This is a genomic window from Hydrogenophaga sp. (assembly GCF_030373225.1).
Lineage (GTDB): Bacteria > Pseudomonadota > Gammaproteobacteria > Burkholderiales > Burkholderiaceae_C > Hydrogenophaga.
The window spans coordinates 1-114,689 of sequence record NZ_JAUCZG010000003.1; the positions used below are offsets into that span (position 1 = coordinate 1).

103 protein-coding genes (1 of these 103 running past the window's edge) are annotated in these 114,689 nt (G+C 66.2%); 53 read left to right on the top strand and 50 right to left on the bottom strand.

All coding sequences use genetic code 11. From position 1 onward, the window contains the following. Positions 1 to 163: 163 nt before the first annotated feature. From QUV35_RS02245 to ettA, 3 genes are all read right to left on the bottom strand, one after another. The gene (locus QUV35_RS02245) at positions 164 to 2,263 is read right to left on the bottom strand and encodes a DUF1631 family protein (protein WP_300870529.1); all 2,100 of its coding nucleotides are present in this window, start codon (positions 2,261 to 2,263) and stop codon (positions 164 to 166) included. A 104-nt stretch (positions 2,264 to 2,367) separates the two neighbouring features. Then, a complete protein-coding gene (locus QUV35_RS02250; RefSeq protein ID WP_300870789.1) occupies positions 2,368 to 2,913 on the bottom strand; it encodes a DUF1415 domain-containing protein in 546 nt (181 codons plus the stop codon). A gap of 126 nt (positions 2,914 to 3,039) precedes the next feature. Continuing rightward, complete coding sequence (ettA, locus tag QUV35_RS02255) at positions 3,040 to 4,701, bottom strand: energy-dependent translational throttle protein EttA (protein WP_300870530.1); 1,662 nt, start codon at positions 4,699 to 4,701, stop codon at positions 3,040 to 3,042. A gap of 252 nt (positions 4,702 to 4,953) precedes the next feature. Between ettA and QUV35_RS02260 the strand changes: the two genes are divergently transcribed. Together QUV35_RS02260 and QUV35_RS02265 are read left to right on the top strand one after the other, a co-directional pair. Beyond that, complete coding sequence (locus tag QUV35_RS02260) at positions 4,954 to 6,783, top strand: DEAD/DEAH box helicase (protein ID WP_300870790.1); 1,830 nt, start codon at positions 4,954 to 4,956, stop codon at positions 6,781 to 6,783. A gap of 108 nt (positions 6,784 to 6,891) precedes the next feature. Next, positions 6,892 to 7,881, top strand: coding sequence for an endonuclease/exonuclease/phosphatase family protein (locus tag QUV35_RS02265; protein WP_300870792.1), 990 nt, complete (start codon positions 6,892 to 6,894; stop codon positions 7,879 to 7,881). A 3-nt stretch (positions 7,882 to 7,884) separates the two neighbouring features. Here the strand turns inward: QUV35_RS02265 and QUV35_RS02270 are convergent, their stop codons facing one another. Continuing rightward, positions 7,885 to 8,268 (bottom strand): hypothetical protein, encoded by a 384-nt coding sequence (locus QUV35_RS02270; RefSeq protein ID WP_300870531.1) that lies wholly within the window; start codon positions 8,266 to 8,268, stop codon positions 7,885 to 7,887. 117 nt (positions 8,269 to 8,385) lie between these two features. Further along, positions 8,386 to 8,955: a DUF4148 domain-containing protein gene (locus tag QUV35_RS02275; RefSeq protein WP_300870532.1), complete on the bottom strand. Its 570-nt coding sequence runs from the start codon at positions 8,953 to 8,955 to the stop codon at positions 8,386 to 8,388. A 212-nt stretch (positions 8,956 to 9,167) separates the two neighbouring features. Here QUV35_RS02275 and QUV35_RS02280 point away from each other — a divergent pair, with 212 nt between their 5' ends. The 5 genes from QUV35_RS02280 (at position 9,168) to QUV35_RS02300 (ending at position 16,649) form a co-directional block, all read left to right on the top strand. Beyond that, complete coding sequence (locus QUV35_RS02280; protein ID WP_300870533.1) at positions 9,168 to 10,100, top strand: LysR family transcriptional regulator; 933 nt, start codon at positions 9,168 to 9,170, stop codon at positions 10,098 to 10,100. Positions 10,101 to 10,134: 34 nt separating this feature from the next. Then, on the top strand, positions 10,135 to 10,923 hold the full coding sequence (locus tag QUV35_RS02285) for an SDR family NAD(P)-dependent oxidoreductase (protein ID WP_300870534.1): 789 nt from the start codon (positions 10,135 to 10,137) through the stop codon (positions 10,921 to 10,923). A 154-nt stretch (positions 10,924 to 11,077) separates the two neighbouring features. Further along, the gene (locus QUV35_RS02290; RefSeq protein WP_300870535.1) at positions 11,078 to 12,136 is read left to right on the top strand and encodes an efflux RND transporter periplasmic adaptor subunit; all 1,059 of its coding nucleotides are present in this window, start codon (positions 11,078 to 11,080) and stop codon (positions 12,134 to 12,136) included. Further along, complete coding sequence (locus QUV35_RS02295; protein WP_300870537.1) at positions 12,133 to 15,252, top strand: efflux RND transporter permease subunit; 3,120 nt, start codon at positions 12,133 to 12,135, stop codon at positions 15,250 to 15,252. The genes QUV35_RS02290 and QUV35_RS02295 overlap by 4 nt, the downstream gene beginning before the upstream one ends. Continuing rightward, complete coding sequence (locus QUV35_RS02300; RefSeq protein ID WP_300870538.1) at positions 15,249 to 16,649, top strand: efflux transporter outer membrane subunit; 1,401 nt, start codon at positions 15,249 to 15,251, stop codon at positions 16,647 to 16,649. The genes QUV35_RS02295 and QUV35_RS02300 overlap by 4 nt, the downstream gene beginning before the upstream one ends. Positions 16,650 to 16,831: 182 nt before the next feature. Here QUV35_RS02300 and QUV35_RS02305 read toward each other — a convergent pair whose 3' ends face one another. Beyond that, entirely contained in the window at positions 16,832 to 17,431 is a 600-nt protein-coding gene (locus QUV35_RS02305; protein ID WP_300870540.1) for a hypothetical protein, read from the bottom strand. Here QUV35_RS02305 and QUV35_RS02310 point away from each other — a divergent pair. Together QUV35_RS02310 and QUV35_RS02315 are read left to right on the top strand one after the other, a co-directional pair. Next, positions 17,430 to 18,137 carry a DUF6065 family protein gene (locus QUV35_RS02310; protein ID WP_300870541.1) on the top strand — a complete coding sequence of 236 codons (708 nt, stop codon included), beginning with the start codon at positions 17,430 to 17,432 and terminating at the stop codon, positions 18,135 to 18,137. The two genes, QUV35_RS02305 and QUV35_RS02310, sit on opposite strands and share 2 nt — an antisense overlap. A gap of 1 nt (position 18,138) precedes the next feature. After that, a complete protein-coding gene (locus QUV35_RS02315; protein WP_300870543.1) occupies positions 18,139 to 18,870 on the top strand; it encodes a hypothetical protein in 732 nt (243 codons plus the stop codon). Between the two features lie 6 nt (positions 18,871 to 18,876). Here the strand turns inward: QUV35_RS02315 and QUV35_RS02320 are convergent, their stop codons facing one another. Further along, positions 18,877 to 20,232, bottom strand: coding sequence for a S8 family serine peptidase (locus QUV35_RS02320; protein WP_300870544.1), 1,356 nt, complete (start codon positions 20,230 to 20,232; stop codon positions 18,877 to 18,879). A gap of 155 nt (positions 20,233 to 20,387) precedes the next feature. Between QUV35_RS02320 and QUV35_RS02325 the strand changes: the two genes are divergently transcribed. Next, positions 20,388 to 20,888 (top strand): RNA polymerase sigma factor, encoded by a 501-nt coding sequence (locus tag QUV35_RS02325; protein ID WP_300870545.1) that lies wholly within the window; start codon positions 20,388 to 20,390, stop codon positions 20,886 to 20,888. A gap of 1 nt (position 20,889) precedes the next feature. Continuing rightward, a complete protein-coding gene (locus QUV35_RS02330; RefSeq protein ID WP_300870546.1) occupies positions 20,890 to 21,681 on the top strand; it encodes a hypothetical protein in 792 nt (263 codons plus the stop codon). A gap of 56 nt (positions 21,682 to 21,737) precedes the next feature. Here the strand turns inward: QUV35_RS02330 and QUV35_RS02335 are convergent, their stop codons facing one another. After that, a complete protein-coding gene (locus QUV35_RS02335; protein WP_300870547.1) occupies positions 21,738 to 22,259 on the bottom strand; it encodes an OmpA family protein in 522 nt (173 codons plus the stop codon). A gap of 105 nt (positions 22,260 to 22,364) precedes the next feature. On the opposite strand from QUV35_RS02335, the gene QUV35_RS02340 reads away from it, so the two are divergent. From QUV35_RS02340 to QUV35_RS02375, 8 genes are all read left to right on the top strand, one after another. Then, positions 22,365 to 22,994, top strand: coding sequence for a gamma-glutamylcyclotransferase (locus QUV35_RS02340; RefSeq protein WP_300870549.1), 630 nt, complete (start codon positions 22,365 to 22,367; stop codon positions 22,992 to 22,994). A gap of 55 nt (positions 22,995 to 23,049) precedes the next feature. Continuing rightward, the gene (pdxH, locus tag QUV35_RS02345; protein WP_300870551.1) at positions 23,050 to 23,685 is read left to right on the top strand and encodes a pyridoxamine 5'-phosphate oxidase; all 636 of its coding nucleotides are present in this window, start codon (positions 23,050 to 23,052) and stop codon (positions 23,683 to 23,685) included. Positions 23,686 to 23,829: 144 nt separating this feature from the next. Continuing rightward, positions 23,830 to 24,885: a LacI family DNA-binding transcriptional regulator gene (locus QUV35_RS02350; RefSeq protein ID WP_300870553.1), complete on the top strand. Its 1,056-nt coding sequence runs from the start codon at positions 23,830 to 23,832 to the stop codon at positions 24,883 to 24,885. A 286-nt stretch (positions 24,886 to 25,171) separates the two neighbouring features. Then, the gene (locus tag QUV35_RS02355) at positions 25,172 to 26,590 is read left to right on the top strand and encodes a GH1 family beta-glucosidase (protein WP_300870555.1); all 1,419 of its coding nucleotides are present in this window, start codon (positions 25,172 to 25,174) and stop codon (positions 26,588 to 26,590) included. 120 nt (positions 26,591 to 26,710) lie between these two features. Beyond that, positions 26,711 to 27,625 (top strand): glycoside hydrolase family 16 protein, encoded by a 915-nt coding sequence (locus QUV35_RS02360; RefSeq protein WP_300870556.1) that lies wholly within the window; start codon positions 26,711 to 26,713, stop codon positions 27,623 to 27,625. Positions 27,626 to 27,667: 42 nt separating this feature from the next. Then, a complete protein-coding gene (locus tag QUV35_RS02365; RefSeq protein ID WP_300870557.1) occupies positions 27,668 to 28,657 on the top strand; it encodes a glycosyl hydrolase family 17 protein in 990 nt (329 codons plus the stop codon). Positions 28,658 to 28,661: 4 nt separating this feature from the next. Next, complete coding sequence (locus tag QUV35_RS02370) at positions 28,662 to 29,609, top strand: glycosyl hydrolase family 17 protein (RefSeq protein ID WP_300870558.1); 948 nt, start codon at positions 28,662 to 28,664, stop codon at positions 29,607 to 29,609. A gap of 76 nt (positions 29,610 to 29,685) precedes the next feature. Further along, positions 29,686 to 32,040: an MFS transporter gene (locus QUV35_RS02375; protein WP_300870559.1), complete on the top strand. Its 2,355-nt coding sequence runs from the start codon at positions 29,686 to 29,688 to the stop codon at positions 32,038 to 32,040. Position 32,041: 1 nt separating this feature from the next. Here the strand turns inward: QUV35_RS02375 and QUV35_RS02380 are convergent, their stop codons facing one another. Genes QUV35_RS02380 through QUV35_RS02390 form a run of 3 tightly spaced genes read right to left on the bottom strand, consistent with a single transcriptional unit; the run spans position 32,042 to position 36,585 of the window. Then, on the bottom strand, positions 32,042 to 33,370 hold the full coding sequence (locus tag QUV35_RS02380; protein ID WP_300870560.1) for a glycoside hydrolase family 30 protein: 1,329 nt from the start codon (positions 33,368 to 33,370) through the stop codon (positions 32,042 to 32,044). Between the two features lie 43 nt (positions 33,371 to 33,413). Then, positions 33,414 to 35,213 carry a glycosyl hydrolase family 17 protein gene (locus QUV35_RS02385; protein ID WP_300870561.1) on the bottom strand — a complete coding sequence of 600 codons (1,800 nt, stop codon included), beginning with the start codon at positions 35,211 to 35,213 and terminating at the stop codon, positions 33,414 to 33,416. A gap of 10 nt (positions 35,214 to 35,223) precedes the next feature. Beyond that, positions 35,224 to 36,585 carry a hypothetical protein gene (locus QUV35_RS02390; protein WP_300870563.1) on the bottom strand — a complete coding sequence of 454 codons (1,362 nt, stop codon included), beginning with the start codon at positions 36,583 to 36,585 and terminating at the stop codon, positions 35,224 to 35,226. Between the two features lie 230 nt (positions 36,586 to 36,815). On the opposite strand from QUV35_RS02390, the gene QUV35_RS02395 reads away from it, so the two are divergent. The 4 genes from QUV35_RS02395 (at position 36,816) to glk (ending at position 44,931) form a co-directional block, all read left to right on the top strand. Then, positions 36,816 to 39,086: a glycosyl hydrolase gene (locus tag QUV35_RS02395; protein WP_300870564.1), complete on the top strand. Its 2,271-nt coding sequence runs from the start codon at positions 36,816 to 36,818 to the stop codon at positions 39,084 to 39,086. After that, positions 39,083 to 39,988, top strand: coding sequence for a glycoside hydrolase family 16 protein (locus QUV35_RS02400; RefSeq protein ID WP_300870565.1), 906 nt, complete (start codon positions 39,083 to 39,085; stop codon positions 39,986 to 39,988). Before QUV35_RS02395 ends, QUV35_RS02400 begins: the two co-directional genes overlap by 4 nt. Positions 39,989 to 40,217: 229 nt before the next feature. Continuing rightward, positions 40,218 to 43,574 carry a hypothetical protein gene (locus QUV35_RS02405; protein WP_300870566.1) on the top strand — a complete coding sequence of 1,119 codons (3,357 nt, stop codon included), beginning with the start codon at positions 40,218 to 40,220 and terminating at the stop codon, positions 43,572 to 43,574. Positions 43,575 to 43,947: 373 nt separating this feature from the next. Then, on the top strand, positions 43,948 to 44,931 hold the full coding sequence (gene glk / locus QUV35_RS02410) for a glucokinase (protein ID WP_300870567.1): 984 nt from the start codon (positions 43,948 to 43,950) through the stop codon (positions 44,929 to 44,931). A gap of 32 nt (positions 44,932 to 44,963) precedes the next feature. On the opposite strand, the gene folK is transcribed toward glk, so the two are convergent. From folK to QUV35_RS02435, 5 genes are read right to left on the bottom strand one after another with little or no spacing between them, the layout of a single operon-like run. After that, positions 44,964 to 45,443, bottom strand: coding sequence for a 2-amino-4-hydroxy-6-hydroxymethyldihydropteridine diphosphokinase (gene folK / locus QUV35_RS02415; RefSeq protein WP_300870568.1), 480 nt, complete (start codon positions 45,441 to 45,443; stop codon positions 44,964 to 44,966). An 11-nt stretch (positions 45,444 to 45,454) separates the two neighbouring features. Further along, a complete protein-coding gene (gene pcnB, locus QUV35_RS02420; protein ID WP_300870570.1) occupies positions 45,455 to 47,116 on the bottom strand; it encodes a polynucleotide adenylyltransferase PcnB in 1,662 nt (553 codons plus the stop codon). Beyond that, positions 47,113 to 47,781, bottom strand: coding sequence for an HAD family phosphatase (locus tag QUV35_RS02425; protein ID WP_300870571.1), 669 nt, complete (start codon positions 47,779 to 47,781; stop codon positions 47,113 to 47,115). Before QUV35_RS02425 ends, pcnB begins: the two co-directional genes overlap by 4 nt. Continuing rightward, positions 47,778 to 48,464: a DnaA regulatory inactivator Hda gene (hda, locus tag QUV35_RS02430; RefSeq protein ID WP_300870793.1), complete on the bottom strand. Its 687-nt coding sequence runs from the start codon at positions 48,462 to 48,464 to the stop codon at positions 47,778 to 47,780. Before hda ends, QUV35_RS02425 begins: the two co-directional genes overlap by 4 nt. 17 nt (positions 48,465 to 48,481) lie before the next feature. Then, entirely contained in the window at positions 48,482 to 49,579 is a 1,098-nt protein-coding gene (locus tag QUV35_RS02435; RefSeq protein WP_300870572.1) for an AI-2E family transporter, read from the bottom strand. 149 nt (positions 49,580 to 49,728) lie between these two features. Between QUV35_RS02435 and purM the strand changes: the two genes are divergently transcribed. After that, positions 49,729 to 50,766, top strand: a complete 1,038-nt coding sequence (gene purM / locus QUV35_RS02440) for a phosphoribosylformylglycinamidine cyclo-ligase (RefSeq protein WP_300870573.1) — start codon at positions 49,729 to 49,731, stop codon at positions 50,764 to 50,766. 4 nt (positions 50,767 to 50,770) lie between these two features. On the opposite strand, the gene QUV35_RS02445 is transcribed toward purM, so the two are convergent. The 5 genes from QUV35_RS02445 to murJ form a co-directional block, all read right to left on the bottom strand. Next, positions 50,771 to 51,403 (bottom strand): NAD-dependent epimerase/dehydratase family protein, encoded by a 633-nt coding sequence (locus tag QUV35_RS02445; protein WP_300870575.1) that lies wholly within the window; start codon positions 51,401 to 51,403, stop codon positions 50,771 to 50,773. After that, positions 51,400 to 52,386 carry a PA2778 family cysteine peptidase gene (locus QUV35_RS02450; protein WP_300870576.1) on the bottom strand — a complete coding sequence of 329 codons (987 nt, stop codon included), beginning with the start codon at positions 52,384 to 52,386 and terminating at the stop codon, positions 51,400 to 51,402. The genes QUV35_RS02445 and QUV35_RS02450 overlap by 4 nt, the downstream gene beginning before the upstream one ends. Then, a complete protein-coding gene (locus tag QUV35_RS02455; protein WP_300870578.1) occupies positions 52,383 to 52,775 on the bottom strand; it encodes a PA2779 family protein in 393 nt (130 codons plus the stop codon). Before QUV35_RS02455 ends, QUV35_RS02450 begins: the two co-directional genes overlap by 4 nt. Before the next feature lie 184 nt (positions 52,776 to 52,959). Further along, complete coding sequence (locus QUV35_RS02460) at positions 52,960 to 53,817, bottom strand: tetratricopeptide repeat protein (RefSeq protein WP_300870579.1); 858 nt, start codon at positions 53,815 to 53,817, stop codon at positions 52,960 to 52,962. A gap of 32 nt (positions 53,818 to 53,849) precedes the next feature. Continuing rightward, positions 53,850 to 55,409, bottom strand: a complete 1,560-nt coding sequence (gene murJ, locus QUV35_RS02465) for a murein biosynthesis integral membrane protein MurJ (RefSeq protein ID WP_300870580.1) — start codon at positions 55,407 to 55,409, stop codon at positions 53,850 to 53,852. Between the two features lie 117 nt (positions 55,410 to 55,526). Here murJ and rpsT point away from each other — a divergent pair, with 117 nt between their 5' ends. After that, complete coding sequence (gene rpsT / locus QUV35_RS02470; protein WP_069047062.1) at positions 55,527 to 55,826, top strand: 30S ribosomal protein S20; 300 nt, start codon at positions 55,527 to 55,529, stop codon at positions 55,824 to 55,826. A gap of 155 nt (positions 55,827 to 55,981) precedes the next feature. On the opposite strand, the gene QUV35_RS02475 is transcribed toward rpsT, so the two are convergent. Continuing rightward, positions 55,982 to 56,290 carry a DUF3579 domain-containing protein gene (locus QUV35_RS02475; protein ID WP_300870581.1) on the bottom strand — a complete coding sequence of 103 codons (309 nt, stop codon included), beginning with the start codon at positions 56,288 to 56,290 and terminating at the stop codon, positions 55,982 to 55,984. A gap of 277 nt (positions 56,291 to 56,567) precedes the next feature. On the opposite strand from QUV35_RS02475, the gene QUV35_RS02480 reads away from it, so the two are divergent. From QUV35_RS02480 to kynA, 7 genes are all read left to right on the top strand, one after another. Further along, positions 56,568 to 57,779, top strand: a complete 1,212-nt coding sequence (locus tag QUV35_RS02480) for an aspartate aminotransferase family protein (RefSeq protein ID WP_300870582.1) — start codon at positions 56,568 to 56,570, stop codon at positions 57,777 to 57,779. Beyond that, positions 57,776 to 58,723: an ornithine carbamoyltransferase gene (argF, locus tag QUV35_RS02485; protein ID WP_300870583.1), complete on the top strand. Its 948-nt coding sequence runs from the start codon at positions 57,776 to 57,778 to the stop codon at positions 58,721 to 58,723. Before QUV35_RS02480 ends, argF begins: the two co-directional genes overlap by 4 nt. After that, positions 58,723 to 59,658: a class I SAM-dependent methyltransferase gene (locus QUV35_RS02490; RefSeq protein WP_300870586.1), complete on the top strand. Its 936-nt coding sequence runs from the start codon at positions 58,723 to 58,725 to the stop codon at positions 59,656 to 59,658. Before argF ends, QUV35_RS02490 begins: the two co-directional genes overlap by 1 nt. Further along, positions 59,655 to 59,969 (top strand): YkgJ family cysteine cluster protein, encoded by a 315-nt coding sequence (locus QUV35_RS02495; RefSeq protein ID WP_300870587.1) that lies wholly within the window; start codon positions 59,655 to 59,657, stop codon positions 59,967 to 59,969. The genes QUV35_RS02490 and QUV35_RS02495 overlap by 4 nt, the downstream gene beginning before the upstream one ends. 92 nt (positions 59,970 to 60,061) lie before the next feature. Beyond that, positions 60,062 to 60,688 carry an arylformamidase gene (kynB, locus tag QUV35_RS02500; RefSeq protein WP_300870588.1) on the top strand — a complete coding sequence of 209 codons (627 nt, stop codon included), beginning with the start codon at positions 60,062 to 60,064 and terminating at the stop codon, positions 60,686 to 60,688. Positions 60,689 to 60,814: 126 nt separating this feature from the next. Next, the gene (gene kynU, locus QUV35_RS02505) at positions 60,815 to 62,092 is read left to right on the top strand and encodes a kynureninase (protein WP_300870590.1); all 1,278 of its coding nucleotides are present in this window, start codon (positions 60,815 to 60,817) and stop codon (positions 62,090 to 62,092) included. Between the two features lie 83 nt (positions 62,093 to 62,175). Further along, complete coding sequence (gene kynA / locus QUV35_RS02510) at positions 62,176 to 63,015, top strand: tryptophan 2,3-dioxygenase (RefSeq protein ID WP_300870591.1); 840 nt, start codon at positions 62,176 to 62,178, stop codon at positions 63,013 to 63,015. 87 nt (positions 63,016 to 63,102) lie between these two features. On the opposite strand, the gene QUV35_RS02515 is transcribed toward kynA, so the two are convergent. From QUV35_RS02515 to QUV35_RS02560, 10 genes are all read right to left on the bottom strand, one after another. Beyond that, positions 63,103 to 64,503 carry an alpha/beta hydrolase gene (locus QUV35_RS02515; protein WP_300870795.1) on the bottom strand — a complete coding sequence of 467 codons (1,401 nt, stop codon included), beginning with the start codon at positions 64,501 to 64,503 and terminating at the stop codon, positions 63,103 to 63,105. A 244-nt stretch (positions 64,504 to 64,747) separates the two neighbouring features. Further along, positions 64,748 to 65,734, bottom strand: coding sequence for a tripartite tricarboxylate transporter substrate binding protein (locus QUV35_RS02520; protein ID WP_300870592.1), 987 nt, complete (start codon positions 65,732 to 65,734; stop codon positions 64,748 to 64,750). Beyond that, a complete protein-coding gene (locus QUV35_RS02525) occupies positions 65,731 to 66,987 on the bottom strand; it encodes an FAD-dependent monooxygenase (protein WP_300870594.1) in 1,257 nt (418 codons plus the stop codon). The genes QUV35_RS02520 and QUV35_RS02525 overlap by 4 nt, the downstream gene beginning before the upstream one ends. 34 nt (positions 66,988 to 67,021) lie before the next feature. Then, entirely contained in the window at positions 67,022 to 68,086 is a 1,065-nt protein-coding gene (locus QUV35_RS02530; protein WP_300870596.1) for a VWA domain-containing protein, read from the bottom strand. Next, positions 68,083 to 69,168 carry a DUF58 domain-containing protein gene (locus QUV35_RS02535; RefSeq protein WP_300870597.1) on the bottom strand — a complete coding sequence of 362 codons (1,086 nt, stop codon included), beginning with the start codon at positions 69,166 to 69,168 and terminating at the stop codon, positions 68,083 to 68,085. Before QUV35_RS02535 ends, QUV35_RS02530 begins: the two co-directional genes overlap by 4 nt. 19 nt (positions 69,169 to 69,187) lie before the next feature. Further along, on the bottom strand, positions 69,188 to 70,189 hold the full coding sequence (locus QUV35_RS02540; protein WP_300870599.1) for a MoxR family ATPase: 1,002 nt from the start codon (positions 70,187 to 70,189) through the stop codon (positions 69,188 to 69,190). A 27-nt stretch (positions 70,190 to 70,216) separates the two neighbouring features. After that, the gene (locus QUV35_RS02545) at positions 70,217 to 71,146 is read right to left on the bottom strand and encodes a trypsin-like peptidase domain-containing protein (RefSeq protein WP_300870600.1); all 930 of its coding nucleotides are present in this window, start codon (positions 71,144 to 71,146) and stop codon (positions 70,217 to 70,219) included. A 52-nt stretch (positions 71,147 to 71,198) separates the two neighbouring features. Beyond that, entirely contained in the window at positions 71,199 to 74,099 is a 2,901-nt protein-coding gene (locus tag QUV35_RS02550) for an aconitate hydratase (RefSeq protein ID WP_300870601.1), read from the bottom strand. Positions 74,100 to 74,262: 163 nt separating this feature from the next. After that, positions 74,263 to 74,421 carry a DUF3309 family protein gene (locus QUV35_RS02555; RefSeq protein WP_300870602.1) on the bottom strand — a complete coding sequence of 53 codons (159 nt, stop codon included), beginning with the start codon at positions 74,419 to 74,421 and terminating at the stop codon, positions 74,263 to 74,265. 30 nt (positions 74,422 to 74,451) lie between these two features. Further along, positions 74,452 to 74,778, bottom strand: coding sequence for a hypothetical protein (locus QUV35_RS02560; protein ID WP_300870603.1), 327 nt, complete (start codon positions 74,776 to 74,778; stop codon positions 74,452 to 74,454). 354 nt (positions 74,779 to 75,132) lie between these two features. Here QUV35_RS02560 and QUV35_RS02565 point away from each other — a divergent pair, with 354 nt between their 5' ends. Beyond that, on the top strand, positions 75,133 to 76,290 hold the full coding sequence (locus tag QUV35_RS02565) for an OmpA family protein (RefSeq protein ID WP_300870605.1): 1,158 nt from the start codon (positions 75,133 to 75,135) through the stop codon (positions 76,288 to 76,290). Between the two features lie 64 nt (positions 76,291 to 76,354). Here QUV35_RS02565 and QUV35_RS02570 read toward each other — a convergent pair whose 3' ends face one another. Then, entirely contained in the window at positions 76,355 to 76,780 is a 426-nt protein-coding gene (locus tag QUV35_RS02570) for a hypothetical protein (RefSeq protein ID WP_300870606.1), read from the bottom strand. Between the two features lie 103 nt (positions 76,781 to 76,883). Between QUV35_RS02570 and QUV35_RS02575 the strand changes: the two genes are divergently transcribed. Further along, positions 76,884 to 77,717, top strand: a complete 834-nt coding sequence (locus QUV35_RS02575) for a helix-turn-helix transcriptional regulator (protein WP_300870608.1) — start codon at positions 76,884 to 76,886, stop codon at positions 77,715 to 77,717. A gap of 63 nt (positions 77,718 to 77,780) precedes the next feature. On the opposite strand, the gene acnB is transcribed toward QUV35_RS02575, so the two are convergent. The 3 genes from acnB to QUV35_RS02590 form a co-directional block, all read right to left on the bottom strand. Next, entirely contained in the window at positions 77,781 to 80,378 is a 2,598-nt protein-coding gene (gene acnB / locus QUV35_RS02580; protein WP_300870609.1) for a bifunctional aconitate hydratase 2/2-methylisocitrate dehydratase, read from the bottom strand. 66 nt (positions 80,379 to 80,444) lie between these two features. Beyond that, complete coding sequence (locus QUV35_RS02585; protein ID WP_300870611.1) at positions 80,445 to 81,443, bottom strand: aldolase/citrate lyase family protein; 999 nt, start codon at positions 81,441 to 81,443, stop codon at positions 80,445 to 80,447. Positions 81,444 to 81,461: 18 nt separating this feature from the next. Continuing rightward, complete coding sequence (locus tag QUV35_RS02590) at positions 81,462 to 82,448, bottom strand: malate dehydrogenase (RefSeq protein WP_300870613.1); 987 nt, start codon at positions 82,446 to 82,448, stop codon at positions 81,462 to 81,464. A 213-nt stretch (positions 82,449 to 82,661) separates the two neighbouring features. Between QUV35_RS02590 and QUV35_RS02595 the strand changes: the two genes are divergently transcribed. From QUV35_RS02595 to QUV35_RS02685, 19 genes are all read left to right on the top strand, one after another. Continuing rightward, entirely contained in the window at positions 82,662 to 83,471 is an 810-nt protein-coding gene (locus QUV35_RS02595) for a GntR family transcriptional regulator (RefSeq protein ID WP_300870615.1), read from the top strand. A gap of 161 nt (positions 83,472 to 83,632) precedes the next feature. After that, entirely contained in the window at positions 83,633 to 84,064 is a 432-nt protein-coding gene (sdhC, locus tag QUV35_RS02600; RefSeq protein ID WP_300870618.1) for a succinate dehydrogenase, cytochrome b556 subunit, read from the top strand. A gap of 29 nt (positions 84,065 to 84,093) precedes the next feature. After that, a complete protein-coding gene (gene sdhD / locus QUV35_RS02605) occupies positions 84,094 to 84,459 on the top strand; it encodes a succinate dehydrogenase, hydrophobic membrane anchor protein (RefSeq protein WP_300870619.1) in 366 nt (121 codons plus the stop codon). A gap of 4 nt (positions 84,460 to 84,463) precedes the next feature. Then, positions 84,464 to 86,269, top strand: coding sequence for a succinate dehydrogenase flavoprotein subunit (gene sdhA, locus QUV35_RS02610; RefSeq protein WP_300870620.1), 1,806 nt, complete (start codon positions 84,464 to 84,466; stop codon positions 86,267 to 86,269). A gap of 23 nt (positions 86,270 to 86,292) precedes the next feature. Next, complete coding sequence (locus QUV35_RS02615; RefSeq protein ID WP_056271468.1) at positions 86,293 to 86,997, top strand: succinate dehydrogenase iron-sulfur subunit; 705 nt, start codon at positions 86,293 to 86,295, stop codon at positions 86,995 to 86,997. Positions 86,998 to 87,016: 19 nt separating this feature from the next. After that, a complete protein-coding gene (locus tag QUV35_RS02620; RefSeq protein WP_300870623.1) occupies positions 87,017 to 87,334 on the top strand; it encodes a succinate dehydrogenase assembly factor 2 in 318 nt (105 codons plus the stop codon). A 25-nt stretch (positions 87,335 to 87,359) separates the two neighbouring features. After that, complete coding sequence (locus tag QUV35_RS02625) at positions 87,360 to 88,670, top strand: citrate synthase (protein WP_300870625.1); 1,311 nt, start codon at positions 87,360 to 87,362, stop codon at positions 88,668 to 88,670. Between the two features lie 125 nt (positions 88,671 to 88,795). Further along, on the top strand, positions 88,796 to 90,217 hold the full coding sequence (gene leuC / locus QUV35_RS02630) for a 3-isopropylmalate dehydratase large subunit (RefSeq protein WP_300870627.1): 1,422 nt from the start codon (positions 88,796 to 88,798) through the stop codon (positions 90,215 to 90,217). Positions 90,218 to 90,229: 12 nt separating this feature from the next. Continuing rightward, positions 90,230 to 90,361, top strand: coding sequence for an entericidin A/B family lipoprotein (locus tag QUV35_RS02635; protein WP_300870628.1), 132 nt, complete (start codon positions 90,230 to 90,232; stop codon positions 90,359 to 90,361). After that, a complete protein-coding gene (leuD, locus tag QUV35_RS02640) occupies positions 90,358 to 91,008 on the top strand; it encodes a 3-isopropylmalate dehydratase small subunit (RefSeq protein ID WP_300870630.1) in 651 nt (216 codons plus the stop codon). The genes QUV35_RS02635 and leuD overlap by 4 nt, the downstream gene beginning before the upstream one ends. Before the next feature lie 53 nt (positions 91,009 to 91,061). Further along, a complete protein-coding gene (gene leuB / locus QUV35_RS02645) occupies positions 91,062 to 92,150 on the top strand; it encodes a 3-isopropylmalate dehydrogenase (RefSeq protein ID WP_300870631.1) in 1,089 nt (362 codons plus the stop codon). Positions 92,151 to 92,247: 97 nt separating this feature from the next. After that, positions 92,248 to 93,408: an aspartate-semialdehyde dehydrogenase gene (gene asd, locus QUV35_RS02650; RefSeq protein ID WP_300870797.1), complete on the top strand. Its 1,161-nt coding sequence runs from the start codon at positions 92,248 to 92,250 to the stop codon at positions 93,406 to 93,408. Positions 93,409 to 93,639: 231 nt separating this feature from the next. After that, positions 93,640 to 96,312 (top strand): FimV/HubP family polar landmark protein, encoded by a 2,673-nt coding sequence (locus tag QUV35_RS02655; RefSeq protein ID WP_300870632.1) that lies wholly within the window; start codon positions 93,640 to 93,642, stop codon positions 96,310 to 96,312. Positions 96,313 to 96,368: 56 nt separating this feature from the next. After that, complete coding sequence (truA, locus tag QUV35_RS02660) at positions 96,369 to 97,172, top strand: tRNA pseudouridine(38-40) synthase TruA (protein ID WP_300870798.1); 804 nt, start codon at positions 96,369 to 96,371, stop codon at positions 97,170 to 97,172. Next, positions 97,169 to 97,846, top strand: coding sequence for a phosphoribosylanthranilate isomerase (locus tag QUV35_RS02665; RefSeq protein WP_300870633.1), 678 nt, complete (start codon positions 97,169 to 97,171; stop codon positions 97,844 to 97,846). The genes truA and QUV35_RS02665 overlap by 4 nt, the downstream gene beginning before the upstream one ends. A 44-nt stretch (positions 97,847 to 97,890) precedes the next feature. Beyond that, complete coding sequence (gene trpB, locus QUV35_RS02670) at positions 97,891 to 99,174, top strand: tryptophan synthase subunit beta (protein ID WP_300870634.1); 1,284 nt, start codon at positions 97,891 to 97,893, stop codon at positions 99,172 to 99,174. Beyond that, positions 99,171 to 99,980, top strand: a complete 810-nt coding sequence (trpA, locus tag QUV35_RS02675) for a tryptophan synthase subunit alpha (protein ID WP_300870636.1) — start codon at positions 99,171 to 99,173, stop codon at positions 99,978 to 99,980. Before trpB ends, trpA begins: the two co-directional genes overlap by 4 nt. Positions 99,981 to 100,023: 43 nt before the next feature. Next, positions 100,024 to 100,902 carry an acetyl-CoA carboxylase, carboxyltransferase subunit beta gene (gene accD / locus QUV35_RS02680; RefSeq protein WP_300870637.1) on the top strand — a complete coding sequence of 293 codons (879 nt, stop codon included), beginning with the start codon at positions 100,024 to 100,026 and terminating at the stop codon, positions 100,900 to 100,902. Continuing rightward, a complete protein-coding gene (locus QUV35_RS02685; RefSeq protein ID WP_300870638.1) occupies positions 100,899 to 101,579 on the top strand; it encodes an LON peptidase substrate-binding domain-containing protein in 681 nt (226 codons plus the stop codon). The genes accD and QUV35_RS02685 overlap by 4 nt, the downstream gene beginning before the upstream one ends. An 18-nt stretch (positions 101,580 to 101,597) precedes the next feature. Here QUV35_RS02685 and nagZ read toward each other — a convergent pair whose 3' ends face one another. The 14 genes from nagZ to QUV35_RS02755 all read right to left on the bottom strand — a co-directional run. After that, a complete protein-coding gene (gene nagZ, locus QUV35_RS02690) occupies positions 101,598 to 102,689 on the bottom strand; it encodes a beta-N-acetylhexosaminidase (protein ID WP_300870639.1) in 1,092 nt (363 codons plus the stop codon). Continuing rightward, positions 102,686 to 103,180 (bottom strand): holo-ACP synthase, encoded by a 495-nt coding sequence (gene acpS, locus QUV35_RS02695; RefSeq protein WP_300870640.1) that lies wholly within the window; start codon positions 103,178 to 103,180, stop codon positions 102,686 to 102,688. Before acpS ends, nagZ begins: the two co-directional genes overlap by 4 nt. Continuing rightward, positions 103,177 to 103,947: a pyridoxine 5'-phosphate synthase gene (locus QUV35_RS02700; RefSeq protein WP_300870641.1), complete on the bottom strand. Its 771-nt coding sequence runs from the start codon at positions 103,945 to 103,947 to the stop codon at positions 103,177 to 103,179. Before QUV35_RS02700 ends, acpS begins: the two co-directional genes overlap by 4 nt. Next, positions 103,944 to 104,810 (bottom strand): DNA repair protein RecO, encoded by an 867-nt coding sequence (gene recO, locus QUV35_RS02705; protein WP_300870642.1) that lies wholly within the window; start codon positions 104,808 to 104,810, stop codon positions 103,944 to 103,946. The genes QUV35_RS02700 and recO overlap by 4 nt, the downstream gene beginning before the upstream one ends. Next, positions 104,779 to 105,795 (bottom strand): GTPase Era, encoded by a 1,017-nt coding sequence (gene era, locus QUV35_RS02710; protein ID WP_300870643.1) that lies wholly within the window; start codon positions 105,793 to 105,795, stop codon positions 104,779 to 104,781. The genes recO and era overlap by 32 nt, the downstream gene beginning before the upstream one ends. Positions 105,796 to 105,799: 4 nt before the next feature. Then, complete coding sequence (gene rnc / locus QUV35_RS02715) at positions 105,800 to 106,540, bottom strand: ribonuclease III (protein ID WP_300870644.1); 741 nt, start codon at positions 106,538 to 106,540, stop codon at positions 105,800 to 105,802. A 43-nt stretch (positions 106,541 to 106,583) separates the two neighbouring features. After that, on the bottom strand, positions 106,584 to 106,931 hold the full coding sequence (locus QUV35_RS02720) for a DUF4845 domain-containing protein (RefSeq protein WP_300870645.1): 348 nt from the start codon (positions 106,929 to 106,931) through the stop codon (positions 106,584 to 106,586). A gap of 27 nt (positions 106,932 to 106,958) precedes the next feature. Continuing rightward, complete coding sequence (lepB, locus tag QUV35_RS02725; protein WP_300870647.1) at positions 106,959 to 107,936, bottom strand: signal peptidase I; 978 nt, start codon at positions 107,934 to 107,936, stop codon at positions 106,959 to 106,961. Beyond that, complete coding sequence (gene lepA / locus QUV35_RS02730) at positions 107,936 to 109,744, bottom strand: translation elongation factor 4 (RefSeq protein ID WP_300870650.1); 1,809 nt, start codon at positions 109,742 to 109,744, stop codon at positions 107,936 to 107,938. Before lepA ends, lepB begins: the two co-directional genes overlap by 1 nt. A 524-nt stretch (positions 109,745 to 110,268) precedes the next feature. Further along, positions 110,269 to 111,783 carry a Do family serine endopeptidase gene (locus QUV35_RS02735; RefSeq protein WP_300870652.1) on the bottom strand — a complete coding sequence of 505 codons (1,515 nt, stop codon included), beginning with the start codon at positions 111,781 to 111,783 and terminating at the stop codon, positions 110,269 to 110,271. A gap of 115 nt (positions 111,784 to 111,898) precedes the next feature. Then, on the bottom strand, positions 111,899 to 112,999 hold the full coding sequence (locus tag QUV35_RS02740; protein ID WP_300870654.1) for a MucB/RseB C-terminal domain-containing protein: 1,101 nt from the start codon (positions 112,997 to 112,999) through the stop codon (positions 111,899 to 111,901). Between the two features lie 6 nt (positions 113,000 to 113,005). Continuing rightward, complete coding sequence (locus tag QUV35_RS02745; RefSeq protein ID WP_300870657.1) at positions 113,006 to 113,716, bottom strand: sigma-E factor negative regulatory protein; 711 nt, start codon at positions 113,714 to 113,716, stop codon at positions 113,006 to 113,008. Between the two features lie 61 nt (positions 113,717 to 113,777). Beyond that, positions 113,778 to 114,419, bottom strand: a complete 642-nt coding sequence (gene rpoE, locus QUV35_RS02750; RefSeq protein WP_300870658.1) for an RNA polymerase sigma factor RpoE — start codon at positions 114,417 to 114,419, stop codon at positions 113,778 to 113,780. 91 nt (positions 114,420 to 114,510) lie between these two features. Continuing rightward, positions 114,511 to 114,689 carry the 3' end of a hypothetical protein gene (locus tag QUV35_RS02755; RefSeq protein ID WP_300870660.1) on the bottom strand. It continues 295 nt past the right edge of the window, so 179 of the gene's 474 nt are visible here — the last part of the coding sequence; the start codon falls outside the window, past its right edge; it ends in the stop codon at positions 114,511 to 114,513.

Consider the following 114,689-nt stretch of genomic DNA (forward strand, 5'->3'; position numbering starts at 1 on the left):
CGGGCCGCCCCAAGGCAGGCCCAGCCCCCTCGGGGGGCAGCGGACCTCGCGCAGCTGGGGAGCGTGGGGGCAAGGCCAGGGCCAGCCGCCGGGCCGCCCCAAGGCAGGCCCAGCCCCCTCGGGGGGCAGCGGACCTCGCGCAGCGGGGGAGCGTGGGGGCCCCTCAGCCCTCAGCGTTCAGGCTGTTCAGCCAGGCCTGTCGGGTCACTTCGTCGAGCGCCTGGTTGACCACCCCGTGGTCGGCCACCACGCGCAGCCGGTCCTGCTCGATCAGGCGGTCCAGACCGCGGCGGGTCATGGACAACGAGCGACCGTTGGCGCCCGAGAACAGGTAGAGCGTGCCGTGCGGACTGGCCCAGGTGATCTGGCAACGAACGGCCTGGCCGTCCTGCCACATGTCGACCCAGGTGCCCACGCTCAGTTGCGACACCGGTTGCTGCGCCGCCATCTCCGCCTTGAGCTCCACCCAGTCCCGTTGCATCGGCTGGGTATCCACGAACGACGGCTGGGTGTCGGTCAGCGATTCGGGCGCCATGTCTTCCATGAAGCCGGTGTCGCGCGCTTCGGCGGGCTGCATCCAGGGCTCCAGGTCGTCTTCGAACTGCACACTGGGCGTGGCATCTGGCGGCGGTTCTGCGCGCTGGGTCTTGTAGGCCGCTTCGTGCAGCCCCATCAAGGTCTGGAAAAAAGCCTCCGCCTGCTCGCGCGGGTAGTCGATCGAATCCAGGCCTTCGCGCAAAGTGCGCAGGACGCCAGGGATGATCTTGACCAGGCGCGGGCGGTTCAGGCTGGCCAGCGCGAGCTGGCTCGACCACAGCAGGTCGGGCAGGATGTCGGTGTAGCGCATCGCCGGCACCTCGGCCGGGCTCAGGCCGGTGGCGGTGGAGACTTCCAGCCGGGCCTGCGCCACCACCTGGGCCCAGGGTCCGGTGAGGAAGCGCCGCACCACGCCGGGCGAGCGATCGAAGTCGTTGCGTGAGCGGAATTCGGCAGCGACGCGCTCGGCCAGCAGGTTGCGCTGCTCCACCCGCACCAGCGTCTTGACCGCGAGGCCGCGGGCCTGCACCTGCTCGGGCGCCATGGCCTCGGTCTGGGAACGGTTGAAGCCCTGCAACAGGGTTGAAAACCGGTCGGTCAGGTCGCCCCCCGGCTTTTGCAGGCCGTCGATGATGCCGCGCACCTGACGCGAGAAAGCGGCGTAACCCCGATCCTGCTCATGGGTGTAGGCCAGGCTGTGTTCGGTGATCGCATCGAGCAGACGCCGCGCCGGGTTCTGCCGGTCGGCGAAGAATCGCGGTTCGGTGCGCGCTGCCTGCAGCAGGGCGGGCTTCATGTCCTGGAGCATCTCGCGCACCGGGCGCAGCAGGCGCTCGTCGGCAGAAATCTGCTTGAGCATGAGCGAAACCACTTCGCTGGCCAGGGTGCGCACCATGGCATTGCCGGCGCCGGCGGTGCCGGGCGCGCGCACGGCCTCTTCGTCGGACGGCTCCAGGTTGCCCACCAGCAACTGGTGCAGGTGGTCCAGGGTCAGCAGGGCATCGGACCCGGGCGCGGCCTCTTCGGGGGCCACAATCCCCCGGCGGCCCAGCGTGGAATCGCCCGAAGACGCGCGCACATCGGGCGCCTGGATCACGGCATAACCCGCCGCCTCCACACCCATCTTGTCAAGCATGGCGCTCAGGCGCGTGTACAGGCCCTGCAATTCGTTGCCCAGCGAGATGGCGCCGGTCTGCAGCCAGCGCGAACGCACACCCGGACCGATGTGCAGGCCCTTGAGCGTCTTCATCAAGGCGCCGACCACGACGTCGGCGCGCAAGGGATTGGCTTCGGCCTGGACCAGCTGCATGCCTTGTGCCGTGCACAGGCGGGCGGTGAGTTCAACAATTTCGTGGTCCGCCGTCATGCTCACGATCTGCTGCACCCGCGCCAGTTCCACCGTCTCCTGCACCTGGTCGTCACCCATGAGTTCGAGTTCGTCAAAACTCACCGATCTGGGGGACCCCAGCCGGGTGTCGCTGGCGGGCAGGGCATTGCCGACCGCATCGGCCAGCACCGACAGAAACCGCGTGGCGATCAGGTCGCGGTGGTCTTCGAGGGCGGTTCGCGCTTCGACCAGACTTTGCTTGTCGTGCAGATGCCGTGCCGACAGCTCCTTGTCCTTGAGCGCAGCGTGCAGTTTGTCGAGCCAGCGTGGAACCCACTCGCGCGTCTGGGCGAGTGCCTCCTTGAGGCAGGCATCGAAGGCCTGTGGCTGGGCTTGCATGCGTGCGGTTGCTTTCTGTCCATGGGACGAGATCGAGTTGGGACCATTGTGACCACCGCCCCACCCTTGCACAACCGCAAAAAGAAACCGAATGTCCCCTCAGTTCAGGGTTTAGCCAGCAAGGCCTGCCAGCCCTCGGTGCCCAGATCGCGCAGGGTCTGCAGGTTGCGCTCGACGATGGCGTCGGCATCGCCCCCCTCGGACGCCACGGCCCGCTCGACGCTGTCCTCGCGCAGCAGGTGCAGCGTGGGAAAGGGCGAGCGGTTGGTGCAGTTGGTCACGTCGTCGGGCTCGGTGCCCTCGAACTGGAACAGGGGATGAAACGGCGCCACCTGGATGACCCCCTCGAGCTCGTGCTCGGCCACGACGTCGTCCACCACGTTGAGGAAGTCGTTGAACACCTCGAAGTCGGGGAACAGCGTGGCGTGCACCAGCAGCGTGGTGTCGACCTCCTCGGCCGGTGTGTTCTGCAGCAGGTCGAGCTCGCGATCGAGGTCGTCCAGGAACGCATCGAGGTGGCGCGCCTGGCTGACCACGATGCGCACCTGGTTCTTCACATACACCGCGCGCGCGAACGGGCACAGGTTCAGGCCGATCACGGCCTTCTCCAGCCAGTGGCGCGTGGCGGCGAGAACAGGTTCTTCGGTCATGGACATGGGTGACACGTCAGAGGGGAAGTCATTCCGGAATGCCGCGGATCCGGGTCTCCCGGTCCGCAGGCATTGCCCCCTGGAAGGGGGTGACGGCCCGGGCATCGGGCCGGCGCGGGGGTGAGCTCACTTCAGCGCCTTGAACCGCATGCGTTTGGGCTTCGCACCCTCTTCGCCCAGCCGCTTCTTCTTGTCGGCCTCGTATTCCTGGTAGTTGCCGTTGAAGAACACCCACTGGCTGTCGCCCTCGGCGGCCAGGATGTGCGTGGCGATGCGGTCGAGGAACCAGCGATCGTGGCTGATGACAAGGGCACAGCCCGCGAATTCCAGCAGCGCGTCTTCCAGTGCCCGCAGGGTTTCCACGTCCAGGTCGTTCGAAGGTTCGTCCAGCAGCAGCACGTTGCCGCCCTCGGCCAGCGTCTTGGCCAGGTGCAGGCGACCGCGCTCGCCGCCGGAGAGGCTGCCCACGCGTTTTTGCTGGTCACCACCCGAGAAGTTGAAACGGCCGCAGTAGGCGCGGCTGGGCATCTGGAACTTGCCCACGGTGATCATGTCCAGTCCACCCGAGACGTCTTCCCACACCGTCTTTTCGTTCTGCAGGTCGTCACGGCTCTGGTCCACCACGGCCATGCGCACGGTCTGGCCGATCTTCACTTCGCCGCTGTCGGGCTGCTCCTTGCCGGAGATCAGCTTGAACAAGGTGGACTTGCCGGCTCCGTTGGGGCCGATGATGCCGACGATCGCGCCGGCCGGAATCTGGAAGCTCAGGTTGTCGATCAGCAGGCGGTCGCCGAAGCTCTTGCTCACGTTCTTGAACTCGAACACTTCGTTGCCCAGGCGCTCGGCCACCGGAATGAAGATCTCGTTGGTCTCGTTGCGCTTCTGGTAGTCCACATCGCTGAGTTCTTCAAAGCGCGCCAGACGCGCCTTGCTCTTGGCCTGACGGCCCTTGGGGTTCTGGCGCACCCACTCCAGCTCTTTCTTCATGGCCTTGGTGCGCGCGTCTTCGGTGCGCTGCTCCTGCTCCAGGCGGGCTTCCTTCTGCTCCAGCCAGGTCGAGTAGTTGCCCTTGTACGGAATGCCGTGACCACGGTCGAGTTCAAGAATCCACTCGGCCGCGTTGTCCAGGAAGTAACGATCGTGGGTGATGGCCACCACGGTGCCGGGAAAACGCTTGAGGAACTGCTCCAGCCAGTCCACCGACTCGGCGTCCAGGTGGTTGGTGGGCTCGTCGAGCAACAGCATGTCGGGCTTGGACAGCAGCATGCAGCACAAGGCCACACGGCGCTTCTCGCCACCGGAGAGCACGCCGACCTTGGCGTCCCACGGCGGCAGGCGCAGCGCGTCGGCCGCGATCTCCAGCTGGTGTTCGCCGTCGGTGCCCGAGGTGGAAATGACGGCTTCGAGCTGCGCCTGCTCGGCGGCCAGGGCGTCGAAGTCGGCGTCTTCGTCGGCGTAGGCGGCATACACCTCTTCAAGGCGTTTTTGTGCCGCGCGCACGCCGCTCATGCTGTTTTCGACCGCTTCGCGCACGGACTGCTCGGGGTCGAGATGGGGCTCCTGCGGCAAATACCCGATGCGGATGCCCGGCATCGGGATGGCTTCGCCCTCGATCTCCTTGTCGATGCCGGCCATGATCTTGAGCAGCGTGGACTTGCCCGAACCGTTGGTGCCCAGCACGCCGATCTTGGCGCCGGGGAAGAAGGAGAGCGAAATGTCCTTGAGGATCTGACGTTTGGGCGGCACGATTTTGCCGACCTTGTTCATGGAAAAGACGTATTGAGCCATTGCTGTGTGCCTGGGAAATCTGCGCCGAGGGACGGCGCGAAACCATCGATTATCCCAGCATGCGACAATACGGCTCGTCGGGCACTTCAGTTGGCTCGGCACCAGCCTTTCGCTGGGGTGTTCGCCAGCCACTGGTCGACACCAAACCCCTGAATCCATCTGCCCCAGACTGGCCGGGTTCTGCTCCCCACACCGGAGCGGCTCACGGAGTGGCCGATGCCCCCAGCGCCCTGGACGGGCGCCTCCAAAAAAATGACCTTTGACGATCTGAATCTGGCTCCGGCCATCGTGCAAGCCGTGCGTGAGCATGGCTACGAAACACCCACCCCCATCCAGGCCGAGGCGATTCCCGCCGTGCTGGCCGGGCGAGACCTGCTCGGTGGCGCCCAGACGGGCACCGGCAAGACGGCTGCCTTCACCCTGCCCCTGCTGCAACGCCTGTCGAGCAGCGAGCGCGCCAAGAACCGCTTCGGCGGCGTGGCGATCCGGGCCCTGGTGCTCACCCCCACGCGCGAACTTGCCGCGCAGGTCGAGGAATCGGTTCGCACCTACGGCAAACACCTCACGCTGACCTCCACCGTCGTGTTCGGCGGCGTGGGCATGAACCCGCAGATCAACGCCATGAAGCGTGGCGTGGACGTGCTGGTGGCCACCCCTGGCCGCCTGCTCGACCTGCAGCAGCAGGGATTCCTCGATCTCTCCGGGGTGCAGATGCTGGTGCTCGACGAAGCCGACCGCATGCTCGACATGGGCTTCATCCACGACGTGAAGAAGATCCTGGCGCTGGTGCCCAAGGAAAAACAGAGCCTGCTGTTCTCGGCCACCTTCAGCGACGAGATCCGTGACCTCGCGAGCAACCTGCTCAAGGACCCGCTGCACATCCAGGTGACCCCGCGCAACACCACGGTGCAGCGCATCACCCAGGTGATCCACCCGGTGGGCCGTGGCAAGAAAAAGGCCCTGCTGGTACACATCATCAACCAGCACAACTGGAGCCAGGTGCTGGTGTTCACCCGCACCAAGTTCGGTGCCAACAACGTGGCCGAGTTCCTCACGAAAAACGGCATCCAGGCGATGGCCCTGCACGGCAACAAGAGCCAGGGTGCACGCACCCAGGCGCTGGCCGGTTTCAAGAGCGGAGACATCCGCGCCCTGGTGGCCACCGACATTGCAGCCCGCGGCATCGACATCGACGAACTGCCGCACGTGGTGAACTACGAGATTCCCAACGTCTGCGAAGACTATGTGCACCGCATCGGCCGCACCGGCCGCGCGGGCAACGACGGCGCAGCGGTCAACCTCGTGAGCCTGGACGAGGAAGGTTTCATGATGGAGATCGAGCGCTTCACCAAGCAGCGCATTCCGGTGCAGATGTTCCCCGAGTTCATGCCCGAGCCCGGTGAGAAGGCCGAGCCCATCGCCATGGGTCGCCAGACCATCTGGGGCGGTGCCGGCAAGCCACCGAGCCGCGACGTGATGGCCGCGGCCGCCAAGGCTGCGCGCACGGAGATGATGCAGCGCGTGCGCGAAAAGAAGGCCGGTGAGCCGCAGCAGGCGCGCGGCAACGGCGGTGGCGGCGGTGGCCAACGCCAGCGCCCGGTCGGCGACGGTGCCCAGATCGACGGACCGCGCGGCGAAGGCCGCCGGGGCGGCGGTGGCCAGCGCGCCAACGGTGGCGGTGGAGGCAACGGCCAGCCGCGCAGCAACAACGGCCCGCGCAACGCCGGTGGCCAGGGTCCTCGCCCACCGCGCCAGCAGGCCGACCGTGGTGAGCGCATGGACCGCGCACCGCGCGAAGACCGTGGCCCGCGTGAAGACCGCGAACCCGGCGCCGAGCGCCAGCCCGGTCCGAACGCCCACCTGGGCAGCCTGCGCATCAAGGAGCCACGCCCACGCGCGGCCAATCCGGGCGGTCAGCCCGACCCGCTTCGCACCAGCATCGACGCCATGCGCACCGGCAACCGCGCAGGCAAAGGTGGTGGCGGTGGCGGCGGCCGGGGTGGCCCGCGCAGCGGTGGTGGTGGTGGTGGTGGCGGCGGCAACGCCGATCCGCTGCGCACCAACTTCGGACGCATCCGCTGAGTCACAAGCAACTACAGTGCGGTCATGCCCGACGACCGCACGCCCCCCTCCTCCGACGCCCCGTCTGCCTTCACCGGCAACGGGGCGTCGCCACGTTGGGCCACGCTCATGGTGGCCACCTGCAACGTGCTCAACCTGGCCCAGCCCGGGCGCGCTTTCTACGACGGGCAGGATCCCTACAGCCAGACCGAGTTCGATCGCAAGGTGGACTGGCTCGGTGACCGCTTCAAGGCGCTCAACGCCGACGTGATCGCGGTGCAGGAGGTCTGGGACGAACTCGCGCTGCGAGCGGCGGTGGCTCGCAGCGGTCTGCAATACAGCTCGGTGGTGGTGCCCGGCGCCGAAAACGGCCCGGGTCAGCACGGGGCCCGGGGCACGCCGCGGGTGGGCATCGTCACCCGCCTGAAGCTCGAAGCGGTGGAGTCCATCGTCGACTTTCCGGCCGCCGCCGTGGTGCAGGTGCCCGGCACCGGCGCCCACACCCGTTTCGAGCGGCCACCGCTGGTGGCCACCCTGCGCCTGAAACACGGTCAACCCCTGTGCGTGATCTCCGCGCACCTCAAGAGCAAGCGGCCCAGGTACCTTGAAGACGCCAGCGGCAAGACGATCGAAGACACCAGCGATCCTGCCGTGCAGGCGCTGGGCTCACTGCGCTCGCTGATCATGCGGGCGGGCGAAGCACTGGCGCTGCGGCTGAAAGTGGTGGAGCTGCTGCACCGCACGAAACTGCCGCTGGTGCTCATGGGCGATCTCAACGACAGCCCGCACAGCGTGACCACCCAGCTGATTGCGGCCACGTCGCAAGTGGCGTACGACAGGGGTGCGCGCGACGCCGCGCTGTTCAGCGCCTGGGACGTGCAGGGCGAGGCGGCGCTGCGCCGCGACGTGGCCTATTCGCACATCCACCAAGGCTACCCCGAGGTGCTTGACCAGGTGCTGGTGAGCGAGGAGTTTGTCTCCACCAGCCGGGGCGCCATCGGCGACGTGCGGCGGGTGGAGGTGTTCAACGACCACCTGTTCGAGGGCCGCGACCGCACCCGCAGCGACCACGGCTTCGTGCGCGCGCTGCTGCGGCTGCGCATGCCCGATCCGGCGTGACGCTCAGACCTTGACGAAGGCGGTCACCAGCGGCTCGTCGCCCACCTGGCGGCTCCAGTGGCCGTGCACCGTCGCATCGAAGGTGGCGCCGGCGGGCAAGGTGTCGGCCGAGTAGAAATGGTCGCCTGCGGCGAAGGTGCGCGAGCTGCCGTCCTGCAGGCCGATCTCCATCCGGCCCCCCAGCACGAACAGCCACTGGGGCGCTGCGGTGCAATGGAATGTGCTGCGAAAACCCACCGGGCTGTGACGCAACTGCAAGCCGCTGGCCGGCAACACGGGCGACAGACGGGCCGAGGCGGTCCCCTCGGTGAGGTCCATCGTCTCCTCGCGGAACCGGGCGCGGCCATCGGCGTCGGTGAACAGCACGACCTGGGTGAAGGCAATCATGGGGGCTCCTGAAGGGTGCCCGGTTGTACCAGACGGCACAACGCCCGGGGTCCTCATGGGACACCGGGCGTTGGCGACGTCCGCCACAGGGGCGGACGGTCAGGCCGCAGCGAAGGCTCAGTTGACCTGCACCGGGCGCGAATTCACCAGACCGGCACGCACTTCTTCACGCGACTTGCCCTGGGCCAGGACGGGCTGTGGGTAACGGTTGGGGTACAGCTGGTTGTAGCGCATGCCGCTTTCGCCATCGGCCAACATGTCGCCGGTGCGGATGGCTTCGGCCAGCTCGGCCTTCACCTCTTCGCGGGTCTTGCCCTGGGCAACCGTTTCGGCCACGTCGGCGGCGGTGCGGGTCGCTGCGTACTGCTCAGGGTACAGCTGGTTGTAGCGGGCGCCGGACTCACCGTTGGCGATCAGGTCACCGCTGGCACGGGCATCGGCCAGCTCGGCCTGGACTTCAGCGCGCGTCTTGCCGACGGTCGCCGCTTGTGGGTACAGGTCGGGGCGCAGCTGGTTCTGGCGCATGCCGGTTTCGCCATCGGCGATCAGGTTGCCGTTGCGCTGGGCTTCGACGAGTTCGGCGCGAACCTGCTCGCGGGTCTTGGCGATGGAGGAGTCGGCGGCCAGGGCGTGACCGGCAACGAGGGTGGAGAGGGCAATGGCGATGACAGACAAACGTGATTTCATGACAGTTTCCTTGTGGAGGGTTGAACATGCCGGTCGGTCCTTTGTGTGGTCTGGCCGGCTTCGATGCCTCTGCTGAGGGTTTGCATGCATCGATGGGTTGAACTGTAAAGTTTCTGATCCTGAAGAAAAACAGCACTGAATGGCCTTCTGTGTTTCGTATTCAGCAATAATGAGTTCTTTTGCATGCGGGTTAACCCGCAAAGGAACCCCCCATGGACCGTCTGGCTTCGATGCGTGTCTTTCAAAAAGTGATCGACGAAGGCGGCTTTGCGGCGGCTGGCCGCGCGATGGAGATGTCGCCCGCCGTGGTGACGCGGCTGGTCGCAGACCTTGAGGACCATCTGGGCACGCGCTTGCTGCACCGCACCACCCGGCGCGTGTCGCTCACCGACGCGGGCGAGAGCTACCTCGAGCGGGTACGCCCCATCCTGCAGGACCTGGACGAGGCCGACGCGCTGGTGAGCTCGCAGACCAGCGAACTGGCCGGCGTGCTGCGCCTGCTGGCACCGCCGGTGCTCGCCACGCACGTGCTCGCGCCCCTGGTGAGCGGCTTCCGGCAGGCCTACCCGAAAATCAGGCTCGACATCGAGGTGGACTCGCACCGGGAGCCCCCGATCGAGGACTACGACATCACGCTCATGGGCACCAAGACCTCGTTCGACGCCAACGTGATCGCACGCAAGGTGCTCTCCAGCGTCACCGTGTTGCTGGCCTCGCCCGAGTACCTGCGGCGCAAGGGCACACCGGCGCGTCCCGAAGACCTGGCGCAACACGACTGCCTGCGTTTCAAGCCCGACGCCGGGCGCACCCGGGGCTGGCGACTGCTGCACGAGAACGACGACGCCCGCTTCGTCGACATCGAGGTGCAGCCCGTGCTGTGGGCCAACCACACCGACACGCTGATGCATGCCGCACTCGACGGCGCGGGCATCACCGCCACCACCATCGAGCTGGCTGCGCCGCTGATCCAGAACGGCGACCTGGTGCGTGTGCTCAACCCCTGGATCACCGACCGCCTCACCATGTACGCAGCCCTGCCCAGCCGCAAGTTCCTGCCGCGGCGCACCGAGGTGTTTCTCGACTACCTGATCGACCAGACCCGAACGCGCGTCGACGCCGCCTTGGCGACCTGCAGCGGCTGCTGAGCCGCACCGCCCAAGCCCGACTTACCATGCACGCATGAACATCGCCACCACCCCCTCCAGCGTTCACTTCGGCCACCAGGGCCGTGTCGTCATCGTCACCGGAGGTGCCCAGGGCATCGGCGAAGCCTGCGTGCGTCGCTTCGCGCGCGAGGGCGCCAGGCTGGTGATCGCCGACGTGGCCAATGCGCCCGGCAGCGCGCTGGCGCGAGAGCTCGGTGCCAGCTACATGCACTGCGATGTCGGCGACCGGCTCGACGTGGAGGCCGTGGTGGCCAAGACCGTGGACGCTTTCGGGCGCATCGACGTGCTCGTCAACAACGCCGGCATCTTCAAGAGCGCCGACTTCCTGGCCATCACCGAAGACGACTTCGACGAGGTGCTGCGCGTGAACCTCAAGGGCTCGTTCCTCATGGGGCAGGCCGTGGCCCGCGTCATGGCGACACAACGCGACGGCAGCATCGTCAACATGAGCTCGGTCAACGGCGTGCTCGCCATTCCCGGCATCGCCAGCTACAACGTGAGCAAGGGCGGCATCAACCAGCTGACCCGCGTGATGGCCCTGGCCCTGGCCGATCACGGCATTCGAGTGAACGCGGTGGCGCCGGGCACCATCGCCACCGAGCTGGCCGCGCGGGCGGTGCTCACCAGCGAGGAAGCGCGCCAGAAGATCCTGAGCCGCACGCCGATGAAGCGGCTGGGCGAGCCCGACGAGATCGCCGATGTGGTGGCCTGGCTCGCCAGCGATGCGGCCAGCTACGTCACCGGCGAGATCGTCACCGTCGATGGCGGACGCATGACGCTCAACTACACCGTGCCCCTCTGATCGGCCCGGGTTTCGAGAACGGCCGGGAACTCTGTCCGCCCGGCCCTCCTCCATCGAAGCTGGCAGCGAAGCGCAGCGCAGCGCTCACGCATCTCCCGCTGATCCCCGCTGGTTCCCGTCCGCACGATGCGGCTGTTTTCACGAAGCCGACACCTTGCTGAAACGACTCCCTGCCGCCTCCCTGGCCCTGCTGCTGCTCGCTGCCTTCGGCTCCACGCACGCCCAGTCCCCCGCTGCTCGCGGGGCGGCGTCATCGCCGCCGGTGATCGTGGCCGCCAGCACACAAGAACGCGACGACATCGAGCTGACGTTGCCGGGCAATGGCTCGGCACGGCAATCGGTGGTGCTCTTTCCCGCCGGCGCGGGAGAGGTCGCCGAAGTCACATTCAGGTCCGGGCAAGCGGTGCGCGCCGCCCAGGTGCTGCTGCGCCTGGACGACCGGACCGAACGGCTGGCGGCCGACCTGGCGGCGGCCCGGGTGGAGGCGGCCCGTGCCCTGGCCGACCGCTACGAGGGCACACGAGGCACCGGGGCCGTGCCCGAAAGCGTGCTCGACGAGGCGCGCGCCGCCCTGCGTGCGACGCAGATCGAACTGGCCCAGGCGCGCGAGGCGGTGGCCGACCGCGTGGTGCGCGCACCGTTCGCGGGCGTGGTGGGTCTGGCCACGGTGGAACGCGGTGACCGTGTGACTCCCGAAACCGCCCTGACCACGCTGGACGATCGCCGCGTGCTGTTCATCGACTTCAACATTCCCGAGGCCTACCTGGCCCGCGTGAGGCCCGGCCAGGTCATCAAGGCGATGAACCCGGCCTACCCGGGACGCGTGTTCGACGGCGCGGTGGCCCAGATCGACAGCCGCATCGACCCGGTGTCTCGCAACGTACGCGTGCGCGCTGCCATGCCCAACCCCGATGACCTGCTGCGCTCGGGCATGTCCTTCCAGGTTCAGCTCGGCCTGGCGGGCCCGCCCCGCGTGAGCGTGCCCGAACTCGCCCTGCAGTGGGACCGGGACGGCTCGTTCGTGTGGGTGGTGCGCGAGGGCCGTTCGGTGCGGCTGGCCGCGCGCCCGGTGCGCCGTGGCGACGGGCGCGTGTTGCTCGACGGCGACCTCGAACCCGGTGAAACCGTGGTGGTGGAAGGGGTGCAGCGGCTGCGCCCCGGCATCGCCGTGCGCGTGATCGGAAACGGCGGCGCAACCCGCACCTCGCCATGATCGAGGACCGCGCCCGCGACCTGCCGGCGCTCGCCCTGCGCCGACCCTGGCTGGTGATCGTGATCAACCTGCTGATCGTCATCGCCGGCATCGGAGCCTGGCTTGGCGTGGAGGTGCGCGAACTGCCCAACATCGACCGCCCGATCGTGGCGGTGCGGGCCGACTGGCCCGGTGCCGCGCCCGAGACGCTCGACGCCGAAGTCACCCGCGTGCTCGAGGGCGCGGCTTCCCGGGTGCCCGGGGTGTATCTGGTGCGCTCGGCCAGCGAAGAGGGCAACCTGCGCGTGATCATCGAATTCAACCCCGGCGTCGACCTGGTGACGGCGGCCAACGACGTGCGCGATGCGATCGCGCGCGTCGAGCGAACCCTGCCCGAGGGCGTGGAAGGCGTCACCGTTGTCAAGGCCGATGCCGATGCCGAACCGGTGATGCAGCTGGCGGTCTCCAGCCGCACGCTCGCGGTGGACGAACTCTCGCGGGCGGTGGAAGAACGCATCGAGCCGGAGCTGGTCTCGGTCGAGGGCGTGGCCGACATCACGCTGTTCGGCAGCCGCCAGCGGGTGATGCGCGTGCGCATCGACCCGCTCCAGCTCGCGGCCTACAACGTGTCGGTGAACGACATCGCCACCGTGCTGCAAAGCGCGCGTGTCGACGTGCCGGCGGGCAGCCTGGAGTCGGCCAACCAGGAGGTGCTGGTGCGCGCCAACGCCTCGGTGGCCACACCCGAACAGATGCGCGCGCTGCGCGTGCGCCCCGACCTCGCCCTGGGCACGGTGGCCGATGTCCACTTCAGCCCGGCAGACGCCAGCTCGTACGTGCGCCTGAACGGCACGTCGGTGGTCAGCCTGGGCATCGTGCGGCAGGCGCAGTCCAACAGCGTGGCCATCTCCAGCGGGGTGCGCGCGGTGGTCGAGCGCATCAACCGCGACGGCGGCGACCTGCAGGTCACGGTGGTGTCGGACGACGCCACCTTCATCAGTGGCGCCATCAGCGAGGTGCTGTGGAGCCTGCTGATGGCGGTGGCCATCGTGGTGGCGGTGGTGGCCGCGTTCCTGGGCCAGTGGCGCGCCACCATGGTGCCGGTGGTGGCGATCCCGATCGCCCTGATCGGCACGCTCGCGGCGATCTGGATGCTGGGCTTCTCGATCAACCTGCTCACGCTGCTGGCGCTGCTGCTGGCCACCGGTCTGGTGGTGGACGACGCCATCGTGGTGCTGGAGAACATCCAGCGGCGGCGCGCCCAGGGCCTGGGCCCGCGCGCCGCGGCGGTGCTGGGCACGCGCGAGGTGTTCTTCGCGGTGGTGGCCACCACCGCCACGTTGGTGGCGGTGTTCGTGCCGATCTCGTTCCTGCCGTCGGCCGCCGGACGCCTGTTCGCCGAGTTCGGTTTTGTCATGGCCATCGCGGTGGCCATTTCCTCGTTCGTCGCCCTGTCGCTCGGTCCGATGATCGCTTCGCGTCTGCCCGGGGAGCGCGAACCTGGCCCGGTGTGGCGCCGGCTGTCGGGCTGGGGCACACGCGCCGTCGGCACCTACGACCGCTGGCTCGCCAGCGCACTGCGCCGCGCGTGGTGGGTGGCCGGCGTCTGCGTCCTGCTCGCCGGCGCTGCCGTGTGGAGCTACACGCAGCTCACGCAGGAACTGACACCGGTGGAAGACCGTGGTGTGCTGACGATCAGCCTGGACGGACCGGACGGCGTGGGCCTGGCCTACATCGACCGCCAGCTCGAGACGGCACTGGCCGCCGTGACGCCGCTGCAGGACGAAGGCCTGGTCGAGAACATCTTCACCATCACCGGCCGCTACGACGCCAACCGCGCCCAGATCACCGCGCCGCTGGCCGACTGGGGCGACCGCGACCTCAGCCAGGCGCAGCTGGCAGCGCGGGTGCAGGGCCTGCTCGACGACCTGCCTGGCGCGCGCGTGCGCATTCGCGGCGGCAACAGCCTGGGCGTGGGGGGCGGCGATGGCAGCGTGCAGATGGCGGTGACCGGCGACGACTACGACCGCATCGCCGACGCGGCCTACGGTTTCGCTGCGGCCATCGAGCGCGACCTGCCCGGCCTGCGCGATGTGCGGGTGAGCTACACCGCCTCGCAACCGCAGATCACCCTGCGCGTGGACCGCGAACGGGCGAGCGAACTGGGCGTGTCGATCGCCGGCCTCGACGTGGTGCTGCGCTCGCTGGTGGACGGCACCGAGGTCACCGACCTCACGGTGGGTGATCGCAACGTGCCGGTCATCCTGGAGTCGAGCGCGCGCGGCGCCACCGATCCGCAGGCCTTGCTGGGCTACAGCGTTCGTGCTTCCACGCCCGACGGCGAGCGGCTGGTCCCGCTGTCGCAGTTCGTGCGGTTCGAGGAAACGGCCATCCCGTCCGAACTCGAACGGCTGGGCCAGCGCCGCGCGGTGCAGCTCAGCGCCGTCACGGCCGACGGCGTGGCCTTGCAGAAGGCGGTGGACGACCTGCGCACGCTGGCCCGGGCCGAACTGCCCGAGGGCATGGGCCTGCTGTTTCGCGGCGACGCCGCGACGCTGGAGCAGACCGGGCGCGATGTGGCCATCACGTTTGCGATCGCGCTGCTGGTGGTGTTCCTGGTGCTGGTGGCGCAGTTCGAAGGCATCACCAGCGCGGCGGTGGTCATCATCACGGTGCCGTTCGGCCTGGCCGCAGCGGTGTTTGCCATGGCCTTGAGCGGCACCTCGATCAACATCTACAGCCAGATCGGTCTGCTGCTGCTGGTGGGCGTGATGGCGAAGAACAGCATCCTGATGGTGGAGTTCGCCGACCAGCTGCGCGACGCCGGTCGCAGCGTCCTCGAAGCGGCGCAGGAGGCAGCCGCGACCCGGCTGCGTCCCATCATGATGACCATGGCCTCCACCGTGCTGGGCGCGCTGCCGCTGGTGCTGGGCAGCGGGCCGGGCGCGGAGTCGCGCGCCTCGATCGGCTGGGTCATCTTTGGCGGTTTGTCGCTGGCCGCGATCTTCACGCTGTTCCTCACACCCGTGGTGTACCTGGGCCTGGCGCGTTTCGCCCCGCCGCGCGCCAGCCACGGCGAGCAGCTGGCCGCCGAGATGAAGCAGGCCGCTGCGCAACAGACGGGAGAGTTCTCGTGAACGCGCGGCTGCGCCGGCTGATGCCGGGCGCCCTGGCCGCTGCCCTGGCCGGCTGCGGCACCCTGCCCCAGCCCGACGCACCGCCCGCGGCGCCCACGCTGGGCATCACGGCGGACGACCGCTTCGCCGGCGCAGCAGCCGGCGCCACCGCGCCCACCGAAGCCGACCGGCGCTGGTGGAACCGGTTCAACGACCCGGCGCTGGCGGGCTGGGTCGAGCGCGCGCTGGCCAACAGCCCCGACGCGGCGATCGCGCGCGAGCGTGTCGTGCAGGCGCAGGCACTGCTGCGCGGCGCCAGCGCGCGGCGCTCTCCGCTCATCGGGGCCGAAGCCGGTGTGCAGGCCCGCAGTCGACGCAGTGCCGGAGAACGCGCACTCGACCCCAGCGCGGCCCTCACCCTGGATTGGGACCTCGACCTCTGGGGAGGCCTGCAGCAGGCCGAACAATCGGCTGCGGCTGCCTTGCTGCAGGCCGAAGACCGGGCACAGGCGGCGCGTCTGTCCATCGCGGGACTCACGGCGCGTGCCTATGTGGCCTGGCAGGAGGCCGCGCTCGACGAGCAGCTGCTCGCCGATGGACAAAGCCTGCAGCGCGAGGTGTTGCGCCTGGTGGACGTGCGTGTGAGCGCGGGACTGGCGCCCCGACTCGACCGGGACCGCGCGCAGACCGAGACCGCCACGCTGGAGGCCGATGCAGCCGATGCCCGCGTGCGGGTGCGCCAGGCCGCCGCGGCCCTGCAGGTGCTCTCCGGTGAGCGCCCGCAGCCCATGGCCGCAGCGGATGCGCGTTTGCCGGTCCTGCAAGGTGGCCCCACCGTCGCGCGCCCGATCGACCTGCTGCGCCTGCGTCCCGATCTGCGTGCGGCCGAGCGCGGCCTGGCCGTGGCCGCGGCCGACCTGGGCGTGGCGCGCGCCGACCTGTATCCCCGCTTGCGCCTGCCCGGTGCCATCACGCTCACCTCGGCCGGACTGGGCGGTGGTGTGCTCGACATCGTGACCGCCACGCTGGCCGCGGTGCTGGAGGTGGCCCTGTTCGACGGTGGTGAGCGCAGCGCCGGCGTCGAGGCCGCGCGTTCCCGCGTGGCCGAAGCCGGCGAGGTGTACCGCCGGACCCTGTTGCAGGCACTGCAACAGACCGAGGCCGCCCTGGTTGCGGCCGAGGGAACGGCCCTTCGCACCACCGCGCTGCAGCGCGGCAACGCCGCAGCCCTGACGGCGCTGGAACAGTCCCGCACGCTCTACACCAACGGACTGGCCGGTTTTCTCGACGTGATCGAAGCCCGGCGCAGCGCGCTCCAGACACGCCGCAGTCTGCTGCGGGCGCAGGCCGACGCGGCCCGCCAGGCCATCGCCGGCTTCGAGGCCATGGGCCTGATCGCACCCGCAGAACCGGGGTGAGGACCACGGGAAGCCCTTACATGCGCTTACCTTGGTGACCGGAATACCCGATACCCCCGGGCCGTTGTCGCATCACACCGGGGCCACACTGGACCCGGCCTTCCAACCCCCAACCGAGAGAGGACATTCATGAAACACAAGATTGGCGTCATCGTGACCGCGGTGGCCGGCGTGGTGGGCGCTCACAACGCCCAGGCCCAGGGCCTTCCGCTGGTGAAGGAACTGGCCCAGGCGGCGCAAGGCGTGCTGGCCGGCGTGAGCCCCTTGAACATCCGCGCAGGCAACAGCAGCTCGAACAGCAGCTCGAACGGCAGTTCAAACAGCAGCTCGAACAGCAGTTCGAACAGCAGTTCCAAGGGCGGCTCCAACGCCTCGTCCAACTCATCCTCGAACTCGAGTTCCAACTCGTCGAGCAATTCTTCGTCGAATTCCAGCTCGAACTCGTCGAGCAACAGCAGCTCCAACTCCTCGAGCAACTCCTCGAGCAACAGCAGTTCGAACAGCAGCCGCAACAGCCCTCGCGGCGACACCGCCGTGCACGGCTTCTTCAGGGGCTGGGAAAACGGCATGAACCGCGCGGCACGCGCCGTGGGCATCGCACCCGACCAGCCCACGCGCGGCTCGTCCAACAGCAGCTCCAACAGCTCGTCGAACCGGTCGTCCAACTCCAGTTCCAACTCCAGTTCCAACAGCAGCCGCTGAGCCGCTATCCTGAACACCGCACGCCGGCAGAGCCCCTGCCGGCGTGCTGTTGCCTGACCCCTTGAAGAAAGCCACGGCATGCCGGACACAGCGACCCCACCGAAGATCGAATTCCTGTGCGCTCCCGAAGACCTGGGCGTGATCGCCGAACCGGTGCCCGCGCGCGAGGCCCTGCCCGACTGGTTCAAGCGGCTGGCGCCGGTGGACCGGCAACACCTGTCCACCACCGACAACGCGCTCACCGTCAAGCGCTGCATGCCGTTTCTCGATGCCCTCATGACGGGCTGGATCCTGCCGCTGGCGGCCACGGTGCGCATCGAGGTGCTCGACAACGGCCAGACGGTGAACACCGGCTGGGACTTCGACCGCACCATGGTGAGCAACCACCACCCCTACCAGATCGCGGGGCACCCGATGCAGCCGCGACCGCCCAACAAGTTCCACAACCACTGGACGATCCGCACCCCCCCGGGCTGGAGCTGCCTGTTCATCCCGCCGATGAACCAGCCCAACGGGGTGGTGGAAATCGCCGCCGGGGTGGTGGACACCGACGAATACACCTCGTTGATCCACTTCCCGTTTTTTGCCATCGCCACCGACGGCCTGTACACGCTGGAGAAAGGCACGCCGCTGGTGCAGGTGATTCCGTTCCGGCGCGAAGACCTGCAGCTCGCTGGCGAGGTGCGCGCCGAAACGCCGCAAGAGGCCGCCGAGCGCCTGCGCATCCTGCGCGCCACCAGCGCGGGCGACGGCTGGTACCGCAGGCAAGCCCGCGAGAAACGCTGACATGCGTGCGCGCCCTGTCCTTGCACTGGTGGTCACGGCCGCCACGGCCGCCTGCTCGCACCTGCCTTCGGGCGGCCTGCAGGACACCATCGACGCGATCACGCTGGCCACGCCAGTGACCGCCACCGCACCCGTCCTTGCACCTGCACCGCGCCCCGCCGTGCGCGTGGGCGACACCTATGTGTTCGGCGCTGCCTCGGTGCGCCGGGTGACCTCGGTGAGCCGCACGGCGCTGACCTGGAGCACCACCAGCGGCCAGGCGCTGCGCACCAGCCGGGACTTTTTCACCCCGGTGCTCGAACAGACCCTGCCCGGGCGCCGCATCGGCAGCCGTATCGACGGACAGCCCGGCGCCCTGTGGCCGCTGTCGGTGGGCAAGAGCGTGACCTTCACCGAGACGCGCACCACATCGCCCGCCGTTTTCAACCGCGAAGCCCAGGTGCAACTGCGGTGGAACTGCGAGGTGCTCGACACCCGGGTGAGCCAGGTGCCCGCCGGCGATTTCGACACCTTTCACGTGGTCTGCAAGGCGTACCGGGACGGCTTCCCGCTGCCGCTGCAGACCGTGACCTGGGACTACGCCCCCTCGCTCGGTCACTACGTGCGGCGCACCTGGTACGAGGGAGGTCTCCAGCGCGGGAGCCAGTTGGGAGCGGCCCTGCCCGGGCCGCTGGCCACGCCGGCCCGCCTGCAGGCCACGCTGGAGCGGCTGCAGCAGATGCAGCAGCCCTGAGGGGCGTCAACCGCAGCGCACCGCCACCTTGGGCAATCCCCAGCCGAACACGGGATCCCGGCCGGACACCCCGAGATCGGTGACCGGAACACGGCGGCCATCGAGCCAGTCCTGACGCGAGAGCAGACCCTCGAACACCGATTGCGAGAGCTGCGCCACGAGAAAGGGAACGGCGAGCGACGTGCCGCTGCGCAGCCGTGCCGCCTGGGCACCATCGGCTGTGGGCAGTTCCACGCCGGGCAGCGCAAAGTCGACCGTCGCGCCCTGGCTGGCGCGCCAGTAGATGCGCCCGTCGGCCGACAGCGCCGTGGCGCCCAGCACCCCGTCCAGGGCGGCCGGGTGCGCGGGCGCTGCGTTGCGTCCGCCATTGCCCACGGCCGCCGCCACCAGCACGCCGCGCGCCTGCGTGCGTTCGATCGCCGCGGCCAGCACCCGGTTGTCCGGCCCCGTCAGGCTCATGCCGATCACCTGCACCCGCTGGCCGACCAGCCAGTCGAGGCTTTTGACCAGCCCCAAGGCGTCGGCGGCCAGGGTGCCCGACGGCAGGCGGAAGAAGGGTTCCGCGGCGCGCAGCCCTGCCCTGGGCACAAGTCCGGGCAGGGCCGAGCCCGGCTGCCCGACCAGCAGCGTGGCCACCGCCGTTCCGTGGGCACTGTCGCCGCTGGCGCGGGGGTCCGTCACGAAACGGCGCACGCGCAGATCGGCGCCCTGCAGGGCTGCCAGCCCGGTGTCCACGCCCGAATCCACGATGCCGATGAGCTGATCCCGGCCGCACAGGGCGCTGCGCACAGGCCAGTCCATGCGCCGCATGGCCTCGCAGCTGGCGCCCTCGCAAACGGCCCCATCGGCCTGTGCGAGCTGGTAGAGGTGGTGCAGGTCGAACACGCCGGGATCACGTTCGTTGGCCACCGCCAGCGCGGTCCGGGCGTCGATGCCGGGCGGCAGGCGCAAGCGCACCACTCGCAGGTCCAGCCCGGCCTGGACCTGGGCCTCGACCACGCGTGCGCCCCACTGCGCGGCGCGCTGCAGCGCCGCCGGGCTCGGGTTGAGCGCGATCAGTTCATCGGCCTTGAAAGCGTCGGCCTGCACCTGCAATGCGGGTGCGCGCGGACCGGGGTCGGTGTCCTGGCCGCCGGTGCCGGCGTCGCTGCTCGACGAGGCGGCGCTGCCCCCGTCGGCGGCGCCGTCATCTCCGTCGTCACCGTCGTCTCCGTCGTCGTCGGCGCGGGCCTGGCCCACCAGTGGTGAACCCTCCAGCCACGACCACCCGGGCGGTGGCAGGGCGTGCAGCAGCACCAGCAGCAGCAGCATCCAGACCCGTCGGGTGGACCGGTTCCGGCGGGACTCTGACAACAGGGGCATGGTGGGGCGGGCGTGCGGGCGTCGGGTCGACAGGGTAAAACACCGCGGCCGATCCGGCAGCCGTGGGGTCTGTCTGCCGACAACGCAGGCCGCCGGCGCTTATTCCGCCACGGCCTGGAATAAAGCCGCTGGACCGGCGTTGTCACCCGACCACCATGCCCGACACCGACCCCCGTGCCCAGATCATCAGCCTGCTGCCCCGCTTGCGCCGTTTCGCCAGCGGGCTCACGCACGACGGCCACATGGCCGACGATCTGGTGCAGGCGGCCTGCCTGAAAGCGCTGGAGCGCTGGCACCAGTACCAGGCCGACACCAGCCTGGCGAGCTGGATGTTCCGCATCGTGCAAACCACCTGGCTCGACGACCTGCGCATGCGCCAGCGCCAGAAGACCGACACCGACACCGATGCGCTGCCCGATCTCGAGGGGGAGGACGGACGCGAGCTGGTCGAGCGGCGCAGCGACCTGCGCGCCGTGCGCGCGGCGCTGGCAAACCTGCCCGACGACCAGCGCGCCGTGCTGATGCTGGTCACGGTCGACGGGCTGACGTACCAGGAAGCTGCACTGGCGCTGGACATTCCCATGGGCACGGTGATGAGCCGGCTGGCGCGCGCCCGCATCAAGCTCGCCGACGCGCTGGGCAGGCAAGGAGCCTGAGATGAACACCGATGACAACACCCTGATCGCCTACCTCGACGGGCAATTGCCCGATGCCGACTATGGCCCGCTCGAAGAACGGTTGGCCTGTGACGGGGCCTTGCGCACCCGCCTGCAGGCACTGGTCGACAGCAGCGAATTCGCTCGCCGTGCCTTCGACCCGGTGCTGCTGGAGCCGGTGCCACCACCGCTGATCGCCGCGATCTGGCGCGCACCCGATCCGCGCGCACGCAGCCCCCTTGGCGGCGCGGGCGCGGCGCCGGTCAACCGCTTGCTGGCCTGGCTCGGCCTGGCCACCGGGCCGCGCCTCTGGCCCGCGCTGGCTTCGGTGGCGGTGCTCGGGCTGGGCATGGTGATCGGCTGGCAGCTGCAAACGCCCGATGAGCAAACGCAGCGCGCACTGCGCCAGGGAGCGCCAGTGACCGACCAGGCCCTGGCCCTGGCGCTGGAGGTTTCATCGAGCGGGCGCGTGCTGCGCACGGCGGCGGGCGCGGTCGAGATCCTCGCCACGTTCGAGCAGGTGGGGGGTGGACACTGCCGCGAATTCAACCGCAGCAGTCCCGACGGCTCCCTCGCCGAGCTGGGGGTGGCCTGTCGCGACACACGGGGTGAGTGGCAGCTCGAATTTCTGGCCGCCGAAGACCGGGCACCCGGCGCCGGGCAGGACCGCTACCGGACCGCCAGCGACCGGCAGCAGGAGCAGGCCGACGCCTTCCTGCGCGAGCGGGTGCAGGGCTCGCCGCTGGACGGCAACGAAGAGCAGGCGCTGATCGAACGCGGCTGGCCGCGCTGAGGCCAGGCGAAAAAAAGCCCGGCGAACCGGGCCTGGTCGGGCGGCGCGCTGGCGCATCAGCCGACGATCATCACCTCGACGCGGCGGGCCTCGGCGTCGTTGCCGGTGCCGGTGGTCTGCTCGGGCTTGCGCAGCTCCATGCTCGCTGGCGCCACACCCGCACCCACCAGGGCGTCGCGCACGGCCACGGCGCGCTGGCGGGCCAGCTCGGCGTTGAACGCGGGGTCGCCCGTGGCGTCGTGAAAGCCCGAGAGCACCAGCTGTTTGCCCGCCTTGGCCGCGGCAATCGCATCGCCCAGCGCCACCAGCGCGCCGGCGGCGAGGTCGGCCTTGCCGGAGGCGAAGTAGAACTTCACCACGCCGTTTTCCACCACCACGCTGGCGTCGTCGCTCGACGGCGTTGCCGCAACGGCAGTGGCCGGCGCAGCAGCGGCGGGCGCCATCGACGCGACGGGCGAGGCCCCGGCGCGGGATTTGTGGACGCCCAGGCCCACGGCAAAGCCGGTCACCAGCACAATCACGGCGACCAGCACCACCGCGACCACGCGGTATTCGATTTCGTTATCTTGGGAAGACATGGGAAGGACTCCGTGAAAATGGTTGCAGCTTCGTCGACCGGCCGCCCTGCGCGCGGCACCGACCCATCACTGTTGAACAGCCCATCGGGCGCTGCAGGATTGTAAATGGCGCCCCCCTTCCAGACACCCCGTACCCTGCGTCCCACCACCTGGGACCCAGCCCGGCGCGACGGCGCGCAGATGATGGCCGACGCCCTGGCGCAATGGCGCTCGCAGGGGCCGCGGCCCGACTTGTGGGTGTTCGCCTACGCCTCGCTGGTGTGGCGCCCCGAGTTCACCGCCGCCGAGCAACGCCTGGCGCGTGTGCATGGCCACCACCGCTGCCTGGAAATGTGGAGCCGCATCAACCGCGGCACCTTTGAATGCCCCGGCCTCGTGTTTGCGCTCATGCCCGGTGGCAGTTGCACCGGCCTGGCGCTGCGCGTGCCGCACGACGAGGTGGAGGCGCTGATGCCCGTGCTGTGGGCACGCGAGATGCCCAACCCGGTCTACGACCCCAAATGGCTGACCTGCCAGACCGGGCAGGGCCCGGTGAGTGCACTGGCCTTCACGCTCTCGCGCCGCAGCCCGAGCCACACCGGCACCCTGAGCGAAGAGCGCTACCGCGAGATCTTCAGCCGCTCCTGCGGGCGCTATGGCACGACGCTGGACTATGCGCGCCAGACCTTCGACGGCCTGCTTCACCACGGCATCCACGACCGCGCGCTGGGCCAGTTGCTGCGCCTGGTCGACTGAGGCGCATTGACCTGCCGCAAGGCCGGGCAGCAGACCCGCTCCTATACTGAAACGCATGAACATCGCCGACCTGCGCAAGAGCTACGAAAAGGCCGAACTCAGTGAATCGGCCTCACACGCCGATCCCCTGCAGCAATTCACCCGGTGGCTGGAAGAAGCCATCAGCAGCGAGGTGCCCGAGCCCAACGCCATGACGGTGGCCACCGTGGGTTCCGACCTGCGACCGAGCACCCGTGTGGTGCTGATCAAGGGCTTCGACGAGCGCGGCATCGTCTGGTACACCAACTACGCCAGCCGCAAGGGGCAGGAACTCGCCGGCAACCCGTTCGCCGCGCTGCAGTTCCACTGGGTCGAGCTCGAGCGCGTGGTGCGCATTGAAGGCGTGGTGGAAAAGGTCAGCGAAGCCGAAAGCGACGAGTACTTCCTCAGCCGCCCCCTGGACAGCCGCATCGGCGCCTGGGCCAGCCCGCAGAGCCAGGTGATCGACAGCCGCACGGTGCTGGTGACCAATGCCGCCAGGTACGGCGCCCAGTTCCTGCTGCAGCCTCCGCGCCCGCCGCACTGGGGCGGCTACCGCCTCAAGCCCGATCGCTGGGAGTTCTGGCAGGGCCGCAAGAGCCGCCTGCACGACCGGCTTCGCTATGCCCTGGAGTCCGGGGGCGGCTGGCGGCGCGAGCGGCTGGCACCCTGACGGGTGCGACAGCCGACAGGCCAAGACGCCGGAATGGCGCCAGTGACGGGGCCGCGCTGAAAGCGCTCCCGCGCTTTGCCTGACCCCTCGCCTTTTCGTACACTGCGGGCTGCAAGAGTGGCGGTGTGACAACAAAAGGTCTGCATGAAAAACAAATCAACGGGGGGTGCCGTCTCGCGCGCAGCGGCCCGAAAAGACGCCGGTGTGGTCACCATCGAGCGGGTGGCCGAGGAGGCCGGCGTGTCCCCGAGCACCGTCTCGCGCATTCTCAACGGCACGGCCGTGGTCAGTCCGGCCAAGAAGGCTGCGGTCGACGAGGCCGTGGCCAAACTGGGTTTCGTGCCCAACCCCATGGCGCGCGGGCTGGCAGGGGGTCGCACACTGAGCATCGGTGTCGTGACCCAGGCGATCGACAGTCCGTTCTACGGTGCCTCCCTGAAAGGCATCGAGGATGCCCTGGACCCGGCGGGCTACAGCCCGTTGTTCGTGAGCGGTCACTGGAACGCCACGACCGAGAGCCGCTGCATCGACATCCTGCTGTCGCGCCGGGTCGACGGCATCATTGTGCTGACCGGGCGCCTGACGGACGCCGCCCTCAAGTCTGTCGCCAAACGGGTGCCGGTGGTGGTCACCGGCCGCTCGGTCAAAGCCGCCGGCTTGTTCTCGCTCAATTTCGACAACACCGAAGGCGGCCGTCTTGCGACCCGCCACCTGATCGACTGCGGGCATCGCAGGATCGCCTTCATTGCCGGCGATCCCCGCCATCCGGACGCGACCCAGCGACTCTCGGGTTACCGCCTGGCGCTGGAGCAGGCCGGCATTGCCTTCAAGCCCGAGCTGGTGGTCCAGGGCGAGTACAGCGAGGCCAGCGGTGTGGAAGCGGTGTCGACCCTCATCGCCGCCCGGCAGAAGTTCACCGCCATCTTTGCCGCGAACGACCAGATGGCCATTGGAGCGGCGCATGGCCTGCACCGCCATGCCTTGCGCGTGCCCGATGACGTGTCGCTGGTCGGCTTCGACGATCTGCCCACGTCCCTGTATGCGCTGCCGCCGCTGACCACCGTGCACCAGCCGGCCTACGACATGGGATCGCTCGCGGCCCAGGCACTGCTGCAACTGCTCGATGGCGCCAGGCCGCAGCAGTCGGTGCCGCAACCCCGCCTGATCGTGCGGGATTCGTGCCGCAGCCTCAAACCCTGAGCCCGACAGCCGTCCTGGCTGCGCGCGCGCCAGCGCGCTGATCCGAACCACCCGTCCTTCCCCCCGGGATTTCCCTCGGTGGCTGCCCGCAGGAAACATCTATACTTTTCTGAAAGCGCTTTCACACAAGTCGTGAACGGCCAACCAACGGAGAGGTGGATGCCATTGTTTCGAACGAGGCTGTGTGTGATCGCTTCACGCCAGCCGACCTCAGGCCCCACCGCAGGTGCGTTGGGGTGACCTTCCGCCGATCCGCACCCACTTCATCCCCACCTCCCCTGTTTTCATGCCCGCTCAAGCCATCTACCGCCGCCTGCCCCGTTTTCCCGATGAATTCGTCTGGGGCGTGGCCACCAGCGCCTTCCAGATCGAGGGGGCACCCACACTCGACGGCAAGGGGCCGTCGATCTGGGACACCTTCTGCCGCCAACCCGGGGCCATCGCCGATGGCAGCAATGGAGACGTGGCCTGCGAGCATGTCAGGCGCTGGCAGGAGGATCTGGACCTGATCAAAGACCTGGGCGTCGACGCCTACCGCTTTTCGGTGTCGTGGCCGCGCGTTCGACCGGGCGGCAGCGGCGCGTGGAATGCCAAGGGCCTGGATTTCTACGAACAGCTGGTGGACGGCTTGCTGGCCCGTGACATCAAGCCGTACCTGACGCTCAACCATTGGGACCTGCCCGACGAGCTGCAGCAACAGGGCGGATGGGCCAGCCGGGACACGGTGCACCGCTTTGTCGAGTACGCACAGGGCATCACCCAACGCCTCGGAGACCGCCTGGCCTCCATCACCACCCACAACGAGCCCTGGGTCATTGCGGTGCTCGGATACGAGACCGGCATCTTCGCCCCGGGCATCAAGGATCGGGCCACGGCCATGCAGGCGACCCACCACCTGATGCTCAGCCATGGCCTGGCCGTGCAGGCCCTGCGGGCCGAGGGACATGCGACACCGCTGGGCATCGTGCTCAACCTCTCGCCGATGCATGCGGCCACCGACGCGCCGCAGGACCTCGAGAAGACCCGGCTTGAAGACGGTCGCCTGCTGCGCTGGTACATGGACCCGCTGTTCAAAGGCGCCTATCCGGATGACGTGGTGGCGTACCTGGGTGACGATGCACCGACGGTGCAGAGCGGCGACATGGCCGCCATCTCGACGCCCATGGATTTTCTGGGCGTCAACTACTACTCGCGCTCGGTGATCAGCGCGCAGGGCCCCTGGGATGTCAACAGCAGCGGGCGCGAGATCACCGACATGGGCTGGGAGGTGTACCCGGAGGGCCTGACCGAGTTGCTGGTCCGCATGCACCGGGACTATCCGGTACCGCCGTTGTACGTGACCGAGAACGGCGGGGCGTTCAAGGACCATCTGCAGGACGGCCGTGTGCACGACCACCAGCGGCGCGACTTCATCGCGCGGCACATCTCTGCGGTGGCGGACGCGATGGAACAGGGTGTGCACATGGCGGGCTACATGGTCTGGAGCCTGCTCGACAACTTCGAATGGGCTTCCGGTTTCGAAAAGCGCTTCGGCATCGTGCACGTGGACTACACCACCCAGTGCCGCACCCTCAAGGACAGCGCGCTGTGGTACCGCGACTTTCTGCGCGCGCAAAAAGCGGCGCGCCAGAACCGCGGACCGGCTCCGACCATGGTCTTGTCGAATCAACACAATGCGGTGGCCGCCGCGCCAGTGCAAGACTGACATGGGAAACGCACGGGCACAACAGGCAGGCGATGGGTTCCCGCTCCATCGCACGGTCGCCGGTGCGGGGATCCCGGTCGACACCGCCGTTGTGGCGCTGTCCTGAGAGGCTTCGCCACCATGTCCAAGATACCGTCTCGCAAGGGCTGGAAGCTGGTCTGGAGCGACGAGTTCACCGGTGACCAGATCGACCGCAGCAAGTGGGACTTCGATCTCGGCAACGGGTTTTTCGACTACCGCAGCCACACTTGGGTCCCGGGCTGGGGCAACGAGGAACTGCAGTACTACACCGACTCACCGACCAACGTGACGGTGCGCGACGGCCTGCTGACGATCCGGGCCGTGCGGGAATCGATCCACGGCTGTGGCTACACCTCGGCCCGCCTGATGACGCGCCGCCGCGACGGCACGCCGCTTTTCAACAAACAGTACGGCCGCTTCGAGATCCGCGCCCGGGTGCCCTGGGGCAAGGGCCTGTGGCCTGCGCTGTGGATGTTGCCGCAAGACGATGCCTACGGCGGCTGGGCCGCCTCGGGCGAGATCGATCTGATGGAAATCGTGGGAGACAAGCCTCACGAGGTGCTCAACAGCATCCACTTCGGATCATCGGGCAGCCAGGGCCGCTCGCTCATCACCCACACCCACCCGCTGCCGGATGGCAGCACGGTGGCCGACTGGCACACCTACGCTGTCGAATGGGAGCCGGGCGAGATCCGCTTCTACGTCGATGACACCCTGACCCGAACCCACAACCATTGGTGGAGCTGCAGCCTGGTCAAGGATGGGCAGGGCGTGATCGCGCGCCGCAAGGCCGATCTCAATGCGTGGCCGGCGCCCTTCAACCAGCCGTTCTACCTCGTCATGAACGTCGCGGTGGGGGGCAACTTCCCCGGTGTGCCCGGCGCGCAAACGCGCTTTCCGGCCGAACTCGTGGTGGACCACGTCCGGGTGTACGACAAGGTCGGTGGCTACGGCGAGCCTCAGCCGATCGGCCAGGGCCGCTTTCCGTGGCAGACCGAAAAGAAAAAGGCGTGACGCGCTGCCTTTCCTGCGCCACTGCGTTCCAGAAACAAAGACATGTCCAAACCCGCATCCCGCAGCGCTGTGGCCAGCGCCACCGTCACCCACCAGGGCAGTTCCAGCGACACCTCGCTGCCGCACTCGGGCGTCGACCCGGCCACGGTGGCCGGCGCGGGCCGCTGGACCGAAAGCAGCCCCACGGTCTGGACCACCGAGGCGCGCGACGCGCTGGGCGAGGCGTTCCGTGCGTCACTGCAGCGCGGGGTGCACGGCCTGTGTTTCAGTCCCTATCTCGAAGGCCAGCAGCCGGGCTCGCAGATTGCGGAGGCGCAGATCCGCGATCGCCTGCGCGTCCTGCAACCCCACGCGCGCTGGGTTCGCAGCTTTTCGTGCACCGACGGGCATGAACAGACGCCGCGCGTGGCACACGAACTTGGCCTGAAGACGCTGGTCGGCGCCTGGCTGGGCACCGACGCGGCGATCAACGAGCGCGAACTGCAGGGTGTGATCGAGGTTGCGCGTGCGGGTCACGCCGACATCGTGGCCGTTGGCAACGAGGTGCTGCTGCGCGAGGACATGAGCGAAGACGCCCTGCTCGCCTGCATCGAGCGGGTCAGGGAGGCGCTGCCCGGCGTGCCGGTGGGCTACGTCGATGCCTATTACCTGTTCGAGAAACACCCGCGCATCACTGCCGCCTGCGACGTGGTGATGACCAACTGCTACCCCTTCTGGGAAGGTTGCCCGCGGGAGCAGGCGCTGGCCTACATGCAGACCATGGTGCAGCGCACGCGGGCCGCAGCGCCGGGCAAACGCGTGCTGATCAGCGAGACCGGCTGGCCCGACCAGGGCAGCGCATTCCATGGCTCCGTGCCTTCGCGCGAAGGAGCCATGCAGTATTTCGTCGACTGTTGCCGCTGGGCCGAGGAAGACGGCATCGAGATCTTCTACTTTGCCGCCTTCGATGAAGCCTGGAAGGTCGGCGCCGAAGGCGACGTCGGCGCCTTCTGGGGCCTGTGGGACAAGAACGGAACGCCCAAGTTCGGATGACACGATGACCAAGCTGACACTGCCTTCGGGCAACGCCATCTGCTACAGCGGCTACCGCGACGGCCAGAACCCGGGCGAGCAGACCTACCCGACGCCAGCCGAGATCCGCGAAGACCTCGCCATCCTGCGCAAGCAATGGAAGCTGCTGCGCCTGTACGACTGCAGCCCGCACGCCGATCGTGTGCTGCAGGTGATCGCCGAGGACCGGTTGCCTTTCCAGGTGATGCTGGGCGCCTACCTGGGCGCAGAGATGAACAACTTCGGCTGCCCCTGGGGCGCCACCTTCACCGAAGAACAGCTCGAAGCCAGCCGGGCCGAAAACGGTGCCGAGCTCGCGCGCCTGGTGGCACTGGCCAACCGCTACCCGGACATCGTGTTCTCGGTGGCGGTGGGCAACGAGGCCACGGTCGACTGGACCGACCACTACGTGCCGGTGCCGCGCATGATCGAATACGTGCGCCGGGTCAAGGCGGCGGTGCGCCAGCCCGTCACCTTCTGCGAGAACTACGTGCCCTGGCAGCACAAGCTGCGCGACCTGGTGGCCGAGCTCGACTTCATCTCGCTGCACACCTATCCGGTGTGGGAATACAAGCACATCCACGAGGCGCTGGACTACACCAAGGACAACGTGCACAGCGTGACCCGCCTGTACCCCGACAAGCCGCTGGTCATCACCGAAGCCGGCTGGTGCACCAACAGCAACGGCCGGGGCATGCACGCCGAACACGCGGTGCAGGAGTTGCAGGCCATCTACTACAAGGACCTGATGGACTGGACACGCGCAGAAGGCCTGCTGTGCTTCGTGTTCGAGGCGTTCGACGAATCCTGGAAGGGCTCGCCCGACCCGCTGGAGCCTGAAAAGCACTGGGGACTGTTCACCGTCGACCGCAAGCCCAAGCTGGTGATGCAGTCGCTGTATCCCGAGCTGATGGATCCGGTCGCCGCAGACTGACACCGTAGCCCACCCTCTCACCCATGCACCTTCGGCCGGGCCTGTCAGCGGCGCAGCCCCACACAGAAAGCAACCCATGACCCCATCCGGCGCCACTGCACACAAGATCCCCTTCGGGCACAAGGTGGCCTTCGGGCTGGGCATGCTGGCCAACCAGATGTTTCCAGCCGCACTGGGCATCTTCATGGTGGTGCTGGTGCAGGACCTGGGCTTCCCGGCCTGGATGTGGGGCATCCTGTTTTTCCTGCCGCGGGTCTTCGATTCGGTCACCGACCCGATCATGGGCTTCATCTCCGACAACACCCGATCCACCTGGGGCCGGCGCAAGCAATACGTGTTCGTCGGTGCCATCGTCATGGGCATCTCGTTCATCGCCATGTGGCAGCTGCAGCGCAGCGACGGCGTCACCCACAACTTCATCTACTTCCTGTGCTGGTCGCTGGCCTTCTACTCGGGGCTGACCTTGTTCAGCATTCCGTATGTGGCCATGGGCTACGAGATGAGCGACGACTTTCACGAGCGCACCAGCATCATGGCGGTGGCCCAGTGGATCGGCCAGTGGGCCTGGGTCATCGCACCCTGGTTCTGGGTGGTGATGTACGACCCGGCCTGGTTCGAGAACGCCGACACGGCCACGCGCACGCTCTCGGTCTGGGTGGGGGTGATCTGCATGCTGCTGGCCATGGTGCCGGCGCTGTTCCTGCCCAGCCGCTCGACCAGGGACGACACCCACCTGGTGCCGCTGACCTGGGCCAACATCGGCGGCGGCATGAAGGAGATCCTGCGGGGCTTCGTCGAGGCCTTCAGCTCGGTGCCCTTTCGCAAGCTGTGCTTCGCCACCTTCCTGATCTTCAACGCCTTCAACACGGTGGCGGCATTCTCGTTTTTCATCGTCGTCTACCACCTGTTCGGCGGCAACACCGCGGCGGCCGGCATCTGGCCCACGCTGTTCGGCAGCGTCGGTGCGCTGGTGACCACCTTCGCGGTCATTCCCACGGTGGCCTGGATGTCGCGCAAGATGGGCAAGAAGAACGCCTTCATGGTGTCGCAGGGCATCTCCCTCATCGGCTACGTGCTGCTGTGGTTTCTGATGGTGCCGGGCAAGCCCTGGATGTTCATGTTTGCGCTGCCCTTCTTCGCGTTCGGCATCGGCGGCCTGTTCACGCTGATGATGTCGATGACGGCCGACGTCTGCGACCTCGACGAGCTGGCCACCGGCAAGCGCCGCGAAGGCATCTTCGGCGCCATCTACTGGTGGATGGTGAAGTTCGGCTTTGCCATCGCCGGTCTGCTCAGCGGCGCCATCATGTCGGTGGTGGCCTTCAGCCCGGGTGCCGCGATGCAGCCCGAGGGCGCGGTCGACGGCCTGCGGCTGTTCTATTCGGGCGTGCCCATCGTCGGCACGCTGCTGGCGATGTGGATCATGCGCGACTACGACCTCGACGAAGCCCGCGCCACCGAGGTCCATGCCGAGCTCGATCGGCGCAAGCGGCGCGCAGCAGCGTCTTCGTCCCAGGGCTCGGGCGCCCGCCCCTGGCTGGAGGAGCACGGCCTTCACCTGCCGGCCATGCTGGGCTCGCCTCTGGCTGGCAGGACGCCCGCCGAGATCGGCGCGATGTATGCCGAGCAGATGAGCACGGGCGTGTACGGCCTGTGCTTCAGCGCCTACACCGAGGGTCAGGGCGCGGGTGACCAGCTGACCGAGGCGCAGGTGCGCCGGCGCGTCGGGCTCATTGCGCCGCACACGCGCTGGCTGCGGTCGTTCGCCTGCAGCGAAGGGCACGAGATGATTCCCCGGCTGGCCCGCGAAAACGGGCTCAGGACGATGGTGGGCGCCTGGATCAGCGCCGACCGCGACCGCAACGAACGCGAGATCGCCGGGCTGCTGACGCTGGCCGAGGCGGGTCTGGTCAACATCGCGGTGGTGGGCAACGAGGTGCTGCTGCGCGGCGAACTGTCCGAGGCCGAGCTGCTGGAGTACATCCGGCGCGTCAGGGCTGCCCTGCCGCAGGACGTGCCAGTGGGTTGCGTCGATGCCTACTACCAGTTCCTCGAACGCCCGGCACTCACCGCGGCATGCGACGTTCTCCTGCCGAACTGTTACCCGTTCTGGGAAGGCACCGACATCACCATGGCCGCGCCCTACCTGCGCCGCATGGTCGGACTGGTGCAGGCCGCGGGTGGCGACAAGCCGGTGATCGTCACCGAGACCGGCTGGCCAGGCCATGGACAGCCCGTGGCCGGGGCCGTTCCATCGGCGGACAACGCCATGCGCTACTTCGTCGACGTCCAGCTGTGGGCTCGGCAGGAGGGAATCAAGCTGTTCTACTTCTCGTCGTTCGACGAGCCCTGGAAGCTGCGTCAGGAAGGTGAACTGGGCACGCAGTGGGGTCTGTGGGACAAGGACGAGCGCCCCAAATACGCGGCCTGACTCAGGGCAGCAGCAGGCTCGTGATGGAGCGCGCTGGCAAGGCGAGCGGTGGCCCGCTGCGCTCCAGGTTCAGGGTGAATGGCAGCGCATGTTCGGTGCGGTTCATGGCCACCACCACCACGCCCCCATCCGGGTTGACGAAGGCCGTGGCCTCCAGGGCTTCGCGGCTGGCCGCACACAGGATGCGCCGCGCGCCCGGCTTCACGAAGCGGGCAAAGTGCCCGATGTAGAAGTAGGAGCTCTGGCACTCGAAGCGGTCCTGAGCGGTGTCGGCCAGGATCGGCGCGCTGCAATAGTTGCCCACGTGGTTGGGACCGCCCTGCTGGTCGAGCAGCAGGTTCCAGTCGATCCAGCCCACCGTCCAGCGGTTGATGTCGTTGATCATCGATCTGGCGTAGCGCTCACCCAGGGCCCATGAGCCGGTGTGCGGGCCTCCTTCCTGGCAGCCCTCGGTGAACAGCAGCTGCTTGTCCGGCCAGGCGTCATGGACCAGCTGGACATGGTCGAAATGGTCTTCGCCATACCAGTGGAAGCCGGTTCCCCAGACGTACTTCGCGGCCTGTGGATCGGCATAGACGGTCGCAGCGCGCTCCACCATCAGGTCGCGGTTGTGGTCCCAGATCACGATCTTCACGTGACCCAGTCCGGCGGCCTCCAGCTGCGGGCCGAGGTGGTCGCGCACGAAGTCGCGCTCTTCTTCGGCGCTGTAGACGCAGGAGTCCCAGCGCTGGGTGGCGGCGGGTTCGTTTTGCACCGATACCCCCCAGACGGGAATGCCGCGTTCGGCGTAGGCCTGGATGAAGCGCACGTAGCAGCGCGCCCAGGCGTCACGGTACTCAGGCAGCAGCCCACCGCCGTGGTTCATCTGGCGGTTGGTCTTCATCCACGCGGGCGGACTCCAGGGCGAGACCAGCAGCCGGATCGGCGAACCCGCGATGCGCTGCGCGGCGAGCAGGAATGGCAGCAGGGCCTGTTCGTCACGGTCGATCCGGAAGTCGTTGAGCGCTGTGTCGCCCGGTGTGTCGGCGTGGGCATAGTTGCCCAGCGAAAAGTCGCAGCTGTTCATGTGCACCCGGCACAAGGTGTAGCTGTGGCCCACTTCGGGGTCGAAGCAGGCCCGGAGCACCGCGTCCTGCTGCGGTGGACTCAGGGCCAGCCAGGTGTGCGCGGCCGCCTCGGTGAAAGCACCGCCAAACCCCAGCATGGTCTGGAACGCCACGCCCGCGTCGACCCAGAGCGACGCCGCAGGCCCCATGTCGTCGGTGGCGGGCGGCAGCTCGGCCAAGGCCAGCCGGTGCCCGGACCCCTGGGCGGTAAGAAAGCTGCGCATCGCTGCTGGGGTCGGGACCCGGGAACGGGCGGTGCGGGCTGGCTCAGCGGGTCCAGCCGATGCCGTCGATGTTGAGCGGAACGCGGATGTTGGAACCCGAGGCCTTGCCGGTGAAGCTGTAGCGGTCGGCAATGTAGAAGGGGTTGACCACCAGACGGAAGTCGAGCCTGGGGTTGACCGCCCGGAAGGCCTGCAGCGGTATCGACACCCGGCACCAGGCTCCGGTGTTGCAGTAACCGTAGTCGCCGTTGCCGATCTGCACGAAGGCTTCATGGCCGTTGCCATCGACATCCAGCGTGGACAGGCCGATCTCGATGCGCCCCGGGTAGGTGGTGTTCATCCACACGCTCACGGCCGAGAATGCCGAGAGGTTCTGGGTGGTGCCCCCGGTCTGGGGGTTGTACAGCAGACCCCATCCGTAGCCTGCCGGCGTGGGTGTGATGCGCATGCTCACCGTGCCGTCGCCCGGCGCCGCGCTGATGGTGGTGTCGGCCAGGTTTCGTGGCGCCGTGAAGCCGTCGAACGCATCGAGGTTGTAGCCGGCGACCAGCGATGCGCCGGGCGCGTCGGAGTACAGGGTGAAGGCGTTGGCGGCAAAGTCCGGGTTGATGGTCGGCGGGACGAAATACACCGCGTCGGCATCCGTGAGGCTGGCGTTCTCCCAGATGGCCTGCGGATACAGGTTCTGGATCACGTAGCGGGCCTGACGGTCCCTGTTGAACAGACCCCAGCCGTCGTCGCTCAGCTTCCAGGGCTCATCGAAGGCTTCGAAATAGAAGATGTTCACCGGGCCATTTCCGCTCACCCGGCTCTCCTGGCGCCAGGTTTCCAGGCGCTGGAAATACATCTTCTGGTTCACCGGGTGGGCCCGGAAGGCCTGGTCGCCCGTGATCCGGGCTTTCCAGCCGGTTTCGGTGATCACGATCGGCATCCGGCTGAGCCCGGCGCTGTCGAGCGCCGTGCGAGTGGCCTGGAATTGCTTCTTCAGCTCGACGATGCTGGCGTCCATCATGGCCGTGGCCCGTGCGGGTCCGGCTGCCACGCCCAGCTGTTTCCAGTCCCAGTAAAGCAGACTGCTGGGAAATTCGGTGTCGATGGCAGGGTAGGCATGGATGGCAGCGAAGTCGATCTGATCAACCACCGCCCTGGGCAGCGGATTGCTGAACACCTGGAAGTTGTCGTCGGTGGTGACCGGCTGCGACACCCGGTCGCGCACGTACTTGATGTAGACCGCCATGTCGGCGGGGTCGATCCGGTCGGCCGAAAAGTCCACGATGTTTTCGTTGCCGACGCTGACCGTCAGGATGACGTCGCGGTACTTCGGGTCGTTCGCCAGGGCAATGGCCCGGTCGAGTTCGAGCAGGTTGGCGGCCTTGATGTCCTCGACCCGGTTGGGGTTGGGCTCGAACTTGAAGCCACCCATGAAGGCGCCCAGCTGCATCTTCATGTCCAGACCGTTGTCCACGATCACGTCCAGCGTCTGCCTGGCCACCTTGTCGCCGCTGTCGAACACGCGGATGAGGCGGAAGTTGCCCTGTATGAGCAACTCCATGTCCTGCCTGATGTTGCCGGGCGGGATGACTTCGTTGGCCAGGTCACTGGCACTGGTGGCGGTGCGGTACGGTCCATAGGCGACCGCCTGGCGCGCCAGGTATTCGGCCGGCAGCGGGCGCGGGTTGGAAACGGACACCGCGCTGGCCGGAGGGTCCACCGTGATCTCGCCGCCGCCGCCGCAGGCGGTCAGCAGCGCTGTCAAAAGCACGGCAAGGCCCGCACGGACGGGCTGCAGGAAGGACATGGGGCCGCCGAGGCGGACGCTCGAGGTCGTGGACAGGGCTCTCATGGAATTCGCCTCAGAAGTTGTACTTGATGCCGACACCGAACCAGTTGCCGGCCTTGGTCACGCGCGAGTCGATGGCGTTGATGGTGGCGTTGGATGGCATGCCCAGGGGTGCCAGGCCCTTGAGGCGGTAGTGGATCATCCCGGCAAACGCCGAGGCTTCCCAGCCATTGCCGTAGTTGTAGGTCGCGCCGATGGTGTTCACCAACGCCGAGTTGCTCTGGCCGCGTTCGCTCGGATTGCCGGTGCTGGCCTTGCCGATGTAGACCAGCCCGGTCGAGAAGGTCCACTTGTCCATGCGGTAGCGGGCACCCAGTGCGATGTCGGTCGAGCGGGCCGGGTAGCCAGGGTTCGGGACCCCATTGAGCGTGCCGCCCCAGTCCACGTTGAACGGGAAATTCCACTGCAAGGGTGGTCCGTCCAGGGCCACCACCGCATAGGCGCCACTCCACTGGTTGCGTCGGATCGCACCCGAGAGTTCGATCTTCGGGCTGTACTGGTAGATGGCCTGCAGCAAGGCGACGCTCTGCCCGGAAGCACCGAGACGACCGTCGGCAGCGGGATCGTAGAAAGGGGCGTAGAAGACCGCAGCTCCGAAAGCCGACGGCGTTCCGTTGCGCGTGCGCTGGTACATGGCGTCGATCGACAGATCGCCCTTGCCATAGTGGGCCCACAGCTCATAGAACGAAGGCTTGTTGACCTTGAAGTCATCGGAGCCGCGATCGTAGGTGGCCTCCAGCACCATGTCGCCGTCTGCCACATCGAACACGCGTGAGGTGTAGCGCACGGCGCGCGTCAGGTTGCGATAGCCCGCGCCGCTGCCGGCCCAGGCAGATGACAGACCCAGGTTGGATCCGAAGGGAAAATCAGCGAACTGCCAGGTGCGCGAGACCGTTTCACCCACGGTGAGCGTGCCGTACTCTTCGTGGCTGAGCGCGACGTTTCTTTCGCGCACAAAGCCCGGCGTGTCTATCTTGAAGTCGCGCCAGTTCTGGCTGAGCGTGCCCTTGATCCGGAAGCCGCCGCCCAGGTCGTACTTGGCACCCAGCCACAGCTGGAACTGCGTGAAGCCGGTCACTTCGGTCGACAACGTTCGTCCCGGGACAACCGCGTCGGCCCAGATGCGCTGGCGATCGGTTTCCGGGCTGAGCTGGCATCCCTCGGGTGGGCACTGGTTGTTGCCCACGGTCGCGGTGGCTTCGCCAAAACCGTTGATGCTGAAGATGCCACCGGGGCCGAAGTCGAGCGCCTGAGCCGGCATCGACGCTGCCAGTGCCACCAGGGCAGTGCTGTTGCGAAACCAGCGGGCCGTTCCGCGGGTGATCGCTGTCCGGATTCCAGGTCGCCGCTGCGGCGAGTGTGGGTATTGGCTCATGGCAGTGGTTGTCTCGTTGTATGTGAAAGCGCTTTCATCATGATATTTACGCCTCGTCACACAGACACCGGTATTTACCCTAGCGCTGCCCCTGCCGCGTGTGCCTGCACACGTGGCTGAAGGACAAATGGCAGCGAAAACGGCCGATCTAAGTGAAAACCATAGCCCGGCCTGAAAGCGCTTTCAATATCATCGTGAGGTCCGGAAACGTAGATATGGCGGAGCAACTCATGAAGCTGGTGCAACAACTGTGTGTGATCGTGATGGCCGGGGTGGTCTGTGCCGCTGGTGCCCAGACCGTGAAGGTGGGTGAGGCGAGCTACTGGCTGGCGCCCAAGTCTGGCGAGAAGACACCACCGGCTGCGCCGCACCGGACACCGGAACTGCTCAAGACGGCAGCGCAGACCAACCAGTGGTACTCGACCCTGATCTTCAATGCCAAACCCGAAGTGGTCTTTGCCCAGCCGCTGACGGTCAAGGTGGCCACGACCGGCTTCGAGCTCGCACTGCCCTCCAAGGAGGTCGTGCCCACGTGGCGGCGGGATGTGGAAATCCACTACCCGCACCGCGACCCGTTGGTGTTTTCGCCGACCGCGTTCAAGCTGGATGCGCACCAACTGGCCAAGGCCAGCGACTGGTCGATCGATGTGTCCATGGGGGCTGGCAACGATGCGCTGGTCGCGACGGTGTCCCACGGCAGCCCCTATGTGTATTTCAAGTTGAACCGGGGCGACATCCGCGTGCAGCTGCCGGCCGCGTCGACGCGCATCGAGAACGCTGCCGATCCGCGAGCACTGGTCTTGAACGTCAAGGGCAAGCGCTACGCGGTGTTTGGCCCGCAGGGCGTGCAGTGGGAGGCGCAGGGCGCAGATGCCTTTGTCGGTCGACTTCCCGCAGGGAAAGGCTACTTTTCCGCAGCGGCGCTGCCCGACGAGAAGCCCCAGACGCTCGCGCTGTTCACGCAGCATGCCTATGCCTTCATCCAGGACACCCGGGTGGCCTGGCGCTACGACCAGGCACAGAGCCGTGTCGAGACGACCTTCACGGCCACGACACAGGCCATGGAAGGCGCCAACACCACACCCTTGCTGGGTCTGTACCCGCACCACTGGTTCCGCAATGCGCTGGTGGCAGAGCGCCTGGGCCCCGGGTTCGACACCCTGCGCGGCAACATCCGGACCCTGGCCGCGGCCGAGTTCAAGATCGTCAAACCGTACCTGGGCTGGGTGCCCTTCTGGCCCGCCGCGGCTGAGCAGCCCGGCGCGCCCAGGCTGGACGATGTGATGTCCAAAGATGTGCGCGATGCGCGGCGCATGCTGCGCCAGGGCGGCAATGGCCCGTACTGGCAAGGCAAGGGACTGATGCGTGTCATCAAGCTCATGGACGTGGTTGAGCAACAGGGCGATCTGAAGGAGCGCGACCGGCTGCTGGCGCTGGTCAAGGACCGCATGGAAGAGTGGTTTTCCGGCAAGGACAACAAGACCTATTTCCAGTACGACGAGAAGCTGGGCACCCTGGTCGCGCACCCCGAGGAGTACTTCTCGATCGAGCAGATGAACGACCACCATTTCCACTACGGCTACTGGATCCGCGCGGCCGCCGAGATCGCCCTGCGCGATCCAGCCTGGGCGGCCAAGGAGCGCTGGGGCGGTATGGTGGACAAACTCATTGCCGACATCGCGCACACCGGCCGCGGGGACAAGGCCTTCCCCTTCCTCAGGAACTTCGACCCCTACGAGGCGCACTCCTGGGCCTCGGGCGTGGGCCTGGGCGAGTTCGGCAACAACCAGGAGTCCAGCTCCGAAGCCGTGAACGCCTGGGCAGGGCTGATCCTGTGGGGTGAAGTGACAGGCAACCAGGCGGTGCGCGATCTGGGTGTCTACCTGTACACCAGCGAGGTCGAAGCGATCGACCACTACTGGTTCGACGTGCACAAGCTCGTCTTCCCGCCCGAGTACAAGAACGTCGAAACCAGCATGGTGTTTGGCGGCAAGTACGCCCACAACACCTGGTGGACGGACGAGCCTCGCCAGATCAAGGGGATCAACCTGCTGCCGATCAACACGGGTGCGATCTACCTGGGTCGCTACCCCGACTACGTCCAGAAGAATCTCGACGCCTTGATCCCGGAGACAGCCCTGTACAAGGAGTTCGGCAAGCTCCCGCCGAATCCACCACCGCCCGACATCTGGCAGGACATCTTCTCCAAGTACCAGGCCCTGGCCAATCCGAAGAAGGCGCTGGCTGAATGGAAGCGTTGGGGATCGGTGGAACTGGGCGAAACCCGCACCAGCACGCTGCACTGGATGCTGAGTCTCGATGCCAAGGGCTTGCCCGACTTCAGCGTCACGGCAGACACGCCGTTCTACACCGTGTTCAAGCGCGCCGATGGCAGCACCACCCACCTCGCCTACAACGCAGGCAACGCACCGATCGACGTCAGGTTCAGCGACGGCAAAACCATGAGGGTGATGCCGCGCACGCTGGGCATGCTTCGATGAAGGTGCAGATCCTCTGCTTGTCGCTGGCGCTGATCGCCTGCGGCGGTGGCGGCGACGAACCCGCGGCGTCAGGCTCCAATGGTCTGCTGACACCACCTCCCGCGCCCCCCGGAGGCGCTGTGACCAGCCCTCCCGCGACCACGATCCCGGCAGGCATGCGGCTGGTGTGGAGCGACGAATTCGAAACGCCGGGTTTGCCGGATGCGAGCAAGTGGCTGCACGACACCGGGCGCAATCGCGAAGGCTGGTTCAACAACGAGTTGCAGTACTACGCCGACAGGCGAGTGGAAAACGCACGGGTTGAAAACGGCAGACTGGTGATCACGGCACGACAGGAACGCCTGAGCAGCGCGCCCGATTTTGGCGGGCAGAACTACACGTCGGCGCGTCTGATCACCCGGGGTCTGGCGAGCTGGACCTACGGGCACTTCGAGGTGAGGGCCAGGCTGCCTTGCGGGCTGGGCACATGGCCCGCCATCTGGATGCTGGGCACCGGCGGTCAATGGCCGGATGACGGTGAAATCGACATCATGGAGCAGAGAGGCACATCGGCGCTGGCCAAGCGCGAAGTGCTGGGCACCTTGCACACAAAGGCCTACAACTGGAGCGGCGGCACGCTGGGCGTGGCCAAAGGCGCGACCACACCGCTGCCGAATGCCTGCACCAGCTTCAACAACTACCAGATGAGCTGGGACACCGATCGCATCGTCATCGGCGTCAACGGCACGAACTACTTCGAGTTCCGTAATCCGAGGGATGGCGACCGAACCCAGTGGCCGTTCGACGCGCCGCAATTCATGATCCTGAACCTTGCGATCGGTGGTGACCTGGGTGGAGCGGTGGACAACACCGCGCTGCCTGCGGTGATGGAAGTGGAGTACGTTCGGGTGTTTCAACGCTGACGATTTGCGAGGCACATCCGTATCTCGTGCGCCGGGGGTGCGGTGGCCCGTCGACACGCCGTTTGACCCCCGGTGCAGGCACTGCAAAAATTCTTGCGCCGCCTAGGGTAATCACCGAGCTTCCACGTCTTGCGCCAAGTATGCAACTTATCTACCATTTATGAAAGCGCTTTCAAAATTGCGCCCCGTGCTCGCTAGCCTACGCAAACATCCTCTGGAGACAATGACAATGCCAAATATCAATCCTCGCTTTGCCTTATCCGCAATCGCCGTGGCTGCTTCCTTGCTGGTTGCCGCTTGCGGTGGCGGCGGCGCCTCGCCGCCAAACACCGTCGCTGGATCCAGCGGATTCGCGGTGGACGATTACCTGATCGGCTCTGCCGTGTTGTGCGACAGCAATGGCAACGGCCAGTCTGATGCCGGTGAGTCCAGCACAACCACCGACTCCACCGGATTTTTCAACTTCGCCAGCGCCTGCTCGGCGACCATTGTGGTCACGGGTGGCACCAACCTCGATACTGGTCTTCCCTTCACGGGCAAGCTCCAGGCGCCTCCAGGCGCCACCTTTGTCACGCCGCTGACCACGCTGATTTCCGCTGGCATGACGAAGGACCAGATCAATACTGCACTCGGTTTGCCCAGTGGTACCGATGTACGTACGTTGGACCCTGCCCGTAAGGTCGGCGGGGTGCTGGTCAATCCCGACCTGTTCCGCAAGACGCTCGCTGTTCAGCAACTGATTCAGAAAACGGCCGAGACACTGGCGAACGTGGCCGGTGCTGGTGCCTCGGGTGTACTCCCCACGATTTACAGTGAAGTCGCTGCCTCAGTAGCCAATTCGCTGCGCTCCAATCCGGTGCTTCTGTCAGGTGGCACCATGGACCAGGCTGCTGTGACAACCCTGGTGCAGGCCGCCACCTTACGGGTGCAAACGTCCTCTGCGTTAAGTACCGAAATCAAGGCAGGCTTGGCTGTCAATGCCGAGAGCCTCGCGCAGGTGATGGCAGGTGCCGTGGTTACGCAGGCCAACGCAATCCTTCAAGCCACGGATGCTGCATCGATCACCGCGATCACCAGGACAGTGCAGGGCGACACCACCATTGCGTCCTTTGCACTACAAAACAAGACGACTCTGGCAGCTGCACCCAGCTCAACCACCACCAACCTGGCCGCCACGCTGGTTCAACAGGTCCCAGGCGGGATCACGCCTCCCCCGCCACCGCCCCCAGTTAACGGAACGGTACTGATCTCATGGGATGAGGCGACCTCCCCGGCGACAAATATCGGTGCGTTTGGTGACGCTGGCCCTAGCGTGGCCACGGCACCGGCCGGTGGCAGCGGCAATGCACTCAAGCTGGACCGGACTGGCTCCATAGATGGAGCAACAGGTGCTCCCTTTACCTATGGCGGAACATACTTCGATGTCCCTGCGGTCCCTTTCGCTGCCGATCGCAAGACCATCACGGCGCGCGTCTACGCCACGCGCGCCAACGCTGTGGTCTATCTGAAAGTGGAGGTCCCCGGCGGGACGGCGACCGAACTGCCCGCTACGGTCACGGCAGCCAACACCTGGCAGACGCTCACTTGGGTGCTCGACGGTGTCAATCCGGCCAACAACTACACGGTTATGGTGTTTTCAGCCGATACCAACGTGTCCAACCTTGGCGCACAGACGTACTGGATCGACGATGTGGCGCTGGCCAGCGCGCCGGTGTCTACTGGTTGCGCTACGAGCACCGAGCAGTGCATCAGCTTCAGTGAGTCGACCGTTGGCGCCAATCCGTTCGAGCTGCTCAATTCCGCACAGGTAGCAAACGATCCAGACGATGCAGCCAATCCGGTTCTGAAAATGGTCAAAGGCCCGGCTTCTCAGCCGTGGGCAGGCGCAACGGTGTACACGATGGGAGATCCAACCGTCAACCCTGACGCGCTCTCGATCGACGCTGTGGGCTTGGCAACCAGTAAGGTGGTTACCCTTAAGAGCTACTCGGGCGCCGCGGTTGGGACCAAGATATCGCTGAAGCTAGAAAACGTCATTGATCCCACCAAGTTCGCGTTCGCGGAGGCGGTCACCACCGTGCAGAACGGTTGGGAGACGCTGACATTCAACTTCGCCAACCTGACGCTGGGAGCCTATGGCGCCGCGGTCACGTACAACAAGGCGTCTATCTTCCCGGCTTGGAGCGAGGTTGGTGGTACTCAGCCAGCTTTGTCGAGTGACACCACCTTCTACTTCGACGAGCTGAAGTACGCGGTAGCGGTTTCCGCGCCACCGCCACCGCCACCGCCACCGCCCTCTGGAAACGACACGGTTGTCGCTGACTTTGACACCGTCGTCCCGGTCGTCCGCGGCCCTGAGCATGGCGGTACGGGCTTCATCGCCACCACCGACATACCGGCAGGGGGTGGGACTGGCGCGGTATTGGGCGTGTTGCGTTCGGGTGGACAGACATACGCGCTGAATGTTCTGGAGGCCACTTTCCAATTCGCCGCTGACCGCAAGACCCTGTCAGCAAAGGTCTACTCGCCCACCGCTGGTATCCGAATGGTGATGAAGGTCGAGGGGTCGGCTGGTGGCATTGAGCTTGATGCCAACGAAACCGTCGTTGTCGGCTGGCAGACCCTGACCTGGACCTACAGCGCAGCCAGTACCTCCGCCGGCGCTTACAACCTGCTCGTGATACTCCCCAACTTCGGCGTGGTCGATGCTGCACCAGGAAAGACGTATTACTTTGACGACATCAAAGTGCTCGCCGCTGCTGGTGGCGGTGGCGGCGGTGCCACGACTCCAGGCGTAGACCTGGGCTCAGGCGGCCCGCAAACGCTCACCACCGCGGCTGGCAATGTCACAACCGGCGATGGCGGCAACACCATGTTTGTTGCGGGCGAAGGGCTGTTTGCGGTGAACTATGTGGGCAGCGCCGAGCCAACCCCGCCAAACAACTTGGCGGCATGGCCGAACGCAAAAACGGCGAACTTCGGCACCATCACCGGGATTTCCGGTGGCGACATTGGCTACTTCCAGGACGATGTGAACCTGAGCAACTCCAGCCAGAAGGTCGATGAGGGTGGCTGGGTTGCCGGCACCGCTATCGCTCCACTTGGGGTGCCCAACTTCTTCCGTTACTTTGTCTTGAAAGGACCCGTCTCCAATGCCGCTTACATGGGTACGTACGTCAACGCGCCCAACAATGGCACTGTCAATGTCAGCAGCTTCAGCAAGCTCAAGGTCAAGGTGTGGGGCCCAGCGCCTATGTTTGAGCGGACCAATTTTGACCCGGTCCTCGAAGTGACGTTGACAGGTCCCAAGGTTGCCGGCTGCACAACGGGCTCGGGCGGCTCAGAAGTCACGCAAAACCTCACCGCGAACCTGAAGAACGGGGCAGGCGGCTTCTATACGATGCCCTTGTCCGGCTTCACAGTGAAAGGCCTTTGCGGTAGCGACTTGGGAGCAGCGGACGTGCTTGCCAAACTGGCGCGCGTGGTGGTGACCGTTCCGGGGACGAGCTTCAACTACACCAATATTGACGGCGGGAACTACACGACCGGTGTGAACCTTGGTCCGGTCGGATTCACCAACAACTAAGCCAAGCAATCGGCAACCTATGATCCCGCCAGGGTGCGGGGTTGTTCGTAGTTAGATGGTTGCACCGCCCTATGCAACCGGTTTGAACTTGGGGTCTATCGCCTTCACGAAGGGATCCTTCTTCGTTCAAGGATTGCATGGGCATGACCAGTGCCTATGTTGTGCGAGTGAGTGGGTTTTAAGGGTTGACCTGGCGCTGACAGCAAAAACTGCACGTGCTGAGTGCATCCAAGAAAGGCCGGTCGGTAGCGACCGGCCTTTTCTTTAGGTACCCCAACTTCTTTGTAATCTAATTACATGATGGGTACTATTCAAACCTTCTCCGGGAAACTCCACGGCGCTATCTCGCTGCCCACCCAACAGCTACTTTTTCATGCCCGCCCTCAACCTCATCCCGTTGCCCCGCCTCATCGCCGACATCGGCGGCACCAATGCCCGTTTCGCCTGGCAGGCGGGGCCCGGCGCCCCACTGATGGACACACAGGTCCTGCAGGTCTCGGACTTTTTCCGCCTACAGGACGCCATTCGCAGCTACCTGGAGGGTATCGGCCAAGGTGGGCCGGGGGCGGTTGCGATTGCCATTGCCAACCCCATCACCGGTGACCAGGTGAACATGACCAACGCAGACTGGTCGTTTTCCCAGGCGGCGGTCAAGGCCGAGTTCGGTTTGCACACGTTTCGCCTGCTCAATGACTTCACCGCCCTGGCGCTGGCCCTGCCCGACCTGCCAGCCAGCGAATTGCGCCAGGTGGGAGGCACGGCGCCCGTGCCGCGCTCGCCCATTGCGCTGCTGGGTGCGGGCACGGGTCTGGGCGTGTCGGGTCTGATCCCTGTCGGCGAGACGGCCTGGGTGCCTCTGGCGGGTGAAGGAGGACATGTGACGCTGCCGGCGATCACGGCGCGGGAGCGCCTGGTGATGGACGGCCTGGCCCGACGCTACGGCCATGCCTCGGCCGAGCGCCTGGTCTGCGGACAAGGCCTGCTCGACACCTTCGGGCTGCTCTGTCAGGCCGACGGCATCGCCACCGGTTCGATCCAGAACGCCGCAGCGGTGACCGAGGCCGCCTTGAAATCCCGTCACCCCCAGGCGGTGGAGGCACTCACCATGTTCTGCGCGGTGCTGGGAACGGTGGCGGGCAATCTTGCGCTCTCGCTGGGTGCGCATGGCGGCGTGTATGTCGGTGGCGGCATCGTGCCGCGGCTTGGCGCCTGGTTCGACTCGTCGCCCTTTCGCCAGCGCTTCGAAGACAAGGGGCGCTTCAGGCCCTACCTGGCCGGCATCCCGGTCTGGGTGATCACTTCGGAGCAGTCGCCGGCCCTGCTGGGCGCCGCGCGTTCGCTCGACGCACCCACCTGAGCGCCAGCGCCCTGCACAGGGCCCGAAGTGACTCAGCGTGGCGTCTGGCCCGGCGCGATGTGCTGCCCTTGCACGGCAGCCAGCGCTTCTTGCGACACCAGCCCCGGCGCCATCTCGTGCAACGGAACCAGCACGAACGCCCGCTCCCGCATGCGCGGGTGCGGCACCGTCAGTCGCGGTGATTCGATGCGCGCGCTGCCATACAGCAACAAATCCAGGTCCAGCGTGCGCGGCGCGTTGAGGTAGGGGCGCTGCCGGCCGGCGCGGTTTTCAATGGCTTGCAGGACATCCAGCAAGGCCGGCGCGCTCAGGGTGGTCGAGACCTCGGCCACGGCGTTGACATAGTCGGGCCCGCTGGATTGCACCGGTGCGGTGCGGTAGAGGCTGGAGCAGCGAACCCTGCCGATGCCGGGCGTGGTGGTCAGCGCGGCGACCGCGTCCCGCAGGGTCTGCGCGGCATCGCCGAGGTTGCCTCCCAGCGCGATGAAGGCCGTCACCTCGGGCCGCGCCATGGCAGCCGCGCTCAGTCGCCCGCGGGTTCGCCGCTGGCCGCCGCACCACCGGGCTTGCGGCGGCGGCGGCGGCGTTTCTTCGCGGGCGCCGAGCCGTCGGCCGGGGGGGTGGCCTCGCCCGATTCGTCGGAACCGTCCCTGTCTTCCTCGCGGTCTTCGGCCTCGTCGGCCGCAGCGCGAAAGCGCGGGTCGGGCGCGAGCGCATCGGCTGTGGCGCCGGCACTGGCCGGATGGTCCTCGTCGCCGCGCTTGACCCGCCGCGCCTTGCCGGCACCGGGTTTGGCCAGGTTGTCACGCCGCTGCGCATCGACCATGTCTTCGCGCATGTCGTCGCTGGCCATGCTGAAGGTTTCCCACCAGTGGGCCAGTTCTTCCTCGACCTCGCCCACCTGGGCGCGCAGGCGCAGGAAGTCGAAGCCGGCGCGAAAACGCGCCTGGTCGACGAGGCTGAACGGCGAGGTGCCCACGCGCTTGTCGAAGCGGGGCTGCATCATCCAGATCTCGCGCATGTCCGCACCCAGCTTGCCGCGCCCCGACACGTCACCGATGCGTGCATCGAAGGCTTCGTCCACCGCGTCCTGGAGGGCCGCAACCGGCGGCGGCGGACGCTGGCCCGGGCGGGCGTTCAGCCGCTGGCTCCAGCCCTTGCGCACGTCGGCCCAGAGCACGCAGGCCAGCAAAAAGCTCGGCGCCACCGGCTTGCCTTCGCCCACGCGGCGGTCGGTGTCCTGCAGGGCGAGTTTCACGAAATCGTCCCCGGCCCGCTGCACCACGACATCCAGCAGCGGGTAGATGCCGGTGTCCAGGCCCACGGCCTTGAGTTGCGCCACGCTGGCCAGCGAGTGGCCGGTTTGCAGCAGCTTGAGCATTTCATCGAACAGGCGGCTCTGCGGCACGTCCAGCAGCAGCTTGCGCGAGGACGCCAGCGGCTCCAGCGTTTTGGCGTCGAAGGTGAATCCGAGTGCGCTGAGCTTGGCCGCGAAGCGCACCGCACGGATGATGCGCACCGGGTCTTCGCGGTAACGCGTGGCAGCGTCGCCAATCATGCGCAGCGTCTTCTTTTTCGCGTCGCGGATGCCGTGGTGGAAATCGACCACGGTCTGCGACTCGGGGTCGTAGTACATGGCGTTGATGCTGAAGTCGCGGCGCGCAGCGTCCTGCTCGATCGGGCCCCACACGTTGTCGCGCAGCACGCGCCCGCTGGCATCCACCGCGTGCTTCATGCCGGCGAGTTCGCCCTTGCTGGTGCGCTCGTTGCCGGCGACCTGTTCGGCGTCGGCGCTGTCGAGGTAGGCGCGAAAGGTCGAGACCTCGATCATTTCGTGTTCACGGCCGCGGCCATAGACCACGTGAACAATGCGAAAACGCCGACCGATGATGAAGGCCCGGCGGAACAGGCCCTTGACCTGCTCGGGCGTGGCGCTGGTGGCCACGTCGAAGTCTTTCGGACGCAGGCCCAGCAGCAGGTCGCGCACCGCGCCGCCCACGATGAACGCCTCGAACCCGGCCTGCTTGAGGGTGTGCACCACGTCCAGCGCACGCTGGTCCACCAGTTTCGGGTCGATGCCGTGCACGGACACCGGCACGTCCTCGCGTTTGCCGAACGGGTTCGCGCGGCGTGCGGGGGCCGAGGGCGATTTGCCCAGCAGCCTGTCAATGAATTTCTTGATCATTCGAATAGGTTCAATATGCGCCAGCCCCGTTCAAGGGCAATGGCCAGCAGCGGGGCGTCCGGATTGGTGGCCACGGGCTCGTGCACTTTGTCCAGCAGCGGCATGTCGTTCATGGAGTCGCTGTAGAAGGTGCTGTGCTGCACGTCGGCCCATTCCAGGCCACGCGCGGCCAGCCATTGTTCCACACGGGCGACCTTGCCCTCGCGAAACGAGGGCGTGCCCCGGATCTCGCCGGTGGGTTCGCCGCGCTCGTCGGTGGCCAGATCGATCGCGATCAGCTCCTCGACACCGAAGGCCTGCGCGATCGGGCGCGTCACGAATTCGTTGGTGGCGGTGACGATGACCACCTGGTCGCCAGCGTCCTGGTGGGAGCGCACCAGCGAGCGCGCCGCGTCGCTCACCGCGGGCAGCACCACCTCGGCCATGAAGCGTTCGTGCGCCTGGCGCGCGGTCTTCAGGCCGCGCTCGCGCACCGCTTCGATCGCAAAGCGCACGTAGCGGTGGATGTCGAGGGTGCCGGCCTTGTACTCGGCATAAAACCCGTCGTTGGCCTGCGTGAAGTGCTCGCCGTCACGCCAGCCCAGCGCGACGGTGAATTCGCCCCAGGCGTGATCGGAATCGAACGGGATCAGCGTGTGGTCCAGGTCAAAAAGGGCCAGTCTCATTCGTTTTCCAGCATGGATTTGATCAGGGGAATGGTGATGGCGCGCTGCGTGCGCAACGCATGGGCGTCGAGCTGGTCCAGCAGCATCATGAGGCTGGAGAGGTCGCGCGAAAACCGCCGCAACATGAAGTCCATCACCTCGTCGCTGAGGAACACGCCGCGTTCGTCGGCGGCGCGGCGCAGCACGCCACGGCGTTCGGTCTCACCCAGCGCCCGGAGCTGGAACACGTGGCCCCAGCCCAGGCGGGTGCGCAAGTCTTCGCGCAGGCGCAGGTCGGCCGGCGGGCAGTTGGCGGCCGCCAGCACCCAGCGCGCCGGGCCGTGCGCCGGGTTCTGCGCGTTCACGAACCAGTTGAAGGCCACCGCTTGCTGCGTGGCGGTGTAGAGGTGGCAGTCGTCGAGCAGCACGGCGTCCCATTGCTCGTCGAACTCGGGCGGGTCGAGCGTGTCGACATCGATCCAGCCCACGCGGCTGCCGTGCTCGCGCAGGCTCTCGCGCACCGCGCGCAGCAGGTGCGTCTTGCCGCTGCCGCTCTCGCCCCACAGGAAAGTGGGCACGGGCGAACGCATCGGGTTGTGGGCCCAGAGCTGGAGGTGTTCAAGCGCGGCTTCGTTGCCCGCTGCGACGAAGTTGGACAAGGTGGGCACCGGCGCCAGACCGATGTCCAATGCCATCTGTTTCATGGAGCCCGGGCCGGTGCTCATGGCTCGATGTTCCGTTGTTCGACGCGCTGCGCTTCGCCCAGGTACATGCCGCTTTGCACATAGCCGCGCTTCGCGCGGCGGATCGCCACCAGCAGCACCGCGCTGGCCGGCAGCGCGATCAGCACACCCACGAAGCCGAACAGGTGGCCGAAGGCCAGCAGGGCGAAGATGACGGCGATCGGATGCAGGCCGATGCGCTCGCCCAGCAGGCGCGGCGTGAGGTACATGCTCTCGACCACCTGGCCCAGCAGGTAGACGCCACCCACCAGCGCCACACCCAGCACGGTCTGGAACTGCAGCAGGGCGGCGAACAAGGCCATCATCAGACCCAGGCCGAAGCCCAGGTAAGGCACGAACACCGCCAGGCCGGTGAACACGCCGATCGGCAACGCCAGGTCCAGCCCGACCAGCGCAAGACCCAGTGTGTAGAGCACCGCCAGCACGGCCATCACCAGCAGCTGGCCGCGCAGGTACTGGCCCAGCACGTCGTCGGTCTCGTTGAGGAAACTCTGCACACTCTCGCGCCACCGGGGTGGGATCAGGCTTTTGGTGCGCTCGACCAGGCTGTTCCAGTCAAGCAGCAGGTAGTAGGCCACGATGGGCATGAGGAACAGGTTGCCGATCACCGCCGCCAGGGCGCTGCCGCCAATGCGCAGCGACGACAGCAGTCCGTTGATCAGCTCGCTCTCGTTGCCGGTGATCAGGGTGCGCAACCACTCGCGCACCTGGCTCACGTCCACCTGCAGGTTGACCCCGAAGCGGGTGGCCAGCGGCAACAGGGCGTCGTTCAGGCGGTCGAGCAGCAGCGGCACCTGCTCGCGCAGCAGCGGTACCTGTTTCGTGATCACCGGCACGATGAGCAGCAGCACGGCGAGCAACACCAGCATCAGCAACGCAATGGCCAGGCCGGCGCCCAGCCAGCGTGGCACGTGCCGGGCGTGCAGCCGCTCCACCAGGGGATGCAGCGCATACGCCAGCACGGCGGCCAGCAGAAAGGGCATGAGCACCGGTGCCAGCAGGGACAGCAGCAGGGCGCCCAACACCGCGATCAGGGCCCAGAGCAAGGCGCGGATCTGGTTGGAGGTCAGTGGCATGGAGCGCGAAGGTCGATGAGGCCGCGAGGGCGAACCCTTAAAATCAGGAGCAAATTCTATCGGGCCGCCCTCAGGGTACCCGAAAGCCCCCCACCCGCCCGCCGCACTGAACCAACGACCGCCCCGCCCTCGCGCGGGCCAGCCCGCCCATGACCTCTCCAACCACCCCCCTTTCGTACAAAGACGCCGGCGTCGACATCGACGCCGGTGATGCGCTGGTCGAACGCATCAAACCGTTGGCGAAGAAAACCATGCGCGAAGGCGTGCTGGCCGGCATTGGCGGTTTCGGTGCCTTGTTCGAAGTGCCCAAGCGCTACAAGGAGCCGGTGCTGGTGAGCGGCACCGACGGCGTGGGCACCAAGCTCAAGCTGGCCTTCGAATGGAACATGCACGACACGGTGGGCATCGACCTGGTGGGCATGAGCGTGAACGACGTGCTGGTCCAGGGCGCCGAACCGCTGTTCTTCCTCGACTACTTCGCCTGCGGCAAGCTCGACGTGGACACCGCCGCAGCGGTGGTGGGCGGCATTGCAAAGGGCTGCGAGCTCAGCGGCTGCGCGCTGATCGGCGGGGAAACCGCCGAGATGCCCGGCATGTACCCGGCGGGCGAATACGACCTGGCCGGCTTCTGCGTGGGCGCGGTCGAAAAATCGAAGATCCTCAACGGCCAGAACGTGGCGCCCGGTGATGTGGTGCTCGGCCTGGCCTCGCACGGCGTGCACTCCAACGGTTTCTCGCTGGTGCGCAAGTGCATCGAGCGCGCCGGTGCCGATCTGCCCGCCTCGCTGGACGGCTCGCCGTTCAAGCAGGCCATCATGAAGCCGACCCGGCTCTACGTGAAGAACGTGCTGGCGGCGCTGGCACAGCACCCGATCAAGGCCCTGGCCCACATCACCGGCGGCGGCCTGCTCGAGAACATCCCGCGCGTGTTGCCCGAGGGCACGGCCGCCCACCTGAAGAAGGGCAGCTGGCCGCAGACCGAGCTGTTCGCCTGGCTGCAGCAGACCGCCGGCATCGACGACATCGAGATGAACCGCACCTTCAACAACGGCATCGGCATGGTGGTGGTGATCGCCGCCGACGAGGCCGCGGCCTGCGCCGCCACGTTGCGCGGTCTGGGTGAAACGGTGTTCGAGATTGGCCGCATTGCGCCGCGCGGCGAAGGCGCGGCCGTGGTGGTGGGCTGACGGGCTACAGCAGGGCTTCGGACGGCAGCACGTGCAGCCCGGGTGCAGCCACGATGGCCGCCTGCAGCAGGTGGTGGGCAATGCGCTCGGCCGGCACCACGCGAAAACGCCGCGGCAGCAGCGGTCCCACCCAGCCTGACACCGTCACGGCCAGCTGCTCGGCCGGGCGGCTCTGTTCACGGTGGCCCCCGATCAAGCCCGGGCGCACAAAGGTCAGGGAGGGAAAGCCCACCGCCTGCAGGTCGCGTTCGGCCTCGCCCTTGGTGCGCGAGTAAAACACCCGCGAGCCGACGTCGGCGCCCAGCGCCGAATTGAAAGCGAAGGCTTCAGCGCCGTGTTGCCGCGCCAGCCTGGCCACCGCCAGCGGGTGGTCGTGATCGACCTTGTAGAACGCGGCCTGCGAGCCAGCCGCCCGGATGGTGGTGCCCAGCGTGCAGATGACCGCGTCCACGGTCCACCAGTCGGCGTCGTCGGGCAGGCGCTCGAAATCGACCAGCGGATTGAGCAACCGGGGATGCGGCACCAGCGAGCGGCGGGTGGGCGCGACCACGCGCCCGACCGCCGGGTCGGCCAGCGCCTGCTGCAGCACATGAGAGCCCACCAGGCCAGTGGCACCCACGAGCAGGATCTGTTTCATTGGCGTGTCCCTGTGTCTGGCGCAGCGGCGAGGCGGCCTTCGATGGTCTGCAACAAGGTCTGGTAGCTGGTCAGCCGGGCGCCGCCCAGTGCCACCGCCCGCCGGGCCGCCACCCGGGCCGCGGGCAACTGCCCGAGTTCCAGCCGCACCTGCGCGAGGTTGTTCCAGGCGTCGGCGAAATCGGGGTGCGCCTGCGTGGTGGCTGCAAAGGCCCGCGCTGCCTCGTCGCGCTGGCCGAGTGCGTAGGCGGCGTTGCCCAGACCGAGCAGGCTGATGCGGTGCTGTGGCCATCGCTGCAGCCCCGTGGCGTAGGCGGTTCGCGCCGCCAGCGGGCTGGAGCGCTCCAGCGCGGCCACCGCCACGGCCCAGTCATCGGGGCGCGCCGTCACCGGCAACTGGTCGGGTCGGGTCACCCGCACCGCCCAATGCGAAGAGCGCGCCCAGGTGTTCTCGAACGTGCTCATCGGCATGGGCAGGCGGGCCGTGGTGCCGGAATGAAGCATCACCTGCCGGGCGGTGCGGTCGTAGCCGATCACCACCGCGTAGTGCCACATGGGCGAGAACGGCAAGGACAGGTTTTGCAGCACCAGCACCGGGTGCCCGCTGGCGACCTCGGTCAGCACGGTCTGCAGGTCGGGCGCCAGCGGATAGGCGACCAGTCCCTGGCGGCGCGTGGCCGCCAGCATCTCGGTCTGCAGGGCACCTTCGCGACCGGGCAGGTAAACCTGCGGCGTGAGCTGCTCGGGAGTGACGCTGGAGCCCGCAGACTGGGCCACCATGGCCAGCGTGGCCGGACCGCACAACAGGTCATCCTGCGGGTGAAACGGCACCTGCTCGAGCAACACCTGCGGCGGCAGCCGGTCCGGCCAGCTGCGCTGCAGTTCGGCCGATTGCGGCGGCGTCGCGCAGCCACCCAGAAGCAACCCACAAAGAACAACCCCCGCCAGGGCGGGGGTCGAACAGCGAAGTCGCCAGGATTTCATCGAATGCTGCGGGTGAACGGGAACACCGAGGTCAGGCCCAGGATGTCGGTGACCAGCAGCACCAGGAACACGGTGAACAGGACACCCACCACGCCGGCACCGGCAGGTGCCTGGTCGACGCGGTCGGCCAGCTGGGCCACCTCCACGTCGGACATGGCCTGCACACGCTCGATGGCGGCATTGGCGTCGACGCCCTGGGCCTGCAGCGCGGTCTGCACGTCGGCGCGTGTGAAGAAGGCACTGACTTGCTCACGATCAGCGTCGCCGGCGGGGGTCACCATGGCTTGCTCGGTCGACACCATGGAGGCCTGGGCGGTCAGCGGCACACCGGCGAGAGCCATGCAGGGAATCAGGGCGGTGACAACGAGGCGCTTGAGGGTTTTCATCATGATGGAGATCTCGTGTTTTGAAGGTCGGCAGCAGCGAAGGATTCACCACCTGGACACCATGGTCATGGCCCCTGCAGGGTGCGTCAACCAGCTTTACACCACGACACACAAGCACCTCCGCGAGCCACGCCTTGTGTGCGCCAGTGAACAGACAAGACCCGGCGGCGCCCCGTGTCCTTGCTGTTCAGTTCAACGCTCGCCGCAACTCCTGCACCCGCTGGGTGATGGCCTCGCGGTCCATGGTGTCGTCGGAGTGTTCCACGTAGATTTCAAGGTCGTTCACCGCCAGCCGCGCATCGCCCATTTCGGCCCAGGCCAGTCCACGGTCGCGGTATTCGCTCCAGGCATCGGGCAACAGGATCAGCAGGCGATCAAGAACGGCAATGAGTCGCAGCCAGTCTTCCTGGGTGCGGTGGATTTCCTTGAGGTTGCGCAACAGCCGGGCCACGATCTCGCGCGGCGTGGCGGCCTGCAGGTACAAACCCACCGGCACATCGAAATCGTCCACGAGTCCGTTGCGCCGCTTGTAGGGCTCCAGGCGTTCGGAGAGATCCTCGCGGCTGAGCGACTGGCCGGAAAAAGGATCGATCACCACCTGCCCGTTCGGCAGGTTGACCTTCACCATGAAATGGCCCGGAAAGTTCACACCCCGCGCCTTGAGCCCCAACCCCTGAGCCAGTTCCAGCCACAACACGGCCAGCGAGATCGGAATGCCGCGGCGCGTGCGCAGCACGGCATTGAGGTAACTGTTGTCGGGGTCGTAGTAGTTGTTGACGTTGCCGCCGAACCCCATGTCGCGAAAGAAGAACTGGTTGAGTGTTCGCAGCCGCTGCAAGGGTCCGGCGTCCGGGTTGCAGCGCCGCTTCACGCGCGAGAGCATCTGGTCGACATCGCCGAGCACCTGCTGGATGTCCAGGTCGGGGTACTCGTCCTGGGCGATGGAAGCAGCCGCCTCGAACAGCGGAAACGCGTCCTCTTCCCCGACCAGGGCTGCAAAGTAGCCCAGTGGCGTGGGTGCAGAGAATTCGTAAGCGGAGGTCATGGCAGTCAGGCGCGTGAATGCCGCAGGTTACGTCATTTTCGAACGAACTGGCGCAGGTTCAACCCGGCCACCAGCAGGGTAAGAAAATAGACCAAAACACCGCCCAGCACACACAGCGCCAGCAGGCCCACGCGCTGCAGTGCCTGACCCTCGAAACCGAGCCAGTTCACGCGGGCCGCGACCCACATGAGAAACACCGCCAGCAGCGCGCTGGCGGCCACCACCTGCAAACCGAAACGGGCCCAGCCGGGCGACGGCAGGTAGGCCTTGCGCCGCATCAGGCCGGCCAGCAGCAGCAAGGCATTGACCATGGCGCCGATGCCGATGGCCAGTGCCAGCCCGGCGTGGGCGAGATGCGGCACCAGCAGGTAGTTCAGCACCTGGGTGAGGATCAACACCCCGATGGCGATCTTGACCGGCGTGCGGATGTCCTGCCGCGCATAGAAGCCCGGCGCCAGCACCTTGATGGCGATCAGGCCGATCAGTCCGGCGCCATAGCCCATGAGGGCCGAGGCGGTGCGCTGGACGTCGGCCGCGGTGAAGGCCCCGTAGTGGTAGAGCACCGCCACCAGCGGCTGGGCAAACGTGAGCAGGGCCACCGCGCAAGGCACGGCCAGCAGCACCACCAGGCGCAATCCCCAGTCGAGCAGGCCGCTGTAACGCGCTGCGTCGTCGGCGGCCTTGGCCGCAGCCAGTTGCGGCAACAGCACCACGCCCAGCGCCACACCCAGCATCGCGGTGGGGAACTCCATCAGGCGGTCGGCATAGGTGAGCCAGCTCACGCTGCCGGTGGCGAGATGCGAGGCAATCTGCGTGTTGATCAGCAGGGAAATCTGCGCCACGCTCACGCCCAGCAGCGCGGGCAGCATCAGCGTGGTCACGCGGCGCGTGCCCGGATGGGCCCAGGCCCTGCGCAGACCCGACCAGCGCAGGCTCACGCGCGGCAGCATGCCGAGCCGGCGCAACACCGGGAGCTGGATGCCCAACTGCATGGCGCCGCCCAGCAAGACGCCGCCGGCCATGGCGAAGATCGGCTCGATGCCCAGGGTGGCGAACCACGGCGCACCCCACCAGGCGGCGGCGATCATGGCCACGTTGAGCAAGACCGGCGTGGCCGCCGGCACCGCGAAACGCTTCCAGGTGTTCAGGATGCCGGCCGACAGCGCCACAAACGACATGAAGGCGATGTAGGGAAACATCCAGCGTGTCATGAAGACGGCGGCGTTGAAGCCCTCTTCATTCAGACCGCTGGCCATGGCCCAGACCAGCACCGGCGCGCCCAGCACGCCGAGCACACAGGTGAGCGTGAGCGCCCAGGCCAGCACCGTGGCGATCTGGTTGACCATCTGCCGGGTGGCCTCATCGCCCTCCTTTTCCCGCTCGCCGGCCAGCACGGGCACGAACGCCTGGCTGAACGCGCCCTCGGCGAACAGGCGGCGCAGCAGGTTGGGAATGCGGAAGGCGACGTTGAACGCATCGGTGAGCGCGCTGGCGCCAAACGTTGCCGCCATGAGCAACTCGCGCACCAGGCCCGTGATGCGCGAAGCCAGGGTGAGGACGGAGACGAGGGAGGCGGACTTGAACAGGGTCACGGCGCGAGTGTAACGATGCGCTGCCCGTCGCTTGCCGAGCGCCTTGCCGGCAGGGCGGTCCATGCTAAAATTGCGGGCTTTGCTGGCATCATCCCCAAACATTGAAGGAATCACACCATGGCAACCAAGCCGAAGAAAAAGAACCCCCGTCTGGCGTCTGGCCGCAAGCGCGTGCGCCAGGACGTCAAGATCAATGCAGCCAACACCTCGCTGCGCTCGAAGTACCGCACCGCCGTGAAGAACGTCGAAAAGGCTGTTCTGGCCGGTGACAAGGACAAGGCGACCGAGTTGTTCGCCAAGATGCAGAAAGTGGTGGACATCGTTGCCGACAAGGGCATCTTCCACAAGAACAAGGCCGCTCGCGACAAGAGCCGCCTGTCGACCAAAGTCAAGGGCCTCGCAGCAGCCGCTGCCTGAAACCCACCGGTCTGGCCCCGCCAGACCACCAGCCCGGGCCCATCCAGGCCTGCCGTTTGAAACGGGTGCGCTGCCAGCAAAAGCAAAAAAGCCGTCTCACGACGGCTTTTTTGCTTTCAGCGAAGAGACCGGCACAAGGCGCCGCCCGGGCGGCCTCATTGGTCCGGCAAAAGGCAGGCCTCGACCACCTGCAAATCGTTGTCGCGCGCGAAGTTCATGCAGAAGTCCCAGGCCATGGGTTCGGCCTCGCGCAGGTCCACGTGGACCACGACGCACTTGATGCCGTTGATGGTGTTGGGCACGCACCAGGGGGAGTAACTCAGGTGGCTGCCGGGCTGGGCACCGCCCGGGCGAAACGGGCTCATCACGCCGGCCAGACGCTCTGCCCAGTCGCTGGGTCGAAAGGTGCGGCCGTTCTGGGTGACGCCCTGAATGAAGACTTGTTTGGCTGTGGGTGAAACCATCGGGGAGAGCCTTCGGATGGAGGGCCTTGCAGGGGAGAAAACCGCCTCGGGAACGAGGATCGCTCGCCCATGGAAGCCTTGGGTATTCTATCTTATATAAGACTTGAAGCGAGGGATTACCCGGGGGCCCGGCCGCGGGTCGGCGTGCATCTCAGCGATGACCAACAAGCAATGATGATGCCCGCCCGCTGCGCCTAAAATCGCGCTTCGTCGGCTCAACCTGCGTTGAGCCGCTTTCTTTTTGGCCCACCAGCGCCCCACTTTCCCGGAGCCACCCATGAACGCCGCCCTCCACCCCGCCACCTCGCCCCACGTGATGAACACCTACGGCCGCCTGCCGATCGCGATGTCGCACGGCAAGGGGGTGCGCGTGTGGGATGTGAACGGCAAGGAGTACATCGACGCGCTGGCCGGCATCGCCGTCAACACCCTGGGCCATGGCCATCCCAAGCTGGTGCCTGCCTTGCAGGACCAGGTGGCCAAAATGATCCACTGCTGCAACTACTACCACGTGCCCGACCAGGAACGCCTGGCACAGATGCTGGTGGAGCGCTCGGGGCTGACCAACGTGTTCTTCTGCAGCACCGGGCTCGAAGCCAACGAGGCGGCGCTGAAGCTGGCCCGCAAGTACGGCCACGACAAGGGTATCGAGCGCCCGGAAATCGTGGTCTACGAGAAGGCCTTCCATGGCCGCAGCATTGCCACGCTCTCGGCCACCGGCAACCCCAAGGTGCAGGCGGGTTTCGGTCCGCTGGTGGAGGGTTTCATCCGCGTGCCGGCCAACGACATCGAGGCGCTCAAGAAGGCCACCGTGGGCAACCCCAACGTGGTGGCCGTGTTCTTCGAAACCATCCAGGGCGAAGGCGGCGTGAACCCGATGCGGGCGCAGTACCTGAAAGACGTGCGAGCCCTCTGTGACGCGCAAGACTGGCTGCTCATGATCGACGAGGTGCAGTGCGGCATGGGCCGCACCGGCAAGTGGTTTGCCCACCAGTGGGCGGGCATCCTGCCCGACGTGATGCCACTGGCCAAGGGTCTGGGCTCCGGCGTGCCGATCGGCGCGGTGGTGGCCGGCCCGAAAGCCGCCCACATCTTCCAGCCTGGCAACCACGGCACCACCTTCGGCGGCAACCCGCTGGCCATGCGCGCCGGGGTGGAAACCATCCGCATCATGGAAGAAGACGGCCTGCTGGCCAACGCCGAGCGCGTGGGTGCCCACATGCACGACGCGCTGGTGGCAAGCCTGGGCGGCCACCCCGGCCTGAAAGAGATCCGCGGCCAGGGCCTGATGATCGGCGTGGAACTCACGCGACCCTGCGGCGCCCTCACCCAGCGCGCCGCCGATGCCGGCCTGCTGATCAGCGTCACGGCCGACAGCGTGATCCGCCTGGTGCCGCCGCTGATCATGACCATCGCCGAGGCCGACGAGGTGCTCGCCATCCTGCTGCCGCTGATCCACGCTTTCTTCAAGGAGCAGAGCCCGACATGACGATCCGCCACTACCTGCAGTTCAAGGACCTGAGCGCGGACGAGTGCGCCCATGTCCTCGAGCGCGCGGCCCACATCAAGAAGAAGTTCAAGGCCGTCGAAAAGTACCAGCCCTTCGCCGACCCCGACCGCACGCTGGCCATGATCTTCGAGAAGGCCAGCACGCGCACCCGCGTGAGCTTCGAGGCCGGCATGTACCAGATGGGCGGCTCGGTCGTGCACCTGACCACCGGCGACAGCCAACTCGGCCGGGCCGAGCCGATCGAAGACAGCGCCAAGGTGATCAGCCGCATGGTCGACCTGGTGATGATCCGCACCTTCGAGCACAGCAAGATCGAGGCGTTTGCCGCGCACTCCCGAGTGCCGGTGATCAACGGCCTGACCAACGAGTTCCATCCCTGCCAGATCCTGGCCGACCTGTTCACGCTGGCGGAATACCGCCCGGCGTCCAGCGGCAAACCACTCGATGCCTTCAAGGGCAAGGTGGTGGCCTGGGTGGGTGACGGCAACAACATGGCCAACACCTGGCTGCAGGCGGCCGAGCTGCTGGGCTTCACCGTGCACGTGAGCACGCCCGGCGGCTACGAGGTCGACCCGGTGCTCGCCGGCATCAGCAACCGCGACTGCTACAAGGTCTTCAAGGACCCGCGCGAAGCCTGTGCGGGCGCCGACCTGGTCACCACCGATGTGTGGACCAGCATGGGCTTCGAGTCCGAGAACGAGGTGCGCCGTGAAGCCTTCAAACGCTGGTGCGTCGACGAGGACATGATGCGCCAGGCCAGGCCCGATGCGCTCTTCATGCACTGCCTGCCGGCCCACCGTGGCGAAGAGGTCAGCGCCGAGGTGATCGATGGCCCGCAGTCGGTGGTGTGGGACGAAGCCGAGAACCGCATGCATGCCCAGAAAGCGCTGATGGAATTCCTGCTGCTGGGCCGACTGGCCTGATGCAGGCCCTGCTCGACGCGATCGCGCTGATCGAACCCGGCAGCGACGCGCGCCGTGTCTTCCATGGCCGCGGCGGCCTGCACCCGGGCTGCGAGCAGTGGACGCTGGACGCGTTCCCCCCGGTCTGGCTGCTCACCAGCTTCCAGCCGGTGCCCGAGGAAACGCTCGCCGTGATCCACACGGCGCTGGCCGCCCGATGGGACGTGATCGCGCCGGGCGAGCCGCTCAACTGGGTGTTCCAGTGCCGGGGCGAAGGCCAGGCCGACACCCGCCTGATGGCCGGCAACACACCCGACCCCCATGTGGTGACCGAGCATGGCGCGCGTTACCTGGTGCACCTGCTCAAGGGACAGAACCACGGCCTGTTTCTCGACATGGCCGAAGGCCGCCGGTGGGTGCGCGCGCACGCCGCCGGGCAGAAGGTGCTCAACCTGTTCGCCTACACCTGTGCCTTCTCGGTCGTGGCGCTGCAAGGCGGTGCGAAGCAGGTGGTCAACGTGGACATGAGCGCGGGCGCCATGGCCATCGGTCAGCAGAACCATCCGCTGAATGCACTGAAGGAAGGTGCGAGTTTCCTGGTGCACGACATCTTCAAGACCTGGGGCAAGATCACACGCGGTGGTCCCTACGGCCTCGTGATCGTCGATCCGCCGAGCCACCAGAAAGGCAGCTTCGTGGCCAGCCACGACTACATCAAGCTCATCCGCCGCCTGCCCGACCTGCTGCGCCCGGAAGGCCGCGTGCTGCTGTGCCTGAACGCCCCGCAGCTCAGCCCGGCCTTTCTGATGGACCAGATGCAGGCGGCGGCGCCCGAGCTGGTGTTCGAGGAGCGCCTGGCGAACCCGGCGGTGTTCGCCGATGTCTCGCAAGACCGATCGCTCAAGGTGCTGGTGTACCGGGCACCTGCGGTGGTGAGGGCCGGCGCAGCGTCATGAGCGCCTGCACTTCGTGTGGCGCCTGCTGCGCCTGCTTCCGTGTCGACTTCTCGGTCCATGAGACGCAGGACATGGGCGGCAGCGTGCCGGCGGGGCTGGCGGTGGAGGTCACCGACCACACGGCGCGCATGCGTGGCACCGACCATTCGCCACCGCGCTGCGCCGCCCTCACCGGCCGGGTGGGCGACAGAACAGCCTGCGGCATTTACGAGTGGCGCCCCTCGCCGTGCCGCGAGTTCGAAGAAGGCAGCGACGCCTGCACCCGCGCGCGCCAGCGCCATGGTTTGCCGCCGGTCGCCGGCGCAGACTGAACCCGCATTTACTTGAGACCTCAACTGTTTTCGAGGCCTGTTGGGATTAACCGACACCACGCCTTTTTCGCGGGTGCTAACTTCACCGCACCATGAAAAAACGTTGGGACATCTCCCCACCCGTGCACGCCGGCGCTCCGGTCTTTCCAGGCGACACCGCCTACTCACAGCACTGGGCCGCCACCATCGGACCGGGCTGCCCGGTCAACGTGAGCGCCATCACGCTGTCACCGCACGTGGGTGCGCACGCCGACGCGCCGCTGCATTACGACGCCCACGGCGCGGCCATCGGCGAAGTCTCTCTGGAACCCTTCCTGGGGCCCTGCCGCGTGATCCACGCCATCGGCTGCGGGCCACTGGTGCGGCCGGAACACCTCGCCCATGCGATGGCCGATCTGCCCGAGCGGGTGCTGGTGCGTGTGTACGAACGACAGCCGCAGCACGCCTTCGACAACGACCTGCCCGCCTTCGCGCCTGAAACGGTGGAGCAACTCGCCGACCTCGGCGTGCTGTTGATCGGCATCGACAGCGCCAGCATCGACCCGGCCAGCAGCAAGACGCTGGACAGCCACCAGGCCATTCGCCGGCGCGGTCTGCGGGTGCTGGAAAACCTGCTGCTCGACGACGTCTCCGAAGGCGACTACGAGCTGATTGCCCTGCCCCTGAAACTCACCACCGCCGACGCCAGCCCCGTGCGCGCCATCCTGCGGGAACTCTGAATCCGAGGCGTTCTTCACCCATCACCATTCGGGCTGAACCCACCACCGTTCGGGCTGAGCCTGTCGAAGCCCCCTCCCAATCAACTCGCCCCCTTCGACAGGCTCAGGGCGAACGGATACACCACCATGACAACCACCCTCCAGGACTGCCGCGCGCTCGACGCGCAAGACCCGCTGCGCAGCCTGCGCGACCTGTTCCTGCTGCCCGCGGGCACCATCTACCTCGACGGCAATTCGCTCGGCGTGATGCCGCGCAGCGCACCCGCCCGCGTGGCCGATGTGGTCACCCGGGAATGGGGCGTCGACCTGATCCAGAGCTGGAACAAGAACGGCTGGTTCGCCATGCCGCAGGCCGTGGGCGACAAGATCGCGCGCCTCATCGGCGCTGCACCCGGCACGGTGGTGGCCACCGACAGCACCTCCATCAACCTCTTCAAGGTGCTCTCGGCCGCACTCAACCTCTGCACCGCCGACCACCCGCAACGCCGGCGCATCGTGAGCGAGCGCAGCAACTTCCCGACCGACCTCTACATCGCCGAAGCGCTGTGCAAGGAGCGCGGCTTCGAACTGGTGCTGGTTGAACCCGAGGACCTGGCCGCCGCGCTCACGTCCGAGGTGGCCGTGCTCATGCTCACCCACGTCAACTACCGCACCGGCGCCATGCACGACATGCCCGCCGTGACCGCAGCCGCCCACGCGGCCGGCGCGCTGATGCTGTGGGACCTGGCGCACAGCGCCGGCGCGGTCCCGGTGGACCTCACCGCCGCCGGTGCCGACTATGCCGTGGGCTGCGGCTACAAGTACCTCAACGGCGGACCGGGCGCGCCCGCTTTCGTGTGGGTGAACCCGCGCCACACCGACCGCTTCTGGCAGCCGCTGGCAGGCTGGTGGGGCCATGCGACACCGTTCGCCTTCACCCCCGACTACCAGCCCGCGCCCGGCATCACGCGCTACCAGTGCGGCACGCAACCCATGATCAGCCTGGCCGCGCTCGACTGCGGCGTCGACACGCTGCTGGCGGCCGAGGTCCACGGCGGCATGGCCGCGCTGCGCCGCAAGTCGCTCGCACTCACCGACCTCTTCATCGCGCTGGTGGACGAGCGCTGCCAGGGTCACGGCATCGGCCTGGCCACGCCGCTGGACCATGCGCAACGCGGTTCGCAGGTCTGCCTGACCAGGGACGAAGGCGCTTACGCCATCGTTCAAGCCCTCATCGCACGCGGCGTGGTCGGTGACTACCGCGCAGGCGATTCGGAAAAACACAAAGACATCCTGCGCTTCGGCTTCACGCCGCTGTACATCGGTTTCGAAGACGTGTGGAACGCGGTCGAACACCTCAAACAAGTCCTGGAGAGTGGCGAGTGGAAACGCGCCGAATTCAACCAGAAGAACGCGGTGACCTGATCTCCACCGTTCGGGCTGAGCCTGTCGAAGCCCTCACCACACAGTTCTCCCTTCAACAGGCTCAGGGCGAACGGGACAGTGACATGCCAAAACCCGAAGACATCGTGCGCGAGGAAGGCGCCCAGCTCGACTTCAGCCGCGACATGAGCTACGGCGACTACCTGCAGCTGAACAACATCCTGAGCGCGCAGAAGCCGCTGTCGCCCGCGCACGACGAGATGCTGTTCATCATCCAGCACCAGACCAGCGAACTGTGGATGAAGCTCATGCTGCACGAGCTGCACGCGGCCATCGGGCACATCGCCGCCGACGAGCTGCAGCCTGCGTTCAAGATGCTCGCGCGCGTGAGCAAGATCATGGAGCAGCTGGTGCACGCCTGGGACGTGCTCGCCACCATGACACCGCCCGAGTACAGCGCGCTGCGCCCCTACCTCGCGCAATCCAGCGGCTTCCAGAGCCACCAGTACCGCTGCATTGAATTCGCCATGGGCAACAAGAACGCCGCGATGCTCAAACCCCACGCGCACAGCCCCGAGCGACTGGCCGTGGTGCAGGCAGCCCACGTTGCGCCCTCGCTGTACGACCAGGCCCTGCGGCTGCTCGCGCGACGCGGCCTGCCGGTGCCCGAGAGCCACACACAGCGCGACTGGACCCAGCCCTACGAGGCCAGCGACGCGGTCGAACAGGCGTGGCTTCAGGTGTACCGCAACCCCAAGGCGCACTGGGACCTGTACCAACTCGGCGAAGAACTCACCGACCTCGAAGACGCCTTCCGCCTCTGGCGCTTTCGCCACGTGACCACGGTCGAACGCGTGATCGGCTTCAAGCGCGGCACCGGCGGCACCGGCGGCGTGAGCTACCTGCGCAAGATGCTCGACGTGGTGCTGTTCCCGGAGATCTGGCGGCTGCGCACCTCGCTGTGAGGCGTGACGCGCCGCCCGCCTTTCCCAGGAAAAAGGCCGTCTTGCGACGGCCTTTTCATGGCGACGAAAACAACTGTCGCCGGGTCTTCAGATCGGCGCCGGGCAGGCTGGCGTGGTGTTTGCAATGCCGCCGCGCAACTGTTGCACGCCAGCGCCGTCGTCCACGCCGATGTTGTTGTTGGTGAACGCACAGCCGTAGGCCGGGTCCGCCACGGTGGCCGGCGTGATCACGTCGTCGCCGGCCGGCTTGGCGCCGGTCTGCTCCCAGAGCACCATGTCTTGAAATGCCTGAACCTGCTCGGCCACGGTGAAGTCGCAATGGCTGGCACCACGAATCGCTCGTTGCACCAGCCAGTTGTCATTGCCCTTGGCCGCCACGCGCTGCTGGTACACCTGCTGCATGCTGAAGGGCACGAACAAGTCGCCCAGCGTGTGGATCGACACCACGGGAATGCTGAATTCCCCGTTGATCGCGGGAATCCAGCGCAGGCCGTCACGGCGCAAGCGGTTCGCATCTGGCGCGGCCGTCAGTTTCTGCGCCGAGAGGTTCAACGCAGCGGAGCCGTCCACGTCGCCTTCGATGACATAGGTCAAGGCGTTGGTGTCGAGCACGTTGCGGTTCAGGATGCCGGTCACGGTACCGTCGCTGCCGAAGGTGCCATAAGCCGACGGGAAGCTGCCGCCAAAGGCAATGCCTTGGTCGAACAAGGGCCGCTCACCTCCAGTCAGGTTCTCCACCACCGAGAGGTACTTGACGCCCTGCGCGGTTGGCGCCGTCGGAAAGGTGGTGAACAGCGTGCTGGTGACCAGGCCCGCGATCTCCGACCACTTGTCGGTCGGGTAACTCGGCACCCCAGCCAGCGCCTGGGCCGTCACCTGCATGCCGGCAAAGCGGTTGAACAGTTCGGCGTCGCCCATCACGCCACACATGGGCACGGCACCGTGGTAGCTCACCTTGTTCCTGGCGGTGGCCATGGCCTCAGCCTCGATGGCGGCACCTGTGATATGCCCACCCATGGAGTGGCCGGTGATGTAGATGCGGTCCGGCGCGGCCAGCGTGCGTCCATTGGCGGCGGCGATGTTGTTGAAGGCCAGGGCGAGCGCATTGGTGTCCTCCACCCCGGCGCGCACATCGTAGTAATTGGTCGAATAGCTCGAGGCCGCCCAGGCATAGCCGCTCTCGATCAGGTAGCGACGGATGCTCGGGTCGGACACGGTGAGCGCCGGTCCCTCGCCGCGGAAGCCATGGGCGTACATCACGAGCTTGCCGTTCCACCCGGTGGCCGGCACCTCGACGCGGTAGGCCGCGCCGTTGAGCACACCAGCCCACCGGTCGGTGCCGACGGTCACACCCGCCATCGCATCGAAGGTGGTGGCACTGGGGTCTTGCGGCGCGAAGGTCCGGCTGTCCTGAGCCCGCGTTTCTTCTGGCACAGGCGGTGGCACAACCACCACCGGGTCGTCTCCACCACCGCATGCCGCGAGCAAGGCCGCGCCTGCAAGAACCGCAAAGCGAAATCTGTTCTGTGTTTTCACACTGGTCTCCTGTCGTTGTTGGATGGGCGAAAGCGGTTTCGCACTCAGCGTGCGAACCGCGCTTCGGTTATCCAGCGACGGCTTGCAGGAGGTCAGCGGGAATACCCGCAAACAGTCGCCCAGGCGACGTTGAACGTGCGCCAGCACACCCAGCCGATTCACTCCCGGTGCGTGGGCGCGGCGGTGTTCCAGGCGCTCAGGGCCGGATGTTGTTTCGTGCGATCACGTCGGCCATCACCGCGGTGTCGCTCTCGATGCGCCGGCGCAGACCTTCGGGCGAGGTGCCCGCCACCTGCCAGCCTTGCGCAAAGATCTTCTGGCGAATGTCTTCTCGGCGAACGATCTCGGTCAGCAGCGCGGCGAGCCGGTTCACATGCGCCTTGGGCAGGCTGTTGGGCGCGGCCACCGCATTCCAGATCTCGAGCTGCAGGTTTTGCACACCGGCTTCGCTAAGGCTGGGCAGCTCGGGCACGACGCTGCTGCGGCCAGCCGAGGTGACGCCGATGGCGCTGAGCTTGCCGGCACGCACCTGGGCCATCGCCAGTCCGGGCGGCAGCAGCGACATCTGGATCTGGTTGCCCAGCAGGGCGGTGATCACCTGCGGGTTGCCGGGATAGGGCACATGCACCGGCGCAATGCCGGCGCGGCTCTTGAGCAGCTCCATGCCCAGGTGGGCCACCGTGCCCACGCCGGGCGTGCCGTAGTTCCAGCGGGTGCCCGACTGCCGGGCCGCCTCGAAGAAAGCCGCACCGGTGGGGCTGCCGGCGGGTGCGCTGAGCACCAGCGGCGCCACCGCGATCAGCGACACCGGCGTGAGGTCCTTCAGCGGGTCGTAGGTGGTGTCGGGGTTGAGGATCTTCGCGATCGTCATGTTGCCGTTGATCATCAACCCGATGGTGTGGTCGTCGGTGGCACGCGCCACCTGGGCGGCGGCGATGTTGCCGCCCGCACCCGGCCGGTTTTCGATCACCACCGGCTGGCCCAGCGCCTGCGACAGCGGCTCGGCCAGCAGGCGCGCCATCAGGTCGGGCGAAGAACCGCCAGGAAAGCCCACGACGATCTTCAGCGGCCGGCTCGGCCAGCTGGCCTGGGCCTGGGCGGTGGGCAACACGGTGGCAGCCACCAGGGCGGCGGCGGCAGCGAGTGCATGGCGGCGGTTGGGTCGGGCGAAGGTCTGGGTCATGTCTTCCTCTTGGGGTGGGGTGAAGGGATCGGGTCTTGCGCCGGCTCGGGCGGCCCGCCGTAGAGCCATGGATTGTCCAGCAAAGCCTCGCCCCGCAGGCGCATGGCGGTGTCGCGGCCCCAGCGCACCAGGCCGGTGGCGTGAAAGATGCTGCCGTTGCGCTGCGATTGCTGCTGCACCCGCGCGTTGCGCTGCCAGCGGGTGTTCGCAAAACGGGCCAGGACCGATGTCCAGTCGATGGGCGCCGGGGTGGACTCCAGCAGGCGACCCAGTGTCCAGGCGTCCTCGATGGCCATGGCCGCGCCCTGCGCCAGGTAGGGCCGCAGCGGGTGGGCCGCGTCGCCCAGCAGCGCGACCCGGCCCTGCGCGTGTTCGTGGGCACCGGTCATGGCAGGGCGGTCGTTCAAGGCCCAGAGCGACCACCCCGGCACGGCGTCGATCATGGCCCGCAGGTCGCTGCAGACCGGACCGAGCGCGCGAACGAGGTCGGCCGACCGGGCCTCGTGAGACCAGCTCCGCGGGTCCGATTCCGGCGCTCCCCCGTGACCCCGACCCAGCACACCGTGCACCACCGCCACCACGTTGATCCAGTGGCCGCTGCGCACCGGGTAGTGCACCACGTGCATGCGTGGGCCGAGCCAGGCCGTGACCACGTTGGCACGCAGCGCCGTGGGCAGATCGGCCGCACGCACCATGCCCCGGTAAGCCAGATGCCCGCTGGACCGCACGGGCCGCTCACCGAGCAGCTGCGCGCGCACGCGGCTCCAGAGGCCGTCGCAGCCCAGCAGCGCGGCACCGTGCAGGGCGCTGCCACCGTCCAGCGCGGCGTTCACACCGTTGGCCGAGTCTTCGAAAGACACCAGCCGCGTGTTCAGGTGCAGTCCGGTCAGGCCATGTGCCTGCACCGCCGCCAGCAACAACGCGTGCAGGTCGGCGCGGTGCAAGGTGGCGTACGGCTGACCGTGGCGCGCCAGGGCCATGGCACCCAGACGCAATTGCCCGAGCTCGGTGCCGCGGTGGGCATCGCGCACCCTCAATGCGTCGGGAAACGCGGCACAGGCCTGCATTGCGTCGCTCAGGCCCCAGTCGGCCAGCACGCGCGTGGCGTTGGGGCCGAGCTGCAGTCCGGCCCCGACCTCGCCGAAGGCCGATGCCTGCTCCAGCAGCACGGTGGGCACGCCGCGGCGCGCCAGGGCCAGCGCTGCGGCCAGTCCGCCAATGCCGCCCCCGGCAACGATCACTTGTGGGTTCATGCCCGGATTGTGCCGGTGGCGACCGGCTGCGCCCTCACAGGATCCGGTTGAACCACAGCACCGACAGACCGGCCGCGAACAGCGCCAGGATGGACGCGACCAGGGCCAGCAGGCCGGCGATCTCGGTTTCCTTTTTCTCCACCGTCAGGCGCGTGCTCAGCGTTTCATACACCTTCTTCAGGTTGTCGGCGGTGCCGGCGTAGTAGTACTCGGCCTGGGTGGTGCGGGCCACTTCCTTCAGGCTGTCCTCGTCCAGGCGCACCCGCATGGACCAGCCCTCAAAACCGATCACTTCACCGTCCACCGTGCCCACACCCACGGTGTACACACGCACGCCGCGGTCGGCGGCCATCCTGGCGGCTTCGGCGGTGTCCACGCCGGTGGTGCGCTGGCCGTCGGTCAGCAGGATGATGGCCGCCGAACTGTAGGAGCCGGGTGCCACCGGCACGAACGCCTTGGGCTCGGTCCTGGGCTGGTCGATGGCGCGACCTTGCGGCGCAAACGGGTCGCTGTTGCGGTTGTAGGTCATGGCGCCGATGTCGAAACCCTGGCCGGGAAACAGCTCGGAGAGCGACACGACGATGGCGCTGCCGATGGCGGTCGCGCGCTGCAACTGGAACTTGTCGATCGCGGTCACCAGGTCTTCGCGGCTGAGCGTGATGGGCTGCACCACCTGGGCCGAACCGGCAAAGGCCACGATGCCGACCTTCACATGGCGCGGCAGTTCTGCGAGGAAGGCCTTGGCGGCGTTCTGCGAGGCGACCAGGCGGTTGGGCTGAACGTCTTCGGCGCGCATGCTGCCCGAGACGTCCATGGCCAGGATGATGGTCTGCTCCTGCGAGGGCAACACGATGCTGGCCATGGGCCGTGCGGACGCCAGCAACATGGTGGCAATCGCCAGCAGCAGCAGCACCGGCGGCACATGGCGGCGCCAGCCCGGGCCCTTGCCCATGGCTTCGCGCACGATGGCCAGGCTGGCAAAGCGCACCGCGGCCTGCTTGCGTCGGCGCAGCAGCCACACATAGAGCAGCACCAGCATCGGCAAGGCCAGCATCAGCCAGAGCAGTTGCGGCCACAGAAAGGTGACGGGGATGTTCATGGACGTGTTCCTTCACGTGGGACGCCAAAGCTGCTGCGGTCGCGGCTGGGCATCTGGGTCGGCATGCTGCGGCCGGCCTGGGCGTGTTGGCCGGCGCGCAGGCGGCGCTTGCGCAGGTCGATGAAGCGCACCACCGCTTCGGCCAGGTCGTCGTCGGTGGAGAGTTCCAGCGTGTCGACACCGGCACGCGCCAGGCTCTCGCGCAACTGGGCTTCGCGCTGGGCAGCGATGCGCGCAAAGCGCTGCCTGAAACCGGCATCGTGGGTGTCCACCATCAATTGCTCTCCGGTCTCCGCGTCGCGGATGGGAATCAGGCCGAGGTCGGGCAGCTCGAGCTCCAGCGGATCAAGCAGGCGCACCGCCACCACGTCGTGGCGCCGCGCGAGTTCGCCCAGCGGCTTCTCCCAGCCGGGCTCGCTGATGAAGTCGGACACCACGAAGACGGTGGCACGCTGTCGCACGGTGAACACCGCGGCCTTGAGCAGGTCGCTGAGCTGCGTCACGCCGTCCTTGACCGCGGTCTTCTTCAGCGGCGGCTGAAGCACCATCTGCATCAAACGCAGCACCTGGGTGCGGCCACCGCGCGCGGGCAGCACCGCGTCCACCACCGGTTGTCCGCGCGACCCGTAGAGCACGGCGCCCACGCGGTTGCCGTGGCGCCCGATCAGGCGTGCCAGCACGGCGGTGAAATCGAGCAGCACCTGGCTCTTGCGCTGGTTGCCAGAGCCGAAATCCACCGAGGGGCTGAGGTCGAGCAGGAACCACGCAGCCATCTCGCGGTCTTCGGTGAACACGCGCACATGGGGCTGCTGCAGGCGCGCGGTCACGTTCCAGTCGATGTGGCGCACGTCGTCGTGCAACTGGTATTCGCGCAGGTCGGCCAGGTCCAGGCCCGAGCCGCGCATGAGGGTCTTGTAGTCACCCTGCAGCAACCCGTCGAGCTTGCGCAACACGGTCCATTCGAGGCGCCGCAGCAAGGCGTCGGCCCGCTGCGTCACCGGGGTGGCCAGTGCCTGGCCCGCGACATTCGCGCTCGCCCCGGTGGCGTTTCGATCCGGTCCGAACAGGCGTTTGAAGAACATGGTGGACGTCCGGGCGGGCTCAGGCGGCTCGCTGTTCGTGCTCCAGCGGGCGGGCGGGCGGCGCGATCTGTTTCATGATCTTCGTGATCAAGGACTCGGATGTGAGGCCTTCGGACAAGCCCTCGTACGACAACACCACCCGGTGACGCAACACGTCGGGCACGAGGTCGATCATGTCTTCGGGCAGCGCATAGCTGCGACCGCGCAGCATGGCCAGCGCGCGCGCGCCTTCGACCAGGCCGATGGTGGCGCGCGGGCTGGCGCCGAACGTGATGTAACGGGCGAGGTCCTTCAAGCCGTGCTTCTCGGGTGTGCGCGTGGCCGACACCAGCTTGACCGCGTACTGCACCAGCGAAGGATCGACATACACCTGGCGGCACTGCGCCTGCAGCACCGCCAGCTGATCGGTGGTGGCCACCGCATTCACCTGCACCGCCGGGCCGGTGACACGTTCGACGATGACGAATTCCTCTTCGTCGGTGGGGTAGTCCACCATCACCTTCATCATGAAGCGGTCGACCTGCGCTTCGGGCAGCGGGTAGGTGCCCTCGGTCTCGATCGGGTTCTGCGTGGCCATCACCAGGAACGGGCTGGGCACCTTGTGGGTTTCGCCGGCGATGGTCACCTGACGCTCCTGCATCACCTCGAGCAGCGCGCTCTGCACCTTGGCCGGCGCGCGGTTGATCTCGTCGGCCAGCAGCAGGTTCGCAAACACCGGGCCCAGCGAGGTGCTGAAGTCACCTGTTTTCTGGTTGTAGATGCGGGTGCCCACAAGGTCGGCCGGCACCAGGTCGGGCGTGAACTGGATGCGCTTGAAGCGGCCCTGCACCACGTTGGCCAGGGTCTTGACCGTGAGCGTCTTGGCCAGGCCCGGCACACCTTCGACCAGCAGGTGGCCCTGGGCCAGCATGGCCACCATCACCCGCTCCAGAAACCGGTCCTGACCGACCACCACGCGTTTGACTTCGTACAGGATCTGCTCCATGAGCTGGGCGGTGTCGGGGGCGGCATTCTGGTCCATGGAAACTCCTGTGCGGTGAAAAAAGGTTCAGAAGGGAGGCAAGCCGGCGGCCGATGCGGCGCTTTCAATCGGCACTGCAAAACCGATGCCAACAAAGGTGCGGTGGCTGGTGGGATTGAGGATGCCGGTGACGATGCCGATCACTTCGCCGTCCATGGTGACCAGCGGCCCACCGGAATTGCCGGGGTTGGCCGCGGCATCGAACTGGATCAGGTTGCCGATCTCCTGCACACCTTCGGGGGACTTGAAGGCGCGGTCGAAGCCGGAGATCACACCCGAGGACACCGAAGGACCGATGCCGAACGGAAAGCCCACCGCCACCACGTCTTCGCCAGGCACGAGGTCGTTGGTGGAGCGCATGGTGGCGGCGATGAGGTCGTCGGGAATGATCTGCGCCTGCAACACGGCCAGATCGTTTTCCGGTTGGGCGCCACTCACGGTGGCGGGCGATTCGGAGCCGTCGGCGTAGACCACCCTGACGCTGCGGGCCGACTGCACCACGTGCAGGTTGGTCAGGATGATGCCCTTGTCGGTGATGACCACCCCGGTGCCCACGCCCTGCTCCACTTCCTTGCCCTCGCTGTCCTTGCCGTAAGACATGACGCGCACCACGGCAGGCCGGATCTTCTCGGCGGCACGTGCAGCGCGCGAAGGCAGGTTCTGGGTGGTGAGGGTGCGCAGCACGGCGGCGTCGATGTCTTTCTGCGTGAGTGCGCGCGGGCCCATCACGCCGGCCTGCCACACGCTGGCGACGAGCAGGGCGGCGAGCAAGGCCATGGCCGACCACATGACGCGCGGGCTCACGGCGGCGCGCGATGCGCGCTGGCGCCAGCGCCCGAGCCGACCCACCGGCTTCGGTGCGTCGTCGGCCTCGACCGTCACCGGGTCGCCGGCGCCTGCACCCTGGGTGGGGAGGCCCGCCCGGCTGGACGGGCTGTACAAGGCAGGCTTTCGCATGACGGCTCCTGGTGCGGCTGGAAACACATCATGCCGTTTTGCGGCATTCGGCTCAAGCGCTCAACAATTGCCTGAGCACGTAGGGGAGGATTCCGCCTTCGCGGTAGTAGCTCACCTCCACCGGCGTGTCGATGCGAAGCGTCACCGTGACGGACTGGCTCGAACCATCGGTGCGCGTGATCACGAGTTGCGCATCACTTTGGGGCGTGAGCTCGGGGTGCGGCAGCACATCGATCGTTTCATCCCCCCGCAGCCCCAGGCTTTGCCAGGAGTCGCCGGCCTTGAACTGCAGCGGCAGCACGCCCATGCCCACCAGGTTGGAGCGGTGGATGCGCTCGAAGCTGCGTGCCACCACCGCCTTGATGCCCAGCAACTGCGTGCCCTTGGCGGCCCAGTCGCGGCTGGAACCGGTGCCGTACTCCTCGCCGGCAAAGATCACGGTGGGCACCCTGGCGGTCTGGTAACGCATGGCAGCGTCGAAGATGCTCATCTTCTGGCCGTGGCCTGTGCCTTCCTGCTGGTAGAGCGTCCAGCCGCCCTCCTCGATCGTGCCATCGGCTGCGGCGGCGAGCATCAGGTTCTTGATGCGCACGTTGGCAAAGGTGCCGCGCATCATCACATCGTGGTGACCCCGGCGCGCGCCGTAGCTGTTGAAGTCGGCCTTGAGCACGCCGCGCGCCAGCAGCCACTGACCCGCCGGCGAGTTCTCGGCGATGTTGCCCGCCGGCGAGATGTGGTCGGTGGTGATGGAGTCGCCGAACAAGGCCATCACGCGCGCGCCACGAACGGCGGGCGGCTCGGTGGCGGCAGGCAGGGCCAGCTCGAACGATTCAAAGAACGGCGGCTCGGCGATGTAGGAGCTCTCTGGCCAGGTGTAGGTGTTGCCGCTCACGCCCTTGATGCGCTCCCACAGCTTGCCGGGCTCGGTCTTCACGCGTGCATAGTTCTCGCGGTAGGCGCGCCCGTTCATGGCGAACTTCATCAGGTCGTAGATCTCGTCGCTGGAGGGCCAGATGTCGCCCAGGTACACCGGCTTGCCACCTTTGCCTTTGCCCAGAGGCTCGGTCATGAGGTCGGTCATCACGTTGCCGGCGATGGCGTACGCCACCACCAGTGGCGGGCTGGCCAGGAAATTGGCCTTGATGTTGGGGTGGATGCGGGCCTCGAAGTTCCGGTTGCCCGAAAGCACCGCAGCGCAGATCAGGTCGTTGCTGGTGATGACCTCGTTGAGTTCGGCGGTGAGGTCGCCAGAATTGCCGATGCAGGTGGTGCAGCCGTAACCCGCGACCGCGAAGCCGAGCTTCTCCAGGTAGGGCAGCAGGCCGGTCTGCGTGAGGTATTCGGTGACGATGCGCGAGCCGGGGGCGAGCGAGGTCTTGATGTGGGGCTTGACCTTCAGGCCGGCCTCGACCGCCTTCCTGGCCAGCAAGCCGGCGGCCAGCAGCACCCCCGGGTTGGAAGTGTTGGTGCAGCTGGTAATGGCTGCGATCAGCACGTCGCCGTTGCCGATGCTCAGCTTGCTGCCTTTGCTCGCTGCGGGGGGCGCGGCCTCGGCGGTGACCACCGCGGGTTTGTTGGCCTCCATCTCGGCCACGAAGCGCGGCGCACCCGCTGGCGTGGGCCGGGGCTCGCCGGACGCCACCGTGTCCACCTCGTCACCGGTGTGCGGCTGGTGGCGCGTGTGCAGCAGCGCGGCGGGCCGGTTGAAGCCGTTTTGCGCGTTGGGCTTGCTGAACAGCTCGGCGAACTGGCTGGCCACCTGGCCCAGCTCGATGCGGTCCTGCGGGCGCTTGGGGCCAGCCAGGCTGGGCGTGACCTTGCCAAGGTCCAACGTCACCACCTGCGAATAGTTGATCTCGCCAGCCTTGATGGAAGCACCCGGCGCTCCCGGCACACCGAAGATGCCCTGCGCGCGGAAATAAGCCTCGAACGCCTCGATCTCCGCCTTGCTGCGGCCGGTGCCGCGGAAGTAATCCAGCGTCTTGTTGTCCACCGGAAAGAAACCCATGGTGGCGCCGTACTCGGGTGCCATGTTGGCGATGGTCGCGCGGTCGGGCAGGGCCAGCGAGGCCGTGCCCTCGCCGAAAAATTCGACGAACTTGCCCACCACCTTGTGCTGCCTGAGGATCTCGGTGACCGTGAGCACCAGGTCGGTCGCGGTCACGCCTTCGCGCAGGCGCCCGGTGAGCTCGAACCCCACCACATCGGGCATGAGGAAATACACCGGCTGGCCCAGCATGGCGGCCTCGGCCTCGATGCCGCCCACGCCCCAACCCACCACGCCAATGCCGTTGATCATCGTGGTGTGGCTGTCGGTGCCCACCAGCGTGTCGGGGTAGTACAGGCCGCCCTTCATGTGCACACCGCGCGCCAGGTACTCCAGGTTGACCTGGTGCACGATGCCGAAGCCCGGGGGCACCACACCGAAGGTGTCGAAGGCCTGCATGCCCCACTTCATGAACTGGTAGCGCTCGTTGTTGCGCTGGAATTCCAGCTTCATGTTGAGATCGAGCGCACCCTTGGTGCCGAAGTGGTCGACCATGACCGAGTGGTCGACCACCAGATCCACCGGCACCAGCGGCTCGATCTTCTTCGGGTCCCGTCCCAGGCGCGCAGCCACGCTGCGCATGGCGGCCAGATCGGCCAGCAGCGGCACACCGGTGAAGTCCTGAAGCACCACGCGCGCCACGGTGAACGGGATCTCCTGCGTGCGTTCGCCGTTGGGCGTCCACCGGGCGAGCTGGGCCACGTGTTCGGGCATCACACGTTCGCCATCGCAGTGGCGCAGCACGCTCTCGAGCACGATGCGCAGCGACACCGGCAGACGCTTGAGTTCGGGGAACTGTCTGGCGAGGGCCGGCAGCGAATACAGGCGCCCGCTCTTGCCCGATGCGGTCTTGAAGGTCTTGACGGTGTTGGCAAACGGGTGCGCAAAGCGGGCGGATGGGGCCATGAATATCTCCAGGTGAGGGCGAGCGGGACGAAATCATTCTGTCAGCAGCACGGTTGCCCACGCTGACAGTGGTGAATTGCCCGCCAGCAAGGCACGAAGCCCCCACAGGTGGACCTGTGGAGGCTTCTTGAAAACGCAGTCACCCGCTGGGGTGACGGGGGTGTCAGAGTCTGCCGGTCAGCAGCAAGACCACCACGATGATCAGGATGACGCCGAGCACGCCGCTGGGGCCGTAGCCCCAGCTGCGGCTGTGGTTCCAGCTGGGCACCACGCCCAACAGCATCAAGACCAGCACGATCAAGAGAATCGTTCCAATGCTCATGTTGTTCTCCAGTGCAGGTTCGGTTGCCGATTACTTGGCTGGCTCGGCAGGTGGCAACACGATCACGGTGTCGCCGGTTTTGCCGGTGTCGCCCGTGGCGCCGGTGGCGCCCGCGCCGCCAGTGGCGCCGGTGTCACCGGTCGCGCCCGTGCTGCCGGTGTAGCCGGTGGAACCCGTCGCGCCAGTGGAACCGGTGGAGCCCATGGACCCGGTGGAGCCCGTGTCGCCGGTGGCGCCAGCAGGGCCGGCGGGACCTGGAACGGTCGAAGCGGGCGCGTTCACGATGACGGGTTCACGGTCGCAGGCGGCCAGAACGAAGGTGGATGCGACAGCGATCAGCAAGAGTGCTTTTTTCATGAGATGTTCCTTGTGGAGTCTGCGACCGTGGCTTGAGCGGTTGCGCGAGTTGCACGGTCCGACCGACAAAACACATGCCCATTGCATGAACCTCGTCGGTGTTTGAAGAGCGTAGGGTTCCGCGTCAAAAACATCTGTTCGCTGGCGAACGCCCGGCGCGCGCTGCATGCAAATACACAACGCTTTTGTGTCGGCAAAACAACCCGCGCCGCACTGTGTCTGCGAGCGCACAGACCCTGCACAGGCACCCGCATAAAAACGGTTCTGACAACGCGATGCCTGCCACCCACGGTGCGCTCACGTTGCTGATATCCCTTCGTGCAAACGAAGTTCCACGCCTCTTGAAAGCACCTCATGAAAACCCGTCACGCCCTCAGCGCACTGACCCTCGCCACCCTCTCGCTCGTCGCCACTTCGGCCTCCGCTCAATACCAGGAACCTGGTTTCTTCTACGGCGGCGTGTCCGCTGGTGAAGCCCGCGCCAAGGTGGATGAAGCCGCTGTGGCCAATGGCGCGCTGGGTGCCTTCGGCCCCGCCTCCAACTTCAGCAGCGACGAAAAAGACACCGGCTACAAGCTCTTCGGTGGCTACCAGTTCAACCGCAACATCGCGGTTGAAGGTGGCTACTTCGATCTGGGCAAGTCGACTTTCTCGTCCACGACCCTCGGCGGCCCGTTCAACAACGAAACGCGCATGCGCGGCCTGAACCTTGACCTGGTCGGCACGCTGCCGATCACCGAGCGTTTCTCGGTGCTGGGTCGCGTTGGCGTGGCCATGGGCCGCACCCGCGCTTCGTTCAGTGGCGCTGGCGCCACCGCCGCCGGCGTGCAAGACCGCAACGACACCAAGGCCAACGCCAAAGTGGGTCTGGGCGTTCAATACGAACTGAGCCGCTCGCTGTGGTTGCGCACCGAACTCGAGCGCTATCGGGTCAACAACGGCGTGAACGGCCGCACCAACGTCGACATGCTGACGGTGGGCCTGGTGTTCCCGTTGAACCGCGCACCCGCACAGCCCGCCTACGTGGCCGCAGCACCTGCGCCTTACGTGGCACCGGCACCGGCTCCCGCACCGATCGTGCAGGCACCAGCGCCCGCACCGGCACCCATGCCCGCACCGGCACCCGTGCCCCAGCGCGTGAGCATGTCTGCCGAGTCGCTGTTCGGTTTCGACGCGTCTGCCGTGAAGCCCGAAGGCCGCGCCGAGCTCGACAAGTTCGCCCGTGACCTCTCCAGCGCCAACTACCAGACCGTGACCGTCGAAGGCCACACCGACCGCCTCGGCTCGGACGCCTACAACCAGAAGCTGTCGGAAGAGCGTGCCAACGCTGTCAAGAACTACCTCGTGACCAGCGGTCGCCTGGACGGCTCGAAGATCTCGGCCGTGGGCAAGGGCGAATCCATGCCCGTGACCAAGGCGGAAGACTGCAAGGGCAACCAGCGCACCGCCGCGCTGGTGGCCTGCCTGCAGCCCGATCGCCGCGTTGACGTGGAAGTGACCGGCACACGCTGATCGTTCCCTGTCTTCGGACAAGAAAAAGGCGGCCTTCGGGCCGCTTTTTCATGGGCTGTGCCCATCAGGCCGCCAGCACCCGGGGCGGGAGCCTGGCCAGGCCGCGCCATCCCGTCCATTGCAGTTCGGCCAGCAGGAATACCACCACCGCCTGCATCAGCAGATAGCCCAGGCCCAGCGGCGTGGGGGAGACAGCGCCGCCGAATGCGAGCCAAAGACAGGCCAGCGCCCAGGCGAGGTTGAGCAGCACGATCGCCATCAAGGGCGCGCGCGGCGGCAGGGCCTGCAGCGCGAGCCAGCCCGCCAGCGCCACGAAGGCAACGATGGCCATGCCGGAAGCCTGCAACAGCCCGGCGGGCAGGCCCAGCCAGGTCGAGAGCGTTGGCGCCAGCAGAAGGTGCAGGGCAGCGGTGGCGGCGCCCGAGAGCGCATCGAATGCCAGCACACGGCGCAGCACGGCGGGCGAACCCAGGCGGGACAGGTCGAACATGGCGAACTCCTTGGGGTGGTTGAAGAACCCCGATGCTGTGCCTGCCGGCGCAGGGCGTCGATGACCTCGCAGGTCATGGTGGGGCCGCCCTGGGCGACCTACCATGCGGGTCATGAACACGCCTGCCCTCCCCCACCGAAGCACCCCACCCGTGACATTCGGCGACCACCTGCGTCACTGGCGCCGGCGCCGGCGCTTCAGCCAGATGGACCTCGCGCACGTGGCCGAGGTCTCGGCACGCCACCTGAGTTGCGTGGAGACCGGCCGCGCGAGCCCGAGCCGCGAGATGGTGCTGCGCCTGGTCGAGCGCCTGGACGTGCCCCTGCGCGAGCGCAACGACTGGCTGGTGGCAGCGGGCTTTGCGCCGATGTACCGCGCGCGGCCTCTGGACGATCCCGAGATGGCCTCGGCACGGGACGCCGTCCAGCGCATCCTCGACTGCCACGCGCCCTGGCCCGCGCTGGCGATGGACCGCCACTGGAACCTGGTGATGCACAACCGCCTGGTGCCGCTGCTCATCGCCGGTGCTGCACCCGAGCTGCTGCAGGGCCAGGTGAACGTGCTGCGCCTGAGCCTGCACCCGCAAGGCCTGGCGCCCCGCATCGCCAACCTGCGGCAATGGCGCGAGCACCTGTTCGAACGCCTGCGCCAGCAGATCCGCGCCACCGGCGACGCGGCGCTGATGGCCCTGCTGAAGGAACTCCAGGCGTTCCCGGATGTGTCGGGCACGCAGGCCGTGGCCCTGCCCGGCGAACACCCGGGCGTGCTCATGCCGTTTCAGTTCCAGACCGAACACGGTGCGCTGCAACTGGTGAGCACCACCACGGTGTTCGGCTCACCGGTCGACATCACGTTGCAGGAGCTGGCGCTGGAGACCTTCTTTCCTGCCGATGAGGCCAGTGCCCGGCTGTTGCGCGCGCTGGCGGCGCAAGGATGAAAAAAGCCGCTGCGGTCGCAGCGGCTTTCAACGTTCAAGGCGCCGACGCTGCGACGCGAGCGATCACACCGTTTTGGCGGTGTCCGCGTACTCTTCGATCTGGTCGAAGTTCAGGTACTTGTAGATCTGGCTGCCGTCCTTGTTGATCACGCCCATGTCGGCCTGGTACTCGGCGACGGTGGGAATGCGACCCAGCTTGGAGGCAATCGCCGCCAGCTCGGCCGAAGCCAGGTACACGTTGGTGTTCTTGCCCAGGCGGTTGGGGAAGTTGCGCGTGGAAGTCGAAACCACGGTGGCGCCTTCACGCACCTGCGCCTGGTTGCCCATGCACAGCGAGCAGCCAGGCATTTCGGTGCGCGCACCGGCGGTGCCGAACACGCCGTAATGGCCTTCCTTGGTCAACTCGGCCGCGTCCATCTTGGTCGGTGGAGCGATCCAGAGCTTCACCGGAATGTCGCGCTTGCCTTCGAGCAGCTTGGAGGCTGCCCGGAAGTGGCCGATGTTGGTCATGCACGAACCGATGAACACCTCGTCGATCTTGGCGCCGGCCACTTCGCTCAGCAGCCGGGCGTCGTCGGGATCGTTCGGGCAGCACAGCACGGGTTCGGTGAGGTCGGCCAGGTCGATTTCGATCACGGCCGCGTACTCGGCGTCCTTGTCGGCTTCGAGCAGGCTCGGGTTGGCCAGCCAGGCCTCGACCTTCTCGATGCGGCGCGCGAGCGTGCGTGCGTCGGCGTATCCGTCGGCGATCATGTTCTTCATCAGCACCACGTTGCTGGTGAGGTATTCCTTGATCGGCTCGGGGTTGAGCTTCACCGTGCAACCAGCGGCCGAGCGTTCGGCCGACGCGTCGGAGAGCTCGAACGCCTGCTCCACCTTCAGATCGGGCAGGCCTTCGATCTCCAGGATGCGGCCGGAGAACACGTTCTTCTTGCCGGCCTTGGCCACGGTCAGCAGGCCGGCGCGAATGGCATACAGCGGGATCGCGTGCACGAGGTCGCGCAGCGTGATGCCGGGCTGCATCTGGCCCTTGAAGCGCACCAGCACCGATTCAGGCATGTCCAGCGGCATCACGCCGGTGGCCGCACCAAACGCCACCAGACCGGAGCCGGCAGGGAAGCTGATGCCGATCGGAAAACGCGTGTGCGAATCACCACCGGTGCCCACGGTGTCGGGCAGCAGCAGGCGGTTGAGCCAGCTGTGGATCACACCGTCTCCAGGGCGCAGGGCCACGCCGCCGCGGTTGCTGATGAAGGCTGGCAGCTCGCGGTGGGTCTTCACGTCCACGGGTTTGGGGTAGGCGGCCGTGTGGCAGAAGCTCTGCATCACCAGGTCGGCACTGAAGCCCAGGCAGGCCAGGTCTTTCAGTTCGTCGCGGGTCATGGGGCCGGTGGTGTCCTGGCTGCCGACGGTGGTCATGCGTGGCTCGCAGTAGGTGCCCGGGCGCACGCCCTGGCCTTCGGGCAGACCCACCGCGCGGCCCACCATCTTTTGCGCCAGCGTGTAGCCGGCCTTGGTCGCCACGGGCGTGGTCGGCAGGCGGAACAGCGTGGAGGCGGGCAGGCCCAGGAACTCGCGCGCCTTGGCGGTGAGAGAGCGGCCGATGATCAGGTTGATGCGGCCGCCGGCGCGCACTTCGTCGAACAGCACGTCGCTCTTGAGCTTGAACTCGACCACCGTCTCGCCGTTGCGCACGATCTTGCCGTCGTAGGGCATCACGTCGACGACGTCGCCCATCTCGAGTTTGCTCACGTCGACTTCGATCGGCAGCGAGCCCGAGTCTTCCTGCGTGTTGAAAAAGATCGGCGCGATCTTGCCGCCCAGCGTCACGCCACCAAAGCGCTTGTTGGGCACGAAGGGAATGTCTTGCCCCGTGGCCCAGATCACCGAGTTGGTGGCCGACTTGCGGCTGGAGCCGGTGCCCACCACGTCGCCCACGTAGGCCACCAGATGGCCCTTTTTCTTCAGGTCTTCAATGAACTGCATCGGGCCGCGCTTGCCGTCTTCTTCGGGCTTGAAGGCCGCGCCTTCGCGCGTGTTCTTCAGCATGGCCAGGTAGTGCAGCGGAATGTCGGGGCGGCTCCAGGCGTCGGGCGCTGGAGAAAGGTCGTCGGTGTTGGTCTCGCCGGGCACCTTGAACACGGTCACGGTGATCGACTTCGGCACTTCGGGGCGCGTGGTGAACCACTCCGCGTTGGCCCAGCTCTCGATCACTTCTTTCGCCTTGGCGTTGCCGGCCTTGGCCTTCGCCGCCACGTCGTTGAAGAAGTCGAACATCAGCAGCGTCTTCTTCAGGCCTTCGGCTGCAACCGCGGCCACGTCTTCCTGGTCGAGCAGGTCGATCAGCGGGTGCACGTTGTAGCCACCCACCATGGTGCCCAACAGCTCGGTGGCCTTGGCCTTGGAAACAAGACCCACGGCGATGTCGCCATGCGCCACGGCGGCCAGGAAGCTGGCCTTGACCTTGGCGGCGTCGTCCACGCCCGGCGGCACGCGGTGCGTGAGCAGGTCCAGCAGAAACGCGTCTTCCCCGGCCGGCGGCGCCTTGACCAGTTCGATCAGGTCGGCAACCTGCTTCGCATCGAGCGGCAGCGGCGGAATGCCCAGGGCCGCGCGTTCGGCGGTGTGGGCGCGGTAGTCGGTGAGAAAGGTGTTGGACATGGCGTTCTCCAGTGGGAAGGGATGTTCGTGGGAATCAGGAAACAGATGTGAACGAGGCGAACAAGCTCAATGCCGCGCCTCGACGGGCTCGTTGAAAAACGGCTGCACAGCCTCAGGCAGCGGCAGGCCGGTGTGGTGCGCGCGCTCCAGCACCTGCCAGTAATAGCGGTAGCTCGCGCGGTCGTGCAGGCGACCTTCGAACTGCACCGGCGCCCAGTCGGCTGCCATGGCGCACTCGATGAGGGCCGCGGCGGTGTCGACCTCGCGCGCCAATGGCGCAAACGCGGCAAGGATGGGCCGGATCTGGTCGGGATGGATGCTCCACATGCGGGTGTAGCCCAGTTCGCGGGCTGCTGTGCGTGCGGCGTTCTGCAGCGCGGCGAGGTCCTTGAATTCGGTGACAACGCAGTGCGAGGGCACCTTGCCGTGCGCGTGGCAGGCCGAGGCGATGGCCAGCTTGGCCCGCAGCACCAGCGGGTGGCTGAACTGGCCCGCCACGCTCATGCCGTCTGCAGGGATGGCCCCACCGTGCGCGGACACGAAGTCCATCAGGCCGAAGCTCAGGCTTTGCACGCGGGGGTGGGCGGCGATGTCGAAGGCACGGTGCACCGCGGCGGGTGACTCGATGAGCACATGCAGCGGCAGTGCCGATGCGCCCGCGGCATCGAGTGCGGCCACGGCGCGCTGCACATCGGCCACCGACTCCACCTTGGGCACCATCAGGTGTGCCAGATGCTCTGCCGCGCGTCCGGCGATGGTGGCCACGTCGGCATCGAACGCCGGATGGTCCACCGGGTGTACGCGAACCGCGACACGCGCATCGACCGCAGCGGCCTGGGCCAGTTCGGTGACGAGCAAGGCATGTTCGGCCTCGCCGCCCACCGGGGCGCCGTCTTCGCAGTCGAGCGTCACGTCGAACACGCAGGTGCCGAACTCCTCGGCCATCTCGGCCTGCAGCGCGAGGCTCTTCCTCATCCGCGCCTCCACCCCGCTGTAGTGGTCACAGACCGGCAGCGCGAACGCGCCGGCCTGAGCCCCGAGCAGAATGGAACGTGGATGGGTCACTTCGCGGTCACCAGCCGTTCACAGCAGGTGTTTGACGCCGTCCTGCTCGCCTTGCAGCTCGGCCAGGGTCTTGTTGATGCATTCCTGCGAGAAGGCATCGATCTCCAGGCCTTCAACCACCTTGTATTCGCCGTTTTCACAGGTGACGGGAAAGCCGAACATCATGTCTTTCGGAATGCCGTACCAGCCCTGCGACGGAATGCCCATGGTGACCCACTCGCCTGCGGTGCCCAGCGCCCAGTCGCGCATGTGGTCGATGGCGGCGTTGGCGGCCGATGCCGCGCTCGAGAGGCCGCGCGCTTCGATGATGGCAGCGCCGCGCTTGCCCACGGTGGGCAGGAACACGTCCTTGTTCCAGACCTGGTCGTTGATCATGTCCTTGACCGAGGCGCCGTCGATGGTGGCGAAGCGGTAGTCGGCGTACATGGTGGGCGAGTGGTTGCCCCACACGGCCAGTTTCTTGATGCTGGCGACCGGCTTGCCGGTCTTGGCCGCGATCTGCGAGGCAGCACGGTTGTGGTCGAGGCGCAGCATGGCGGTGAAGTTGCCCGGCTTCAGGTCAGGGGCGCTTTTCATCGCGATGTAGGCGTTGGTGTTGGCGGGGTTGCCGACCACCAGAACCTTGACGTTGCGCGAAGCCACGGCGTTGAGGGCCTTGCCCTGCGCGGTGAAGATGGCGCCGTTGATGGCGAGCAGCTCGGCGCGTTCCATGCCGGGGCCGCGTGGGCGCGAGCCGACCAGCAAGGCGTAGTCGGTGTCCTTGAAGGCGGTCATCGGATCGCTGTGGGCTTCCATGCCGGCCAGCAGCGGAAAGGCGCAGTCGTCGATTTCCATCATCACGCCCTTGAGCGCTTTCTGGGCTTTCTCGTCGGGGATCTCCAGCAGTTGCAGGATCACGGGCTGGTCTTTGCCGAGCATTTCGCCCGAAGCGATGCGAAACAACAGGGCGTAACCGATCTGGCCAGCGGCGCCGGTGACGGCAACACGGACGGGCTTCTTTTGCATGGTGAGAACTCCAGAATGAGACGAGAGGAAGGGACGGGGCTGATGACGAAACACCGCGAGACAGAGGCGACAGGTGCGGGCAGAAACGGCGCGCGGGCGGGTCAGGCTCAGTCGGCGAGTGTACCCTCGCAAACCCTGATAAGTCAATTTGTCTTATGTCTTATATAAGATATGATTGGACGCGCAGCCGGAGCCCCCGGCCCGCGCCCAAACATGGCCACGACACCCCTCAACACCTCAGACGCAACACCCGCCGATGGCCGCCCCGCGACCGAGGCGGGTGCACCCGAACACTCCGCACCCGCGTTCAGCCCGCTCTACCAGCAGATCAAGACGCTGATCCTGCGCAGCCTGCAGGCAAGCGAGTGGAAGCCCGGCGACATGATCCCGAGCGAATTCGATCTGGCCGCCCGTTTCAAGGTCAGCCAGGGCACCGTGCGCAAGGCGATCGACGAGCTCGCCACCGACAACCTGCTGGTGCGCCGCCAGGGCAAGGGCACGTTCGTGGCCACCCACTCCGAACAGCACATCCAGTACCGGTTCCTGCGCCTGCTGCCCGACACCGGCTCGCTCGAAGACCAGGGCCCGGCAGAACGCCGCATCATCGAATGCCGTCGACTGCGCGCGCCCGCCGAGGTGGCCCGCCAGCTCGCCCTGCGCACCGGCGACCCGGTGCTGCAGGTCAGGCGCGTGCTCAGCTTCGCCCAGTTGCCCGCCATCCTCGAAGAGCTCTGGCTGCCCGGCGTGCCGTTCAAGGGGTTGACCATCGAGACCCTGTCGGACGACAAGGGCCCGATGTACGCCCTGTTCGAGGCCCAGTTCGGTGTGCGCATGGTGCGCGCCGTGGAGAAGATCAAGGCCGTTGCGGCGGACGGCGAAGCGGCCAACCTGCTCGGCGTGCCCGAAGGAGCCCCGCTGCTCAGCGTGGAGCGCCTGGCCTTCACCTACAACGACACACCGATGGAGTTGCGGCGCGGCCTCTACCGCACCGATGCCCGTCACTATCGCAACGAACTGAGCTGAATCGCACCTTGCTATGCCCTTGATAGCCCTGTACCTGCAGACAATGTCAGCGTTCGGTATGGTGCGTTGCAATAGAATTTGACACCCGGTGGCCACGGTTACCAACGCGTTACATCACCTTCACCCCTTCCCGCATCTCCCCTGCGCAAGAAAGCCCCACCATGACCGAGTTGACCAAAAAGCGGCCCGAGTTCCGCAACATCAACGCATTCAAGGACCTCACCACCTACCGCCTGCCCCCGGCTGGCTGGGTGTCGATCCTGCACCGCGCCAGTGGCGGCCTGATGTTCATCCTGTTGCCCCTGATCGTCTGGCTGTTCGACACCTCGGTCTCCTCGGAGATCTCTTTCGCGCGCTTCAGCTCGGCCTTCTCGGCCGGTGTGGGCTTCGTGCCGGGCTGGTTCTTCAAGCTCGTGGTGCTGGCGCTGATCTGGGCCTACCTGCACCACCTCATTGCCGGTGTGCGCCACCTCTACATGGATGCGCGCCACGCCGTCACCAAGGAATTCGGCAAGTCTTCCGCCATCTTCACGCTGGTGGTCAGCATCGGCCTGACCGTTGTGCTCGGCGCCAAGCTGTTCGGCCTCTACTGATCCCGCGAACCCACTCAAGGACCCACAAGATGTCTGTCAATTACGGTTCCAAACGCGTCGTCACCGGCGCCCACTACGGTTTGCGCGACTGGCTTGCGCAGCGCATCACGGCCGCCATCATGGCGCTGTTCACCCTCGTCGTGCTGGCACAAGTGCTGCTGACCAGCGGCCCGTTGGGCTACGAGGGCTGGGCCGGCATCTTTGCCGCGCAATGGATGAAGGCCCTCACATTCGCTGTTTTCCTCGCCCTGACCTACCACGTGTGGGTCGGCATGCGCGACATCTGGATGGACTACGTCAAGCCCGCAGGCATTCGCCTGGTGCTGCACGTGTTCACCATGGTCTGGCTGCTGTCCTGCCTGGGTTGGGCCGTTCAAGTTCTCTGGAGGCTCTGAAACAATGACCGCAACTGCAAACCTTCCCAAGCGTCAATTCGACGTCGTCATCGTCGGTGCCGGTGGCTCCGGCATGCGCGCCTCGCTGCAGCTGGCGCGCGCCGGCCTCAAGGTGGCCGTGCTCTCCAAGGTGTTCCCCACCCGTTCGCACACGGTGGCCGCTCAGGGCGGCATCGGCGCCTCGCTCGGCAACATGAACGAGGACAACTGGCACTACCACTTCTACGACACCATCAAGGGCTCCGACTGGCTCGGTGACCAGGATGCGATCGAATTCATGTGCCGCGAAGCGCCCAAGGTGGTGTACGAACTCGAACACTTCGGCATGCCGTTCGACCGCAATCCGGACGGCACGATCTACCAGCGCCCGTTCGGCGGTCACACCGCGAACTACGGCGAGAAACCGGTGCAACGCGCCTGCGCCGCGGCCGACCGCACCGGCCACGCGATGCTGCACACGCTCTATCAACAGAACGTGCAGGCCCGCACCACCTTCTTCGTCGAATGGATGGCGCTGGACCTGATCCGCGACGCCAGCGGCGACGTGCTGGGCGTCACGGCCATGGAAATGGAGACCGGTGAAACCTATGTGCTCGAGGCCAAGACCACACTGCTGGCCACCGGCGGCGCCGGTCGCATCTTCGCGGCCTCCACCAATGCCTTCATCAACACCGGCGACGGGCTGGGCATGGCGGCGCGTGCCGGCATTCCGCTCGAAGACATGGAGTTCTGGCAGTTCCACCCCACCGGCGTGGCCGGTGCCGGTGTGCTGCTGACCGAAGGCTGCCGCGGCGAAGGCGCCATCCTGCTCAACAGCGAAGGCGAGCGTTTCATGGAGCGCTATGCGCCCACCCTGAAAGACCTGGCTCCGCGCGACTTCGTCAGCCGCTGCATGGACCAGGAAATCAAGGAAGGCCGCGGTTGCGGTCCGAACAAGGACTACGTGCTGCTCAAGCTCGACCACCTCGGAGCCGAGACCATCCACAAGCGCCTGCCTTCGGTGTACGAGATCGGTGTGAACTTCGCCAACGTCGACATCACCCGCGAGCCGATTCCCGTGGTGCCCACCATCCACTACCAGATGGGCGGCATTCCGACCAACATCAATGGCCAGGTGGTCACCCCCGATGGCCAGGGCAACCAGCAGGTGGTCAACGGCTTGTACGCCGTGGGTGAATGCTCCTGCGTCAGCGTGCACGGCGCCAACCGGCTGGGCACCAACTCGCTGCTCGACCTGCTGGTGTTCGGTCGCGCGGCCGGCAACCACATCGTGCAGTTCAACGACAAGAACAAGGTGCACAAACCACTGCCGGCCGATGCGGCCGACAAGACCCTGGCGCGACTGGCCCGGCTGGACAGCACGACCGGCGGCGAGTACGCGCAAGACGTGGCCAACGACCTGCGCGCGACCATGCAGCAGCACGCGGGCGTGTTTCGCACCCAGGCCAGCATGGACGAAGGTGTGGCCAAGATCAATGCGATGCGCGCACGGGTCAACAACATCGCACTCAAGGACAAGTCCAAGGTGTTCAACACCGCGCGCATCGAAGCGCTGGAAGTTGAAAACCTGATCGAGTGTGCGCAGGCCACCATGACCTCGGCCGCCGCCCGCCACGAGTGCCGCGGCGCGCACACCGTCAACGACTACGAGCGGCCCGCCGACGATGCCCAGTTCCCGCTGGGCCGCAACGATGCCGAGTGGATGAAGCACACGCTCTGGCACAGCGCCGACAACAGCCTGACCTACAAGGCCGTGAACCTCAAGCCGCTGACGGTTGAGTCCGTTCCGCCCAAGGTTCGTACCTTCTAAGCACCCACGCACCGGAGTCTCCCATGGCAAAACGCACTTTCAAGATCTACCGCTACGACCCCGAGAAGGACGCCAAGCCTTACATGCAGACCATCGAGGTTGAACTCGACGGCCACGAGCGCATGCTGCTGGATGCCTTGATGAAGCTCAAGGCGGTCGACCCGTCCATCTCGTTCCGCCGCTCCTGCCGCGAAGGCGTCTGCGGCTCGGACGCCATGAACATCAATGGCAAGAACGGCCTGGCCTGCCTGACCAACATGAACACGTTGCCCGGCGTGATCACGCTCAAGCCGCTGCCTGGTCTGCCTGTGGTGCGCGACCTGATTGTCGACATGACGCTGTTCTTCAAGCAGTACAACAGCATCAAGCCCTACCTGATCAACGACACCGTGCCGCCCGAGAAGGAACGCCTGCAGAGCCCCGAGGAACGCGACGAGCTCAACGGCCTGTACGAATGCATCCTGTGTGCGAGCTGCTCGACGAGTTGCCCGAGCTTCTGGTGGAATCCGGACAAGTTCGTCGGACCGGCCGGTCTGCTGCAGGCCTACCGCTTCATTGCCGACAGCCGCGACCAGGGCACCGCGGAGCGCCTGGACAATCTGGAAGATCCGTACCGGCTGTTCCGTTGCCACACCATCATGAACTGCGTCGACGTCTGCCCCAAGGGTCTGAACCCCACCAAGGCGATCGGCAAGATCAAGGAAATGATGGTGATGCGCTCTGTCTGAGAGCCATCGCAGCACCGCCATGAGCACCGCCATGAGCACCGCCACCGATCCCGACCCGGCCCTGGACGCGCTGCTCGACGAGCGCGCGCTGAGCAAGCTGCGGTGGCGCTGCCGGCGTGGACTGCTGGAGAACGATCTTTTCATCGAGCGCTTCTTTGCTCGACACGAATCTGGCTTGACGGTCCGTCAAGCCGATGCCCTGGGACTGCTGATGGACCTCTCCGACAACGATCTGCTCGATCTGTTGCTCGGCCGCAAGGCACCCCGGGACGATCTGGCCCGTGACGATGTCACCCGTGTGCTGGGCATGCTCCGTGCCACCCGGCAATCCGCTTAAGCCATTCCCACTAGAAGGAACCCGCATGAAACTCGTCGACAACAAAGCCACCTTGTCTTTCTCCAATGGCAGCCCCAGCGTGGACTTGCCCGTCTACGCCGGAAACATTGGTCCGGAGGTGATCGACATCCGCAAGCTGTACGCACAAACGGGCATGTTCACCTACGACCCGGGCTTTTTGTCGACAGCTTCCTGCCAGTCGGCCATCACCTACATCGACGGTGACAAGGGCGAACTGCTGTACCGCGGCTACCCGATCGAGCAGCTCGCCACCCAATGCGACTACCTCGATACCTGCTTCCTGCTGCTCAACGGCGAACTCCCCGGTGCGAAGCAGCGCGTCGACTTCCACAAGCTTGTGACCAACCACACCATGGTCAACGAGCAGATGCAGTTTTTCCTGCGCGGCTTCCGGCGCGACGCGCACCCGATGGCGATCCTGACCGGCCTGGTCGGCGGCATGTCGGCCTTCTATCACGACAGCACCGACATCAACAATCCGGAACACCGGGAGATCGCCGCGATCCGCCTGATTGCCAAGATGCCCACGCTGGTGGCACTGGCCTACAAGTACAAGATGGGCCAGCCCTACATGTACCCGCAGAACAACCTGTCGTATGCCGGCAACTTCATGCGCATGATGTTCGGCACACCGTGCGAGGAGTACGTCGTGAACCCGGTGCTGGAACGCGCGCTGGACCGCATCTTCATCCTGCACGCCGACCACGAGCAAAACGCGTCGACCTCCACCGTGCGCCTGTGCGCTTCATCGGGCACCAACCCCTTTGCGGCCATCGCTGCGGGCGTGGCCTGCCTGTGGGGTCCGGCCCACGGCGGCGCCAACGAGGCCTGCCTGAACATGCTGGAAGACATCCAGCGCCAGGGCGGCGTGTCCAAGGTCGGCGAATTCATGGAGAAGGTCAAGGACAAGAACTCCGGCGTCAAGCTCATGGGCTTTGGTCACCGCGTGTACAAGAACTACGATCCGCGCGCCAAACTCATGCAGGAAACCTGCAATGAAGTGCTGCAGGAACTGGGTCTGGAAAACGACCCCCTGTTCAAGCTGGCCAAGGAGCTGGAAAAGATCGCGCTGGAAGACGAGTACTTCGTGTCGCGCAAGCTCTACCCCAACGTCGACTTCTACTCCGGCATCGTGCAGCGCGCCATCGGCATCCCGGTGAACCTGTTCACCGGCATCTTTGCCCTGGCCCGCACGGTCGGCTGGATCGCCCAGCTCAACGAGATGATTGGTGACCCGGAGTACAAGATCGGCCGTCCGCGCCAGCTCTACACCGGCTCGGTTCGCCGCGACATCAAGCCGCTGGAAGCGCGCTGATCCTGGCCCGTTGAACGCCACGCCCGCAGCACCCGAGGTGCCGCGGGCGTTCTTCATTCGGAGCCCGTAAAATCGCAGCCTCGCCAGCATTCAGGTCGCAACCCGCGATCACCAACGGAACCGCCATGGGACGCACGCTCTACGACAAGATCTGGGACGAACACGTCGTTCACACCGAAGAGGACGGCACGTCCGTGCTGTATATCGACCGGCACCTTGTGCACGAAGTCACCAGCCCGCAGGCGTATGAAGGTCTGCGTCAGGCGGGCCGCAAAGTCTGGCGGGTGAGCTCGGTGGTGGCCACCGCAGACCACAACACGCCCACCACCGGCTGGGAACTCGGCTATGACGGCATCACCGACCCGATCAGCAAGGAACAGATCACCACGCTCAACAGCAACATCGCGGAGTTCGGTGCGGCTGCATTCTTCCCCTTCATGTCGCAGCGCCAGGGCATCGTGCATGTGATCGGCCCCGAAAACGGTGCAACCCTGCCCGGCATGACGGTGGTCTGCGGCGACAGCCACACCTCCACCCACGGTGCGTTCGGCGCACTGGCCCACGGTATCGGCACCAGCGAGGTCGAGCATGTGCTGGCCACTCAGACACTGCTCGCCAAGAAGGCGAAAAACATGCTGGTGCGTGTGGACGGTCAGCTGGCCAAGGGCTGCACGGCCAAGGACATCGTACTGGCCATCATCGGCAAGATCGGCACAGCCGGCGGCACGGGCTACACCATCGAGTTCGGCGGCTCTGCCATCCGGGCGCTCAGCATCGAAGGCCGGATGACGGTCTGCAACATGGCCATCGAGGGTGGCGCACGCGCCGGCCTGGTGGCGGTCGATGAAAAAACCATCGAGTACGTGAGGGGTCGCCCTCTCTCCCCCACCGGGGTGGAGTGGGACCACGCCGTGGCCTACTGGAAAAACCTGCAATCCGACGCCGACGCCACCTTCGACGCCGTGGTCGAACTCGACGCCTCGCAGATCGTGCCGCAGGTCACCTGGGGCACTTCTCCCGAGATGGTGCTCGGCATCGACGGCCACGTACCCGATCCCGATCGGGAAAAGGACGCCAACAAACGCGGCGCCATCGAACGTGCCCTGACCTACATGGGACTGCAGCCCGGCAAGGCACTCGACGACATCTTTGTCGACAAGGTCTTCATCGGCTCCTGCACCAACAGCCGCATCGAGGACATGCGCGAGGCCGCCGCCGTGGTGAAGAAACTTGGCCAGAAAGTGGCGCGAAACGTGAAGCTCGCCATGGTCGTGCCTGGCTCCGGACTGGTGAAGGCCCAGGCCGAGCGGGAAGGGCTCCATGAGATCTTCAAGGCCGCCGGGTTCGAATGGCGCGAGCCCGGTTGCTCGATGTGCCTGGCCATGAACGCCGACCGGCTGGAGCCGGGCGAACGCTGCGCCTCCACCAGCAACCGCAACTTTGAAGGCCGCCAGGGTGCTGGTGGTCGCACGCACCTGGTGTCACCCGCCATGGCAGCCGCTGCGGCTGTGCATGGTCATTTTGTCGATGTCCGTCAATTTGTCTGAAAGGAAACTCCCATGAAATCGATCGCCACCCTCCTCGTCGCCGCTTTCGTGCTGGCTCTGGCCGGCTGCAACACCGTTCAGGGCGTTGGCCAGGACATCCAGAAGGGCGGGCAGGTGCTGGAAGACGCTGCCAAGAAGAAATGAACAAGTTCACCGTGCACAAGGGCCTGGTGGCCCCGATGGACCGGGAAAACGTCGACACCGACGCGATCATTCCCAAACAGTTCCTGAAGTCGATCCGCAAGACCGGCTTTGGCGAGAACCTGTTCGACGAATGGCGTTACCTCGACAAGGGTGAGCCCGGGCAGGACCCTGCAAGCCGCAAGCCCAACCCGGCGTTCGTGCTCAACCAGCCGCGTTACGCCGGCGCGTCGGTGCTGCTGGCGCGCAAGAACTTCGGCTGCGGCTCCAGCCGCGAGCATGCCCCCTGGGCCATCGACCAGTACGGTTTTCGCGCGCTGATCGCGCCGAGCTACGCCGACATCTTTTTCAACAACTGTTTCAAGAACGGCTTGCTGCCGATCCAGTTGCCGGAAGCCCAGGTGGCACAGCTGTTCGACGAAGTGCTCGCTTTCCCGGGCTACGAACTCACGATCGATCTGGAGCGCCAGGTGATCGTGAAGCCCCAGGGCGACGAGTTGCCGTTCGAGGTGCAGGCGTTTCGCAAGTTCTGCCTCATCAACGGCCTGGACGACATCGGGCTGACCTTGCGCTACAAGGACAAGATCGCCGCCTTCGAAGCCGAGCGCCTGGCCACCAAGCCCTGGCTTGCCCACACCATGCCGGTTTGACCCAACGAGAGACAACACCCGGGCTTTCTGCCCGGGTGAACCATTCACACCCCATGAAAATCGCAGTTCTTCCCGGTGACGGCATTGGCACCGAAATCGTCGCCGAAGCCGTCAAGGTGCTTGACGTGCTCGACCTCCCGTTCGAGATGGAATCGGCCCTGGTCGGCGGTGCAGCCTACGAGGCGCACGGTCACCCGCTGCCGGAATCCACACTCAAACTGGCCATGGAGGCCGACGCCGTGCTGTTCGGCGCCGTGGGCGACTGGAAATACGACAAGCTCGAGCGCCCGCTGCGCCCCGAACAGGCGATCCTGGGTCTGCGCAAGCACATGGGCCTGTTCGCCAACTTCCGCCCTGCCATCTGCTACCCCGAGCTGGTGGGCGCCTCCAGCCTGAAGCCCGAGATCATCTCGGGCCTGGACATCCTGATCATTCGAGAGCTCACCGGCGACATCTACTTTGGTCAGCCCCGAGGCCGGCGGGTGGCCACGGACGGGCACTTCCCCGGTGCCGAGGAAGCCTTCGACACCATGCGCTACAGCAAACCGGAAATCGAACGCATTGCGCACGTGGCTTTTCAGGCGGCGCGCAAACGGAGCAAGAAGGTCACCAGCGTCGACAAGGCCAACGTGCTGGAAACCTTCCAGTTCTGGAAAGACGTGGTGACCGAGGTTCATGCCACTTACCCGGACGTCGAGCTGGAGCACATGTACGTGGACAACGCGGCCATGCAGCTGGTGCGCGCACCGAAGAAGTTCGACGTGGTCGTGACCGGCAACATGTTTGGCGACATCCTGTCCGATGAAGCTTCCATGCTCACCGGCTCCATCGGCATGCTGCCCTCGGCGTCGCTCAACACGAAGAACCAGGGGCTGTACGAACCCAGCCATGGCAGCGCACCCGACATCGCGGGCCAGGGCATTGCCAATCCGCTGGCTACAATACTGTCCGCTGCCATGATGCTCCGCTTCTCACTCAACCAGCCCGACGCTGCCTCCCGCATCGAAAGTGCGGTCAGCAGCGTGCTCGCGTCTGGATTGCGCACGACCGACATCTGGTCGCAAGGCACCACCAAGGTGAGCACCCGCGACATGGGTGACGCGGTCGTGGCGGCCATCACCAAAACCACCACCAAGGGCTGATCCAGCTCCGGTTCGTCACGCCCCCTCCCGGCAAGACGAGCCGGGGCAAACAGGTTTTTCAACTGAAAAGGGCGTTGACATGAAAGTCGTCGATGGAATGAAAGAGCCTCTCGTCGGGCTGGTAGGCTGGCGCGGCATGGTGGGCTCCGTGCTCATGGACCGCATGGTTGCAGAGGGCGATTTCGACTTGATCGAACCGCTGTTCTTCTCCACGTCCAACGCGGGCGGCAAAGCCCCGGCGATGGCAAAAAACGAGACATCGCTGCAAGACGCGCACGACATCACGGCCCTGCAGCGCTGCGACATCATCATCACAGCCCAGGGTGGCGACTACACGAGCGAAGTGTTCCCAAAGTTGCGTGCCGCTGGCTGGCAAGGCCACTGGATCGACGCGGCCTCGACCCTGCGCATGGACAAGGATGCCGTCATCATCCTGGATCCGGTCAATTTGCCGGTGATCCGAAACGCCCTGGGCAACGGCGGCAAAAACTGGGTCGGTGGCAACTGCACCGTGAGTTGCATGCTGATGGGCGTGGGTGCGCTGTACAAGGCCGGACTGGTCGAGTGGATGAGCACACAAACCTACCAGGCCGCCTCAGGCGGCGGTGCGCAGCACATGCGCGAGCTGCTCACCCAATACGGCACGCTCAACGCAGAAGTGAAGAGCCTGCTCGACGATCCCAAGAGCGCCATTCTGGAAATCGATCGCAAGGTCATTGCCAAGCAACGTTCGCTCTCTGGCGCCGACACCGCCAACTTCGGTGTGCCGCTGGGCGGCTCGCTGATCCCGTGGATCGACAAGGATCTGGGGATCGGGAAAAACCGCGATGAAGCCGGTTGGGGCATGTCGAAGGAAGAGTGGAAGGGCATGGCCGAAACCAACAAGATCCTCGGCCTGGGAGAAGGCTTCGGTTCTGCGGCCATCCCTGTGGATGGGTTCTGCGTGCGTGTGGGTGCCATGCGTTGCCACAGCCAGGCACTCACGTTCAAACTGCGCAAGGACGTGCCGGTGGCGGACATCGAGGCGATGATCGCAGCCGACAACGAGTGGGTTTCCGTGGTGCCCAACAACCGGGAGGCAACCATGCGCGACCTCACGCCCGTGGCGGTCACCGGGACAATGACCATCCCGGTTGGCCGGCTGCGCAAGCTGGCCATGGGTCCCGAGTACCTGGGTGCCTTCACCATCGGTGACCAGTTGTTGTGGGGCGCTGCCGAGCCCCTGCGCCGCATGTTGCGAATCCTGTTGGGCGCCTGAACGACCCGCCACCTCGGCAGGGGTGGCCGGGCTGAAATCACCACCGGGTTCGTTGCAACCCAGCAACGCAAAAGGAACGGCCAAACACGACGAACGGTGAGCTGGGAAACTCAAGCGGATTCTCAGCTTGTCACCGTAATCTGTTGATGTTATGGTCAAAATTAGGTTTTTTCCTTCGAGGTCCAAGTGCCATTCAAACCCCGCCATACCCCCTTCCAATCGGCGAGCCAGGTGCGACACATCACCGGGTTTGGTGGCTTGCAAGCCATTGCTGCAGCAGCCCTGTTGTGCGCCGCGCTGACCCATCACGGTGCCGCACAGGCTCTCGCCCTGGGACGCGTGGTGGTCCAGTCTGCGCTGGGGGAACCGTTGCGGGCAGAAATCGATGTGCCCGACATCAACGCTGAAGAAGCAGCCAGTCTGCGCGTGGGCCTCGCTTCACCCGAAGCTTTTCGCGCCTCCGGCATGGAGGTCAATGCAGCCCTGGCCGGGTTGCAGATTTCACTGCAACGCCGAGCCGATGGCCGCTCCTTTCTTCGGTTGACCAGCCCAAGGCCGGTCAATGAACCCTTCGTGGACCTGATCGTCGAGGCCAACTGGGCGTCCGGTCGCATCGTCCGCGACTACACGCTGCTGTTCGATCCACCCAACCTTCGCCCGGCGCCCAGGCCAGTGCCCGTGGCGCCCGGCGTGAGCGCCCCGCCAGCCACGCGTGCGCAGCCGGTGTTGCCCAGCGTGCCACTGCCGCCGGTCGCACAAACTGCTCCCGCCACTGCGGCGGCACCAGCCGCACAGCCCCCGCGAGTTGCTGCTCCCGCACCCTCCGGCCCAGCAGGTGGTGGGCAGATTCGTGTGCAGGCTGGCGACACCGCAGGCCGCATTGCGGCGGCCAACCGCCCAGGCAACGTCTCACTGGACCAGATGCTGGTGGCCATGCTCCGTTCGAGCCCGAACGCCTTCATCGGCGGCAACGTCAACCGGATCAAGGCCGGGGCCGTGATCGACATGCCCACCGCCGAACAGGCCGGGGCCGTGAATGCAGGCGAGGCACGCCAGACCATCGCAGCGCAAAGCCGTGACTTCAATGAATTCCGTCGCCGCCTCGCCGGCGCGGCGCCTGAGGCCGACATCGGCACGGCCGACCGTCAGGCGGCCGGGCAGGTGCAGGCCGAGGTGAAAGATGCTGCTCCGGCAGCGCCTGCTGCCGACAAACTGACACTTTCCAAGGGTGCCACGCCGGGCCAGACCGCCAGCGAGGAACAGATCGCCAAGGAACGCCAGGCCAAGGAAGCGTCAACCCGGGTGGCCGAGCTCTCGCGCAACATCGATGAGTTGTCCAAGCTGGGCGTGCCCGCGCCCGCAACGCCTGTTGCCCCCGCCACTGCCACTGCACCTGCCGCAGCACCCGGCGCAGCGGCAGCGCCTGCGGCGCCCGCTGCGAGCACCGAGCCGCCGACCCCGCCCGCAGACACGCCCGCGCTGGCAGGCGCCGCTCCGGCTCCGGCTGACGTGGCCCCTGCGGCAGCGCCTGCAGCGCCCGCCGAGACCAGCCCCGCTCCATCGCCCACGCCGGCGCCCAAGGTGGCTGCGCCCGCGCCCGTGCTGCTGCCCGATGAGCCTTCGTTCATGGACCAGTTGAGCGAGAACCCGCTGGTGCTTCCCCTGGCTGGTGGCCTGCTGGCTTTGCTGGCTGCCTTCGGCATATACCGCATGCGCCAACGCAAGGGTGGAGCCAATGTCGACAGCTCGTTCCTCGAAAGTCGCCTTCAGCCCGATTCATTCTTCGGTTCAAGCGGCGGGCAACGCATCGACACCGCCGAATCTGCAGCGTCCGGCTCTTCCATGGTCTATTCGCCCAGCCAGCTGGATGCGGCAGGCGATGTCGACCCGGTGGCCGAGGCCGACGTCTATTTGGCGTACGGACGCGACCTGCAAGCCGAGGAGATCCTCAAGGAAGCGATGCGCAGCACACCCACGCGCGTCGCCATCCACAACAAGCTGCTCGAGATCTATGCCAAGCGCCGTGATGCGCGAGCGTTCGAAGTCGTGGCCACCGAGGCGTTCGGCCTGACGCAAGGCCAGGGACCGGAATGGGAGCGGGCCTGCGAACTGGGCAAGGAACTGGATCCTTCGAATCCGCTGTATCAGCCGGGTGGCAAACCGATGCCCAAGCCAGGTGCCGTTGAGAACATGGCTGGCGCGGGCGCCGTCACCATGCCGTTTGTCAGCAGCACCATGGCGGGATCTCCGGGTGGCCCAGCCTCCGGCATGGGTGATCTCGACCTCGATCTCGACTTCTCGCTCGACGATGCCGGTTCCGGTTCAACGAGCCTGTCGGAGCCAGCGGCCGCTGCGCCCGATGCCTTCCTGTCGGACATGGGTGATCTTCAAAGCACCGAAGCGCTCACCCATCAGCCTGCTGAAGCCTCAGGCCCACCGTCAATGTCCATGGATTTCGATCTGGACTTCCCGTCCGAGCCTGGCACGCTCCAGTCCGACGCGCCATCGTTGCCCACCGAACCCCAAAGCGGAATCAGCGCAGCCGCGACCCCTGTCAGCGATGCGCCGACCTTCGATCTGAGCGAAGAAACGCCGGACTTCGACCTGGACCTGCCCGCTGAAGCGCCGGCCAACTCCGAGCCAGCTGCTGCTGCCGTACCCGATCTGATGGCTTTCGATCTGAACAACCTCAATCTGGACCTTGAGCCCCCGGCCGAGATCGACCTGAGCCCCACAGACGGGTCTGGTCAGGAAAACCCGCTTGAAACAAAACTCTCGCTCGCCGAAGAGTTCCGTGCGATCGGTGACTTTGAAGGCGCCCGCTCGCTCGCCGAGGAAGTGCTCGCAGAAGCCTCCGGATCGCTCAAGACCAAGGCGGGCACTTTCCTGGCCGATCTGGCTTGAGCCCTTCGGCCAGCCACGAACCGACCACCCTTTCGGACCCGAGGCCGAAACCGCGCCTGACCGGGCCCGTTGTAACCCGCATCGCCCTGGGTGTGAGCTACAACGGCCGAGCCTACGAAGGCTGGCAAAGCCAGCGCGGAGGCCACACGGTGCAGGACAAGCTGGAGCAGGCCCTCACCCGTTTCGGCGCCGTCGAACCCATCAAGACCGTGTGCGCGGGCCGGACAGACTCCGGCGTGCACGGTCTGATGCAGGTCGCGCACTTCGACACCTTGCTGGAACGTGACGAGAACGCGTGGGTGCGCGGCACCAACGCCTTCTTGCCCGAGGACATCGCGATTCACTGGGCGCGCCGTGTGGACAGCGGCTTTCACGCTCGTGGCAGCGCACGCTCCCGTCGCTATGCGTATGTGCTGTTCGAATCGCCTGTGCGACCCAGTGTGGATGCCGGTCAGGTCGGTTGGGTGTTTCGCCCCCTGGCACTCGCACCCATGGTGCAGGCCGCTGGAGCGCTGCTGGGTGAGCATGATTTCACGTCGTTCCGGGCCGCCCAATGTCAGGCGCGTTCACCGGTCAAGCACCTCCTGAGAGCCGAAATCACCCGCCGCGGTGCCTACTGGCGCTTCGAGTTCGAGGCCTCTGCATTCCTGCACCACATGATCCGCAACATCATGGGCTGCCTGATCGCCATCGGAAACGGCAGCCGTCCACCCGAGTGGATGACCGAAGTGCTTCAAGCCCGCAGCCGCAAAGTTGCCGCCCCCACCTTTTCCCCCGAGGGCCTGTACTTTCTGGGGCCGGTCTACGATCCTGCACTGGGATTGCCCGAGCGCACCCCCGCCTTCGACTGGTTGCCATGAACACCCACCGCACCCGCATCAAGATTTGCGGCCTCACGCGCGAGGCCGACGTCGATGCGGCCGCGCAGGCTGGCGCCGATGCTGTGGGTTTTGTGCTGTACGACAAAAGCCCCCGCCACGTCACGCCTGAACGCGCCGCTGAACTGGCCAGGCGCCTGCCCCCTTTTGTGACGCCCGTTCTGCTGTTCGTCAACGCCAGCCCCGAACACATCCAGAGCGGCTGCCGGGCGGTCCCGAATGCCCTGGTCCAGTTCCACGGTGACGAGTCACCTGCCGACTGCCTGGCGGCAGGCCGCCCATTCCTGCGCGCAGCCCGCATACCCGCCGGAGCCGCCGGGCATGCCTTCGATCTTCTAAAATATGCTGAAGATCACTCGTCCGCCATGGCCATCCTGCTCGACGCACACGTCGAGGGTTATGGCGGCGGTGGTCAAACTTTCGACTGGACGGCATTCCCTTGGTCACATCCGCTTCTAAACGCCAGCTCTCGCCTCGTTTTGTCTGGTGGACTCACGCCTGCAAACGTGATCGATGGCATCAGGTGCGTGCGGCCCTGGGCCGTTGATGTGAGTTCCGGCGTCGAGGTGTCCAAGGGCATCAAGAGCCCGGCACTCATGAACGCCTTCGTCGCTGCCGTGCGGGCAGCCGATGAACACCCTTCCAGACTGCCCTGAACAGCCCCGCCTTCGGGGTGTGGCAGACGAACCGAGACCACCCCATGCAGACCTACCAGCAACCCGACGCCCGCGGCCACTTCGGCATCTACGGCGGCAGCTTCGTGAGCGAAACGCTCACCCATGCCATCAACGAACTCAAGGCCGCTTACGCGAAGTACCAGCACGACCCGGAGTTTCTCGCCGAATTCAAGAGCGAGCTTTCGCACTTCGTGGGCCGGCCCAGTCCGGTCTACCACGCCGCGCGCATGAGCCGCGAGGCCGGTGGCGCCCAGATCTTCCTGAAGCGGGAGGACCTCAACCACACCGGCGCGCACAAGATCAACAACACCATCGGCCAGGCCATGCTCGCCCGACGCATGGGCAAACCGCGCATCATTGCCGAGACCGGCGCAGGCCAGCACGGTGTGGCCACGGCCACCATCTGCGCCCGCTACGGGCTTGAATGTGTGGTGTACATGGGCAGTGAAGACGTGAAGCGCCAGAGTCCCAACGTCTACCGGATGAAGCTGCTGGGAGCGACCGTGGTACCGGTTGATTCCGGCAGCCGAACCCTCAAGGACGCGCTGAACGAAGCCATGCGTGACTGGGTTGCCAACGTCGACAACACCTTCTACATCATCGGCACGGTGGCGGGCCCGCACCCTTACCCGATGATGGTGCGCGACTTCCAGAGCGTGATCGGCGAGGAGTGTCTGGTGCAGATGCCCGAAATGCTGGCGGCTGCCGGTTGCACCAGCGAGCAGCCCGACGCCGTGATCGCCTGCGTGGGCGGCGGCAGCAACGCGATGGGGATCTTCCACCCCTACATCGGTCACGACCAGACCCGCCTGATCGGTGTGGAGGCGGCGGGCGAAGGCCTGGAGAGCGGCAAACACTCGGCTTCACTGCAAAAAGGCAGCCCCGGCGTGCTCCACGGCAACCGCACCTATGTGCTGCAGGACGACAACGGACAGGTGACCGAGACCCACAGCGTGAGCGCCGGCCTCGATTACCCCGGCGTCGGTCCGGAACATGCCTTCCTCAAGGACATCGGCCGCGCCGAATACGTGGGCATCACCGATGCGGAGGCGCTGGAGGCCTTCCACTACCTGTGCCGCACCGAAGGCATCATCCCTGCCCTGGAATCCAGCCATGCCGTGGCCCACGCCATGAAACTGGCCAGAACCATGAGGCCTGAACAGTCGATTCTGGTGAATCTCTCGGGCCGGGGCGACAAGGACATCGGCACGGTGGCCGACCTGTCCCATGCGGACTTCTACTGCCGACCGAGCTGTCGCGGGCAGTCTGTCAAAGGCGGTATCGCCACCATCGAGGTGAAGAAATGAGCCGCATCGACGCCACCTTCGCCGCGCTCAAGCAGCAGGACCGCAAGGCACTCATCCCGTTCGTCACCGCCGGCTTCCCCTACGCCGACATCACGCCCGAACTCATGCACGGCATGGCCGAAGCGGGCGCCGATGTCATTGAACTCGGGGTGCCGTTCTCCGACCCGTCGGCCGACGGCCCGGTGATCCAGAAAGCCGGCGACCGTGCGCTGGCCGCCGGCATTGGCCTGACCCAGGTGATCGGCATGGTGCGCAGCTTTCGCGAGCGCAACAGCACCACACCGGTGGTCCTGATGGGTTACGCCAATCCGGTGGAGCGCTACGACCAGAAGCACGGCGCAGGCGCCTTTGTGCGCGACGCTTCGGCCGCTGGCGTGGACGGCGTGCTGATCGTCGACTACCCGCCTGAAGAGTGCGAAGACTTCGCGGCAGCGCTGCGCCAGCACCACATGGACCTGATCTTCCTGCTGGCCCCCACCTCCACCGACGAGCGCATGGCGCAGGTGGCGCGCGTGGCCAGTGGCTATGTGTACTACGTGTCGCTCAAGGGCGTGACCGGCGCCGGCACGCTGGATGTGGGTCAGGTCGAAGCCATGCTGCCGCGCATCCGCGCGCACGTGAGCGTGCCGGTGGGCGTGGGCTTCGGCATCCGCGATGCGGAGACCGCGCGCGCGATCAGCCGCGCGGCCGATGCGGTGGTCATCGGCAGCAAGATCATCCAGTTGATCGACAACGAACCGCACGAGAAGGTCGTTGCGGTCGCTTCCCATTTCATTCGCACGATCCGCAAGGCTCTGGACGCATAATTCCGGACCGCGCTCCCGGGGCGCGTCCGTACGGAGAAAACACATGTCCTGGCTCGAAAAACTGCTGCCTCCCAAGATCACACCGACCAACCCGACGGAGCGCCGAAGCGTGCCCGAAGGGCTGTGGATCAAATGTCCGAGCTGTGAGGCGGTGCTCTACAAGAACGATCTGGAGAAAAACCAGAACGTTTGCCCGCACTGCAGCCATCACCACCGCATTGGTGCTCGCGCGCGCCTCAACGCGTTTCTCGATGCGGAGGGGCGCTACGAACTCGCACAGGAAGTGCTGCCCGTGGACGCGCTCAAGTTCAAGGACAGCCGCAAGTACCCCGAGCGCTTGAAAGACGCGCTGGAGACCACCGGCGAGACGGATGCGCTGGTCGTCATGGGCGGCGCCGTGCACGGCATCAGCCTGGTGGTGGCCTGCTTCGAATTTGACTTCATGGGCGGATCCATGGGCTCGGTGGTCGGCGAGCGCTTCGTGCGCGGCGTCGAAGAAGCCATTGCGCAGAAGGTGCCCTTTGTGTGCTTCACCGCCACCGGCGGCGCCCGCATGCAGGAAGGCCTGCTCTCGCTCATGCAGATGGCCAAGACCAACGCTGCTCTGACCCGCCTGGCCAAGAAGGGCCTGCCCTACATCAGCGTCCTGACCGACCCGACCATGGGCGGCGTGAGTGCGGGCTTTGCGTTCCTGGGCGACGTGGTGATCGCCGAGCCCAAGGCGCTGATCGGCTTTGCCGGTCCGCGCGTGATCGAGAACACCGTGCGTGTGAAGCTGCCCGAGGGCTTCCAGCGCGCCGAGTTCCTGCAGACCAAGGGCGCCGTGGACTTCATTGCCGACCGGCGCGAGTTGCGCGCCACCATCGCCAGCACCTTGGCGATGCTGCAGCGCCAGAGCGCCGACGCGGTGGTCAACGATTGAGTTCCGCGCCCGCGACAGACGCGCTCACGCTGTCTCAACTTCCCCTGTTTCCGCTGCAGACCGTCCTGTTTCCTGGCGGGTGGCTCCCCTTGCGCATTTTCGAAGTGCGCTACCTCGACATGATCGGTCGCTGCCACAAGGCCGGAGCACCGTTTGGCGTGGTCTGCCTGAGTGAAGGCAGCGAAGTGCGCCGGGTCAACCCCTCGGCGCCGCCCACGGGTGACAGCTTTGCCCGGGAGGTGTTTCACCCGGTGGGCACGCTGGCCCATATCGAAAGCCTGGAGCGGCCCCAGCCCGGGCTCATGGTGATCAAGTGCCGCGGCCTGCAACGTTTCCACATTGATCGCCGCAGCCGGTTGCCCCACGGACTGTGGGTGGCCGACGTGACGCTGGACGAGGACGACACCGTGGTGGCGGTGCCGCCCGACCTGACGAACACGCGCAACGCCCTGCAGCGCCTGCTGCAGAACCTGAAGGAGCGCGATCCTGAGAGTCTGGAGCAATTGCCGCTGCAGCCGCCCTACCGGTGGGACGACAGCGGCTGGGTGGCCAACCGCTGGGCCGAGCTGCTGCCGGCACCGGCCGAACTCAAGCAACGCCTGATGTCGCTGGACAACCCGCTGCTTCGGCTGGAACTGGTGTCTGACCTGCTGGACAAGCTCGGCCTGGAGAACTGAGCCCTGCGGGGGCACCGCTCAAGGCAGCAGAGAGAGCGCCTGCATGTACCGCTCGCTGACCATCAGGGCGTCCCAATCGGGAGCCGCAGAGCGCGGCAAGAGGGTTCGCCGGCGTTCTTCACTCGCCTCGCTGGGCAGCCAGTCGCCGTTCAGGCTGGCCTTTGACAGATCGTCGATGGCCTCGTCGATCGGAGCACCCCCGTCTTCCACCGACTGGTTGCACAACAAGACCAGGTCACAGCCCGCCTGCAGGGCCGCCAGCGCGGCGGTGGTGAAGCTCACCGCCCGGCCGTCCATCTGTCGAGCCGCCGCCATGCTGAGGTCGTCGCTGAAGATGGCCCCGGTGAAGCCCAGGCGCCGGCGCAGCACATCGTTGAGCCAGCGGGCGGAAAAACCCGCCGGGCGCTGGTCCACCCGGGGGTAGATGACATGGGCCGGCATCACCGCCTGCAGGCTGGCCGAAAGCCAGCCGTAGGGCGCAGCGTCCTCGCTCAGAATCGCCTTCAGGCTGCGCCGATCCACGGGAACGGCCAGGTGGGAGTCGGCCTTGACGAAGCCATGGCCCGGAAAATGTTTGCCGCAGTTGCCCATGCCGCTTTGCAGCAGTCCATGCATCAACGCCTGTGCAAGCAACGCGACGATGCGCGGATCGCGACCGAACGAGCGGTCGCCGATCACCGAGCTTTCGCCGAAGTCGAGGTCCAGCACCGGGGTGAAACTCAGGTCGACGCCGCAAGCGCGCAACTCGGCGCCCAACACATAGCCCGTGGCGGTCGCGGCGTTGCAGGCCTGCAGGGTCGAGGCACCTTCGAGCTGACCCGCCTGGACCGGGCGCACGGCCAGTGCGCCCAGCGCCGCCATGGGCGGCAGGTGGGTGAAGCCGTCGGTGCGAAAACGCTGCACGCGGCCGCCCTCGTGGTCCACCGCGATCAGCAGATCGGGACGAACAGCCTTGATCTGTCGGCACAGCCGGGTGAGTTGCACCCGGTCACGCCAGTTGCGGCCGAACAGGATGACGCCACCCACCAGGGGATGGGCAAGGCGCCGGCAGTCCTCCTGGGTGAGAACGAGACCAGCGACGTCGATGATGAGGGGGGCGTGTGTGCTCATGTCGGGGGCAGAGGTTGATGGTTCGCCGCCGGGCCGCCCCTGGGCGAATCAGACCCAACGGCAGGGTGCAGCGACCCGCGCAGCGGTGGAACCTGCGGATCGTCCCGCTCGACCACGACGAAACTGGCTGCGTAGTCGGTCTCGTCGGTCACCGTCACATGGGCCCGCAGGCCCTGGCCTTCGAACCAGGTCTTCAGGTCGCCATGCAGCACGATCACAGGCTGGCCGCTGGGCAGGTTGGTGATTTCGCAGCGCTGCCAGGTCATGGGCAGGCGCATGCCCAGGCCGATCGCCTTGGAGAACGCCTCCTTGGCAGAAAAGCGCGTGGCCAGAAAGCGCACACCCCGCTGGGGCCAGCGGGCGCCACGCTGCTGCCAGACGAGGAACTCGGCGTCGCTGAGCACCTTGCGCACGAAGCGCTCGCCCTGACGTTCCAACGTCGCCTGGATCCGGCGGATGTCGCAGATGTCGGTGCCGATGCCGTGGATCATCGATCGGACGCGTCGGCGATGCAGCGGTTGTACTCGACGATGGTGGCGGCGTAGCCCAGCTCCAGTGCGTCGGCCATCAGCGCATGGCCGATCGACACCTCGCTCACCCCGGGCACCGTGCGCAGGAAGGCGGTGAGGTTGTCGCGATTGAGGTCGTGGCCGGCATTCACGCCCAGACCGGCGATCAGGGCGGCCTGCGCGGCGGCGCGAAAACGCTCGAGCTGCCCGGTTCTCTGCGGGGTGTGCCAGGCCGCGGCGTATGGCTCGGTGTAGAGCTCCACCCGGTCGGCGCCCGCAGCGCGGGCGCCCGCCATTGCCGGCGCGTCGGCATCCATGAACAGGCTCACGCGCACACCCAGCGCACGGCACTCGTCGATCAGCGGGCGCAGGCGCTCGGCGTCGGCGGGAAAGCTCCAGCCGTGATCGCTGGTGAACTGGCCCTCGCTGTCGGGCACAAACGTGACCTGATGGGGCCGCACGGTGCGCACGAAGCCCATGAGGTTGTGAAAAGGGTTGCCCTCGATGTTGTATTCGCGATCGGGCCATGCCTTCATGAGTTCGGCCAGATCGTGCACATCGTGCGCACGGATGTGGCGCTCGTCCGGACGCGGGTGGACGGTGATGCCGCGCGCGCCGGCCTGCAGACAGAGCGTGGCGGCACGGGTGACCGACGGAATGCCGAGGTGGCGGGTGTTGCGCACCAGCGCCACCTTGTTGAGGTTGACCGACAGCGCGGTGGGCAGGTGGGGAGTGGAGGCTGCGTTCATGCAGAAGGCTCGGGGTTGGGTGTCGCCATGTCACCGGGCGCAAACGCCCCGGTGGAGCGGGGTCGCGTCATCGCCTGCACATCCAGCATGAGTTGCCGCGTCTTGAACACCCGCACACCGCAATGGTAGTGCAGCAGGTGGCGCAACTGCGGCCGCAGGGCTTGCAGGGCGTTGGCGCAGGCCCGCAGCGTGGTGACGAAGGGCGCTGGTCCATCCATGGCGGCCTGCAGGTTGTGCCACTGTTCACCGCTCAGCCAGTGAGGGTCGTCGTCGTGCGCCGCCCTCAGGCCACTCTCGGGTGTCAGCACATAGCGCACATCCGGCGAGAGAGGCGCAAGGGTGTTCGCCTCGTGCGCCAGGTCGGGCAGCAAGCCCACATCGCGCAACAGCAGCAACTCGAAGGCCCGCAGGATGACATGCTGGGCGTCGCTCTTTTCAGCCAGCAAGCGCACCGCCATGGTGAAGTGATCAAACAGGCTGGCGTGCGGATCATCGCGGGCCAGCAGCCGCATCAGCAACTCGTTGAGGTAGCTGCCGGACATCAGCGCCTCGCCGGTGGGCATCACGTGCCCTCCCTGCCACTGGGCCGACTTCAGCGTGCGCACCTCGGCTTCACCCGTCCAAGACACCTGCAGGGGTTGCAAGGGGAGCAGCACCGGGCGGAACTGGGAAGTGGGTCGCTTCACCCCCTTGGCAACCAGCGCGATGCGACCAAAGTGGCGGGTGAACACTTCCAGCACCAGACTGGTCTCGCTCCAGTCGTAGCGGTGGAGCACGAAGGCGGGTTCTTCGGTGACGCGTTTCAAGGCCACGGGTCGGGCAGCCGGCGGCTCACTCGTATCCGAAGGACCGAACGCGGGCATCGTCGTCGGCCCAACCCGAACGTACCTTGACCCACAACTCCAGAAACACCTTGCAGTCCCAGAGTTTTTCCAGCTCCTGGCGGGCTTCGGTGCCGATGCGCTTGAGCTTCTCGCCGCCCTCTCCAATCACCATGCCCTTGTGGCCTTCGCGTTCAACCACGATGGTGGCCGCGATGCGCTTGAGGGCGCCCTCCTCCTCGAACTTGTCGATGATCACGGTGGACGTGTAGGGCAGTTCGTCACCCGTCAGGCGAAACAGCTTTTCGCGGACCATCTCGCTGGCCATGAAGCGCTCGCTGCGGTCGGTGAGGTCGTCCGGATCGTGCATCCAGGGCTGCTGCGGCAGGAACTTCTCGCAGATGCCGAAAAGGCGTTCGATGTCCTTGGCGGTTTTTGCCGACATCGGCACGAATTCGGCAAAAGGGTGGCGTTCCTGCATGGAGCGCAGCCAGGGCGCGAGGTCCCCGCGGCGGTGCACCAGGTCAAACTTGTTGGCCAGGAGGATCACCGGCACGTTGGCCGGCAGCAGCGAGAGCACCTTGGCATCGGCGAGGTTGAAGTGACCGGCCTCCACCACGAACAGGATCAGGTCAACATCGCTCACGGCGCCCAGCACGGTCTTGTTCAAGGCGCGGTTGAGTGCGTTGCCGTGACGGGTCTGGAAACCCGGCGTGTCCACAAAGATGAACTGAGTGGGGCCCACGGTGCGCATGCCGGTGATGCGGTGACGCGTGGTCTGGGCCTTGCGCGAGGTGATGCTGACCTTTTGCCCCACCAGGGCATTGAGCAAGGTCGACTTGCCCACATTGGGCTTGCCCACGATGGCCACGTAGCCGCAACGCTGCTGGGCCGGGTCGATCACGGCTTCTTCCACCACCGGGCTGCCCTCGCTCGATGGCAGGGCTGCAGTCTCCTTGCTCAGGGCCTTGGCCAGCATGGCGTCGAGGTCGGGATTGGACGGCGGATTCACAGGTGTGCGGGGCATGGGTTCAAGCTGACTTGGCGGAAGGGGCGACAGTGTCTGTCGGGGAAGGCAAGGCATCGGCCTGGCGAGGATCGGCGGTGAGTTGTTGCAGCATCGCCGCCGCAGCGGCCTGTTCGCCGGCCCGTCGCGATGCGCCGATGCCACGTTCGACCCGGCCGGTCTCCGTGACCGTGCACTCGACGTCAAAAGTCTGCTTGTGCGCCTCACCGAGAGTGGCCACCACGCGGTAGACGGGCAGTTTCATTCTGCGCGCCTGCAACCACTCCTGCAATTCGGTTTTCGGGTCTTTTCCCATGGCGCTCATCTGGGCATTGAGTTCCAAGCCGCTGTAGAGCCGGTGCACCAGCGCAGCGGCCACTTCGAAGCCGGCATCGAGGTAGACCGCACCGATCACGGCTTCAAGGGCATCGGCCAGGATCGAGGGTCGCTTCTGGCCACCCGAGCGCTTCTCGCCATCGCCCAACCGAAGCCCGGCCGACAGGTTCAAGCGGGACGCGATCTCGAACAGGGTGTCCTGCTTGACCAGGTTGGCGCGCACGCGGGAGAGGTCTCCCTCTGGTTGCTGACTGAGCTTTTCATACAGCAGGCCCGAGACCGCCAGATTGAGCACGGAATCGCCCAGAAACTCCAGCCGCTCGTTGTGGTCAGCGGTAAAGCTTCGGTGGGTCATGGCGCGCTCCAGCAAGCGCGGGTTGGCGAACTGGTGCTGCAGGCGCCGTTGCAGCGCCGTGAGTTCCGGACTCAAGAATGCGGGCGCCCCATCGAGCGCTCCCTGCCCAGGCTGCATGTCACTTCGAGCGACCTTCGTATTTCATCAGCAGGTAGGCCGGACCGGCCAGCGGGATCTCGCGGGTGTAGGCGTAAGAGACGACCACGCGGTCGCCCTCCTTGCCCACCACGAGATCCTTCGCCGAAATGGTACGGATGTCGTCGATGGCAGCCGCCTTGTCGAAGATGCTTCGCACCTCGGCGACGGTGGAACCGGAGGCCGCCTTGTCGACCGCCTTCTGCACGGCGATGTACTCGATGTAGGTGGGAACCACCTGCGCAAACACCACACCGGCCAGGGCCAGCAACACACCCACGATGATCAGGCCCATGAAGGTCAGGCCCTGTTGTTGTCGCTTCAGTTTCATGAGGTCATGCTCCAGAGGTGAAGTTGATCATTCAAAGGACCCGATGCGCCCCAGGTCGCCAAAATTCATCCAGACGAAGAAAGCCCTGCCGACGATGTTGCGCTCGGGCACGAAGCCCCAGTAACGGGAGTCGAGCGAATTGTCCCGATTGTCACCCATCATGAAGTAGTGACCCGCAGGCACCGTGCAGGTGACACCCTCCACGGTGTACTTGCAACCGTCGGCAAACGGAAACTCGGTGGCTCCCGGAATGAAAGCCGGGCGATCGTCGTCGTTGAGGGTGCTGTACTGCCGCTGGTCGAGCGTTTCCGCGAACTGCCTGGAGTAGCGCATCGAATCGCTGTCGAAGAAGTCGGGCTGGGCCACCTTGGGCACAGGCTTGCCGTTCACGGTCAACTGCTTGTTCAGGTATGCCACCTCGTCTCCGGGCAAACCGATCACCCGCTTGATGTAATCCAGGCTGGGCTGGGGCGGGTAGCGGAACACCATCACGTCACCACGCCGGGGATCGTTGTTGGCAATCAGTTTGGTGTTGAAGACCGGCAGGCGCACACCGTAGTGAAATTTGTTGACGAGGATCAGGTCGCCAACCCGCAACGTGGGAATCATCGATCCCGAGGGGATCTTGAACGGTTCGAAGAGGAACGAGCGCAGCACGAACACCGCCAGAATCACCGGAAACAAACCGGCCGTCCAGTCCAGCCACCACGGCTGGGCGAGCAGCTTTTGACGCCCCGGCTCGACGTCCCCTTCAACCTGGCTGAAGCCCTGCTTGATCAGGGCTTCCTTGCGTGTGTTGTGTTCAACCAGCCGTTGATCGGCCGCACGTCGGCGCTGCGGCAGGAAGACCAGGCGCTCTGCCAGCCAGTACAGGCCGGTGACCGCCGTGGCCAACATCAGCAGGAGGGCAAAGTTGCCTTCGACCACCCCGGCGTACCAGGCACCTGCATAGGCCACAAAGGCCGTCAGGATCACCGCAGTGACCGTTCCCATGAGCGCCTGCATCAGTCCTGCACCTGCAATATGGCGAGGAACGCTTCCTGGGGAACCTCGACCGAGCCGATCTGTTTCATGCGCTTCTTGCCTGCTTTCTGTTTTTCGAGGAGTTTGCGTTTGCGTGAAATGTCACCGCCGTAGCATTTTGCCAGCACGTTCTTGCGCAGCGCCTTGATGGTCTCCCGCGCGATCACGTTGCCACCGATGGCTGCCTGGATCGCCACGTCGAACATCTGGCGGCTGATGATTTCGCGCATCTTGGCCACCACCGCGCGACCACGGTACTGGGACTGCGAGCGGTGCACGATGATCGACAGGGCATCGACCTTTTCACCATTGAGCAGGATGTCGACCTTGACCACGTCGGCCGCGCGGTACTCCTTGAACTCATAGTCCATGGACGCATAGCCGCGGCTCACCGACTTGAGCTTGTCGAAGAAGTCCAGCACGATTTCGCCCAGCGGCATGTCGTAGGTCAACATGACCTGCTTGCCGTGGTAAGCCATGTTGAGCTGCAGGCCGCGCTTCTGGTTGGCCAGCGTCATCACCGCGCCCACGTACTCCTGCGGCATGTACAGGTGCACGGTGACGATGGGTTCCCTGATCTCTTCGAGCCGGCCCTGGTCGGGCATTTTGGACGGGTTCTCGACCATGACCACTTCACCGTCGGGCTTGACCACCTGGTAGACCACGCTGGGCGCTGTCGTGATGAGGTCCTGGTCGAATTCGCGCTCCAGGCGCTCCTGGACGATCTCCATGTGCAGCAGGCCCAGGAAGCCACAGCGAAAACCAAAGCCGAGCGCCTGTGACACCTCGGGTTCGTACTGCAGCGATGCGTCGTTGAGCTTGAGCTTTTCCAGGGCGTCGCGCAGTGAGTCGTACTGGTTGGCTTCGGTCGGGTACAGACCGGCGAACACCTGTGGCTGAACTTCCTTGAACCCAGGCAAGGCCTCGGTGGCCGGACCGGCGTTGTTGGGCAGCTTTTTCTCGAGTGTGATGGTGTCGCCCACCTTGGCTGCCTGCAGCTCCTTGATGCCGGCAATGATGTAGCCCACCTCACCGGCCTGCAACGATTCGCGGGGCTCGTTGCCGGGCGTGAACACGCCCAGGCTGTCGGCGTTGTAGACCGTGTTGGTCGCCATCATCTTGAACCGCTCGCCCTTGAGCAGACGTCCATCAACCACACGCACCAGCATCACCACGCCCACATAGGCGTCGTACCAGCTGTCCACAATCATGGCGCGCAGGGGAGCATCGGGGTTGCCCTTGGGGTGCGGGATCCGGGCAACCACCGCTTCCAGGATGTCTTCCACGCCCATGCCTGTTTTGGCCGAGCAGGGAATGGCGTCGGTGGCATCGATGCCGATCACGTCCTCGATCTCGTTCTTGGCGTTCTCCGGATCGGCATTGGGCAGATCCATCTTGTTGAGCACCGGCACGACCTCAACGCCCAGCTCGAGCGCCGTGTAGCAATTGGCCACGGTCTGGGCTTCGACGCCCTGACTGGCATCCACCACGAGCAATGCACCCTCGCAGGCGGAAAGCGATCGTGAGACCTCGTAGGAGAAGTCAACGTGCCCGGGTGTGTCGATGAGGTTGAGGTTGTAGACCTGCCCATCGCGCGCCTTGTACTTGAGCGAGGCGGTCTGTGCCTTGATGGTGATGCCACGCTCTTTCTCGATGTCCATCGAGTCAAGCACCTGCTCGCTCATCTCGCGATCAGACAAGCCGCCACACAGGGAGATGATGCGATCGGCGAGCGTGGATTTGCCGTGGTCGATGTGCGCGATGATCGAAAAATTGCGGATGTGATTCATCAGGAGAGCGGCTCAAACACTGGGAAAACCGCGGCTCCTGAGAGGAACGAGCGGCCATAAAAAAGGGCGCGTCAGCTGCTGACGCGCCCGTAACCAACAATCAATGGCAACTGCGATAGTTGGGGTTTCATTGTAGGCAAAAAGCCCGGATTGCAAACCACCGAACCACCGTCAGCCCCTTGTTGCGACGCAGCAACGCGGACTTTATGCACAGCATATCCACAAGATAACGGGGAAACTTGTGGGGCGGCTGTGGACGACTTGGGGACTTCTGTGCTCGCTCCCACATCGTGGGTCAGCCATGCACGCGGGCACCAGAATTCCATCAGAACTGGGAACATTTTAGCGAAATCGGTCAATACAAGCGCCACGGTAGTGAGCATCCACTAACAAATACTGAGGCCAAGGACCCATTGGGTCGTTCGAATCTCTGTGGCAAATCGGCCACCCTCAGAAAAAACCCCCAGATCCGAAGGGTCTGGGGGTTCGATCCGGCTCCGACCAGTGGTCGGCCCGAAGGCGTTTCAACGCTGCGGTCTGATCACCACGTACTGCGCCCACTCGCCGCGGCGGAACAAGACATTGACTGGCCGCGTCTTGTCGACCTTGCTCAACGCGGTCTCCATGTCCTTGAGAGTCGCGGTCTCGGTGTTGGCGATGGCCACGATGACATCGCCCTCGCGCAGGCCGGCGCGGGCCGCAGGACCTTCGGCCGAAGCAATGCGCACGCCCCCCTTGAGGTTGAGCTCCTTCTTCTCGGCGGCGGTCAATTCGGCCAACGCAAGGCCCAGCGACTGCACCGCGTTGCTGGCCTGCGGCTTGGCGGGTTCGGGCGCGGCGGCCCTGACCTCGGGCTTTTCAGGCTCGAGCTCCGCCACCGTGATTGCCAATTCGCGCTGGGCGCCGCGCCGCAAGACGGTCATGGTGCTCCGGTTGCCGGGTTTGGTGTTGCCCACAAAGCGTGGCAGGTCCACCGATTTTTCGATGGTCTTGCCGTCGAACTTCAGAATGATGTCCCCGGGTTCGACGCCCGCCTTCGCGGCGGGTGACTCCGGTTCCACGCCCCGAACCAGGGCGCCCTTGGCAGCACCCAGGCCCAGGGAGTCGGCCACTTCCTTGCTCACCTGATCGATCTGCACACCGATGCGCCCACGGGTCACGCGTCCGGTGGTCCTGAGCTGGTCGGACACACGGACCGCTTCATCGATCGGAATCGCAAACGAGATGCCCTGGAATCCTCCCGAACGGGAATAGATCTGGCTGTTGATGCCGATCACCTCGCCGCTCATGTTGATCAGCGGACCTCCCGAGTTGCCAGGATTGATGGCCACGTCCGTCTGAATGAACGGAAGGAAGTCACCTGTGTCGCGCTGCTTGGCGCTGACGATGCCGGCCGTGACCGTGTTCTCCAGGCCGAACGGTGAGCCGATGGCCATCACCCATTCGCCCACCCGCAGACGGTTGATGTCACCGATCTTGACCGGGGCAAGTCCCGTGGCATCGATCTTGACCACCGCGACGTCCGTGCGCTTGTCCGCACCGACGACCCGAGCCTTGAATTCGCGCTTGTCCGGCAATGTCACCAACAACTCGTCTGCCCCTTCGACCACATGGGCGTTGGTCATGATCAAGCCATCGGCGCTGAGGATGAAACCGGAACCGACCCCGCGCGGCTGGGCGTCCTCGGAGGGCCCCCGCTCCTGTCTCGGCGTGCGCGGCGTCATGCCGGGCGGCACCGGAATACCGAAGCGTTTGAAGAATTCCAGCATCTGTTCATCAGGCGCTCCTCCGGCACCCGGGCGCGCGGCGACAGCGCGCTCCAGGGTGCGGATATTGACCACCGACGGGCCCACCAGGTCAACCAGATCGGTGAAGTCGGGCAGGCCTCGCACACTGGCGGCGGGTGGCACCACCGGAACCACCGCCGTCTGGGCCGACAGCGGCGCATGCAGGATGAGGGAAGCCGTTCCGATGGCCGCAAGGGCGGCGCTGGCGGTCATCGCCAGCAGGGGTTTTTGAAAACGTTTCAGGTGCGTCATGGCGATCCTTTACACAAACGCAAATGGCAAAGACAGGCTGAGCGTCGAAGGACTGCAGCATTTCGCCAACGCCGCACAGATGCGGCTTGGCGACCGGGAATCAAGTCTGGCAGGTTCAGCGCGTTCGTTCCAGCGCAAGGGCAAAACGGCGCAATGTCGGCGGGGGCACTTCACCCAGCACCGTCAACCAGTGGTCACCCACCCGCTTGCTGACCGAGTGCGTTGCACCCACCGCCGCTGACTTCTCCTTGCCGTGGCGCAGCGGGTCGAAAGGCTCGACAAACAAGGACACCGAGGCCAGGCCATCGGAGAAGACCCACTGCATCGGCGCGACTCCTGGCGCCTGGGCGGTACCGGCGTCGCGGGTGTGGCAGCTCATCGCGGTGAAGCCGGGCACCGCTTCCTTCAGCCGCCAGCCTTCTGCCTCGGGCGTGGTCTTCCTGAGCACCGGTTTGTGCACGTCGTATCCGCGCGTGTCCTTCATCAGACGCTCGAGCTTGTCCATGCTGACCGGGGCATCGAGTTGCAGCTCGGAGAACGACATCTGCTCGAGCACAGCGCCCTGTTCACCCAGGGTCTGCAACTTCACCACCAGGCCGGTTTGCCGCTCTGACCAGATGCGGTAGCCGAACCGCAGTTCGTCCCTGGGCAGGATCTCAACCATGTCGGCCAGATGACCTGCCACCCGCTGCACGCCGGTCTCCCGTGCTGAATAGAACTGGGGAATCAGATTGCTCGGCGTGCGCAAGAGTTCGGGGAACATGCCGAGCGACTCACGCTTCTCGACAAACGCGGTTTTGCTCTCCGGCTCGAACGTGATCACGTCGCTGTTGCGTCGAATGGTCGTGCGCGGCGCGCCCGTGAGCGTGTCGATGCGCTCCATCTGCTGGTTGCCATCACACACATGCCAGACCTTCGACGCGGACATCGAGGCCCCCGCCGACACCACCAGCGTGCCGGTGTAGGCTCGCTGACGCGATGCCTCGTGCATGCGGCTGAGCCACTCATTGACGGTGCGGGTACCGGCCGGTGCCGTCGTGGTCACCTGCGCCTGCACAGTGCCACCCAACAGGCAGCCCGCAACCAGCAGCACCGTGGCGCCCATTGGACGCCAGCGCCTGAGCGTCAACCCGGCGTGGCATCCATGCCCTCGGTCCGGGGACGTCTGCGCAGAAACACGCAAGGCCGGATTCACATCAATCAGGTGTGGCGTCATGGCGACTCAACGTCCCGCAGCTTCGTAGGTGGCATTTCGAATGAAACCTGAGGGCATCTGCAAGGCAGACATGCCACCGTGCTGGCGGTGCTCGGCGAGCAGCGCCTCAAGTTGCGCATCGCGGATCAGGATTCCCTGGCCGGTGCCGACCATCACGGGTGCAGCGCCCGGAGCTGCCGGGGCGTTCACCGCCAATGCTGGTTCGGCCAAGGGGGTCGGTGGGGCAGCCGCGAGTTGGGTTCCAGCGGATCCGTTCGGGTTGGCACCCGATCCAGCAAGCATTGTCCAGCTCACCGCCATCACGGCTGCCATAGAAGAGATTCCCGCCACGAGTTTCCAGCGAAAGACCGCTTCGTTTGCTGCCTGGGCGCGAACATGGGCCACCGGCATGTCCACCATGGCGGGCCGCTGCGCCGGTGGGTCTGCTGCGGTGTCGCGGGCATTGAGACCGATCCGCACCGCCGCCAGAAAGTCGGTCGCCGGCTTCGCTCCGGTTGGGTCGGCATTGCCGCGCAACACGTCCCCGATCACCTGGTACGCATGCCATTCGCACAAGACCTCCGGAGAACCGTCGATCGAAGCGAGCAAGGCATCGACGTCTGCGGCATTCAATGCTCCGTCGGCCAAGGCAGACCAGGCAGTGGCATCTCCCACACGCGTGGAGGGAGCTGCCAGGCTGTCACCCGGAAACTGGTTGTGCTGTTGTTCGGCATTCATGATTCATTTCCCCGTGTGCTGTGCAATCGGCCCCGCTTGCCGCAGGAAGCTTGCGCCTGCGCTACCACCGTTTGCCCGTCTGGCGTTCAAGCATCGGCTTGATGCGCCCCGATATGGCTTCGCGGGCCCGAAAGATCCGCGAACGGACCGTTCCGATCGGGCATTCGAGCGTCTGCGCAATTTCCTCGTAACTCATGCCCTCGATCTCCCGCAGGGTGATCGCCATGCGCAACTCTTCGGGCAGCGCGTCCATGGCCGCGTTGACCGCTTGGGCGATCTCCTTGCTGGCCAGCACCGCTTCGGGCGTCTCGGTATCGGCCGCGTGGAAATTTAGTTCGCGTTCGGACGAGGAAGTTTCATCGTCGTCCGAGGATTTCATCTGGGATTGAAAGACCAGCGGGTCGCGCTTGAGTTCCATCAACTGCTTTTTCGCGGTGTTGACCGCGATCCGGTACAGCCATGTGTAGAACTGGGCGTCCCCCCGGAACTGCGCCAGTGCACGGTAGGCGCGAATGAAGGTTTCCTGCGCAATGTCCTGGACCAGGTCGGAATCGCGCACCATGCGGCCGATCAGGCGCTCGACGCGACGCTGGTATTTGATGACGAGAAGTTCGAACGCCCGCTGCTCGCCGCCCAGTGTGCGCTGCACCAACATGACATCGCTGTCAGGAGGCGGGGGAGCTGTGTGGTCTTCAGGATTCATGCGCGCGGAAATATAACCCAAGGGGTGAATGGCAACGGTCCGGCGGGAGCATGGCCCACCGGGACGAAGGCCCGCAGTGAGCGCGTCTGCCTCAGATGCGGCTCGACATCAGCGCCCTGCGAAAGTCGGCCCAGCGCGCAGGCAGGCAACGGCGTTCGACCCACACCCAACGGTGCCCGGCGCCCGGCAAGTGAAATCGAATCAGGATCCGGTCCTGCAGGTCGAGCACGCGCTCCACCCCGCTGAGTGCGACGGGCCCGCCCTGCGGCA

Coding starts and splice junctions, on each gene's coding strand:
- argF (WP_300870583.1), top strand. CDS start 57,776: ATGACGATCCGCCACTACCTGCAGTTCAAGGACCTGAGCGCGGACGAG.
- kynB (WP_300870588.1), top strand. CDS start 60,062: ATGAAAAAACGTTGGGACATCTCCCCACCCGTGCACGCCGGCGCTCCG.
- QUV35_RS02595 (WP_300870615.1), top strand. CDS start 82,662: ATGGCCACGACACCCCTCAACACCTCAGACGCAACACCCGCCGATGGC.
- QUV35_RS02310 (WP_300870541.1), top strand. CDS start 17,430: ATGCCGGACACAGCGACCCCACCGAAGATCGAATTCCTGTGCGCTCCC.
- QUV35_RS02340 (WP_300870549.1), top strand. CDS start 22,365: ATGGCGCCCCCCTTCCAGACACCCCGTACCCTGCGTCCCACCACCTGG.
- QUV35_RS02425 (WP_300870571.1), bottom strand. CDS start 47,781: ATGAGACTGGCCCTTTTTGACCTGGACCACACGCTGATCCCGTTCGAT.
- QUV35_RS02625 (WP_300870625.1), top strand. CDS start 87,360: ATGAAACTCGTCGACAACAAAGCCACCTTGTCTTTCTCCAATGGCAGC.
- QUV35_RS02365 (WP_300870557.1), top strand. CDS start 27,668: ATGTCCAAACCCGCATCCCGCAGCGCTGTGGCCAGCGCCACCGTCACC.
- QUV35_RS02350 (WP_300870553.1), top strand. CDS start 23,830: ATGAAAAACAAATCAACGGGGGGTGCCGTCTCGCGCGCAGCGGCCCGA.
- QUV35_RS02615 (WP_056271468.1), top strand. CDS start 86,293: ATGGCAAAACGCACTTTCAAGATCTACCGCTACGACCCCGAGAAGGAC.
- QUV35_RS02520 (WP_300870592.1), bottom strand. CDS start 65,734: ATGACCCAGACCTTCGCCCGACCCAACCGCCGCCATGCACTCGCTGCC.
- QUV35_RS02395 (WP_300870564.1), top strand. CDS start 36,816: ATGAAGCTGGTGCAACAACTGTGTGTGATCGTGATGGCCGGGGTGGTC.
- QUV35_RS02475 (WP_300870581.1), bottom strand. CDS start 56,290: ATGGTTTCACCCACAGCCAAACAAGTCTTCATTCAGGGCGTCACCCAG.
- asd (WP_300870797.1), top strand. CDS start 92,248: ATGAAAGAGCCTCTCGTCGGGCTGGTAGGCTGGCGCGGCATGGTGGGC.
- recO (WP_300870642.1), bottom strand. CDS start 104,810: ATGCCCGCGTTCGGTCCTTCGGATACGAGTGAGCCGCCGGCTGCCCGA.
- QUV35_RS02330 (WP_300870546.1), top strand. CDS start 20,890: ATGAACACCGATGACAACACCCTGATCGCCTACCTCGACGGGCAATTG.
- QUV35_RS02490 (WP_300870586.1), top strand. CDS start 58,723: ATGCAGGCCCTGCTCGACGCGATCGCGCTGATCGAACCCGGCAGCGAC.
- QUV35_RS02620 (WP_300870623.1), top strand. CDS start 87,017: ATGAGCACCGCCATGAGCACCGCCACCGATCCCGACCCGGCCCTGGAC.
- QUV35_RS02565 (WP_300870605.1), top strand. CDS start 75,133: ATGAAAACCCGTCACGCCCTCAGCGCACTGACCCTCGCCACCCTCTCG.
- QUV35_RS02285 (WP_300870534.1), top strand. CDS start 10,135: ATGAACATCGCCACCACCCCCTCCAGCGTTCACTTCGGCCACCAGGGC.
- QUV35_RS02735 (WP_300870652.1), bottom strand. CDS start 111,783: ATGACGCACCTGAAACGTTTTCAAAAACCCCTGCTGGCGATGACCGCC.
- QUV35_RS02720 (WP_300870645.1), bottom strand. CDS start 106,931: ATGAAACTGAAGCGACAACAACAGGGCCTGACCTTCATGGGCCTGATC.
- QUV35_RS02325 (WP_300870545.1), top strand. CDS start 20,388: ATGCCCGACACCGACCCCCGTGCCCAGATCATCAGCCTGCTGCCCCGC.
- QUV35_RS02635 (WP_300870628.1), top strand. CDS start 90,230: ATGAAATCGATCGCCACCCTCCTCGTCGCCGCTTTCGTGCTGGCTCTG.
- QUV35_RS02380 (WP_300870560.1), bottom strand. CDS start 33,370: ATGCGCAGCTTTCTTACCGCCCAGGGGTCCGGGCACCGGCTGGCCTTG.
- QUV35_RS02665 (WP_300870633.1), top strand. CDS start 97,169: ATGAACACCCACCGCACCCGCATCAAGATTTGCGGCCTCACGCGCGAG.
- QUV35_RS02260 (WP_300870790.1), top strand. CDS start 4,954: ATGACCTTTGACGATCTGAATCTGGCTCCGGCCATCGTGCAAGCCGTG.
- ettA (WP_300870530.1), bottom strand. CDS start 4,701: ATGGCTCAATACGTCTTTTCCATGAACAAGGTCGGCAAAATCGTGCCG.
- kynA (WP_300870591.1), top strand. CDS start 62,176: ATGCCAAAACCCGAAGACATCGTGCGCGAGGAAGGCGCCCAGCTCGAC.
- QUV35_RS02400 (WP_300870565.1), top strand. CDS start 39,083: ATGAAGGTGCAGATCCTCTGCTTGTCGCTGGCGCTGATCGCCTGCGGC.
- trpA (WP_300870636.1), top strand. CDS start 99,171: ATGAGCCGCATCGACGCCACCTTCGCCGCGCTCAAGCAGCAGGACCGC.
- sdhA (WP_300870620.1), top strand. CDS start 84,464: ATGACCGCAACTGCAAACCTTCCCAAGCGTCAATTCGACGTCGTCATC.
- QUV35_RS02370 (WP_300870558.1), top strand. CDS start 28,662: ATGACCAAGCTGACACTGCCTTCGGGCAACGCCATCTGCTACAGCGGC.
- QUV35_RS02295 (WP_300870537.1), top strand. CDS start 12,133: ATGATCGAGGACCGCGCCCGCGACCTGCCGGCGCTCGCCCTGCGCCGA.
- QUV35_RS02315 (WP_300870543.1), top strand. CDS start 18,139: ATGCGTGCGCGCCCTGTCCTTGCACTGGTGGTCACGGCCGCCACGGCC.
- QUV35_RS02590 (WP_300870613.1), bottom strand. CDS start 82,448: ATGCAAAAGAAGCCCGTCCGTGTTGCCGTCACCGGCGCCGCTGGCCAG.
- QUV35_RS02275 (WP_300870532.1), bottom strand. CDS start 8,955: ATGAAATCACGTTTGTCTGTCATCGCCATTGCCCTCTCCACCCTCGTT.
- QUV35_RS02550 (WP_300870601.1), bottom strand. CDS start 74,099: ATGGCCCCATCCGCCCGCTTTGCGCACCCGTTTGCCAACACCGTCAAG.
- QUV35_RS02385 (WP_300870561.1), bottom strand. CDS start 35,213: ATGAGAGCCCTGTCCACGACCTCGAGCGTCCGCCTCGGCGGCCCCATG.
- QUV35_RS02245 (WP_300870529.1), bottom strand. CDS start 2,263: ATGCAAGCCCAGCCACAGGCCTTCGATGCCTGCCTCAAGGAGGCACTC.
- QUV35_RS02305 (WP_300870540.1), bottom strand. CDS start 17,431: ATGCCGTGGCTTTCTTCAAGGGGTCAGGCAACAGCACGCCGGCAGGGG.
- sdhD (WP_300870619.1), top strand. CDS start 84,094: ATGTCTGTCAATTACGGTTCCAAACGCGTCGTCACCGGCGCCCACTAC.
- sdhC (WP_300870618.1), top strand. CDS start 83,633: ATGACCGAGTTGACCAAAAAGCGGCCCGAGTTCCGCAACATCAACGCA.
- acnB (WP_300870609.1), bottom strand. CDS start 80,378: ATGTCCAACACCTTTCTCACCGACTACCGCGCCCACACCGCCGAACGC.
- QUV35_RS02320 (WP_300870544.1), bottom strand. CDS start 20,232: ATGCCCCTGTTGTCAGAGTCCCGCCGGAACCGGTCCACCCGACGGGTC.
- QUV35_RS02460 (WP_300870579.1), bottom strand. CDS start 53,817: ATGACCTCCGCTTACGAATTCTCTGCACCCACGCCACTGGGCTACTTT.
- QUV35_RS02445 (WP_300870575.1), bottom strand. CDS start 51,403: ATGAAACAGATCCTGCTCGTGGGTGCCACTGGCCTGGTGGGCTCTCAT.
- QUV35_RS02480 (WP_300870582.1), top strand. CDS start 56,568: ATGAACGCCGCCCTCCACCCCGCCACCTCGCCCCACGTGATGAACACC.
- QUV35_RS02700 (WP_300870641.1), bottom strand. CDS start 103,947: ATGAACGCAGCCTCCACTCCCCACCTGCCCACCGCGCTGTCGGTCAAC.
- QUV35_RS02575 (WP_300870608.1), top strand. CDS start 76,884: ATGCGGGTCATGAACACGCCTGCCCTCCCCCACCGAAGCACCCCACCC.
- QUV35_RS02555 (WP_300870602.1), bottom strand. CDS start 74,421: ATGAGCATTGGAACGATTCTCTTGATCGTGCTGGTCTTGATGCTGTTG.
- QUV35_RS02455 (WP_300870578.1), bottom strand. CDS start 52,775: ATGATGAAAACCCTCAAGCGCCTCGTTGTCACCGCCCTGATTCCCTGC.
- QUV35_RS02745 (WP_300870657.1), bottom strand. CDS start 113,716: ATGAATGCCGAACAACAGCACAACCAGTTTCCGGGTGACAGCCTGGCA.
- QUV35_RS02570 (WP_300870606.1), bottom strand. CDS start 76,780: ATGTTCGACCTGTCCCGCCTGGGTTCGCCCGCCGTGCTGCGCCGTGTG.
- QUV35_RS02270 (WP_300870531.1), bottom strand. CDS start 8,268: ATGATTGCCTTCACCCAGGTCGTGCTGTTCACCGACGCCGATGGCCGC.
- QUV35_RS02405 (WP_300870566.1), top strand. CDS start 40,218: ATGCCAAATATCAATCCTCGCTTTGCCTTATCCGCAATCGCCGTGGCT.
- leuC (WP_300870627.1), top strand. CDS start 88,796: ATGGGACGCACGCTCTACGACAAGATCTGGGACGAACACGTCGTTCAC.
- QUV35_RS02560 (WP_300870603.1), bottom strand. CDS start 74,778: ATGAAAAAAGCACTCTTGCTGATCGCTGTCGCATCCACCTTCGTTCTG.
- rpoE (WP_300870658.1), bottom strand. CDS start 114,419: ATGAATCCTGAAGACCACACAGCTCCCCCGCCTCCTGACAGCGATGTC.
- leuD (WP_300870630.1), top strand. CDS start 90,358: ATGAACAAGTTCACCGTGCACAAGGGCCTGGTGGCCCCGATGGACCGG.
- QUV35_RS02530 (WP_300870596.1), bottom strand. CDS start 68,086: ATGAACATCCCCGTCACCTTTCTGTGGCCGCAACTGCTCTGGCTGATG.
- QUV35_RS02265 (WP_300870792.1), top strand. CDS start 6,892: ATGGTGGCCACCTGCAACGTGCTCAACCTGGCCCAGCCCGGGCGCGCT.
- QUV35_RS02540 (WP_300870599.1), bottom strand. CDS start 70,189: ATGGACCAGAATGCCGCCCCCGACACCGCCCAGCTCATGGAGCAGATC.
- QUV35_RS02280 (WP_300870533.1), top strand. CDS start 9,168: ATGGACCGTCTGGCTTCGATGCGTGTCTTTCAAAAAGTGATCGACGAA.
- QUV35_RS02355 (WP_300870555.1), top strand. CDS start 25,172: ATGCCCGCTCAAGCCATCTACCGCCGCCTGCCCCGTTTTCCCGATGAA.
- purM (WP_300870573.1), top strand. CDS start 49,729: ATGACCTCTCCAACCACCCCCCTTTCGTACAAAGACGCCGGCGTCGAC.
- QUV35_RS02390 (WP_300870563.1), bottom strand. CDS start 36,585: ATGAGCCAATACCCACACTCGCCGCAGCGGCGACCTGGAATCCGGACA.
- leuB (WP_300870631.1), top strand. CDS start 91,062: ATGAAAATCGCAGTTCTTCCCGGTGACGGCATTGGCACCGAAATCGTC.
- era (WP_300870643.1), bottom strand. CDS start 105,795: ATGCCCCGCACACCTGTGAATCCGCCGTCCAATCCCGACCTCGACGCC.
- QUV35_RS02525 (WP_300870594.1), bottom strand. CDS start 66,987: ATGAACCCACAAGTGATCGTTGCCGGGGGCGGCATTGGCGGACTGGCC.
- QUV35_RS02740 (WP_300870654.1), bottom strand. CDS start 112,999: ATGACGCCACACCTGATTGATGTGAATCCGGCCTTGCGTGTTTCTGCG.
- QUV35_RS02360 (WP_300870556.1), top strand. CDS start 26,711: ATGTCCAAGATACCGTCTCGCAAGGGCTGGAAGCTGGTCTGGAGCGAC.
- trpB (WP_300870634.1), top strand. CDS start 97,891: ATGCAGACCTACCAGCAACCCGACGCCCGCGGCCACTTCGGCATCTAC.
- lepA (WP_300870650.1), bottom strand. CDS start 109,744: ATGAATCACATCCGCAATTTTTCGATCATCGCGCACATCGACCACGGC.
- QUV35_RS02535 (WP_300870597.1), bottom strand. CDS start 69,168: ATGTTCTTCAAACGCCTGTTCGGACCGGATCGAAACGCCACCGGGGCG.
- QUV35_RS02375 (WP_300870559.1), top strand. CDS start 29,686: ATGACCCCATCCGGCGCCACTGCACACAAGATCCCCTTCGGGCACAAG.
- QUV35_RS02545 (WP_300870600.1), bottom strand. CDS start 71,146: ATGCGAAAGCCTGCCTTGTACAGCCCGTCCAGCCGGGCGGGCCTCCCC.
- QUV35_RS02450 (WP_300870576.1), bottom strand. CDS start 52,386: ATGAAATCCTGGCGACTTCGCTGTTCGACCCCCGCCCTGGCGGGGGTT.
- glk (WP_300870567.1), top strand. CDS start 43,948: ATGCCCGCCCTCAACCTCATCCCGTTGCCCCGCCTCATCGCCGACATC.
- QUV35_RS02435 (WP_300870572.1), bottom strand. CDS start 49,579: ATGCCACTGACCTCCAACCAGATCCGCGCCTTGCTCTGGGCCCTGATC.
- QUV35_RS02495 (WP_300870587.1), top strand. CDS start 59,655: ATGAGCGCCTGCACTTCGTGTGGCGCCTGCTGCGCCTGCTTCCGTGTC.
- kynU (WP_300870590.1), top strand. CDS start 60,815: ATGACAACCACCCTCCAGGACTGCCGCGCGCTCGACGCGCAAGACCCG.
- acpS (WP_300870640.1), bottom strand. CDS start 103,180: ATGATCCACGGCATCGGCACCGACATCTGCGACATCCGCCGGATCCAG.
- QUV35_RS02250 (WP_300870789.1), bottom strand. CDS start 2,913: ATGACCGAAGAACCTGTTCTCGCCGCCACGCGCCACTGGCTGGAGAAG.
- accD (WP_300870637.1), top strand. CDS start 100,024: ATGTCCTGGCTCGAAAAACTGCTGCCTCCCAAGATCACACCGACCAAC.
- rpsT (WP_069047062.1), top strand. CDS start 55,527: ATGGCAACCAAGCCGAAGAAAAAGAACCCCCGTCTGGCGTCTGGCCGC.
- hda (WP_300870793.1), bottom strand. CDS start 48,464: ATGAAACAGATGGCATTGGACATCGGTCTGGCGCCGGTGCCCACCTTG.
- pdxH (WP_300870551.1), top strand. CDS start 23,050: ATGAACATCGCCGACCTGCGCAAGAGCTACGAAAAGGCCGAACTCAGT.
- QUV35_RS02335 (WP_300870547.1), bottom strand. CDS start 22,259: ATGTCTTCCCAAGATAACGAAATCGAATACCGCGTGGTCGCGGTGGTG.
- lepB (WP_300870647.1), bottom strand. CDS start 107,936: ATGCAGGCGCTCATGGGAACGGTCACTGCGGTGATCCTGACGGCCTTT.
- pcnB (WP_300870570.1), bottom strand. CDS start 47,116: ATGATCAAGAAATTCATTGACAGGCTGCTGGGCAAATCGCCCTCGGCC.
- nagZ (WP_300870639.1), bottom strand. CDS start 102,689: ATGAGCACACACGCCCCCCTCATCATCGACGTCGCTGGTCTCGTTCTC.
- folK (WP_300870568.1), bottom strand. CDS start 45,443: ATGGCGCGGCCCGAGGTGACGGCCTTCATCGCGCTGGGAGGCAACCTC.